This window comes from Streptomyces telluris, assembly GCF_024519335.1.
GTDB lineage: Bacteria > Actinomycetota > Actinomycetes > Streptomycetales > Streptomycetaceae > Streptomyces > Streptomyces telluris.
On sequence record NZ_JANIID010000035.1, the window covers coordinates 1 to 92,231 of the forward strand.

Here is a 92,231-nt window from a genome sequence, read left to right on the forward strand (position 1 = left end):
CACGGAACCCTCAGCCTCTCGCCTCGCCGAGCCTCCTGCGCGGAGGCAACGTCTGACGCTGTGCCCGCGGCTACCTGCAGGCACAGCCAAACCATCATGTAGCGAATTGAAAAATTCTGCAATTCGTCATCCATGCGGGCCCCGGGCTACAGTGGAATGGTGATCGAGAACCTGCCTCCGTGCCCCGAATGCTCCAGCGCGTACACCTACGAGATGGGCGCATTTCTGGTCTGCCCCGAGTGCGGCCACGAGTGGGCTCCCACGGCCGCCGAGCCGGCGGGCGACTCCGAGGACGGGGTGATCAAGGACGCGGTCGGCAATGTCCTCGCCGACGGGGACACGGTCACAGTGATCAAGACGCTGAAGGTCAAGGGCCACCCGACGGGGATCAAGGCAGGCACCAAGGTGCGCAACATCCGCCTCGTGGAGGGTGTGGCCGGCCACGACATCGACTGCAAGATCGACGGCTTCGGCGCCATGCAGCTCAAGTCCAGCGTGGTCAAGAAGGCCTGACCAGATACGTCAGCGGCCTGACGGAGACAACCGCGTGACCTGGTGTCTGCGGTGCGGGCTTGGGGAGGGCCGCACCGCAGACACCAGGTCACTCCAGGTCACTCTCCGAAGAGCATGGAGCGGAAGGTCAGGACCGGACGGCCTTCACTGGATGTACTTGACGGTCCACTTCTGACTCGGCAGTCCCTCGTTGTCGTTGGTCACGACGGGCGACTGGTTCGCACCGCCCCAGCCGCGGTCGGGCTCGAGGACGCGGCCGAAGAGGTTCGCGATGCGTGCCGGGCCGGACTGGGTCGCCGGGTCGACGTACCAGAGCTGGTCGACGTTGGTGAAACTGCTGTCGCAGGTCGACAGCCAGGTCGCCCAGCCGCTCGGGCCCTGCGCGTAGCCCGCGAGGCACGTGCCGTTCCTGCGGTTGACCATGTGGTGGCGGCCGCGGCCGTCGGCGACCAGGTCCCAGAGCTGGTAGGCCTGCGTGGTGCAGCCCCACACCCGCACGCGGTCGTCACCGGACGGGAAGTCCATGCAACGGCCGGTGCCTTGGTTTCTGACCTGGAACGGGCCGACCGCCGCCGGGGCCGCCTCCGCGCGTACTCGGGGTTCGGCCGCCCCGGCACCTGGGACTGCAACCGCGAAGGTGGCGGCCAGCGCCGCCGCGAGTGCGGCAAGTCGCTTGCGTGGATTCACGAGTTTCCCCCTGTCCGGCTGTCCCCGAGGTCGTGAGCGCAGGCTCTCGCGCCGCACCTCGCTGGAAAGGGGTTCGGCTGTCAAACACCTCGATCGGGTGATGCGAGAGTAAGAGCCACTGCGGTTGCACCGCCGGACGGCGGGAGTCGCCACGCTCCGGTCAGGCCGTCGGCCCCTCCCCCGCGCGGACCAGCCGCCAGGCCTCGGTGAACAGCTCGGGGAGCGTGCCCGGGAGCAGGTCGAAGGCCTCCACCTCGCTGCCGTCGTCGCTCAGCTCCGCCCCGATCAGGGGCGCTTTCCAGAACTCCATCGGAGGCAGCGGCTTCTTGGCGTGCGCCCACGGGCCGGGCAGGAAGAGTGTGCGTCCCGCGCGGGCACGGCGGTCCTCCACCACCAGGCCGCGCGCCAACAGCTCTGCCGCGGCCGCCTTGTGGCGGGCCGGTGTCCAGGCGTTCCAGCGACGCACGTTGCGGTCCGAGGGCACGGGGAGCAGCAGGAGCTGGAGGTAGAAGGTGGCCGCATCCTCGGGCAGGCGGAGGGTGGCGGCGACGTCGGCGACCAGGTCGGGGGCGCAGGCGCGGGGGTCGGATTCGTAGCGGCCGGGAGGCAGGTCGCCGGCGGTGATGCGGGCTATGACGCGGTCGCAGGTGCCGTCCTTCAGCCAGGCCCGGCGCCGGCTTCCGCGGTTGCCGCGGACCACGCCCGAGCGGAGGACGCGGGCCGGTGAGTCGCGGCCGGCCAGCACCTTGCGCAGGTGGTGGACGACCTCCGGCGCTCCGGTGCGTACGGGGTCGCCGGCGGGGAGGTCCGCGTACGCCCACGGCAGGCCGGCGAAGACGGCGTCCGCGACGGTTGCGGCGTCGTAGTCGCCCATGGCGTCCCATGCGGTGCGCAGGTGGCGGTGCTCGGGCGGGCAGGGCCGGGCCCGCAGGCAGAAGTCCGGTGGCAGGGTGGCGTTCGCCGGGTCGAGGAACAAGTGGCACAGGTGGGTCGCCGGCATCCGGGTCTGCAGGGCGACCGCGGACTGCCAGGTGCTCCATGGCGCGTTCGGACGGGCGCCGTGCTGCTCCGACCAGGCGGCGGCGGTGCGCTCCGCGACGCGGGCGAGGCCGCCGGGCTCCCACAGGTCCGCGGGGTCCGCGGGCATCACGTCGGCGAGCAGGGCGAGCCGGTCGTCGTCGCGCAGCGCCGACAACTCGGCGCGCGCCGATTCGAGTTCGCCGGCTTTGAAGCCGATCGCGGTGCGCTCGTGCTCGTCGAGGAAGGGTTCGTAGTAACTGCCCGCGCCGGGGTTGCCGGCCAGGACGAGGGCCGCAGCGGGGCGGCTCAGGCCCGTCGCCCCGCTCAAGGCGAGGGCCGCGTCCGCGTCCCAGGCGACCGGGCCTCGCTCCCGGACGAGCTCCACCAGGCGCAGCAGTTGCCCCGGGTTACCCCAACCACGCGGGCAGTCCACGACGTAGAGCGGTTCCTCGGGGCGCGGGGCGGCCTCGCCGCCGGGGAGCAGGGCCTCGAAGTAGAGAGCCTTGCGCGCGGCCGGCAGGTGCAGACCGAAGGAGGCGCCCTGATGGTCGCGGACGGTGAACGAGGTCGTTCCGGCGAGTCGGCCCAGACTAAATCGGCAGGCCGGGTCGGCGAACGGGGTCCGCGCCCACATCTCCAGGAAGTCGAGCAGCATCTCGCGGCGCTCCGGCCTGGTCGCGGGGGCGGCCGCGCGCAGGGCGACTGCGCCCGTACGCCCTATGAGTTCCGTCCAACTGCCCACCGCGGGCGGACGGACCTCCCGATCACCCGGCTCGGGCGCCCAACTGCCTTCGATGTAGCGGCCGCTGCGCCTGATGTCGGCGAAGTAGTCCTCGTTCCAGCAGCCCGAGGCCACGAGACCCTGGAGAGCGGCGGATGCGGCGGATCCGTCCCACGTGCGGGGGCTCCGGGGTACGGTCGCGTCGATCTCGTTCATACGTCCGATCATGACGGACGGTACCGACAGCGGGCCGCGCCCGCCCACGCCGGCCACCTTGCCGAACAGGCGAGCCCTCCGGCCCCAAGGCCGCCACACGATGAGTGCGCACCTGGAGATCGCGCTGCCTGCCGTACCCGGCCCCGTACCGCGGCGGACGCCGAAACGGGTGTCGGGGAACCGGCGCCGGGCCGCACTCCCGGATCCCAACGCGGCCGGGGCCGTGGGTGCGGGCGCTCACGTGTCCTGTCCTGAGGTGCGCGCGGAGTCCAGGAACGCGGCGATCCGGGACGCGCCGGTGCGCTCCAGCCAGGTGTCGAAGTCCATCGCGGCAGGGTGGATGTTCCGGGTGGCGCGAATGTCGGCGCGGTAGCCGAGTGTGTTGAGCCATTCGTTGGCGTAGGCGAAGTCTTCGCTCAGGGCCCGGATCGCGTCGATCGGGATCTGAACGTAGGGCAGCTGTATGCCGAGCGCGTTCCCGATGGCCGCGGCGATCTGAACCGGTGTCAGTTCGTCCCCGGCCAGGGAGACTGCCCGGCCGATCCACTCCGTGGGTCGGGAGAACGCCAGTGCGGCGACGGCGCCGACATCGTCGACGGCAATGATCTGCTGGGGGACCTCCGGCGCAAGCCCGGTGGACAGATTTCCGTTCCGCAGCGCGTATCCGCCGGTGAAGTTCTCCATGAACGAAACCGGCCTCAGGATCGTCGCGGGCAGGCCAAGGGCGGCGATGCGCTGCTCGATGTGCCACTTGCTGACCAGGTTCACCGGCAGCTTCTCTTCCAGGTGCCGGTCCACCGCGGCGACCGAAGTGAAGACGAAGTGCCCGATGCCGGCGGCGTGTGCGGCCTCGGCGACGTTCACACCCCAGCGCACCTCGTCCTCGGCGGTGAAGTCCGGCGCGGTACCGGACGAGCCGACGGTGGGCTGGACGCTGAACAGGCCCCAGGCGCCCTCGGCCGCGACGGTCAGGGAGTCGACGTCCTCCATCTGCGCCCGCACCACCTGCGCTCCGGCCTGCGCCAGTGCGGCGGCCCGAGCCCCGTGCGGGTCGCGTGTCAGTGCGCGCACCTGCCAGCCGTCCCGGAGCAGGTGACGCGTCACGGCCCTGCCCTGCTGGCCGGTCGCACCAACCACCACGACGGTCTTCTGCGTCAGCTTCACGAGTCTTCTCCATCGCGTCCGCGCGGAAGGGGAACCATCCCATAAGTGGGGCAGCCCTCCATTTCTCGTTCGCTACGATATGGAGGACCACCCCACTTTTCAAGACGTCAGGAGTGCCCGTGCCCGAGGCCGCCGCCACCCCGCCGCGCCGGCCGATGCGCGCCGACGCCCGCCGCAACGTCGAGAAGATCGTGGCCGCCGCCGGAACCTTGATCGCCGAGCACGGCGCCGACGCCTCCCTGGAGGGCGTCGCCCGCCTCGCCGGAGTCGGCTCGGCCACCCTGCACCGCCACTTCCCCTCCCGGCAGGCGCTCCTTGAGGCGGTCTTCAAGGACCGGGTGGAGGCCCTGTGCGCGAAGGCCGGCGATCTGCTCGCCGAACCCGACCCGGGCCAGGCCCTGTCCACCTGGCTTCGCGCCGTCGGCGCACACGCCGTGGCCAACCGCGGACTGGGGGCCTCCCTGATGCACGAGGCGGACCCGGCGCTGGGCGAGACCTGCCACGACATGATCAGCAGCGCCGGAGACGCCCTCCTCGCGCGCGCCCGGGAGGCAGACGCCGTGCGCCCCGGGATCACCATCACCCAGCTGCTGAAACTCGTCGGCGCCGTCGCGCTGGCCACCGAGCAGGACATCGACGGCCCGGCCGAGGCCGACCTCCTGCTGGCGATCGCCATCGACGGCGTACGCGCGCGCTGACCCGGGAGGCTCAGGGTTAGCCCCGATGTGCGCGGCGGCCCCCACCCGTAGTTTGGGCGACACCGGCAGCGGGACACGGGGGCGGCTGCCGGTACCGCTGCCCTCGATCGCAGCGCCTCAGCGGTGACAGCGAGAAGGAGAGCAGGCCGGACACGCGGCCCGAGCAGCAGTCCGGCAAGCAGTATCCGTCACGCAGATCCGCTACCACGTCAAGGACGGCGGGAAGTGGGCCGATCACTGGCACTACCGCTCACCGGGCGCCAGCAACACCTCCGGCACCCCGGTGCGCGACCAGTTCCATCCGTGGGACCGACGCCGCGGCCCCCGGCCGACCAGGACATGGCCGCTACCTCGAGCCGAGCAGGGCCTGCATCTCCTGACGCCCCGACGCGTCCGGGAACCGCAGGAGCACCAGAAACTCCTTCAGGAGGAACACCGTGACACTTCGTCCTCGCAACAGAGGGCTACGGGCCCGCACGGCCGTCGTGGCCGTCCTCATGACGGGCGCCGCCGCCGGCGTCGCTCAGGCCGCGCCCGCCCCGTCCGTATCCACCTCGTTCACCTCATCCACGTCATCCACCTCCGCCTCATCCGCTGCGGTGAAGGTGGAGGACAGGTACACCATCGACCGGAACAGCAACGTCCGTGGAGCCCCGAAGCTGAAGAGCCGTGTCTACGGCACGGCAGGCCGGGGCGCCTACATCGACATCGACTGCTGGGCTCGTGGGCAGGACGTCAGCTCCGGCGGCCAGCACACCAACGTCTGGTACCAGGGCGGCGTCTGGATGGGCGCGCCCATGAATCGGCCCCTGGGCCCCGGCGTGTGGGTCTGGGGCGGCAACGTCGACACCAAGGGGGACCCGCAGAAGGGCATCCCCCACTGCTGACGCCCGCCTACTCGGCTGCCTTGCCGACGCTGCTGACGCTGTCGGCGCTGTCGGCGCTGTCGGCGCCGTAGCCCCGAAGCAGTGCGCTCAGGATGCCGGTCAGCCGGGGTGCGACGTCGACGACGGCGTGGGCGAGCTCCGGGTCCGACTCGTAGAGGCGGCGCAGCGCGGTTCCCGGGGCGGCCATCTGCCACAGCGCTCCTGCCATCGCCGCGGCCGTGGCGACGACGTCGCCGGCCTGCGCCGGGCTCAGCACGACCACCCGGCGCAGCGCCTCGCCCAAGGCCTCGACCTCGGCGATGGCGATCAGTTTGAAGGACCGGACGCTTTCCAGCGAGACGTTGTGCTCAAGAGTCATCGGCGTGTGGGCGAGCAGGTCGCAGAACAGGGGGCGTGCGACCAGCGACTCGGCCAGCAGACCGGCGACCGCGCGCAGGCGAGGCTCCTGGTCCGCGCTGTTCGCGACATGCGCAGCGTCCTCGCCGCCCTCACCATCCTCGCCACCCATGCCGGGCAAGGTGGCGGCGAGCCGCTCGCGTACCTCCTGCGACCACTCCACCCACCCGGCGGCGGCCAGGCGGAGGAAGATCTCTTCCCGGGTCTCGAAGTAGCGGAGCATCGCCGACTTGTGCATGCCGACTTCTGCCGCGATGTCGGTCAAGGTCACCGCTCGGATGCCGTTCACCGTGGCCAGGCGGGCCGCCGCGTCGAGGATCGCGGCTTCGCGGGCGCGCTTGGCCTCGGGACTCCGGGCTCTTGTGGGCTGACTGCGGCTGACCATGCGGCCATCCTAACGCAACGAGGTTGCGCTATTAACGCAACCATGTTTTGCTATCTCCATGGCAACCCAGACCCGAACGTGGTTCATCACCGGTTCCTCCCGCGGCTTAGGCCGCTCCCTCGCAGTCGCCGCCCTGGAAGCGGGCGACCAGGTCGCCGCCACTGCCCGCAAGCCGGAACAACTCGCCGATTTGGTCGAGCGGTTCGGCGACAAGGTCCTGCCGGTCGCGCTCGACGTGACCGACGCCGCCGCGGCCACGGCCGCGCTCGACGCCGCCCGTGACCGCTTCGGCCGCATCGACGTGGTCGTCAACAACGCCGGTTACGCGAACGTCGCCCCGGTCGAGACGGCTCCGGAGGACGACTTCCGCCGTCAGTTCGAGACCAACTTCTGGGGCGTGTACAACGTCTCCAAGGCGGCACTGCCCCTGCTGAAGGCCCAGGGCGGCGGCATCGTCGTCCAGTTCTCCTCCATCGGCGGCCGGGTGGGCGGCACCGCCGGCCTGGGTTCCTACCAGGCGGCCAAGTTCGCCATCGACGGCCTCACCCGCGTACTCGCCACCGAGACCGCGCCGTTCGGCATCCGTTACCTGGTCGTCGAGCCCAGCGGCTTCGCCACCGACTGGGCCGGAGACTCCATGGACGTCCAGGACGTTCCGCCGGAGTACCAGGCGACCGTCGGCGCCTTCCACGACCAGGCTCGCGGCGGCAGCCGCGCCGCCGGCGACCCGGACCGCGCCGCCGCCATCCTCGTACGCGTGGTCAAGCGCGACCACCTCCCCACCCACCTGCCCCTGGGCACCACCGCGGCCCGGATGGCGCTCGACTACTCACGGCAGCAGATCGCCGAGGCCGAAGCCTGGCAGGCCGTCTCCCTCTCCGCCGACTTCGGCGCGCAGTACCCCGTCGAGTTCCCGGCAGACACCAAGTAGACCCGCCGGATTCGCACAGTTCGACCGGAACACCGCTTTCTTGGCCGCGCGACGTCGCGCTACGGCCCACAAAAGCGCCTCACCCCTTGGACTTCACGGAGACACTCATGGGACTTCGCATCAAATCCGTCCTCACGATCGGCGTCTCGGCGTCGGCACTCTCGATGACACTTCTCGCCGGCCCCGCGTCGGCCGACGGCCCCGGCACGCGGCAGCCGGGCGAACCGGTCTGCGTGAACGGATCCGCGTGCTTCTACGAGACGCCTTGGGAAGGGAGAACCTCGTGGCACACCAACCCGGGGTCGGGCTGCGTCACGCTCCCCTTCCCTGCCTACGGAGTGTTCAACCTGACTGACAAGCGGCTCGACATGTACCCCAACGCCGACTGCACAGGCACTGCCCTTTCGGAGCCGGCCAACGACTTCCACACCTGGAAGTCCTGGGCACCGCGCTTGAGCTTCCGAGCGGTCTGACAGCGAACACCGCCCTCAGCTCCGCAAGAGAAGCGGCTTTGACAGGCGTTGTCGTGACGGACCGCCCACAAGGCCGGCCAGTTGCGCCGGCTCACCGACCTGTGCGCCCGGGCCGGTGGGAGCCCTGGCCCCGGGCTCCCACCGGCCCGTGCTGTCCGATCCGGACGACGCGGCCGCGGAGATCACCTTCATCCTTGCAGGAGCACAGGTAAGCACCCGGAACGGAAGCATCGAGCACGCGGGTGAGCGGCTCATGAGGATCGTCGAGGCCGTCCTGGACCGGCACTCGGCCCCCAAGACCGCCCTGTAGAGGGTCGTCATGACGGCAGAGGGCCGGCCGAGCGCCTGGCCGAGAAGTTCAGCCCGCCACGGCCGGGCCGACGGGCTGCCGTCCGGCCAGCGCGCGTTCGAGCCCGGCGAGATCCTGGGGTGTGTTGACGGCCCACCACGGAACGTCCACCGGGTACCCCAGGAGCTGACGGGCCCGGATCAAGTCGGCGAGCGTGCTGTGGACGTGGTCGCCCTCATCAGGAAGCAAGTCGACCACGTCGGGGGCGAAGAGGTACACACCGGCGTTCACCCGGCGATGCGGCGCCCACGCCGCTCCCAGGGCTGTCACCCGGCCTCGTCCATCGCACTCGACACCGGCGCGAGGCGCCTTCGGGCAGGCCAAGGCCACTGCCGCCGACGTGGCGTGCCGCACGTGGTGTGCGCGCATGGCCGAGAGCGAGAAGCGGGTCCAGATGTCGCCGTAGACGGCAAGCCAGGGCTCGTCCGGATACGGCAACGCCCTGGCGGCTCGCTTGAGCCCCCCGCCCCGCCCCAACGGGCGCTCTTCGACGACCACGTCGGCGCGCAGCGGCAGCTCCTGCGATCCGAGGTAGTCGGTGATGACAGCGGCCATATGGCCCGCCGAGACGATGACATGCTCCACTGCGGACTCGGCGAACCAGTCGATCTGATGTCGCAGGATCGGCGTACCGCGCACCTCGACCATCGTTTTCGGCCGATCGCACGTCAGGGGCCGGAGCCGCCGCCCGAAACCCCCCGCCAGCACCACGGCCTGACGCACGGCCGCTCCGCTCTCCGCATCGGCCAACACGCATCTCCCCTGCAGCCTCCGCCACTTGTGCCGTCAGCCCTGCCAGCCCCCCGACTTTCGCGGCTCTATTGAGCTACCGGCCGGGCACCCAAAGTAGCGAACAGAGCCGGAGCTCGCGACCGGGCCGCATGCAGGAGCTGCGATCACTCCGGTTCGAAAGCTCGCAGGGTGTCGTCGCCGTTGGTCCACAAGCCCCCGAGCCGCTGCCGGACCAGGAGCCAGCCGTGGGGCGATATCTGGTCGACCTGGCCCGCCCCGGGCCGGGCCGGGCTCGGCCCGGCGTCGCGCGGTGCCTGCGCAGTGGGTGCGGCCCGGGCTGCTGCAGCTCCCCGGCTCCCTGACGGGCGCCCCCGCGATGATCACGGGTCACCGGCTGGACGTGCTGGCCGCCAACGCGCTCGCGAAGGCCCTGTACACCGACTTCGACGCGCTGCCGCTCCGGTCTGCGCCGGCCCTGACGGTGGTTGACGCGTCGGCCTTCGAGTGACGGAGCACGGTCCGCCGGCTGCCGGCTGCCGGCTGCCGTCCGCCGGCTGCCGGCTGCCGTCCGCCGGCCGCCGTCATGCCTCCAGGATCAGCTGCAGCAGTTCGCGCAGGGTCTCGCGCTGCTGCGCGGTGAGCGGGGCCAGTGGTTCGGCGGCGAAGGGCATGAGAGCACGGAGGTCGGCGGTGACCGTGCGGCCGGCCGGGGTGGCGGCGACGCGCTTGACGCGCCGGTCGCCCGGGTCGAGGCTGCGCTCGACCAGGCCGCGGGACTCCAGCCGGTCGATGATCGCGGTCACGTTGGACGGCTCCGCGTGCAACCGGTCGGCGATGCGGCGCGTCGGGACCGGCTCTTCGGCGGCGAGCAGCGCCTTGACCTGGAGCGGGGTCAGATCGTAGGTCGCGGCGGCGGCCCCGCACTCCTGGGTGTAGCGGCGGTTGATGGCCGCGAAGAGGCCGACGATCTCCAAGACCGTTCTGATCACCGGCACCTCCTCCGGCATCGGCCTGGCCACCGCCGTCGCCGCCGCGCGAAACGGCTGGCGCGTGATCGCCACCATGCGCGACACCGCCAAGGCGGGCGCACTGCTGACGGCTGCGGAGGAAGCCGGAGTCACCCTGGACGTCCGGGCCCTGGACGTGACCGACCCGGCCTCGGTCGAGGCGTGCCTGACCGGCCTCGACCAGCTGGACGCACTGGTCAACAACGCCGGCGCGGGCCACGTCGGCACCCTGGAGCAGGAGAGCGTCGAGGACGTGCGGGCCGTCATGGAGGTCAACTTCTTCGGCGTGCTGCACGTCACCAAGGCCGCTCTGCCCCTGCTGCGGGCGAGCAAGGGCCGTGTGCTGACCGTGACCAGCGTCGGCGGGGTGATCGGCCAGCCCTTCAACGAGGCGTACTGCGCCGCCAAGTTCGCGGTCGAGGGCTTCATGGAGTCCCTCGCGCCGGTCGCGGCCACGGCCGGCGTGTCCGTCAGCGTGGTCGAGCCGGGTGCGGTGGCCAGCGAGTTCGTCAACAATGTGGGTCTCGCCGACGACGCACTGGACCAGGCCGGCTCGTACGCGCCGGCCCTGTCCGCCTACCTGGAGCGCACCCGCGGCGCCTTCGCCGATGCGCAGACCCCGCAGGACGTGGCAGCGCAGATGGTCGCTCTCCTCGCAGCCGAGTGGCCCGCCTTCCGGCTGCTCACCTCCGACACCGCGCGCGCCTTCGCCGGGACGAAGCTCAAGGACCTCGACGGCTCGACCGTGCAGGCGCTGACCGGCGCGTGGATCGCCTAGCGGCACCTGCGTCAGCTGCGAGTGGCCTCCTTCCACGCCGCGACGTAGGAGGTGAGGTTCCGGTCGATGTCGGCCCAGTCGGGGCGGAAGATCTCCACGCCCTTCATGATGCGGGCGAGGGACGCGGCGTTCGGGTCGGTGGCTTTGACGTCCGTACGGGCGGAGAAGCCGCCGCCGACGGCGGAGACCTCGCGCTGCACCTGCTCGGTGAGCAGGTGGTCCAGGAACTTCTTGGCGTTCTCGGTGTGCGGGGCGTTGTTCACCAGCCCGGCCGCGTACGGGAGGGCGAAGGTGGTGGGCTTCCCGCTGTCGCCCGCGGGGAAGAAGATGCCCTGGTTCGGCATCGTCTTCATGTTGGCGAAGTTCATCTGGACGTCCCCGTTGGCGACGACGAGTTCTCCCTTGTCGACCTTCGGGGCGAGCTGGCCGGTGGACTTGGACGGGCCGACGTTGTTCTTCTGCAGGTCCTTGAGATAGGCCATGGCGGGTTCCTTGCCGCCGAGGTCGTGCATGGCCTTGATGAGGACGGCCGTGCCGTCGCCCGCGACGCCGGGCGTGGAGTACTGCAGCTTGCCCTTGAATCCGGCGTCGAGCAGGTCCTTCCAGGTCTTCGGCGGGCTGTGCTTCAGTTCCTTGGAGTTGTAGATGAAGCAGAAGTAGTTGTTGGCGACTGAGGTCCACTTGCCGGAGGGGTCCTTGTCGCCCTCAGCGACCTTGTCCGAGCCCTCGGGCCGGTAGGCGGTCAGCAGGCCCTTGCCGTCGGCCTGCTGGACGAAGGGCGGCAGGGTGACGACGACGTCCGCCTTGGTGTTGGACTTCTCCCGGGCGAGGCGCTGCACGATTTCGCCGGAGCCGCCCTCGACGTAGTCGACCTTGATGCCGGTCTTCTTCGTGAAGTCCTTGAAGACCTTGTCGTAGAAGCCGGAGCCGTCCTCGGCCTTGAGGCCGTCGGCGCTGTAGACGGTGAGTTCCTTCGCTCCGGTGTCGGCCGTCCCGCCGCACGCGGTGAGCGGGAGGGCGAGCAGGGCGGCCAGCGGGAGGATCGTACGGGGACGGGGCACGGGGACTCCTTCGAAGTCGGCCGAAGGGGGAGGCGGGGGAATCAGCGGTAGGAGGCTCGGGTGCGGGCCCGGGAGACCGCGAGGAGCACGAGGAGCGTGGTGGCCATGAGGGCGACGGCGAGCGCGGCTCCGGGGAAGAGCGCGCCGCGGTCGGTGGCGGCGAAGACCTTGACGGGCAGGGGCAGCCAGTCGGGCGGGTAGAGCATCATCGTGGCGCTGAGCTCGCCCATCGACAGGGCGAAGCAGAGCCCCGCGGCGGCGGAGAGGGACGGCAGGAGCAGCGGCAGCTTCACCTGCAGCAGGACACGCAGGGGGCTTGCGCCGAGGCTCGCGGCGGCTTGTTCGAAGGCGGGGTCGAGGCGGTCCAGGGCCGCCGATACGGACTGGTGGGCGAACGCCGTCACCAGGATCGTGTGGGCCAGGACGACGATCGCGGGCGTGCCGTTGAGCAGGAACGGGGGCTTGGAGAAGGCGACGAGCAGGGCGAGCCCGACGACCACGGACGGTACGGCCACCGGCAGCATGAACAGCAGGTCGATCGCGCGTCGGAGGCGCGATCCGTTGGCCGCGAGGGCTGCCCAGGTGCCGGTGACGAGGGCGGTCGCCGAGGCCGCGAGGGCGGTGAGGACGCTGGTGATCAGGGCGTCGAGCGCCTCTCCGTGGGCGACCGCCCGGTAGTGGTCGAGCGTCGCACCGGAGGGGAGCGCACCGCTCCACGTGGTGGCCAGGGAGGCGGCCACGACGACGAGGAACGGCAGCGCGAAGACGGGGAGGAAGAGGACGAGGAAGACGGCCTGGACCGTCCGGCGGGCACGGCGGCTATGCACGAGCACGGCGGGCTCCCTCCATGCGGGTGGTGATCGTCCGGTAGAGCCCGTACAGCGCCAGGGAGAGGGCAACGTTGACGACGGCGACCACGCAGGCGCCGGTCCAGTCCCCTTCGAGGATGGCCTTGCCGTAGACGAGTACGGGCAGGGTCGTCACGCCCTTGGCGCCGGTGAAGAGGACGATGCCGAATTCGTTGAGGCACATCACCAGGACGAGCGAACCGCCGGCCGCCAGGGCGGGCAGGGCCTCGGGCAGGATCACCTGCCGGACGATGCGCGGGGCGCGGGCGCCGAGCGAGGCCGCGACGTCGAGCTGTGCGGTGTCGAGCTGCGAGAAGGCACCGAGCAGCGGACGCAACACGAACGGCGTGAAGTAGGTGATTTCTGCGAGCAGCACGCCCCAGGGCGTGTGCAGGAAGTCGAACGGGCCGGACGTGGCCCCGGTCGCCCCGGTCCATAGGCCGTTGGCCATGCCCGCGGTGCCGTAGACGAACAGCAGCGCGAGGGTGATGAGGAAGGAGGGGAAGGACAGGAAGACGTCGACGAACCGCCCGATCGCCTTGCTGCCGGGAAACGGCACGAACGCGATGACCAGTGCGAGGGCGAAGCCGAGGAGCAGGGCGCCGGCGGTCGCCCCGGCGGCGATCAGCACCGTGTTGCGCAGGGCGTCACGGAAGGTGGCCTGGGCGAACACCTCTGCGTACGCGGAGAATCCGTGCCCGCCGCCGTCCGGGGAGAGGGACTGCCACAGGACGAGGGCGAGGGGGTGGAGGAAGACGATGCCGAGGGCGGCGACGGGCGGCAGCACCAGGGTCCAGGCCGGAATCCGCCGGGAGGGAGCGGGGACGGCCGCCCGTGCGAGCGGCAGCTCGCAGCTAGCCATGGGCGGCACCTCCGGCCTCGCCTGCCGGTAGCAGCACCGCGTCGTCCGCCGCGAAGTGCAGCGCGATCCCGGTGCCGGGCGACGGGGCCTCGCGCAGCTCCCGTACGTCGGCCGTGACGCGGTGCCCAGCGACCTCGGCGGACAGGCGGTGCGTGACACCGCGCCACTGCACCTCCGTGACCGTTCCGCGCAGGGTGTTCGGCCCCTCCCCCAGTCCGACGAGGTGCGGGCGGATGCACAGTGTCGCCCGGGCGCCCGGTGCGGCGTCGCCTGTCGGCACGTCCAGGGCCGTGTCGCCGAGGCGTACGCGGCCGTGGTCCGTGACCGTCACGGGCAGGAGGTTGGCGTTGCCGATGAAGGAGGCGGTGAACGCGGTGCGGGGCCGCCGGTAGAGGTCCTGCGGCGTGCCGCAGTCCCGCAGGCCGGCGCGGTCCATGACGGCGATCCGGTCGGCGAGGGTGAGCGCCTCGGCCTGGTCGTGGGTGACGTAGAGCATGCTGACGTCCGGCAGGTCGCGGTGCAGCCGGGCGAGTTCGGCGAGCACGCCGGAGCGCAGCTGTGCGTCGAGGGCCGAGAGCGGCTCGTCGAAGAGCAGCACGCCGGGCCGGATGGCCAGCGCGCGGGCGATGGCGACACGCTGCTGCTGTCCGCCGGAGAGCTCGCGCGGGTACCGCTTGGCGTAAGGGGCCATGCCGGTCGTCTCCAGCGCCTCGGTCACGCGCGCGGCGACCTCCTCCCGCGGTGTCTTGCGTGCCTTGAGTCCGAAGGCGACGTTGGCGTCGACCCTCATGTGGGGGAAGAGCGCGTACTGCTGGACCACCATGCCGATGCCGCGCCGGTGGGGCGGCAGGTCGGTGACGTCGCGGTCCCCGATGAAGACCCGTCCGGCGACCGGCTGCACGAAACCGGCGACCGCGCGCAGGGCGGTGGTCTTGCCGGAGCCGGACGGCCCGAGCAGGGCCATGACCTCTCCCGGCTCGACGGTGAGGTCGAGCGAGTCGAGGACGACGGTCCTGCCGTAGGCGACGGTCACGCCGTCGAATCGGATGCCGGTGCTCAACGGCCGTCCTCCGCCTGTACGAGCAGGTCGGGGAGTTCCGCCACGGAGGCCAGGACGTGGGTCGCTCCGGAGGCGCGCAGCGCGGCCTCCTCGTGGGCTCCGGTCAGGACGCCGGCGACCACGGCCGCCCCGGCCCTGGCGCCGGAGAGCATGTCGTAGGACGTGTCGCCCGCGACCGCGATCCGCCGTACGTCGTCCGCGGCGCGGGTGCGCAGGAGGGCGGTGAGCACCATGTCGGGGTACGGGCGTCCGCGCCCTCCGGCGTCGGCCGGGCAGAGCGTGAGGTCGGCGAGGTCCGTCCAGCCGAGGGCGGCCAGGACGGCGTCCTGGGTGACGCGGGCGAAGCCGGTGGTGAGGACGACGGTGCGGCCCTCGGCGCGCAGCCGTTCGATCGCTTCGCGGGCGCCCGTGACGGGAGCGCAGTGTCCTTCGGCGACCAGCTGTCCGTAGGCGGACTCGAAGGCCGCGTTGGCGCGCCGGGCCCGCTCCTCGTCGCCGGCGGCGAGGTGGCGGAAGACGGAGATCTTCGATTCGCCCATCGTCGCGCGGACGTAGGCGAGTTGTTCGTCGTGGCGGGCGGTGCCGGGCTGGACGCCGAGGGCCCGTGCGGCCGTGCCGAAGGCCCGCTCGACCAGGCCGTCGTCGGCGACGGTGGTGCCGGCCATGTCCAGTACGACCAGGCTCATGGGCTGAGTCATGTTCCTCACCAGGCCAGCTCGTTCGCGGTGGATTCGGCGATCGCCGGGGAGCACGTCATGCCGCGCCCGCCGGGACCGGTGACCAGCCAGACGTCGTCGCGCACGCGCTCGCGGTGCACGACGCGGGTCGTGTCCACGCACTGTGCGTAGACCCCGGCCCAGCGTCGGCGGACCGGCGGCAGAGGGCGGCCCAGGAGCTGCTCGGCGACGGAGGTGAGGTGCTCGTACGGGGCCTCGTCCACGTCGAAGGCGAAGGGTTCCGCGTACTCGTGGGTGTCGCCGATGGTCAGCCCGCCGTCGGCGCGCTGCACCATGAGCAGCTGCATCTTGTGCTCGGCGGCGACCGTGGTCTGGGCCTGGGCGGCGGCCAGCGCGTCGAGGGCGGCTCCGCCATAGGCGGGGTAGTAACGGAAGCTGTCGGCGTCGGCGACGGAGGTGGTGAGCTGCTCGCCCAGTGGCGCGGTCTGCATCATCTGCAGCCGCACGCGGCGGACAGGCAGCTCCGGGGCGAGCTCGCGGACGAGGCCGCCCAGCCAGGCGCCGGTGCACAGCACGACCGTGTCGCCGCTGTGCACCTCGCCCCGGTCGTCGCGGACGGCGGACCCGCCGGCGGTGTCCACGATGTCCCGGACCTCGCGACCGCCGAGGAAGGTGTAGCGGCCGGAGCGGAGCAGGGCCTCCCTCAGAGCGCGCTGCGCCGTGCGGGGTTCCACGGCGGCGTCGCGGTCGCAGGCCAGGGCGCCGAGGATGTCGCCGCGCAGGGCCGGGTTGAGGGTCCGCACCTCGCCGGGGGTGAGGAGGCGGAAGCCCCGGGCGGCGGCATCGGGCCGGGCCAGGGCGTTGCGGGCGACGGCCAGTTCGGCCTCGGTGGTGACGGTCGTCAGTGAACCGTTGGCGCGGAAGCCGAGGCCGGGGACGGCGGCGCCGATCTCCTCCCACAGCTCGCGGGCCCGCAGGGCGGTGGCCAGCTCCTCCCCTGCGGCCCGGCCGCCGACCCAGATCAGACCGAAGTTGCGGAGGGAGGCCCCCCGGGCTTCCGCCTCTCGCTCGATGTGCACGACCTCGTGGCCGCGCTGGACTGCTTGCCAGGCGTGCATGGTTCCCAGGACGCCGGCTCCGACGACTATGACTCGCATGACTCGAACAGTCGTCGGGGCGGGTGGCGCGGTGGCGACCGTTCGGAGAACTGACGGGAAACCGGGGCGCAAACTTGGACCAGACCCGTTATCTTTTCGTGACACGAGTGCCGCGATGGTGATCGGCGGCCCGGTTTTCCCCTCAGGTCCCGCCGCGCAGATGGGCGGTGAAGGAGAACCGGTCCCCGCGGTAGAGCGAGCGCACACGCTCCAGCGGCCGCCCCGCCGTGTCCCGCGACACCCGGTGGATCAGCAGCATGGGCAGCGCCGGCGGCGTGCCGATCAGCAGGGCCTCGCGCGGCGTGGCCAGGACGGTCTCCAGCCGCTCGTCCGCGTCGCCGAACCCGATGCCGAGACGCTCGTGCAGATAGCCGTAGAAGGAGGAGTTGGGCTCGAAGTCCGTGTCCAGCCCGGGCGCACGCTCCACCGCCACGTACGTGCTCTCCAGCCCGACCCGTTCGTCGTCGGCGAGCAGTACGCGCTCCAGATGCCAGACGGGGGCCAGGGGTTCCACCCCGAGGTCGGGGGCGAGGGCCGCCGGGCAGGCGAGACGATCCAGGCCGACGAGGGTGCGCCCCGGGCGGCGGCCCTGGCGGCGCACGCCCTCGGTATAGCTGGCGAGGGAAAGCGGCTGCTCCAGCTTCGGCCCCGCGACGACCGTGCCGCGCCCCATCCGGCGCAGGCGCCCTTCGAGCAGCAGCTCGCGCAGGGCCTGCCGCACGGTCTCCCGGGACACCTCGAAGCGCGCGGCCAGCTCCCGCTCGGCGGGCAGCAAGCCCCCCTCCCCCAGTTCGTCGAGCAGGCCGGCAACCCGTGCCTTGACCGCGTAGTACTTGGGAATCCGGCCGTGTTCGGGAATGCCGGCCCGGACCGGGGCTCCGGGCGGCCGGCCGGGCTCGTCGTGCGCATGCGTGTTCACGGCGCGATCTTCGCATCCCCGGGTGGCCGGCACGTTTCCTCAATGAGGCCGACTCGGAACGCGGCTGCGGGAGAGCTCCTGAAGGGCGCACGTCCGACGCCCACTCCGCATGTGCGTAAATGGAGGCAAAAGGCTGCCAAACCAGGAGAACACGCATGGAAGCGCGGACAGGACCCGAGGCGTACCTGGACGGGTACGAGCAGATCCTGACCGATGCGGCAGGCACGGGCCGCCGACCCGACCGAAGGCAGATCGACTCCCGGAGGGCGAGCGGCGAGCAAGCGGCGGAAGCCGGGCTGTCCCTGCGCTCCTGCGTGGCCGCCCACCTCTCGGCCACGCGGCGGCACTGGCCCGCGGGGCGCACCTCCGCGGCCGGGGCCGACCACGTGCTCGGCGCCGCGGAGCAAGCGATCGACGCGTTCGCGGAAGGCTACGAGCGGGCCCAACGGCTGGCGGTACGTCAGGAGGCGGCGGACCGGAGGGAGTTCGTCGACGACCTCTTGCACGGCCGGAGCCACCTCGGGCGTCTGGCGGAACGGGCCGAGCGGATCGGGCTGCTGCTCTCGTACGCCTACGCCGTGGCCGTGGCCGAGGGGGCGGAGCCCTACGACGACTTCCACCCGGTGACCCGGCAGGTCGACGCTTCACTGGTCGGCCGGTTCGGCAGCCGGAACATCCTCATCACCACCAAGGACGGCCGGATCATCTGCATCGCTCCCGGCGACCAGACCGATGTGCTGACCTACTTCGCCAAGCAGGCCCACTCGGCCATCAACGTCGGCGCCCGGATCGCCGTCGGCAGGGCCAAGGGAGGTGGCGGGGGCGTCGCCCACTCCTACGAAGAGGCCCTGTCCACGCTGGAACTCGCCGCGCGGATGGGCTTCGACGAGCCGGTGCTGAAGGCTTCCGACCTGCTGGTCTTCCCCGTCCTGGCCCGCGACCGCCAGGCGCTGGCGGACCTGGTCCACACCACGCTCGGACCGCTGCGCCAGGCGCGCGGCGGCGCCCTGCCCCTGCTGGAGACGCTGAACGCCTACTTCGACGCCGGATGCGTATCGGCGGAGGCCGCCCGGACGCTCTCGCTCAGCGTCCGGGCACTGACCTACCGGCTCCGGCGCATCCACACCCTGACCGGCTGCGATGCGGCCGACCCCGCGCAGCGCTATACCCTGCAGACCGCCGTCATCGGGGCCCGGCTCCTGGACTGGCCGGCACGGTCCTGAGCCGACCGGTCCCGTGCCGTCCGCCTGTCCTGAGCCGGCGCGGCACGCGCCCGCGCCGCTGCAGGTCATGGGTGAACCGCAGCGGCGCGGGCGCGTGGCTGACCCTGCCCCCTGTCCGGCTGTTACTCCGTGATCGGGATCCTGCCGTTGGACGAGGCCGGGGCTACTGCCTCTGCCTCGTCCGCAGCCCTGGCCGCGGCCTTGTCTCCGGCCTTGTCCGCGGTCAGGCCGCGGAGGAGACGGGTCAGGTCCACGCCGGTGGTGGAGCCGAGGAGCTCCATGCCCTGAGCGACGTTGTCCGCGACGGTACGGGGCAGCTTGCCGGCGCCGTCGGTGGAGATGACAGTCAGCTTGTCGATGGCACCGAGCGGCTCGGCCGCCTTGCCGACCACCTGCGGCAGCACCTCGACGAGCATCTGCAGGACGGCGGCGTCGCCGTAACGCTCGAAGGCGTCGGCCTTCTTGTTCATCGCCTCGGCCTCGGCGGCGCCGCGGGCGGCGATGGCCGCGGCCTCCGCCTCACCTTCCTGGCGGACGGCGTCCGCGATGGCCACGCGCCGGGCCCGCTCGGCCTCACCCTGCTTGGCACCCTCGACGGCCACGGCCTCGGCCGCCGCGATCGCCGCCAGACGCTCGGCCTCCGCCTGCTTGACCCGGGCGACCCGCTTGGCCTCCGCCTCCTGCTCCGCCTCGTACCGCTTGGCGTCGGCGGGCTTGCGCACCTGCGTGTCCAACTGGCGGTCGGTCAGAGCGGCCTGGCGCTCGGCCACCTTCTCCTGCTCGACCAGGATCTGCTGCTGCCGGTCCGCCTCGGCCAGCGGGCCGGCGGCGTTGGCCTGCGCGGCCGCCGCGTCGGTCTCGGCCTTGATCTCCGCCTGCCGCAGGTACAGGGTCCGCTGCGCGACCGCGATCTCCTCCTCGGCCTTCAGCCGTGCCTGTTCGGCCGCCTGGCGGGCGTTGGCCTCGGCGATGTCGGCCTCCTGCATGGCCCGGGCGGCCTCGGGCCGGCCGAGGTCCTCCAGGTAGGTGCCCTCGGTGGTGATGTCCTGGATCTGGAAGGCGTCGAGGACGAGCCCCTGACCGGACAGGCTGGCCTCGGCCTCCTCCGCGACCTGCCCGGCGAACGCGGCGCGGTCACGGATGATGTCCTCCACCGACATGCGGCCGACGATGGAGCGCAGCGCTCCCGAGAGCACTTCCTGGGTGAAGCCGACGATGCCGCCCTGCTGCTGGAGGAAGCGCTGCGCGGCGGCGCGGATCGCGTCCTCGGTGCCCCCGACCTTGACGATCGCGACGCCCTCCAGGTGGGCCTTGATGCCGCGCAGGGTCACGGCGCCGCGGACGGCGACGGGTATGTGCCGGCTGGAGAGGTCGAGCACGTACCGCTGCTGGACGAACGGCACCACGAACACGCCGCCGCCGACCACGACCTTCTGACCGCTGTTGTCGGTGAACACCTGCCCCGTCTGCGGGTCCGTGGACTTCTTCCCGCGCCGGCCCGTGATGATGAACGCCTCACTGGGGCCGGCGACCTTGTAGCGGGTGACGACGACCAGGGCCAGCAGGACGAGGAGTACCACCACTCCTACGACCGCGGTGACGACTGGGCTCATGGGGCATCTCCTCTCCTGCCTCCCGAGAGGGACGGCAGGTCGTACTGGCAAATCAGGTGGGAAGGGTGAGCGCGCTGTGCGGGTACGTGAGGGCGCGCGGCCTGCGGGCGGGCGATGTGCGTACCGGGTTGTTGCGCCTCAGTGCTCGACCGCGCGCACGCTCACCGACGTGGACGACGGGGCGGCGGTGACCCACACCTCGGCCCCGCGGCCCAGCGGCGCCTCCGCCGTGGCGGCGTACTTCACCGGCTGCCCGGCCAGGCGGAGCAGCACTTCGCCGTAGCCGTCGGCCGGGATGGAGGTCACCACGGTGCCGGCGACCCCGACGAGGTCGTCCTTCGTGGGGGCGGCCGGGCCGCCGGAGCGCAGGAGGGCCCGGCTGAAGCGATAGGTCAGCCAGCCGGCGCCCGTCCCCGCGACGGCGCCCGCGGCAGCCGCCGCTCCCGCCCCGAGTCCGGTGGAGCCGAGCACGATCGCCCCCGTGAAACCGAGCATCGAGACGAAGCCCGCGACGACCGGAAGCGACAGCCACCCGTCGAACAATCCGCCCAGGGCGCCGTCGAAGGCGCTCTCCAGCACCCCGTCGAACAGCAGCGACAGGGCCAGGAGCACGATCCCCCCGATGCCGAGACCAAGAAACAATCCCATGAGCACCTCACCCGCCTCACTGACAACCCGCTGGACGGCGGCATCGTGTCAGGTGAAACGGGCGGCGCACATTTCCTGGTTCCGGCAATCTTTACGCCTTTTTAACGCCCCTCCTGTACCACGGTCCCGTACGAGCCGTTTCTCGACGATCGGGCCGGTCGGGACGGGGGAGCCAGGCGTACGCGTACTCATGCGAGTGGCGGGTGAGCCAGCGTGCGCGTGGCCTCTCGCGCTGCTTGTGCGCGGACGCTGCGTCAGCTTCGTCCCTCGCCGCCTGTCACCCCTCGGAGGTATGCCAAGCGCTGGAGAATTCTGCCGTCGTCAGTGGCCGGGCCGGTCGCGCCCGGGAGCGGGACGGAAAGACGGGGAGTGGATGGTCATGGGGTATCGGTGGCGCAGGGCGTGGGGGTGCGCGGGCGTGGCCGTGGTTCTGGTGGGGGCGGGTCCGGGGGCGCTTCCCGCATCCGCATATTCCGGAGAGAGAGCGAACGTGGTCCTCAACTGCGTAGGAAGCAACTCCGTCGCGTTCTCACCGGGATTGACGTTCTCGACGAAGCCCACACGGATCACGGGCCACGGTGATTACCACTGTGTATCGACGGATCCTTCCGTGACGGCGGCGAAGTCCGTGATCAAGGGTGGAGGGGAGAACAGCTGCCTGTTGTCCCATTCGGTCACCGAGGAGCGGATCACGTGGAACACCGGAGAGCAGAGCACGGTGGTGTACGACGTGGGGATCGTGCCGCAGCCGGCCGGTGAGGCGGTCGTACTGGTCGCGGGCAAGGTGACGTCCGGCAGGTTCACGGGCAGGAGGGTGGCCTCTCCCGGCGTTCAGCTCACGGCCGATCCGTTGAAGTGCGGCAGTGGCGGCGTGAAGCTGATCGAGGGGCCGTCAGCGCTGGTGTTCTCCTGACCATGACTGCGCGGCGGTTCCTCGTCAGGACTTACGGCCCTGCTGGGCGACCAGTTCCAGCACGGCTGCCACGTCCGCGCGGGTGCTGGTGGGGTTGATGGTGCACATCCGCAGCACGGTGACACCGCGCACCCGGGTGGTCAGGATCAGGGCCTGACCGCCCGCGCAGATGTCGCGGCTGATGCGTTCCTGGGCGGTGTCGCCGTCCCAGTCGTCCGGCGCGCCGGCCGGGTGGTATCGAAAGGTGAGGATGGCGAGGCTGGGCGCGGTGACCAGCTGCAGGTCGGGGTGGGCGGTGATGAGCGCGGCAGCGTGCTCGGCCAGGTCCATGCCGTGCTCGATGGCCTGCCGGAACGCCTGGGCGCCGAAGGTTTTGAGCGAGAGCCACAGTTTGAGGGCCCGGAGGCCGCGGCTCTGCTGGGGGCCGTAGTCGGAGAGGTTGACCTGGTCGCCTCGGGACTCGGTGGGTTCGAGGTAACCGGTGTCCAGGGCGTGGCGTCCCAGCGCGAAGGTGGCGGGCAGCAGCTCGGGGCGGCGGAGCAGGACGCAGCCGGTCTCGTAGGGCTGGAAGAGCCACTTGTGCGGGTCGATGGTGAGGGAGTCGGCCCGCCGCAGGGCGTTGCGCAGATGGTGGCCGCGAGGGGTGGCGGCGGCCGCCGCGCCGTGGGCGCCGTCGACGTGGAGCCACAGTCCCTCCTGCTCGCACAGGTCGGCGAGGTCGTCGAGGGGGTCGATGGCGCCGGTCCCGGTGGTGCCCAGGGTGGCGACCACAGCGAAGGGGCGCAGGCCTTCGTCCCGGTCCCGGGCGATCCGTCGCGCGACGGTGGGGACGTCCAGGCGCAGGCCCTCGTCGGCGGGAACGACGGAGAGCCTGCTGCGGGTGAGACCCAGAAGGTGCGCCGCGCGCGGGACGGACGGGTGGGCCTGGGTGGAGCAGTACAGACGTGCCTGTGCGCAGTCGTCGCCCAGGTGGTGGTCGCGGGCGACGGCCAGGGCGGTGAGATTGGCCAGGGATCCGCCGCTGACGAGCAGGCCACCGTGGCTGTCGGGCAGGCCGAGCAGTGCCTTGAGCCAGCCGAGAGTGGTGAGTTCGAGCTGGGTGGGCCCGGCGCCGACGAGCCAGGCCCCGGGGACCGAAAGGTGGGCGGCGGCGAGGGCGTCGGCGAGTACGGCCGGGAAGTTGCCGGTCGAGGGGACGAAGGCGAAGCAGCGCGGGTGATCCAGGCGGGTCGCCTCGCCGAGTGCCTGCTGGGTGACATGGTCGAGGAGAGCGGGCAGGTTCGAGGTGCCGCGCTCGGGAAGGGGCTCGTCCAGGGCGGCCCGGAGGGTGTCGGTCGACGGTACGTGGAGGGGCGGCCGGTCCCCGAGCGTGGTGAGCCGGTTGATGATCAGTTCGATGGTGTGGCGGCCGGCTTCGCGCATGCGCTGCTCGTCCAGCCGCAGGGGCGGCAGTCCGGCAGCTGGGGGCGCGATCACCGGTGGTGCGACTGCCAGTGGTGCGACTGCCGGTGGTGCGACTGCCGGTGGTGACTGCGGCCGGCCCTGGGCGGGGAGGCCGGGAAGCCTTTCCGTGCCGATCCGGGACCGCTGGAGGAACGTGGCGATCCACGCCATTGCCTCCGGGGCGGGGCGCGGGCGCGGTTCGAGGGCCGCAACGGGCCGGCCGAACTGGGCGAGCGCCAGCTCTTGGCCGGCACTGACGGGTCCGGGGTGGGCGATGCCCCACCACAGGGCTTCGTTGTCGGTGATTCCGGTGCCGACGGGGAGGGGACCGGTCACCCCGTGGTCGGCCTTGCGGTAACGCCCCGAGGGCGCCAGGTCGTGCACGGTGCTCTCCGTCGCGGTGTGCACCACGAGCTGACTGGGGTGAGGGCCCGGAGGAAGTTCCCGTGCCACCGGATCGGGAAGGGCGGGGAGCAGGAAGGACAGGATGTGCAGCCCCAGGGAGGGCAGGAGTCCTGCGCTGCGCTCGACGGCCTGGACGAGGGAGACGACGGTCTGGAAGCGGGGGTTGACCTCGACGGCCATCAGCCGGCCGGCGTCTTCGACGAGGTCCAGGCCGAATACGCCGCGGAAGCCGCGTCCGCGGAGCACTTCGCCCACGCGCCGGGCGGCCTCGCGAGCCTGCCCGTACAAGCCCGCGGGCAGATCGTCGGGGTGCACGAGCTGGTTGCCGCAGTGGGTGCCCCAGCCGGCGGCCAGTTCCGGAAGCCCCACCAGCTGGTGGGAGACCGCCGAGACGATGGTGCGGTCCGGCCCTGTGCAGGCGGTGACGGTCAAGGAGATCCCGGGAGCGTAACGACTGAGCTTGACCGCCTCGTCCGGCCAGGCGTCCAGGCAGGACCGGAGGCCCGATGGGGAGTCGACGAGGACGGTCCCGCGACCGATGAGGTTGTTCTCCCTCCGTTGGGCCACCGCCTGGGGCCAGTGGTCGTTCCAGTACGTCTCGGCGGGTGCCCGGTTCTGTGCGGGGACGACCCGTGACGGCGGTGTGGGTACGCCCGCCATCGCGAACAGCTTGACGGCATGGATCTTGTCCGCGGCCCAGGCCGTGACACCGGGGTCCGGGGCGAGCAGCCCGTACCCGTACGTGCGCGCCCAGGTGCGGGCGTTGGTGCCGTGTTCGGGGGCGAAGGACACGCACAGCCGGCGCGGGTCAGGCGGGGGCGGCCGGTGGCCGGGCGGGGGCGCGGGCAGCGGCTGGAACGCGGAGACCTGTTCGTGTCTCAGCCAGGCCGGTGCCGGCTGGAACGACGCGCTCAGGAAGGGGCAGTGGTCCAGCCACACGACCTCGCCGACCGACTCGGCCAGCAGGCGCAGCCCCGCCTGCCCGTCGATGCCCTCGATGTCCCCGGCGGCCCGGGAAACGTCGCTCCGGAACTCGGTCAGCTGTCGCACAGCGGTTCCTCCCGGGGAGAGCTCTGCGCGAGATGGTGCCTCAGCAGTGAGGTGCCGGAAGGCACACATCGCTCGCAGATTTTGACGTGACTGCTGTGGTTTCGGCTTTGGGCCGCCTGGAGGGAGAGCGCCGCGTGGCGGATTGCGTCGGCAGGGCCGGCCTCCGGCGGCAGGTCCTTCACTGCTCGCCTGAGACGGTGCATGCGGATCGTCATCGCACGGTGTTCCCGGTTGAAGACCCCCGAGAACCCGGGCCCGACGAAGGGAGGTTGCATGCTCGGACGGATCTCGTCCTGGTAGAGGGCGGGCGGAAAGTCGGAGGCGTAGGCCATGGTGGCGGTGGCCGCGTCGTACAGCACCCGCAACCGTTCCATGCCTTGGACCAGAGAAGGCCAACGGGTGTCCTGCGCGGCGGCCAGGGTGTCGTCCAGGACGGTGTTCATGGTTGCCAACAGCACGTGAAAGAGCTGATGGCCGAGTTTCCAGCGGCGCAGTGCGTCGCGCTGCTCTTCCCCGGACTGCCCGGGCCCGGGGCGGGTCCCCGCGAAGGGTGGTTCGTGATGCTCCGGTACCGGTACCGGCCCCGGGGTGGCACGCAGCCAGGACGTCAGTGTTGCGGAGGACACGTACAGCAGCCCGGTGAGAATGTCGGTCCGTTGACCGTCGTCAAGACCCGGCGAGTGCGTCAGGTCGGCGAGGACTGCCGCTTGGAGGTCCAGGCAGCTCCTGGTCCATGCGCACAGGTCCGGTGGCGTCCTGAGGATGTGGAAGTACCGGTCGTACTCGGCTGTCGCGCTGCTGTCAGGCTGTGCCCGGGGAATCCGCGAGTCCTCGGGAAGGACCGCGGCTGTCGTGGACGGGCGGACGTGGGATTCGGCGCTCATCGCCCACTCCTTCACGCGTGTCGGATCGATGCTCTTGCCAGGTTCTCCACGCGGGAGTGCAACCGCTCCAGGTAGAGCTCGCTCTCGGGTTTCATCAGCACACTGCGCAGGATGTGGGTGTGATCACGATCCGCGGTGACTTCCGTATGACGGGCGGTGAAGTCGGAGGCGCCGATGCGGGCGACGCTGAGGAAGACGGGGTCTTCCTTGGCGGTCATGCCCCGCTGCATCACGTCGTTGCTGGCCGCGCCGATCCGGGACAGCGCGGCGGGTGTGGTGCGCGGATGATAGGTGACGATGTCGAGTTCGGGCGGCTGGTACAGCTCCAGCACGGGCGATGCGTCGATCAGCTCCGCCCAGCGCAGTGCGGCCCTGCGCCCGGCCGCGAGAACGGCGCCGAGTCCCTGGCGCGTCAGCGGCAGCAACTTGAGAGTCAGCCACAGGGCGGCGGCGGAGGCACCGGAACGTGAGCACTCCAGACTGATCTCCCCGAGGTGCGGCCGCTGGGACGTGAAGTAGGTGTACGGGGAGTCGTGCTGGAAGAAGCGGGCGACAGCCGGGTCGCTGAAAAGCACCGCACCGCAGCCGTACGGCTGCAAGCCGTGTTTATGCGGGTCGATCACCACCGAGTCGCAGTGGGCGATGGACCGCCAGGGATCCCCTGCCACCAAGGCGCCCCGGTCCTCCTCGTCGGCGAGGAGCGTGAAGAAACCCCCATAAGCGGCATCCACATGGACGCGCACACCATGCCGCCGGGCCAACGGCACGATGAGGTGCAGGGGATCGACGGCCCCCAGCGCCGTGGTTCCCGTGGTGGCGACGACCGTCCCGATGTCCCCGGTGGACAGCAGCTGCCCCAACGCGCCGACGTCCATGCGCCCGTGGACGTCAACTGGCACCGTGTGCACCCGCATGCCGAGCACGTGGCTCATCCGGGCATGGGTGTAGTGAGCTTCGGCGCCGACGGCGACGCCCCGGCCTGGATGACTCTCCCGGGCGACGAACAGTGCCTCCAGATTCGCCAGGGTGCCACCGCTGGTGAGATGACCCAAGTGCGTCCGCAGGCCGAACATGGACGCGAGCTGCTCGACCGCCTCCTCCTCCATGGCCGAAGTGGCCGGACCGCCGTCCAGCGCATGATTGTTGGAGTTGACGAGCATGGCGGCCAGGTAGCCCGCGACGGCGACGGGGTGCGGCGGCTTGAGCATCTGCCCGGCGTAGCAGGGATGGAAGAACGGGTAGCTGCCGCGCAGACGCGCACTCAACTCTGCGAACGCCGAGGCGCAGGCACGCTCGTCCACCGCCATGGCGGGATGGGCCGCGTACTCCTCGTACTCCCGAGCCCATGCGTGAAATGCCCCCACGGCCTGCCCGAGCCAATGCTGCAGCTCCATCCCCGCCCCCAGCCCCCGGCCGTCCCCTGGCCGGGCCAGGTGACCCTAGCTCAAGCAAAACGCCCAAGTGGGCGACCATTGGGGCAAGTACCTGAATAGGTTGAAAGTCGGCGCCACGGGGTTGATCGGGAGTCGCTTGACCACAGCCGGCTCCGGCCCCGATGCCGAACACAGGTCCGGCCCATGCAGGGGTGGCCGGAAGTCGATGGCGTGTCCATGTATGTCGTTGAAGCCTCACCATTGCTTTGACTATGGTGGCGTTTCCGCTCAATTACGGCATGGTTACCCAGGGGGCGCTAGTTGGGCAGCAACGGGACCGAAAGGATCATTACCCCGTACGGTGAAGGCGGCGGTGCTCCACCCGGCCGGGACGGCCGGGCGTGGTCGCTCGTCCCGGTCGCGCTGCTGCGCCACGCCGGATTCCCGGTCTCCCTCCTGCAGCCGCTCGCCGACCCCGTGGCCGCGGAGGGGGCCGACGCGCTGATCGCCCACCACGATGCGGTGTGCCGCCTCGCGCAGCAGGTCAAGGCGGAGCTCAGGGCCGCGCGCGCCGGGCGGGAGGGCGATCTGGCCTCCGGCGTGGGGATGATGCGCCCCTTTCGCGACGAGGCCCTCGCGCAGCTCGGCGCCTGCCTCCCCGCGCCGGCCATGGAGGCCGTCGAGGGCTATCAGTCCGCGGCACTGCTCCTGGACCGCACGTGGAGGGCCTTCGAGGACGGTGTCGTCGCCCGGCTCGCCGACGCGCGGCGCCACGTCGCCGGGCTGTTCCGCGACCCGGACCTGAAACAGGTCCTCCTGCTGTCGAACGACGCGCGCTTCGCGGAGTTCGAGGCCTGGATCGACGGGGGCGCGGGCGGTTCGCACGGCCACGTCCGGCGCATGACGGACCTGCTGACGATGTATCTCCAGCGGGTCGCCACGAAGAACGAGACCCACTCCCACTTCGGCCCCCTGTCCGTGGCCCGCCTCGCCCCGGACGCCGACGGCGTGTCCTGGACCGAAGGCCCCCTGCGGCGGGCGGCGTTCCTGAGCCACTGGGCGGGGGAGAAACTGGCCGAAGCGTTCAGCCGGCGTCCGGAGGTGTCCGAGGAAGTGCGGCCCCGGCGTCGTCCCCTCGCCTTTGCCGACGGCGCGGACATCTCCCTGTACGCGTTCGAGACCACCACCGGCATGCCCGGCGACTGGCGCTTCGTCGCGGTCACCACCGGCACCCTCGATCCGGACCGGTTGTGGCTGTGGGAGCGGTGCGACGGCGAGCACACGGTCGCCCAGTTGCGCGCCGCATGGGCGGCGCGCTTCGGTGCGTCCGGACCGGACTGCGCATTCGACGCCGCCCTCGGCGAACTGACCGGCAAGGACTGGCTCGTCGGCCGCTGGGAGATCCCCATCGGCTCGGCTGATCCGCTGCACGTACTCGAAGGCCACCTGCGCCGTGCGCCCTCCCCCGGAGCCGGGCGTCCGGCAGGGACGTCGTCCGACCTGGCGACGGTCCACCGGCTCCGGGCACAGCTGAGAGAGTTCGCGGACGCTCCCGACGAAGCGCGCGCCCCGCTGCTCGCCGCGATGAAGGAGACTTTCCAGAAAGTCACCGGGACGGCGGCCAACCGCGCCGACGGCATGCACTACGCCGACCGCGGCATCCTCTACGAAGAGGCGTACAGCCCGGTCGGGGACCTGCGGTTCGGCCAGGACGTCGCCGACGTCATCGGCCGCGAACTGTCCCTCGTCTACGAGACGGCCCTTCTGGCGCCGCGCCTGCGGATCCGCCGAGAGCAGGAGATCCTCCGCCGCTGGGTCGAAGCACGCTTCGGGACCGGCGTGCCCGTCCCCCTTCAGCACTTCTACGCCTCCTTCTACGCCGACAAGCCGGCCCTCGCGCGGGAGTGCGAGGAGGTCGACCGGGAACTCGCAGACCTGGACCGCGAGTTCACCGCCCTCCTGCTCCGGGACGTCGCTGACAGCGCGTCCGGGGTGCACGAGGTGGTGGTGGAGCGCGAGCGCATCGAAGAGCTGATCGACAGGTACCCGGCGGCGCCGCCCGCCCTGTGCAACCCCGACGTGATGCTCGCCGCCGCGGACGCCGGGGCGATCGCCCGCGGGGAGTTCCTCGCCGTCGTCGGCGACTGCCACGCCGTCCGGGAGGTCCTGACCCACTCCAGCTTCGCCCCGCTGATCGAGGCCGAGGCGCCGGAGGTGCTCGCCGAGGTCCACTCCCGCTACCTGAGCCTCCTGGACGAGGACGAGGAACTCGTCGACCTCGCCCGTTCCCACCCGGACAAGACCGGGGCACAGCTCCTCCACCCGTGCCCCGACCTGGAGGTCTACGGCCTGTCCCCGAAGAGCCGGGACCAGGTGCTCCAGCCGCGGCACCTGTACGTCACGGCGCGCGCCGGCCGGGTCGAGCTGCGCGCCCACGGCACCGGGAAGCGGCTGAAGCTGCTCGCTCCGCTCGCCGGCGGGCCCAGCATCCGCCAGGACCCGCTGTCGACGTTCGCCTTCCCCCGCCACTTCGGCGGCATCGGGCTGCGCGGCGCCGACCACGACCACCTGCCCAGGATCCGCTGCGGCCGTATCGTCCTGCACCGGGAGCGCTGGCGGATCCCCGCGCGGGCCTTCCGCGGCTGGAGCCCCGGCGTGCACCGGGCGAACGGGGACGCCGCCGAGTTCACCGCGGGCCGCCGGCTCCGCCGCGACCTCGGCCTGCCGGAGACGGGCTTCGCGAAGATCCCGGGCGAGCCGAAGCCCGTGTACGTGGACTGGCGGTCGCCCCTGCTCGTACGGCAGCTCTTCCGGCTCGCCCGGAAGACGGGGACCGCCACCGGATCCACCACCGGATCCACCACCGGGTCCGCGACCGGGCCCTCCACCGGATCCACGGTCGAATTCACCGAGATGCTGCCCTCACCGGACCAGTTGTGGCTGGACATCGGCGGGCAGCGCCACACCAGCGAGCTGCGCTGCGCGGTCTTCTCTCGCGGCCGGGCGTGACGCCGCTCCACCACCGACTCCCGTATTGCAGGGGGAACCGTGATCACGAGTTGCATCGTCCAGTTACCCTTCCCGTCCACCCATGACCCCGACGCGCGTCTGTCCGCCTACTACGAGGACTACGACCGGCGGTTCCGGGCCTTCCTCCCGGAGTACTTCATCCCCTCCGACGGCCTGTGGGAAATGCCGCTGTGGGTGGCCCACCTGACCGCTCTCCTGGACACCGCGGGCCTGGGCTCGGTCTACCAGGACCTGTCGCGTACCCCCGCCGACGCCGAAGCCTGCTGCGACCCCCTGCTGCGCGCGACGGCGCCCGGTGATCTGGTGCTGATTTCACCGCTGGCCCAGAACTTCCGGCTCGCCCTCGACATCGCCGGGCACCTGGGCGCCGCGGGGCGGCACGTCGTCCTCGGCGGCAACATGGCCCCTCTGGCGCCCGAGGGGGCGGTCCACACCGTGCACCGCGGGCAGCTCGACGCAGGCCTGGTGTCCCGGCTGGTGGCGATCGCCGAGGCGCAGGGCGGCCGCACCGAGAAGCCCGCACAGCGCGGGCTGTCCGCCGAGCGGATCACCTGGGCGCCGGACTACCGGCACCTGGCCGGATACAGCGGCAAGGTGCCGATGCTGCGGCTCAATGCCAGCCACGGCTGCCTCTACCAGTGCGCCTTCTGCGGCGACGCCTGGAGCAAACAGCTCGTCCTCGTGGAGCGGAACGCCCTGGCCGCCGAAGTGGACGAGCTCGCCGCCCGTTTCCCCGAGACCCGTCTCGTCTACATAGGCGACAAGACGTTCGGCCAGTCGCGCGAAGCCGTCGCCAACCTCCTGCGGGTCTTCCGGGACCGTCCCGGATACCGGTTCATCGTGCAGACCCACGTCATGCAGGTCAAGGACTGGATCATCGATGCCATGCACGAACTCGGCGTCGTCGCCGTCGAACTCGGCTTCGAATCCGCCGATTCCCAGATGCTGAAGCGGCTCGGGAAGCTCTCCCGCGGCCTCGACGACTACACCACGAAGATCCACGCCCTGAGCGACTCCGGCCTCAAGGTCGTCCTCAACATGATGGGCGGCCTGGACGAGGAGACGGAGGCCTCGCACTCCCAGACCGTCAGCTGGCTCCAGGACAACAGCCGCGCCCTGTGGCTCTTCAACCTCTACAACTTCGTCCCCTACCCCCTCACCCCCGACTTCCCGCGCCTGCGCGAGCGCATCTTCGACTGGGACTACGCGCACTGGCGCGAGGACCTCCCGGTGGTCTACCGGCCCCGGCACCTCACACCGGAACGCAGCTGGGACCTCTTCCAGGAGAAGATCGCCGCCGCCCACCGCATCGTCCGCACCCCAGCACCGGAATCAGCCGCCCACGCCAGGCCCGCACAGGAGAGCGCATGACCCGGCCGCCCGACCTGCCCGACTTCGAGGCCCTGCAGCACAGCGTCAAACCGGAGGACTTCGCGGCGGACCCGCTGCCCGGCTGGGCCGGAGTCGCCACCCTCTTCGGCTCCCCCGCCGTCGCCGCGAGCGGCCTCGATGCCGGCGCCGACGGCTGGGTGGCCGCCGGCATCCCCTACGACGCCACGGCCAGCTCCCGCCCCGGCGCGGCCGAGGGCCCCCGGGCGATCCGCCAGGCGAGCCTGGTCTTCTCCAGCTACCTGACGAGCCTGGGCGAGTGGCGGATGCTGGACACCCGCAGCGGGGGAACCTTCCGCTACCGCGCCCCGCGCGTGGCCGACGCCGGCGACCTGCACGTCTATCCCACCGACACCGTCCGCACCTTCCAGGCGGTCGCCGCCGAGACCCGGCGGCTCAGCCGCGCCGCCGGCCGCCTCGTCCTCCTCAACGGCGACCACTCGGTCACCTTCCCCTCCTTCGCCGGCTTCCGCGCCGGCCGGCTCGACAACGGCGCCCGGCGAGTGGGCTTCGTCAACATCGACCACCACTTCGACTTCGGGAACTGGAGCACCCTCCACGGGCCGCTCTACCACGGCTCGAACTCCCGCCGGATCAGCGAACTGGCCGGCATGCACCCCGAGGACATCGCCTTCGTCGGTGTCGGAGACGTCACCAAGTACGACCAGTTCCGGGACCTCCTCGACCGCGGGTTCCACGTGGTGCCCGGCGCCCGCATCCTGCGCGACGGAGCCGCCGCGGCCCTGCGCCCGGTCGTGGAAGCGCTCGGCGAACGCTGCGACACCGTCTACGTGTCCCTCGACATCGACGTCCTCGACAGCGCCGTGGCGACCGGCACCGGCCACGTCACCATGGGCGGCATCGGCACCGGCCACCTCCTCGACGTCTACGAGGCACTGCGCGCCCTCCCCGTGGAGGCCGTCGACGTCGCGGAAGTGGCCCCGCGCTACGACCCGTCCGGCAGCACGGCCCAGATCGCCGCCCGGCTGCTCTTCGAATTCCTCTTCCGTACCGACTGCGAGCCCCCGGAATTCGCACCCTGGGCGGACACCGCTCCCGACGGTCCCCGGGAGGAGCGGTGAGGTTCGCCCCCGCAGAGGCCCAGCTCGACTGCGCCGACCTGGTCTCCGGCCCGCCCGCCCGGCGCGAGGCCGCCCTCGGCCGGCTCGCCGCCGAAGCCGCCGGCCACCTGCACCGCACCGGCTTCGCCGCCTTCCGCATCGGCCGGCTGCGGCAGGGCGTCGAAGACAGCCGCCGGCTCGCCCGCGCCCTCGCCGAACGCCTCCGCGACGCCCTCCTCGCCCGCGGGGCCCCGCCCGGGATGCGCCTGGAGGCCGACAAACCCCAGCGGACGCACGTGCCCGAAGGCTTCTCCACCCGCACCCTGCTCCCGCACCACGACGGCCAGCACTGCTCGTACCTCACCCCCAGCCTCCTGGACGCGCCCGAATGGGACCCCGCCTGGCGCGAGTTCGGCGCCTCCGGCTACACCACCACCCCCGCCCACAAGATGTACCAGGGCATCTTCCTGGCCGCCGCCGGCGAAGGGCTGAGCGCCACCACGTACTACGACTGGCTCGGGATCGTCCACGACGTCATCGACCGGCGCGCCGTCCCCTCCGGCGACGACCCGGTGCGCTCGGCGGCCCGCTGGCTCGGCGGGAACCTGCGCGCCGCGCTCGCGCGCCAACCGGAACACGGCTGCCCCTACCCGTCCTTCGGCGCCATGCTCGGCCTGGAGGAGCCGCTGTGGCACGCGCTGTCCTTCCACCACGCCGAGGCCGGCCTCACCAAGGAGGAACGCACCCGCCACCCCGCCGCCGTGCCGCTCGCCGGGCGGTGCACCTGCGGGGAGTGCCGGGGCGAGGCGGCGCGCCTGTTCTGCCACCAGGTGGTCATGGCCACCGGCCTGACCTGGAGCGGATTCCGGGCCCGCTGGGAAGTCCTCATGCCGGGCGACCAGTGCGACCTGATCTTCGGGCACAACCTGACGACGCTCCACGGCGGCCTCGCCGGCGGCCCCGGCCGCGTCATCGAACCGTACTGCCTGGTCGTGGACACCCCGGCCGGCCCCGCCTACGAGCGCTGGCTGGCCGCGTCCTGGCGGCGCTCCCTCCCGGAGGCCGGATGATGCCCGGAGTCCCCGCGCACCGCGCCACCCCGCTCGACCTGCACCTGCACACCCGGTGCTCCGACGGCGACGAGACCCCCGCCGAGGTCGCCCGCCGCTGCCTGGCCGCCGGCCTGCGCGCCGCCGCGGTCACCGACCACAACACCATGGCGGGCGTCGCCGGCTTCGCCCGGGCCGCCGGCGGCGCGCTCACCGTCGTCCCCGGGTGCGAGGTCACGGCGGAGTGGCGCGGCGAGGAAGTGCACTGCCTCGCCTACTTCACCGATCCCGCCGACCGGCTCATCCAGCTCTTCCAGCACAGGATCCGCCGCGTGCACGACGCCGAGCTGGACTGGTGGCGCGCCTGGACCGAGCGCGCCCGCGCCATCGGCGTACCCCTCACCTGGGATCTCGTGAGCGAACGGCTCGGCGGCGACCGCGTCGCCTACGTAGGCGACTACCTCGCCCTGCTGGCCGGCACTGCGGGAGACGATCCCCGGTTCACGCCGTACGCCCCCGCTTCGTACGACCGCATCGCGGCCGACTGGTGCCGCCCCGGACAGCCGCTGCACGTCCCGCAGCCCTGGCGGCCCGGCCTCCTCGACGTCCTGACCTGGATCGGCGAAGCGGGCGGCGCCGCCGTCCTCGCCCACCCCGCCGGCGTCCTGGACGCCTCGGACGACGAGGAGTGCACCGCTCTGCTCAAACCCCTGTGCGAGGCGGGACTGTCCGGGCTCGAAGCGTGGACCAGCTGGCACACCCCGGCCGAGAGTAGCCGCCTCGCCCGGATCTGCGCCTCCCTCGGACTCGTGGCCACGGCCGGCTCGGACTACCACGGCACACGGGTCAAGTCCTGGGTGCCCGGCCCCGGCCTGCTGCCGGCACCGCCCGCCGACCCCATGGCGATCCTGGACGCGCTGCACGACCGGGCCGCCGCGACGGCGTCCGGCGGTTCGTACGTCACCGCCGGGCCGCCGCCCACGGCCGCCCTCCACGTCTCCCACGCCCAAGAGGGGACCATGACCTCCGCGACCGCCCACGACCACGGCCGCGCCGCTGCCGACCCCGCTGCCGACCCCGCCGACCCGGTGCCGTTCGCGGAGCGCGCCTGGCACCTCGTCCCCGTCGTCGTCCTCCGGCAGGCCGGCTTCCCCATGGAACTGCTCGCCCCGCTGGCCGACACCGCCGCGGCGGCCGAGGCCGATGCCCTGATGGAGCTCCGGGCCCGCCTCGCCGCCCTCGCGGACGACGTGAAGGACCTGCTCCGGGACCACAAGGTGCCCGGTCGGCAGCGGATGTCGTCCTGGGTGGGCCAACTGCGGCCGGTCCCCGAGGCCGAGCTCGCCGAGGCGCTCGCGGGGCCGCCCGGCGACGGCCGGGTCGCCGACGCCCTCCGTGCATACCAGGAGACCGCCGCACGGCTCGCCGCGGACTGGTCGTCGTTCGCCGCCCGCCACCGCGAACGGCTCGACGCGGCCGGCTTCGCCGTCGCCCGCGCCTTCACGGACGATCCGGCGCTGCGGGACGTCCTCCTGCTGTCGAACGACGCCGCCTATCCGGGATTCGCCGCGTGGCTCGACTCCTTCGCCGGTGACACCGGGCGGCACACCCGCAAGATGACCGATCTGCTGGCCATGTACCTCCAGCGCGTCACCACGAAGAACGAGACCCACGCCCACTTCGGGCCGTTCACCGTCGGCCGCACCGCGCCCGGCTGCGCACCGGGCATCACCTGGTCCTCGTCCTCACCACAGCCCCTGGAACGCCGCTCCTGCTTCACCCACTGGGCGGCGGAACGCCTCGCGGCGGCGGCCGGGGAGACCCCGGGGCTCGCCGACTGCGTACGCCCCCGCAGGCGCCCCCTGGCGTTCCTCCGCGACGGGCGCATCGACCTGTACGCCTTCACCACCCGGGACGGGCTCGACACCGACTGGGACTTCCGGCACCTCGGCGGCGCCGCCGTCTCCACCGGCGAGGCCTGGCTGTGGGAGCAGTGCGACGGTGAGCGTACGGTGAGGGAACTGCGGACGGCGTGGGATGCCCGGTACGGGCCTGGTGCCGATGCCGGTCTCGACGTCGATGCCGACTTCAATGCCGATGCTGACTTCGATGCCGATGCCGATGCCGATGCTGCTACCGCCGCCGAGTCCGGAGTCGGCCCCGGAACCGGAACTCCCTCCTTCGACCGGGCGCTACGGCGCCTGACGGAGCACGAATGGGTGATCGCCGAGTTCGAGATCCCCGTCGGTGACTCCCGGCCCCTGGCCGCCCTGCGCGACCTTCTCTCCGCCGCGCCCGGAGGGCTCGCCCGCCCGCTCCTCGCCGCGACCGAACGCTTCGAGCAGGACCTGGCCCGCTTCTCGGCACTGCCCCCGGCAGAGCGGCCGGCCCTGCTGGCCGATGCCAAGGACCGGTTCGAAAAGCTGACCCGCGTACCGGCCAACCGCCACCGAGGCCTGCACTACGCCGACCGCAGCATCCTCTTCGAGGAGGCCCACAGCGGGCTGGCCGGCCTCACCGTCGGCCCGGACGTCGCACGGTTCATCACGGACGAGCTGTCCGTCGTCTACGAGACCGTGCTGGCGGGCCCCCGGCTGCGCATGCGCCGTGAATCCGCGATCCTCACCCGCTGGGCAGCCGCGCGGTTCGGCACCGGCACCGCCGTCCCCCTGGACCGGCTGTACGCCGAGTTCTTCCGCGACCGGGAGCGGCTGGCCGCCGAATGCGCCACCGTCGACGCCGAACTGGCCGTCCTGGATGCCGAGATCACCCACGCCCTGCTCGGCGACGACACCGGCCGGGCCGAGACCGTCGTGCCGCGCGAGCGGTTGGAGGCCGTCCTCGGCGCCCACCCGGCCACGCCGCCCGCAGTCTGCAACCCCGACGTCCTCTTCGCCGCCGAGAACCGGGAGGCGCTGGCCCGCGGCGACTTCACCGCCGTCATCGGCGACTGCCACGCCGTGCGGGAGGTCGTCACCCACACCAGCTTCGGCCCCCTGGTCCAGGAGCGGGCCCCGGAGCTCCTCCCCGAGGTGTACCGCGGCTACCTGTCGCTGCTGGACGACGACGAGATCCTCGTGAACCTGTCCCGGGGCCACCCCGACAAGTCCTCCACCCAGCTCTGCTACCCCTGCCACGACCTGGAGGTGTACGGCCGCTCCCCGCAGACCCGCGACAAGGTCCTGCAGCCCTCCCAGCTGTACGTGGTCGTGACCGGCGGCCGCCTCGAACTGCGCGCCCGCGGCGTCGGCGGCAGACTGCGCCTCATGGCCCCTCCCGCCGGCGGCCCCAGCATCCTCCAGGACCCGCTCTCGCCCTTCGCCTTCCCCCGCCACTTCGGCGGCGTCGGCCTGCGCGCCGAAGCCCTGGAGCACATCCCCCGCATCCGCTGCGGACGCGTGGTCCTGCAGCGGGAGACCTGGCGGATCCCCGCGGCCGCCCTGCGCGGGACGGCCCTGTCCGGCAGCCGCACGGCCGCCGACGACGCCGCGGAGTTCCTCTCCGCCCGGCGGCTGCGCACCGGGCACGGCCTGCCCCGGCACGTCTTCGCCAAGGTCCCCGGTGAGCCCAAGCCGCTCTACGTCGACTGGGACGCCCCCCTGCTCGTACGCCAGCTGAGCAGGCTGGCCCGCAGGACCGGCGGCACGGTGGAGATCTCGGAGATGCTGCCCGCCCCGGACCGGCGCTGGCTGGAGGTGGGCGGCCGCCGCTACACGAGCGAGCTGCGCTGTGCCGTGTTCTCGCCCGGGCGGCCGCGATGACGACCACCACCCGGGTCGCCGGCTTCGGCACCGCCTACCACCGGCTGACCGGCGCCGCGGCGGTCTCCGCGGTCGGCGACGGCATGAGATTCGCCGCCCTGCCTCTGCTCTCCGCCGCCCTGCTGCACGAAGCGTTCCAGGTCTCCGTGGTCACCGCGGCCACGACCATGCCCTGGCTGCTGTTCGGACTCCCGGCCGGCGCGTATGCCGACCGGTTCGAACGGCAGCGCCTCATGGTCCTCGCCGACCTGCTGCGCGCCGGCACCCTGATCGTCACCGCCGTCGTCCTGGCTGCCGGCCTGCTGACCTTCTGGCCGCTGGTGGCGGCGGCGTTCCTGCTCGGCATGGGGGAGGTGCTCTTCGACTGCGCCTCCTTCGCGCTCCTGCCCGGCGTCGTGCCCAAGGAACGGCTCGAAGCGGCCAACGGACGGCTGTTCGCCGTCCAGACCGTGGGACGCGACCTGCTGGGCCACGTCCTCGGCGGCGTCCTCTTCGCGGCAGGGCGCGCCGTCCCGCTCGTACTGGACGCGCTGTCCTTCCTGGCGTCCGCGGCCCTGCTCAGGGGCGTCCGCGGGCCGAGACCCGATCCCCCGGCAGGTCGGCGGCGACTGCTGGGGGAGATCAGGGAAGGCCTGGAGTACGTGGCGCGTGACCCCCTGCTGCGCGCCCTGACCGTCTCCGCCGGCCTGATCAACGCCGTCTACCTCGGCCAAGTGGCCGTCTTCGTCATCCTCGTGCGCGACGTACTGGAGCTTCCGCCCGCCGCGTACGGGGCGCTCGTGGCGGCCGGCGCCGTCGGCGGGGTGATCGGCGGCGCCGCCGCGAGCCGCATCAGCCGCGCTGCGGGCCGCGTCCCCACCCTCCTGGGCGGGCTCGTCCTCATCGGCGCCGCGGGGCCCGCCGTGGCCGCGACCGGCAACGTCGCCGTGGTCGCGGTGGCGTACGGCGCGAGCGGGTTCGCCCTCATGCTCTGGAACGTCGTGGCGGTGTCCCTGCGGCAAGGCCTCATCCCCGACCGGCTGCTGGGCCGGGCGACGGGCGTCTACCGCCTGTTCGCCTGGGGCACGATGCCCCTCGGCGCCCTGCTCTTCGGCATGCTCACCGAAGCCGCCGGACCGCGCACGGCCTTCGCGGCGGGCGGCGCGGCGATACTGGCGCTGGCCCTGGCCGTCGCGCCCGTCCTCTTCCGGGACGGTCGGGCACGGTACGACGGGCGGGCACTGGCGACGGCGGACGAGGACTGAAACGCTGAGCCGGCCTCCCGCCCCTCCGAACCTCCGACCCTCCGCCTCCCTCGCTTCCTCCGCTTCCTCCGCTTCCTCCGCCCTCCGACCCTCCGGCCTGACGCCCGAACGGAGCACCGCGCCCCGATGACCCATCCCATGCCCCTCCTCGACAGCCTGGCCGAACGCTGGAAGCTCGACGACCTGACGCCGGTCGGCAGCGGCCTCGAATTCTCCGTCTACTCCGCCCGGAACAAGGAAGGCCGGGCCGTCGCCCTGCGCCTCGCGCACCGCCGCTTCGACTCCAACGCCAACGACCCGCAGGTCGACACGAGGGCGCTGCTGGTGCAGGAGTACGAGATCACCCGCCACCTGACCGCCCACGGCTTCCCGGTGGCCGAGCCGCTGGAACTCCGCCTCGCCGAGGACGCGTCGTCGCCCGACGTCCTCCTCTCCGCGTACGTCCCCGATGACGGTTCGGACATCGACGGCTTCGCCCTCGGCGAGCTCCTCGCCCGCCTCCACCGCCTGCCGCCGCCGCGCCGGCTCGTCCCCGTGGCAGCGGAGGGCATGAGCACCCGCCGGGCGCTCGTCACCCGTATCCGGCGCCGGTGGGCGGAGACCGGCCGGCACGTGGCCGACTGGCCGGCCCCACCGGACCCCGCCCCGCTCGCCCGCCACCTCTCCGGCGTCACCGAGACCGCACTCGTGCACCTGGACGTCCGCAGCGCCAACATCCGGCGCGGCGAGGGACGGGTCAACGCCCTCCTGGACTGGTCGAACGCCTTGCTCGGCGACGCCACCCTCGAATTCGGCCGGCTCACCGAATACGCCCGCTACCCGGAGAACCAACTCGACCCGGAAGCCCTGCGAGCGGGCTACGCGACCCTGCAGCGCGAAGCCCTCCCACCCACCACCGCCCCGGCCATGCTGGCCTGCCGCCTGGACACCGCCCTGATGCTGACCCTGGTCTTCCTCTCAGAAGCTCCGGACCCCGCCCGAGGCCCGACGGCGGCGGACCACGCCCGCGAACTGGCGGACGCTCTCACGAAGGAAGGGTGAGCCGGGACGCTACCGGGAGCGCGCGCCGCTGCCCATGCCTCGTTGAGGCATGGGGGGTCTTTCTACGACCATGCTCCGGGCCCGCCGCCGAGCCATTCGATCAGTTGGGGATCGTCCAGCCGGGCATCCTTCATATCCACCCCTGCTCGACGCAGAAACCCGAGCACATCGACAGTCCCGTACGCGGTGCCGAGGACCTCTGCCCCGACCGTCACCAGCCGCCCGCCCGACGGCGACGGCGGGTGCACCACTATCCGACCAGGTCCGGACATATATCCAGCCTGCACCCGGACCTGCCCGGACGCATCCGGGCCCGGCAATCCCCGCCGGCCCTGCTCACCGGCGACGATCGAGGACACCGACCGGCGCGTTGCCGCTGGAGAGGTTGTGGGCCGACGGCACCCTGCAGAACCAGGTATCCAGCACCGTCCAGGCCGTCCTCGACACCTGGCACCACCAGGCAGCCTGACCAGTTCCCGAGCCTCAAACCGAGCCCCGGCCGTCCTCTGTGCCGTGGTGATGTTGCCTGCTGCCGTCATGACACGGGCGGCGCCCACGATGCGTGCGATGGCTACCAGGACTTGGGGCCTCGCGCATGGGCGCATGTCTCGCCCCGCCATGGGGCGGACGGTAGGCCCGGTAAGGATCGGGCCCTCTGTCGCTTGGCCGTGAGGATGTCCGATCCCGGGCACGGCCTCAGAATTGGCGTTATGGGCCGTCTACGTCGGCCGGATTCGGAGACACGTATGAAGGACCTCAAGTTTGAGCAGAAGCGCTCGCTGACACGCCTGGAGGCGGCTGACCAGCTCACGGCCCTCGCGGCCGTGCTGAGGGAAGGCGGGGAGGCCGAACTGGAACTCGGCCCCGGGATTCTGAGCCTGCGGGTACCCGACGACCTTCACAGCGAGATGGAGGTCGAGGTCGGGGACGGGCAGATTGAGCTGGAGATCGAGTTCAAGTGGCCGACCGCACCGAGCCGGACGGCGCCGTCGCAGGCGGTCGCGGACACGAAGAAGGCCCCGAGGCGGAAGAGCCTGCCGGCCAAGCCCGGTCGGAGCAGTGCAGGCACCAGCAAGAGCAAGAGCCCGAAGCGATCCGCCACGAAAACACCCTGAGTGGTGCCGACAACCTCGGGCCGGTGGACGGCCGGTGACCGCACCGCCGAGGACACGGGCCGACATGCCGTCGGCCGGGCGACATCAAGTCGACCATCGCGGCCGATGAAACGCCGGTCAGCGCCCTGCTGTGGCACGCCGCAGCCGCGGTCTCCCCACCGGTGACGGTCGTCGGCACCCTGCTGAGCACTCCGGCCACCGAAAACGCCCGGGGCCACGGCAAGTCCGCCGGCATCACTGCGGCCACCGTCCGCCGGGGCGACCCGGCCACTGCCCGACGCGGGCTGGAAACACGCCCTCGACCGGGCGCTGCATCACGTGGGAGGCTCCGTCACCCTCGCCACCGGCATACAGCTCGACGCCTCCGCCCCCACCAGTAGGTCGATGACCCTCCTCCCACCTGGACCACTTGGTCGGCCATGCGGCCCACCGGTCGAGCCGAGCCCTTCGTCCCCGTCGCGGCACCCGCACTCCCCCGCCCGCTCCGGACCACAGCAGGGCACACACCCGTCGGCGGACTCGAACGGAATCCGGCCGTACGGATCAAGAGGTTCTGCCATCCGCGTTTCGGCCAGGCCGGCGTCTCGAAACCTGCCGCGGCCGGCCGCCGGGTGACTGACCGCCACCGAATGACGCTCTTCATCCCGGTGCCAACGATGGCATCGACCGCACCGTGGAGTTCCCGAACAACATCGCCTCCCCCGCACCGGGCCGGGGCCAGATGCTGGCCAGATACCGCCTTAGTAGGAGATTGGCCGGTTTTAAAGCCACGATGTTGCCGGGAAGTTAACTCGGAGACATGATCACTGCTCGTATCAGCCTGATCACTCATCCAGGAGCCGAGAAGTGATACGCAGAACCGCTCTCCGTACCCTCACCACCCTCGCCGCGACCGCGGCCCTCGCCCTCCCCCTCGCCCAGGGAGCCCAGGCAGCCTCCCCGACCACGACCGCCACGGCGGCCGCCGCCACCCCCGCCACGGTCAACGCGGGCGACGACAATCCCTTCCGCTGGATGGAACTGGACGGCCTGCGGGCCGACTTCCAGTTCATGTATCCCGCAGGACACCGCGTGGGCTTCTGGTCCCTGGTCCTGACGGACGACGTCGCGCAGCAGAAGTTCGCGGGCGGCAAGTTCTTCGTCTACGCCCCGGCCACGGGTGAGTTCAGCTTCTTCCTCGACACGGACATCGCCGTGCGCACGGTTGACCACCCGCGCCAGGTCCGCCTCGTCGACACCGAGTTCATGCGCTCCCACCCGCGCGTCGAGGTCCGCTACGGCGACCCCGACCACCCGCGCCGGGCCCGCGTCGTCGCCTCGGCGACGACGCTGATGTAGCGCGTCACCCACCCCGCCCGACCCGGCCGGCCCATGCCTGTCCGGCGACCGAGTCGCGCCGCCACCGCCGCCGTCCCGGGTTACCGCATCTCCTGCCGCCGGCGCAGCGACGCAGGACAGCGCGCCCCAAGGCCCTGAGCGGCAGCTCGCCGCAAACCCTCTCCATTGCGTCGCGCTCTCGCATGCCCGTCTCACGAGACTTCATCACAAGGGAGTTGTTCTTCATGTACAAACATCGGAGATTCCTCACCCTCGCCACCGCGGGTGCAGTCATATGCACCGCCGGACTCATCCCGTCGGTCAGCCAGGCCGCCGACAACGGCAGCAGGGAAGAGAAGGGCTCCTACGCCGCAACGCACGGTCTGACGGCGGATGACGTCAGGAACATCAACGCACTCAACGAAAGCGCTCTGGATCTGGGGCAACCGAGCAAGCCTCCGGCGGAATTCCCTCCGAGCGCCAGTTCGTCCTCCCGAGCCCCCGACTCCACCGACGACAGGGAGACCCCTCCGGCCGAGCCGCTCGAACGGATGCCCGACGCGTACCGGGCCTACGGGGGCAGGGCCACTACGGTCGTCAACAACTACATACGCAAGTGGCAGCAGGTCTACAGCCACCGCGACGGCAAGATGCAGCAAATGACCGAAGAGCAGCGGGAAAAGCTGTCCTACGGCTGCGTCGGCGTCACCTGGGTCAACTCGGGTCCCTACCCGATGAACAAGCTGGCGTTCGCGTCCTTCGACGAGAACAAGTACAAGAACGACCTCAAGAACACCAGCCCCCGACCTGGTGAGACGCGGGCAGAGTTCGAGGGCCGCATCGCCAAGGACAGTTTCGACGAGGGGAAGGGCTTCCAGCGGGCGCGTGATGTGGCGTCCATCATGAACAAGGCCCTGGAGAATGCTCACGACGAGGGCACGTACATCGACAACCTCAAGACGGAACTCACGAACAACAACGACGCCCTGCTCTACGAGGACAGCCGATCGAACTTCTACTCGGCGCTGAGGAACACACCGTCCTTCAAGGAAAGGAACGGGGGCAACTACGACCCGTCCAAGATGAAGGCGGTGATCTACTCGAAGCACTTCTGGAGCGGGCAGGACCAGCGGGGCTCCTCCGACCGGAGGAAGTACGGCGACCCGGAAGCCTTCCGCCCCGCTCAGGGCACCGGCCTGGTCGACATGTCGAGGGACAGGAGCATCCCGCGCAGTCCGACCAACCCCGGCGAGAGCTGGGTCAACTTCGACTACGGCTGGTTCGGGGCTCAGACTGAAGCGGACGCCGACAAGACGATCTGGACCCACGGCGACCACTACCACTCGCCCAACAGCGGCCTGGGTCCCATGCACGTATACGAGAGCAAGTTCCGGAACTGGTCGTCCGGGTACGCGGACTTCGACCGCGGGACCTACATGATCACGTTCATCCCCAAGAGCTGGAACACCGCCCCCGCCAAGGTGAAGCAGGGCTGGCCGTAACAGAACCGCGCGGGAGGGCCGGGTCGCCCGGCCCTCCCGCGTCTCGGTGTGCGCGGAGGAAGCAGAGCGCCCTCCGACGCCCTACCGGCTGACGACCCTGCCGGCCGCGGGGATACCGCCGCAGGCCGCCGCGTGGGCGATCGACGCCGCGGTCGAGTTCACGCTCACGGCGCTGCCCGGCGGACTCACCCCGGCGCGCCGCGCACGCGTCCCTGAGGGTTCGCGCCGGGATGAGGCGGATGGTACGTACCTACGGCCGTCCATACCCCCGCCCCGCATGTCCCGCCGTCAGCGCCGATCCGTGCCCGCGGCGGCGTCGTTCGCTGAGCTGTCCGCTTCGTGTTCCCTGATCGCCGCCTCCACCAGGGCACGTGCCGCCCAGGTGATGGCCTCCTCTTCGGCCTCCGGGTCAAGACCGCGGACGTCCCGCAGGGCGATCTGCGCCTCCCAGCCGACCACGATGGTCAGCGCCGAGATCAGGCGCTGGTACGACTCCGGGCTGAGGGTGCTGCGCAGCGGTTCGCAGGCCTGCTCCAGCCATTCGATCCGGCGAGGGCCCCGGCGCGGCCCGGTCGGCTGCTCGGTGCCGCTCGCCGGCGGGTCGACGGTCAGCCGGATCAGCCGGCGGCCCAGGGGAAGCGACTGCGGTGAGTACTTCAACAGCGTCCTTATGAGGGCGTCCACCCGGCCGGCGGGGTCACCGGCCAGTGCGGGGTCGTTCAACGCTTCCTCGACCGGGGGCTCGTTGAGCGCTCCGGCGGTCGCGTCGATCAGCAGGTGGTCGAGGCTCGGGAAGTACGTGTAGACCGTGCGCCGCGACACGTCGGCGGCTGCCGCGATCTCGTCGATGGACGGTGTCGCTCCGGCGGCGCTCAGCCGGACCGCCGCATCGACGATCGCTTTGCGGGTGCGGCGGCGCTGCGCTTCGCGGCCACCGCGGCGGACTGGATCGTCGCTGGTCATCGTGTCCTGTCGCTCCCGGGTCGGGTGGTTCGGCCGGGGATTGACGCCCCCTCAGGGAATAAGTATATCTTCATGCAGTCGTTGCACAGCAGTGCAGCGACTGCACCGACGTGAGATTTCTGTTGTGCAGGTCACACTGCCGTACCTGTCACAGGCACCAGGCCGCCGGTGTCTTGAGGCCAAACCCCTTGAAGCGGAGGACGCACGATGAACGAGAACACCGATGTGGTCGTGATCGGCGGCGGTTACGCCGGAGTCATGGCGGCCAATCGCCTGACGCAGCGCGGCGATGTGACGGTGACACTGATCAACCCGCGCCGCAGCTTCGTGCACCGGATCCGCCTGCACCAGCTGGTGGGCGGGACCCACGACGCGGTCGTCGACTACCGGGAGGTCCTGAGCGAGGGCGTCCGGCTCGTGGTCGACACCGTGACCCGGATCGACGCGGCCGGGCGCGGTGTGGAGCTGGCGTCGGGCGACAGGGTCGGCTACGACTATCTCGTCTACGCGGTGGGCAGCGGCAGCGCCGATCCGCGTGTGCCCGGAGCGGCCGAGTTCGCCTACCCGATCGCCGGCCTGGAGGAGGTGCAGCGGCTGCGGCCGGTCCTGGACGCCGCGCCCACGACGGCCGCGGTGACGGTGGTCGGCGCCGGCCCGACCGGCATCGAGACCGCGGCCGAGCTGGCGGAGGCGGGCCGCGCGGTGACCCTGGTGTGCGGCAGGATCCTCGGCCCGTACCTGCACCCCCGGGGCCGGCGCTCGGTCGCCAAGCGCCTGGCCGGGCTCGGGGTCACGATCATCGACGGCCCCGGCGCGTCGGTAACGGCCGTGAGCGGCGACGCCGTCCGGCTCGACGACGGCCGCGAGCTGCCGAGCACGGTGACCATCTGGACGGCCGGTTTCGGGGTGCCGGACCTGGCCGTGCGCAGCGGGCTGAGCACCGACGCGCTGGGCCGTCTGCGCACGGACGAGACGCTGACCAGCGTGGACGACGTACGCATCGTCGCGGCCGGCGACTCGGCGGCGCCGTCGGACCTCCCGCTGCGGATGAGCTGCCAGGCCGCGATGCCGATGGGCGCGCGGGCCGCCGACACGGTGCTGAGCCGTATAGCGGGTGAGCGGCCCGAGACCCTCAACCAGTCGTTCGCCGCCCAGTGCATCAGCCTGGGCCGGAACGATGGCATCTTCCAGTTCGCCAAGCGGACCGACGTCGCGGTGTGGTTCAACATCGACGGCCGCCTGGGGGCGAAGCTCAAGGAGATCGTGTGCGCGGGCGTCATCAAGCACATGGCCGACGAGGCCCACAAGCCCGGCGCGTACCGCTTGCACCGTGTCTCGGGAGGTGCCACGCGCCGGCAGCAGTTGCTGCAGGCGGCGGCCGGGCGTGGCGAGGCGCCGATCCCTGCTGATCAGGCCGCCTAGGTGGTCGATCCGGTCCGATCCGACCGCAACGGACCCGGAGCCGCCTGTCGTGCAGCGGCGCTCATATGACAAGGCGCCGCTGCACGTATGCGCTCATCGAACGCAAGGATTCAAGGATATGAGCGAGCACACCGCCGACCCGGCGACCGAGACGTTCGTCGCCCACCGGAACCTGCTCTTCACCGTCGCCTACGAGATGCTCGGATCGGCGGCCGACGCCGAGGACGTCCTCCAGGAGACCTGGTTGCGCTGGGTCAAGGTCGACCTGGAGCAGGTGCGCGACCAGCGTGCCTACCTCATCCGCATCACGACCCGCCAGTCGCTCAACAGGCTGCGCACCATGACGCGTCGCAGGGAGGCGTACGTCGGCTCCTGGCTGCCCGAGCCTCTGCTCACCGCGCCGGACGTGGCCGAGGACGCCGACCTCGCCGAGAGCGTGTCGATGGCGATGATGCTGGTCCTCGAAACGCTGTCGCCGACCGAACGCGCCGTCTTCGTGCTGCGCGAGGCCTTCGACGTCGGCTACGACGAGATCGCGGCCGCCGTCGACAAGAGCCCCGCCGCCGTCCGCCAGATCGCCCACCGCGCCCGCAAGCACGTCGACGCCCGCCGCCCCCGCCAGTCGGTCTCCCCGGGCAAGACCCGGGAGGCCCTGGAGGCGTTCCGGCGCGCGCTCGAAACCCGGGACCCGCAGCACCTCCTCGACGTGCTCGCCCCGGAGGTCGTCCTGGTGAGTGACGGCGGCGGCGTCAAGCGGGCTGCCCTGCATCCGGTCGTCGGCGCCGACAAGGTGACCCGCTTCTACCTCGGCCGCTCCGCCAAGGCCGGGTTCACGATCGCGTGCGAACCGGCCACGGTCAACGGCAACCCGGCCCTCCTCGTACGCCTGGACGGCGAGCTCGACGGCATCATGGCGGTACGGGTCGAGGACACCCGCATCACCGGCCTCTACTACGTCCGCAACCCCGAGAAGCTGGCCCGCCTCGCGTCGGAGACCCCTCTTACCCTGCGGTGAGCGCGGTCCGCTGACCGCAGTTCATACGGGGCGGACGCCTCGGACGCTCCGCGCTCTCACCCGCGTCTTACAGCGGAACCGAGGCGGGGTCCGCGACGACCCCGTACGTCCGGCCCTCCTCGGCGGAGTTCACCGGGCCGCCGAACCCGTCCGACGCCCGGCGGACGGCGTCCTCGGCGGCGAGTCCCGTCGCGAGGTGGGTGAGGAGCAGGGACCGGGCGCCTGCGCGCCGCGCGAGCGCGCCGGCCTCCTCCGGGGTGAGGTGTCTCCTTACCCCTTCGGGTGCGGTCCTGCCGTCGCCCGCCTCGCTCAGCAGCAGGTCCGCACCGGAGCCGAGCTCCTCCAGGGCCGGGCAGGGTGCGCTGTCGCCGGTGTACGCGAGGACGCTCCCGCCGTATTCGACGCGCAGGCCGAAGGCCTCCACGTCGTGCTCGACGGCCCGGGTGAGGAGCCGGAGCCCGTCGGCGTCGTCCTCCCGGCCGTCCGCGAGCTCGTGGAAGCGGAAGGCCTTGTCCAGGAAGGCGGTGCCCGGTTCGGCGAAGTAGCCGGCCAGCCGCTCCGCGCACCCGCGGGGCGCGTAGACGGGCAGCGGGGCCGTGCGGGTGACCCCGCACAGGCCCAGGGCGTACCAGGCGCCCAGCAGGTCGGCCGCGTGGTCGGCGTGCAGGTGGGAGATCCACACGGCCGACAGCGTCTCCAGGGCGGTGAACCGCTGCAGCGGGGCCAGGGTGCCCGGCCCGGTGTCGACCCAGACGGCCGCCCGGCCGCCCTGCACCAGGTAGCCCGAGCAGGCCCGGTCGGGCACGGCGTACGGGGCTCCCGCGCCCAGGACGGTCAGCCGCAGTCCGGCGTCCTCCGGTCTCAGGGCCACAGCAGGGTCTTGGTCCATCGTTCCTCCTCGCGCCGGTAGGCGAGCCGCGTGTGCTTGCGCTGCCGGTCTCCTTGCCAGAACTCGGCGGTCGTCGGCCGCAGCGTGTACAGGACCCAGGCGGGGGCGACCAGTTCCGGGTCCTGCGCGACGCGCTCGGCGGAGCGCTTGGCCGCCAGGTTCAGCTCCTCCAGACTCTCCAGCGGCTGACTCTGACGGCCCATCAGCGCCTCGGCGCGCGAGCCGGGCGACCGGGCGAGGAAGTCGGCGGCGCTGCGCTCGGGCGACTCGGCGACGACCGGGCCGCGCAGCCGCACCTGGCGCGCCAGCCGCACCCAGTGGAAGGTGAGCGCCGCGGCGGGGCGCTCCACCAGGTCCCGTCCCTTGGGGCTCGCGCCGTGCACGGCGAACTGCCAGCCGCCGTCCGTGACGTCCTTGAGCAGCAGGACGCGTGCGGAGGGGCCGCCGTCCGCGGCCGTGGTCGACACGGTCATCGCGTGCGGCTCCGGGATGCCCGCGTCGATCGCCGCGCGGAGCCACTCCACGAACAGCGCCGTGGGATCGCCGGGTGCGGCTGCGGGGTCGAAGTCCGGCAAGTCGCCTGCGAAGACGTCGAGTTGCCGGAGCATCTCGCGCATCCCACCGGGTGCCGTCGTGTTCTCCATGTCGGGTGTCCTCTCTCGCCGTGGGGCCGTCAGGGCGAGACGTCCCCGTCGTCGGGACCGGCGTCCGGCACGAACAGGCGTGCCGGGAAGGCGACGCTCCAGCGTCGCTCGCGTCCCTCCGTGCTCATGTACTCCTCAAGGTAGTCCACGTCGCCGGGGCGCAGCGCGTGCAGCACCTCGGCGGGGACGGCGGTCGGGTACAGCACGCTCGTGAAGTGCAGTGCGTGGTAAGCGACATGGGAGGCGCCGACGTCCTGCACGAGGTCTGTGAACTCCCGCCAGGCGGTCGCGGTGAAGCGCCCGGCGACGAGGGCGGCGTCCAGGATCTTCCCGATGGGGAGGCCGAGGGGCGCACCGGTGGCGCGGGGTGCGGTCGCCTTCTCGTACAGCAGGGTGCAGAGGTCGAGGAGGCCGTCCGCCCGGCTGAGGACGGAGGTCTCCGTCCCGCACACGGATTCCGGTGTGCGGCGGGCGACGACGGTCGTGGCGGGCAGGGAGAGTCCGGTGCGGCGTTCGAAGACGTCGTGATAGACGTCGACATGGAATTCCGGCACGCTCGGCCGGCTGCCGGGCTTGAGGAATGTCAGCTGGAGGGCCTCGGGGGAATCCACGGAATGCTCCCCGGATTCCGTGTGGTTCAGCCCGTCCGCGCTCTCGGAATTTCCTTCCCGGGCGTATCCCAGACGCTCCAGGACGCGCTGGGCCCCGGGGACGTCGGCGGGGGCGAGGAAGAGGTCGAGATCGCCGATGACCCGCACGCCGGTGTCGTGATAGACCGAATTCACGAGTGAGAATCCGCGGCGTACGGCGTGCGGCACACCGTCGGTTGCCAGTTCTCGCAGGACGCGCCCGAATTCGTCGGAGAGCACCAGGTTCCGGCTGCGGTTGCCGAGCAGGGAATTGGTGAAGAGCCAGGGTTCGAAGACGGCGGCGCCGTCGTCGCCGTCCCGCTCCCAGCCGTAGCGGTCGACGTGACGCCCGAGCAGGGGCATCAGCCGGTGGCGGGCGGCCTCGCGGAGGAGGGCGCCTCGGTCCAGGTCGGGCCGGCCCAGGAGGGCGCGGGCCTCGGCCCGCCGCGCGGGGTCGGGGGCGGGCACCGCGAGGAGCAGCAGCAGGCGGGCGTGCGGGGGGAGGTCCGCGGCCGCGGCGGCGAGGCCACCACCGGGGTGTGCGGGGTCGTTCGTGGTGCTCTTCATGCGTGTTCTCGCGTCGCCGTTCCGTGAGGCGGGGTGGGGTGCGCGCCGGCCGGGGTCCTCCGGGGGCATCGGTTTTCCGGAGGATCCCGGACGGCGGGTGGCGGTCCGGGAACGGGTCCCGGACCGCCGGTCGGGGGAGGTCAGGCCGTCCGGTGCAGGCCCAGCTCCGGCTCGAGCGTCATGTAGAGGCCGCCGATGGCGTTCTCCGGCGACTCGGGGAGCTTCTCCTTGTGGGTGTTGTGGTTGGAGATCGGGGCGGGCGAGCCGCCCTCGTCGCCGCGCAGCTTCGCGGCGAGCCGCTCGTAGGCGCCCTCGGTGGTGACGTCGACGAGGTCCTCGGTGCCGGCGATGATGTTGAGGAAGGCGTCGTGCAGGCGCAGGCCCTTGCGGTCCTCGCGGGTGAGCGTCTGGGCCTTGTAGAAGTGGCTCTCCTTGCCCCGGTAGCTCTCGTAGAAGACGGAGACCAAGAGCAGGAGGCGCTCGTAGGCCTGGCGGTAGGCCGTCTGGAAGAACGCCTGGCACTCCTCCTCGGGGATCTCGCCCTGCAGGATCGCGGAGATGCTGGCGGCGGCGATCATGCCGCTGAAGGTGGCCAGGTGCACGCCGGTGGACAGCAGCGGGTCGAGGAAGCAGGCCGCGTCGCCGATGAGGAAGTAGCCGGGGCCCGTGAAGGAGTCGGCGACGTAGGAGTAGTCGGTCTCGCTCTTGACCTCGGAGACGAGCTCGGCCGGCTTGACGAGCGCGGCGAGCTGCGGGCAGGACTCGATGGCGTCCATGTAGACGGCCTCGCGGCCGCCGAGGCGCTTGTGGTCGGCCTGGTAGCCGTCCTTGCCGGTGACCAGGCCGATGCTCAGGGTGCCGTCGTGCAGCGGGATGGCCCACAGCCAGCCGTTCTCCCGGCTGAAGACGGCGATGGCGCCCTCGGGGCCGAGGTCGAGGGGCGGGGTGTCCTTCCAGTAGCCCCACACGGCGATGTTGCGGAAGACGTCGTGGAAGCGGCGGTCCTTGATCTGGCGGTTGCCGAGGACGCCGTTGCGCCCGGAGGCGTCCACGACGATGTCGAAGGAGACGGTGCCGGTCTCGGAGTCGTCGGCGGTGCGGAACCAGGTCGCGGAGGAGGCGCGGCCGTTCTCGAAGTGCACCTCCTTGACGCTGACGCCCTCGTGCACCTCGACGCCCTCGGACTTGGCGTGCTCCAGGAGGATCTGGTCGAACTCGGAGCGGATGACCTGCCAGCTGTGGTTGTCCTCGCCCGGGAGGTGGCTGAAGGGGAGGTCCCACTCCTCGTCGCCCCAGGCGTAGTAGGAACCGTTCTTGCGCATGAAGCCGTGGGCCTCGACCTTGTCCTTGACGCCGAGGACCTCCATGGCCCGGAAGCAGGATATCGACAGGGACTCGCCGATGTGGTAGCGCGGGAAGTGCTCGCGCTCCAGCAGCGTGACCTTGTACCCGCGCTTGCTCAGCAGGGTGGAGACCGTCGCGCCGGCGGGGCCGCCGCCGATGACGAGGACCTGGCAGTCCGCGATTTCGCCCGCCTTCTTGGCCATGAGAATGCAGCCTTCCTTAAGGGTTGTGCGCAGAAGAGATGTTCAGTGGACGCCGGGTGCCGTGGAGGGGCATCCGGCCGGTAGCAACGGCAATCACCGTGGCGTCGGCGCGGGTCCCGCCGCAGAAGGCGGGCCGCAGGTGCCGCAAGCGCCTCACCCAGGGGGCGGGCATCGGCGTCGTCCGCGGACGACGCGGGTCGTTCGGAGGTGTCCAGGACCCCGGACCGCATTCCTCGCTGCTGCTCGCCGGGCCGGACCGGACAGCGCCGGTCAATTCCGGGGAGTACCGGTCCGTTCCGGGGAGTACCGGTCCGACCGGGCCGGTACGAAGAACTTGCCTCAGCGAGAGGATCACGTCAAGAGACGATGATCACGATCGGCCGGGCGACCGGCAACTCCGGGAACCATACATGGGGTTCGGCCGGGGGCACGACTCCCGGAAATTCCGGGGACCAACAAGTTTCATACGGCATTTGCATAAGTGGAAAAGGGGGCGCGCGAGAGGCTGCCCAACGCTCGGACCGCCCCTGGCGGCCACCGCCGGCTCTTGATCATCACGGACTGCTGACCTAGGGTTACTGATCTACCGATAAGCCCGGGACCACGACGAACGAGGGGGAGAACTTCGACGTGTCCGCGCCCAATCGCCGGAACTGAACCCCGCACCACCACTGGTGACCGGAACGCTTCTCACCGCAGGACACCGCCCGCCACCCGCGGGCGCGGGGCATCGCACGGCCTCCCGTCCTTCCGGTGACCGCTCAACCGGTCCCGCAGTCACCGCTTTTCCTCACCGGCCCCTTGTCCGGGGCACATCGTCGTCACACGCTGCCGCAGCGCGACCCGCATCCGTGGAGCACCACGGGAGAGCCCGCATGGCCCGGGCGCACGAGCAGCGCTCCGCCCTCCGGCGCGTCCGGTCGGCGGCACGTCCCGGCCGGACACCGTCGTCCGGGCCGGCGCGACGACCCCTGCCCTCCGGGGATGCATTGCGGCACCGCCCTGCGTGCACCCCACCCGCACCGTTCACAGGCTTTCCTTCTCCTGATGAAGCCTCAGTAAGACGTAATTCACAGGGCTGTTGACGCACACGCGCGACGGACGCATCAGCCGTGCCCACGGTGCGGCGGCGGCCGGCTGCCCGCGCAGCTACCAGGAGCACTACATGATCTTCACTCTCGTCGGCGCCGACGGAGCCGGGAAATCCACCGTCTCGCGGACGGTCACCGAGCGCCTGCGGGCCTCGGGCCTGCCCGTCGACCGCGTCGACCGGTGGGACATCGTCGACAACCCCGCCTACCCCGCGGCCCGTTTCATGCGCCCCGACGTCCCCGACGCACGGCAGTGCGTCGCCGAGATGCCCGAGGGCCCGCGCTTCCTCTTCCTCATGTGGTCCATCGGCATGGCGCTGGAGGGCCGTGTCCCGGTCCCCGGTGACGCCGGCGGGCCCACCCCCGCCGACCGCGTGACCCTGCTCGACGGCTACTGGATGAAGCACGCCGCGAGCGAGATCGTCTACGGCCTCGACCGGACGTGGGTGGAGGCCGTCGTGGCCGGGCTCCCGCCCGCCGGGACCGTGGCCTACCTCCGGGCGGACCCCGAAGCCGCCTGGGAGCGCAAGGCGGGCCGGGACGTCCTGCCTTACGAGTGCGGCATGGACCCGTCCTGCTCCCGGGAGAGCTTCCTCGCCCACCAGCGAAGTGTGCTCACCCTCCTCGACACCTGGGCCGACCGCTTCGGATGGCTCACGCTCGACGCGTCCGCGCCCCTCGAAGACGTCACCGCCCGCGTCTCCTCGCTCGTCCTCGACACCACCGGCGGCACCCTCTCGGGCTCCCCCGCCACGCCCGGGACGGTGGCCCGGTGACGCCCGCCGCGCAGGAGCTCTCCCCGGGCGAACCGCGCACCGTCGTGATCAAGGTGGGCGGGAGCCTCGTCTCCGACAAACGCAGCGACGACCACATCGACCACGACGCCCTGCGCGACTACGCGGCCCTCGTCGCCGCCCTCGCCACGGCCCGCCCGGGCCGCGTCGTCTTCGTCGCCGGCGGCGGGGCCCTCGGGCACGGCGCCGTGCGGACCACGGACGCACCGGGCCCCCACGCGCTCCTGCCGCTCACGCAGGCCACGTTCCGCGTCAAGTGGGCCTGGGCGCAGGCTCTGTGCGCGGCCGGCGTCAGGGCGATGCCCCTGCAGGTCGCCGCCATGGCCCGCGAGGACGCCGGCGGCGTCCGCACCCAGACGGCCGTCCCGGCCCAGCTGCTCCGCTCCGGCGTCCTCCCCGTGCTCTCCGGCGACTGCATCGTCACCGCCGACGGATCGCTGCGCATCATGGGCAGCGACGAGGTACCGGGCGTCATGGTCGCCGAAGACTTCGCCCCGGTGCGGGTCGTGACGCTCACCGACGTGCCGGGCATCCTCACCGGCACCGGCCACGACAGCCCGGTGCTGCGCCACGTGGACCCCGACGAGGCCGACCCGGCCGGCGCGTTCTTCTGGCCGACCGCCTCCTGGGACACCAGCGACGCGATGCGCGGCAAGGTGCAGGCGCTCGCCGGACACGCCCGCCGCGGCGCGGAATGCGTCATTACGCAAGGAGATCGCCGGGCCCGTAGCCTGATGCACCTGTTCAGCCCGATGGAGTGCTGGCCGGATGACGTGCCGCACACCCTCATATCCCGCGTTCCCGCGGCGATCTGAGGCGAGCGGAGCTCCGGTCCCGGGATGACGGCCCGTCATGAGGCCACCCCACGCGGTGCTGCCGACCACCCGAAGGAGAACGACGAAGATGAGCGAGAACGTGCAGACCCTCAGCGGGGACTCCTCCCTGCACCTGCGTGAGTTCGACGCCCCGCCCGCCGACCCCATGGCCCTGCTGCGCGCATGGCTGGACGAGGCCCTGCGCCGCGAGGTGCGGGAGCCCTTCGCCGCGGTGCTGGCCACCGCCGACGAGGAGGGCCGGCCGTCGACGCGGGTCCTGCTGGTGAAGGACCTCGACGACCGCGGCCTGGTCTTCACCAGCTTCAAGGGCAGCCGCAAGGGCCGGGACCTCGCGGCCCGCCCGGCGGCGTCCATGACGTTCTACTGGCGCGAGACGCTCCAGCAGATCACCCTGTCCGGAACGGTCGAGGAACTCACCGCCGAGGAGTCCGACGATCTGTTCGCGCGGCGCCCGCTCGCCGCGCAGGCGACCACCGCCGTGTCGCGGCAGAGCCGCCCGCTCGACGACGAGGCGGAGCTGCGCGCCCGCGCCCGGGCGCTCGTGGAGTCCGGCGGCCCCGTGCCGCGGCCCGCCGAGTGGACCGGCTACCGGCTCGTCCCGGAGACCGTCGAGTTCTGGTACGGCAGCCCCGACCGCCTGCACCGCCGTCTCGCCTACGAGCGCCCGGGCCGGCAGGCGCAGACCTGGACGCACCGGCGCCTGCAGCCCTGACCGGGCCGGGGGCGGCGGCGTCCGCGGGATCCGCCGCCCCTCCCCCGCGGCCGGCCTCCGCCGGCCGCCACCCCGCCGACGGGGACGCCTCCGCGCGTCCCCGTCCCCACATCCCCCAGGGAGCACCGTGTTCTACGAGATCCGCCGCTACCAGACCCGGCCCGGCCGCCGCGACGCGTGGGTGCGGTACATGGAAGAGGTCAACATTCCGTTCCAGCAGTCCCTGGGCATGGACATCACCGCCTCGTTCACCGACGAGGAGGACCCCGACGGGTACGTGTGGATACGGCGCTTCGCGAGCGAGGAGCAGCGCCGGGAGCTGTACGCCGCGGTGTACGACAGCGACCGCTGGCAGCACGAGATGCGTCCTGTCGTCGAGCAACTGCTGCTCATGGACCGCACCGTGGTGACCCGCGTCCGGCCCACCCCGGCCTCCGGCCTGCGCTGACTCCGGCCCGCGCGCCTGCGCGCCCACCCTCCTGCCCGCCGACCCGCACCATGGAGACGTCTCCGTGTCTGGCACCACCCTCACCGCCTTCTTCCTCCTCGTCGCGGCCGCGATGGGAACGGCCAGGTTCCTCGGGGCCGTGGCCCGCCGGCTGGGACAGCCCCCGCTCGTCGGAGAGATCGTCGCCGGCCTGCTCGCCAGCCCCACCCTGCTGGCGCCCCTGGGCACCGGCCCCCTCATACCCGCCGGGGTCCGCCCCCCGCTGACCGCCCTCGCCGACGTGGGTCTGGCCGCCCTCATGTTCGTCATCGGCTACGAGCTGGACGCCTCCTCCCTGCGCGGGCGGCAGAAGTCCGTGCTCGGCCTGACCGCCGGCTCCATCCTGCTGCCGCTCGCCGGGGGCGCCGCCCTGGCCGTCCCGCTGGCCGGCAGCTATGCGGCCGGCGACCGGACGGTCTTCGTGGTCTTCGTGGGCGTCGCCCTCTCGATCACGGCCTTCCCCGTCCTCGCGCGCATCCTCGCCGACCGCGGGCTCACCTCGAAGCCGCTCGGCACGCTCACCCTGGCGTCGGCGTCCATCGGCGACCTGATCGCCTGGCTGTGCCTGGCCGCCGTGGCCGCCTGGGCGGGCTCGTCGGGCCAGTGGCGCATCGTCCTGCTCCCCGGCTACCTGCTGCTGCTCCAGTTCGCCGTCCGGCCCCTGCTGGCCGCGGCGGCCCGCCGGGCCGCCCGCCGCAACCTGTCCGGCGCGCACCTCCTGCCCGTGTTCCTCGTGGGCCTCATGTGCTCCTGCGCGGCCACCGAATGGCTCGGCGTCCACTTCGTCTTCGGAGCCTTCGCCCTGGGCGCGGTGGCGCCGCGCAAGGGGCCCGGCGGGCTCCTCACCCAGGTCGAACAGGGCATGGGCCAGGTCGGCAACCTGCTGCTGCCGCTCTACTTCTTCCTCGCCGGGACCGCCGTCGACCTCTCCGGCTTCGGCACGGGCGACGTGCTGGCCCTGGCCGCGGTCGTGGGCACGGCGGTGGTCACCAAGATGGCCGGTGCGTACGCCGGTGCGCGCTGCTCCGGGCTGCCCCACGGCACGGCGTTCCCCGCGGCCGTGCTGATGAACACCCGCGGGCTCACGGAGATCGTCATCGCGGCGGCCGCCCTCGACCTGCACATCATCGACCGGGACTTCTACTCCATCATGGTGGTCATGGCCCTGGTCACGACGGCCATGACGGGGCCGCTGCTCACCCTGCTCGGCGTGCCGGCGCGCACCGGCGCGGAGGACGCCGCGGCCCCCGCGCGGCCGCCGGCGGGCACGGCCGGAAGGCCGGGGCTCGTGCTCGACAAGAGCTGAGACCTGCGTGCGGGGGCGGCACCGGCCCGATCGGGGCCGCCCCCGCACGAGTGCGGCCCCGGGAGGCTCCCGGGGCCGCACGGGGCGTGCACCCGCCCCGGAGCGTGCCGCCCGGCCCTGCCCGGCGGGGTGGCCGCGCGTGCACCACGACCGTCACGACGTACAAAGGACAGACCAGTTCCATGAGCCGTTTGTTCAACCCCGGTGAAGTCATCGTCCGGCGAGAGATCCTCGACGGGCGCGAGTGGATCGTCTACCCCGTCCAGGTGGCCGCGGACGACGGCGTCACCCTGGCCGCGTACCTGCACCGCGGGACCCGGCTCACGTTCGGCGGCGGCGACTTCCGCTGGGGCGTCCACCCGTGGGCGGCCTTCGACCCCCACTGGCAGTCGGACGGCGTGCTGCAGCTGCAGCGCGCCGGTGACGCCTACTCCGTCTGGGCCCGCTGGTCGGACGGGGAGTTCGAGGGCTGGTACGTCAACTTCCAGGAGCCGCTGCGGCGTACCGGACGGGGCTTCGACACCCTCGACCAGGAACTGGACCTCTGGATACCCGGGGACGGCTCCCCGTACCGCTGGAAGGACGTCGACGAGTTCGAGGAGCGCGAGCGCAGTGGCGGGTTCACGGCGCAGGAGGCCGCGGGCGTGCGGGCGGCGGCCCGGGAGGTCGAGGCGCTGATCGCGTCCGGCGACTGCTGGTGGGAGGCGTGGCGGGACTGGACGCCGCCCGTGGAATGGACCGTGCCGGCCCCCGTGGCCCTGGAGGGCGCGGAGGCCGGCACGGCGGCCTAGGAATCCGCGGATTCCGTGCTGTTGCTGATGGCATGGCGACGGCCCCCGGGGAGTGTCCCGGGGGCCGTCGCCATGCCGGGGTGCGGCCCGGCGGACTCAGCGGGAGGCGGGCACGACGGCCTCCGTGAGGCGGGCGATCGCGTCGGCGCAGGCGTCGGCGAGGGCCTCCGCGGTGCCGGGCGCGAAGGCGGGAGCGGCGATCCGCCAGTCGAAGGCGACCTTCCCGTCCTCGAGGGTGACGCGCAGCTCGATGGGCCGGAACGGTTCCTTCAGCGGCGATTTGGGGCAACCCTGGCGCGTGGTGACGGGGGTGAAGGAGTCCATGGGCGGCAGGTCCTTCAGGCCGCGCCCCAGGTAGTGCAGGAAGACCTGGGGGCGGGGCAGCGCGGCCATCCGTGCGCGGACCTCCGGGTCGGGGCTGCTGTGGCGCAGGGGCCCCCAGGTCTCCTCGAAGGAGCGCAGCCGGTGGATCTGCGCGCGCAGGGAGGCGAGCCGGCCGAGGGGTCCGGCGCCGGGCGTGGCGGTCAGGACGTGCGGGACGACCTCGGCGAGCCAGCCCACCGTGGAGCTGGGGTCGCCCGCGGTGCCGCGTGGCCAGCGGCCGTGGCGGAAGAGGTCGATGGCGACGGTGGGGCTGCTGCCGCGGGCCGCGAGCCCTTCGGCGATGCCGGCGAGGATCAGTTCCTCGGTGGTGACGGGCGCGTGACGGGCCACGGACAGGACCCGTTCGGCCAGGTCCGGGTCCAGGGAGAGGTCGGTGCGGCGGAGATCGGCCTGGACGAGTCCCGTGACCGGTCCCGTGGTGGGCACCTCGCCGATCTCGGACCAGGGCAGTGCGAGCCACTCCCGCTCCGCCTGCCGGGCGGCCGCGGTCCGGGAGAACGCGGTCAGCTCGGCGGAGTGCCGCAGGGCGGACACCGGCGGCCGGTCGAGGGCGTCCGGTCCGTGGGTGTAGAGCCGGTCCAGGTCCTGGGTGATGATCTGCATGCTCAACCCGTCCACGACCAAGTGGTGGAAGGCGAGCAGCAGTACGTCGCGGGGGCCGCCGCGGAACAGAGCCGCCAGGGAGACGGGCCCCTCGGCGAGGTCCACGCGCGCGTAGAGGCCGTCCAGGGCCTCTACGAACCCCTCGTCCTCCGGGCCGAGGTCGAAGTCGAGGAGCGGGAACGTGGTGTGCACGGTGCGCACGGTGTCGCCGTCGAAGCGGGACATCAGGCCGGGGTGACGGCGGGCCAGGGCGTCCAGGGCCCTCTGGAGCCGGTCCCGGTCGACGCGCTCCGCGGCCTCCAGGGTGAGCGGCTCGACGAAGTGCGCCCGGTGGGGCAGGTCGATCGCGAGGAACCAGCCCTGGGAGGGGAGGATCCGCACCTCCTCCGGCTCGTCCGGCGCGGCCTCCTCCGGGGCGGCCGCGGCCAGGTGCCCGGCGAGCGCGGCGACGGTCGGCCGTTCGGTGAGGTCGCGCACGGTCAGGGCGAGGCCCGCCGACCGCGCGCGGGTGACGATCCGCAGGGCCGAGAGGCTGTCACCGCCCATGTCGAAGAAGGCATCGGTGTCGCGGAGGTCGCTGCGACCGAGCACGTCGCCGAAGACCTCGCGGAGCAGCGCGGCGGTGCCGGAGGCCGCGGACGCGGGGGCGGGCGCGGGGGCGGGCGCGGGCTCGTGGGCGCCCGGCAGGGGCCGTTCGCGCAGGGCGGCGCGGTCCACCTTGCCGTGGGGGCTGCGGGGCAGGGCGTCGGCGGGGAGCAGGTGGTGGGGCACTTCATGGGCGGGCAGCCGCCGGCGCAGGCTCTCGCGCAGCGCCTGCACGTCGGCGTCTCCGCCTGCGCCTGTGCCTGTGCCTGCGCCTGTGCCTGTGCCTGCGCCTCCGGTGAAGACGACGTGGGCGGCGAGGACCGGGGAGTCGGCGGGGCCGGCGAGGACGACCGCGGCCTCGTGGACGCCCGGCTCGGCGCGGATCGCCTCCTCGATGCCGCCGAGTTCGACGCGGAACCCGCGGATCTTCACCTGGTCGTCGATGCGGCCGAGGTAGTCGACGCGGCCGTCGGGGCGGATCCGGACGAGGTCGCCGGTGCGGTAGCAGGGGGTGTCCGGGGCGCCGGGCAGGGGGGCGAAGCGCTCGCGCGTGAGGTCCGGGCGCCGGTGGTAGCCGAGGGCCACGCCGATGCCCTGGACGCAGAGTTCGCCGGCCTCGCCGGGGCCCGCGGGCCGGTCGCCGTCGAGGACGGTGAGCGTGGTGCCACGGGCGGGGCGGCCGATGGTGATGTCGTCCGGGTCGACCTTCTCGCAGGTGGCGTAGATGGTGGTCTCGGTGGGCCCGTAGATGTTCCACAGGGTGCAGTCGGCGGTGAGAGCGCGCGCCGTGGCGGGCGGCAGGACCTCGCCGCCGGCGATCAGAGTCATGCCGGGGCGGGGCCGCCAGCCGGCGCCGAGCATCGCCCCGAACATCGAGGGGGTGCCCATCAGGAAGGTGACGCCACGCTCCTTGATCCACTGGGTGAGCAGCTCGGGGTCGCGGGCCACGGTGCGCGGCGGCAGGTGGAGCGTTCCGCCGGCGGTGAGCGGCAGGAACATCTCCAGGACGGCGAAGTCGAAGGCGACGGAGGCGATGGCGAGGACGGAGTCCGCGGGGCCGAATCCGAAGCTGTCGGCGGCGTGCCCGAGGAGGTTGGTGACGCTGCGGTGGGCCAGCACGGCGCCCTTGGGGCGGCCCGTGGAACCCGAGGTGTAGATGACGTAGGCGGCTGCGCCGGGGGTGCTCTCCGGACGCTCGAAGGGCCCCTGGACGCCGGCACCGGCGTCCGCGTCGGCGGGGATCACGGGCGCTCCCCAGGCGGTGGCCGTGGCGGGGTCGTCACTGACGACCGCCGCCGGTCCGGCGTCCTCGGCCACGAAGCGCAGCCGGTCCGCGGGGTACTCGGGGTCGAGCGGCACGTAGACCGCCCCGCTGCGCAGCACGGCGAGCGCGGCGGCGACGAGGTCGCACCGGCGGCCGACGTGCACGGCGACCCGGTCCCCCGGCCGCACGTGGGGGGCGAGGGCCGCGGCGAGGGCGTCGGCGCGGTCGGACAGCTGCCGGTAGGTCCAGGAGCGTTCCTCGTCGCTGACGGCGACGGCGTCGGGGGTGGCGGCGACGTGCCGGTCCACGAGTTCGTGCACCGGCGGGAGCGCACTGCGGGAGGAATCCATCCACGTGTTCTTTCTTCAGGGGGTGTGGCACTTCAAGTGGTTACGGGGGTACGGGGGTACGGGCGTACGGGGTTCAGGCGGGCGGGGCGTCCTCGCGGGCGGCGGCGCTCAGGGTCACCAGACGGCCGCCGAGCAGGCCCAGGACGGCGAAGCAACCGCCGAGCACCAGCCAGCCCGTGGCTCCGTGCCCGATGACCAGCCAGGTCAGCAGGGCGGGTCCGACGGCCTGCCGCAGTCCCTTGCGGAACGCGAAGACGCCCTGGTACTCGGCCTGCCGGCCGGGGGGCGGCAGGTCGTAGGAGAGCTGGAGGGCACTGGCCACCTGGCACAGTTCACCGACGGCGAGGACCAGTGCCGAGACCACCAGGGCGGTCACGGGCAGCGCGACGCCGGGAACGGCGGAGAGCGCGGCCGCGCAGCAGGAGACGCCGAGGAGGATCCCTCCGCGCACCTGCATCGCGCCCGCGCTCGCCAGGGTGTCGATGCGCCGGCCGACCCGTACCTGGGTGGCGATGATGACGACGGTGTTGAGGACGAGCAGGACGGCGTTGAGCCAGGCCGGGGCCCGGGTGGACGTGACGATCCACAGGGGCACGATGACGGTGACGACGACCTGGTGCACCTCCAGGGCGCCGTTCACCAGGGTCAGCAGCAGGAAGCGCACGTCGGTGAAGGCCCGTCCCGAACGCCGGGATCCGGGCTGTGCCGGGGGCGGCACGTCCTCCTGCGGAGGGCGCAGCCGCAGCGTCAGCAGGGCGCAGCACACGTGCGCGCAGGCGTTGCCGAGGAAGACGCCGAGGAACGCCTCGCGGGTGCCCGCGAGGAGGGCCAGGGTGGCGAGGCCGGAGCCCGCGATGAAGCCGATGTTGAGCACGCTGCGCATCTGTGCGCGCAGCAGGCTCGCCCTGGTGCCCCGGGACAGTGCGTGGACCAGAGTGGCGCGCAGCGGCTCCGCGGCGCCCTCGCCGATGGAGATGCCGCAGGCCAGCAGGAGAAAGCCGAGGTAGGAGCCGACGGTGCCGTAGAGGACGAAGAGCACCGCGGTGGCGGCGTAGGTGAGGGCGAGCGGCACACGGGTGCCGAACCGGCCGGCAGCGGCGCCCGCCAGGGTGCTGGCGAGCGCGCCGCAGACGCCGGCGAGGCTCAGGCCGGTGCCGACCTGCCCGCTGCTCAGGCCGGCGACGCCCGTGAGGAACAGGGCGCTGGAGCTGAGGAAGGCGCCCAGGCCCACGGACTGGACGAGGGTGAGCAGGGCGAGCTGCCGGCCGGGCCCCGGGCCGGGGATCTGTTCCCCGGCCCAGGTGCGCACGCCGCCGTACAGGCTCTGCGCGGAGAGCGTCACGCGGCTCAGGCCTCCAGCTTCTGCCAGGCCGCGAGCTGCTGCAGTTCGAAGATGTCGCTGACCGGGGCGATGGTGCCCTCCAGCTCCACGGAGCTGCCGGTCTCGTAGATGGTGCGGTAGGCGTCCCGCAGGGAAGTGATCGTCGCGCGCAGCCCCTGGTTGGCGTAGATGACGGTCGAGACGCCGGCGCGCTCGACCTCGTCGACGTGCCAGTCGGGGTACGTGGTGGGGACGACGACCACGGGGCGCCGGTTCTCCCAGCCGCGGAGGAACTCCTCGATCTGCTCCCGGCTCTTCAGCTTGGAGTGGATGAGCACGGCGTCGGCGCCGGCGTCCGCGTAGGCGTGGCAGCGGCGCAGTGCCTCGTCCACGCCGAGGCCGCTGATGAGGGCCTCGGTGCGGGCGATGACGAAGAAGTCGTCGGTGCTCTGGACGCTCTTGGCGGTGCGGATCTTGGCGGCGAAGGCCTCGGTGTCCAGGAGGGTGTGGTCGTGCGCGGCGAAGCTGTTCATCTTCGGGAACAGCTTGTCCTCCATGGCCACTGCGGTGATGCCGGCGGCCTCGTACTCGAGCACCATGTGGGCCACGTTGAGGTTGCCGCCGTAGCCGGTGTCGCAGTCGGCGACGACGGGGATGTGCAGCGCCTTCTGCATGTTGGCGGCGCTCTCCAGGTACTCCGTCATCGTGAGGACGCTGGCGTCGGGCAGGCAGCGGGCGGCGGAGACCTCCAGGCTGGAGGCCCACACGGCGTCGAATCCGGCGTTCTGGGCGAGGACGGCGCCGATGGCGTCGTGGGCGCCCGCGACGCGGACGATGCTGCCGCGCTCGACGAGGCTGCGGAAGGAGGGGCTTTGGGTCCGAAGCATGGTGATTCCTAGGGTTGTGCAGGCGCGGGGTCAGGCGGACGGGGCGGCCGTCCCGGCGGGCCGGGCGGCGGCCGAGCGCTCCAGGACGTGCTCCCAGAAGGGCGCGAGCCAGGTGAGGATGTCCTGCATGACGTGGTGGTCCTGCTGCGGGCGGAGGGCTCCCAGCTGGAAGAACATGACGCCTTCGCTGGGCGGGCCGAGGAAGGTGAGGCGGCGGTCGGCCGTCCCGTCGGCGGCGAGCGGGTGGAAGGCCGCGTCGAGGTCGAGGCCGCCCGGCTCGAACGGCGGCTCGGTGCCGTCGCCCGGGTTGCTCCACTTGCGGACGAGGCCGCGGCGCAGCAGGTTCGGGTAGAGCGGGGCGGTGTCCGCGGCGGGGTCGAAGGCGTGCACCTTCGCCTCGACGAGGACGTCGAAGGAGCGTTCCGCGCCGGTGTGCGGGCCGGTGACGTGCCACTGGTCGCCCTCCCCGCGGACGCGGGCGTCGGGTCCGGCGTCGATGTCGACGAGGCCGCACCGGATCAGGGCGAGCATCTTCTCCATGACCTCGAGCGCGGCGCCGTTGGCGAGGCGGTTGTGGTGCCGCATGAAGACGTCGAGGAAGGCGCGGTGCGACGAGGGGGTCAGGCCGCCGAAGTCGACGGCGTGGCCGAGCACCGGGCGCAGGTCGCGCCAGACGCCGTCGGCCGCGGCCTTGGCCGGGTTGGTGAGGTTGTCCTGGGCGGCCTGGAGGTGGTCCTTCTCCATGAAGGCGACCATGGCGGCGCGGTAGGCCTCGGGGGACGTCCACTCGGTGGCCGGGATCGGGCGGATGCTCTCGTGCCAGGAGAAGCGGTGGTCCGCGACGCGCTTGGCGTGCCGCCAGGGCGAGGACTCGCCGGCGACGGCCGCGGCGAGCTCGGCGGGGGCGGCGGCGAGGGCGGTCATGCGCTCGGCCTGCTCCGGCCCGAACACCACGGTGAGGAAGCGGTACAGGGCTCCGGTGACGGACCAGGGCAGGTCCTCGGCGGGGGCGTCCGCGGTCCCGGAGAGCAGCCCGTCGAGGACGGTCTCCATCGCGGTCACCGCGGTGCGCAGGGGGGCCACGAGGATCTCCGTGGCCTCCTCGGTGCCGAGCCCGGCGCTCTCCCCGTCGAGGAAGGACGCGTAGGCCGCCTCGCTGACGCGGGCCAGTTCGTCGGCGACGTCGGCGCCGAGCAGCGTCTTGTAGTAGAGGTGGTGCATCTCCAGGACGACGAGCGGGAACACGTGGCGCTCGAAGTCGAGCTGGCGCTGCTCGCGGGTGCCGACGGTCACCGGGACGCCCACGGTCTTGCGCAGCCGGTCGACGGCGTCCTCGGTGAGGAAGCGGCCGCGGTGCTCGTACGTGGCGAGGTCCACCTCCTTGGCGTTGTAGGGGCGGGCGAAGGTGAACAGGCCCGAGCCGCTGAAGCACACGATGGAGCGCGGTTCGCGCCCGGACGGCACGTAGTCGAGTCCTCCGCCGTCGGCCGGGACGAACTGCCCGCCGCGGCCCTCCGTCAGGTAGAGGATGACGTCGAACGTGGTGAGGCCCATGCCCACGCAGCCGACGGTCTCCTCGGGCGCCACGTCGTCCTCGGACAGGTGGCGTTCGAGGGGGTAGGCGCTGGGGATGAACCGGGCGGCGCTGCGCTCCGCGAAGTCCTGCCAGGGACGCTGGCGCGGGGTGCGGGCGGGGTCGTTGGTGGAGTGGCCGGTGACCATCAGGACGTGGTCGACGTCCAGGGGCTCGGCGCCGTCGCTCACCAGCCGCAGGTGGGTGCCCTCGTCCACGACGTCGGTGACCTCGGCCCGCCGCAGGTGCACGGTCACGCCGGGGTGGGCCTCCAGCATGTTCCGGTAGCGGGTGAAGAGGTCCTTCAGGGCGAGGCCGTGGACGTAGCGCTTGGGCCAGTCCTCGGCGGCGAGGTCGAAGGCCGGGTCGCCGGTCTCCTCGAACTTGCGCCGGCACCACTCCAGCAGGGTGGGCCGCTCGGCGGGGGCCAGGAGGGGGCCGGCGCCGGTCACGGTCTCGTCGGCGGCGAAGGCGACCTGGCCGACGATGCGGTTGAGGAAGCTGACGCTGGGCTGCTCGGCGCTGTGCACCTCGCCGTCGCCGAACCGGCCGGTGCGGTCGAAGACGTGGATGTCGAGGGCGAGGGGGCCGTCGTGGGCGGACACCATCGCGGCGAGCCGCTCCATGGTGTAGGTGCAGCTGGGGCCGCCGCCGACGAAGGCGAGGCGCAGGGGGGCCGGGGAGGCGGTGGTCACGCGGCCACCCCCGCCGCGCCGAGCTTGCCGAGCACGCGGTCGAGCGCGGCCAGGAAGACGTCGGGCACGTCGGTGGCGAGCTGGCCCATGTTGGCGACGCGGAAGACGTTGCCGACCTGTTCCTGCACGCCGTAGATGACGAAACCCTCGTCCTTCAGGAGGTCGTGCAGGTCGGCGTAGCGGACGCCGTCGGGTACGTGGACGTTGGTGACGCTGGTGCTCATCTGTTCCTCCGGGAGGAGGAACCTGAGGCCGCGCTCGGCGAAGCCGGCCCGCAGGCGCCGGGCGAAGTCGGTGTAGCGCGCGATGCGTTCGCCGACGCCTTCGGCGAGCATGAGGTCCAGGGCCTCCTCGAAGGCGTACATCACCTGGACGGCGGGGGTGAACAGCGGGGCGCCGACCTTGTCCTGGGCGACGTAGTGGCCGTGCAGGTCGAGGTAGAACGTCCGGGAGGGGACGTCGGCGAGGGCCTCCAGGCGGTCCCGGCGGGCGCATACGAAGCTGACGCCCGGCAGGCCCTCCAGACACTTGTTGGCCGTGCCCACGAGCCAGTCGACGTGGTCGGCGGCCATGTCGAACTCCTCGGCGCCGACGCTGCTGATGCCGTCGACGAGGAGGGAGCGGCCGTGGCGGGCCACGACCTCGCCGATCTCCCGGAGCGGGTTGAGCATGCCGGTGCTGGTCTCGTGGTGCACCATGCCGACGTGGGTGATCTGCGGGTCGGCGGCGAGGACGGCGTCGACCGCGGCCGGGTCCATGGGGTTCATCCAGCCGAACTCCAGGTGGTGTTCGGGGATCCCGTGGACGGTGACGATGCGGTGGATCCGCTCGCCGTAGTTGCCGTTGTCCAGGACGAGGATCTTGCCGTCGCGCGGGACGACGGAGGAGACGGCCGCCTCCAGGGCGGCGGTGCCGGAGCCGGCCAGCAGCACGCTGGTGTGGTTCTCGTCGCCGCCGCAGACCGCGGTGGCCTTGGCACGGGTGCGCCGCATCAGGGCGGCGGCCTCGGGCTCGCGGTGGCACACGTCGGGGTACGTCATGGCGGCGCGGACGCGCTCGTGCACATTGACGGGACCGGGATTGAGCAGGACGGCGGCCGGAGGCGGACAGGCGGATTCCTGCCCGTTGACGGGCGTGGTGGCTTCCATGAATTCTCCTAAAGGAAAAGCAAAATGTTTTCCGGGACGTTCGGAGGAAATACCGGGACCGTTCGGTTGTGGACGTGAAGCGGGCGTCGGCCGGACGCGAAGAGGCGTCGGATTCGCCGGTCGTGACGGGCAGGCGACGTCGGCGTCACAGCAGGCCCGGACCATGGCGGCGGACGGGTCGCACCCCGTCCCCTCGGCTCTCACCGGAGACTATGCGTCCAAGATCGCAAGCGTCAAGGAAGTGAATTCCCCATGCACTTATCGCCAACTCGACCAGGCCTATTGCCACATGTGCCCATGTATGTCCACATTGAAGGCCGAAGGAACGCGCCTTGATCGCAGCAGCAGGTCACGCCTAGGCTCCCCTCCGTGAGCACCCCGGACGGTGGGGTGCACCGCTCCCGCCCGACGCCTCCCCCCGCCCGGACCCGCCCGTACGCCGGCCCTCCGGCCCACCCGTACACCTCCGCGAATCCCTCGCGGACCGCATCTCCGTGGCTCATGCAACCAACACCGTTGACGGATTCCGATCCCATTTGATCTACTCGGCGAAGGGGTGGAGCTACCCGGGATAACACGTCCCGGGCAGGGGGGTTGGTCAGGGATCGGTAAGAACTTCCGGCCGGTGCGGGAATCCCGTGTCAAAGGGACCGCGGCCGTGAATACGCCAGCGCACGAAGGAAGATCTCTGCACGTGATATCACCATCCCCGACGGCCCCCGAAGCGGTGCGCGTCGTCGTGCTCGACCCCGTCGACCGGGGCGCCCTGGAGCGGCTGTCCGCGGCCCACGACGTCCAACTCGCCTACGGCACACCGCAAGAGGACGTCGCGGACCGCGTCCGCGACGCCCGGATCATCATCGTGCGCAGCGGAGTGAAGCTCACCGCCGAAGTCATCGAGGCCGCCCCCGGGCTGCGCGGAATCGTCCGCGCCGGCGCCGGGACGGACAACATCGACCTCGGCGCGGCCCGCCGGGCCGGCGTCACGGTGTGCAACGTGCCGGGCGGCTCCGCCAACGCCGTCGCCGAACTCGCCCTCGGCCTCTGCCTCGCCGCCGCCCGCAACATCGCCCTCGCCGACCGCCAGATACGCCGCGACGAGTGGCGCAAACCCGCTCTCGCGGGCGTCGAGCTCGCCGGCAAGAACCTGGGCGTCGTGGGGTTCGGGCACATCGGCAGCCGCATCGCCGGGATCGGCAAGGCCCTGGGCATGTCCGTGCTCGTCTCCGTCGGCCGCCCCGACGAGGAGCGGCGGGCCGAACTCGCCGCCGAGGGCTACCGGATGGCCGGCCTGCCGGAGCTGCTGGGCACCGCGGACTTCCTCTGCCTGGCCGTCCCCCTGAACGACCGCACCCGTCACCTCATCGGACCCGACGAGCTGCGCGCCATGCGGCCGGGCGCGTTCCTGGTCAACGTCTCCCGCGGTGGCGTCGTCGACGAGGAGGCCCTGTACACCGCCCTCTCCGAAGGCGTCATCTCCGGTGCCGGCGTGGACGTCCACGCGGCCGAGGGCGTCCGCTCGCCGCTCGCCGGCCTGGACAACGTCGTACTCACCCCCCACATCGGCGCCATGTCCGCCGATGCCCAGCGCCGGATCGGCGAGCGCGTCACCGATGCCGTCGAGGCGATGCTCTCCGGCGCCCCCGTCATGAACAGGATGTGTTAATGGGGCCTGTTGTCCACCCCACGATGAACGCGGCGGTCCTCACCGCCGACCGCACCATGGAGCACCGGCAGGTGCCCGTGCCCGAACCGGGCCCCGGTGAACTCCTCGTCCGCGTGGCCGTGTCGGGGATCTGCGGCTCCGACCTGTCCGCCTACCGCGGGCTGCACCCCTACAAGAAGGCGCCGGTCGTCCTCGGCCACGAGTTCTGCGGCAAGGTCGTCGGCACCGGTCCCGGCGTGACCCGTTTCGCCGTCGGCGACCTCGTCTGCTCGTCCGCGTACGCCTCGTGCGACGCCTGCCCGCCGTGCCGCACCGGGGCGACCCACTTGTGCCGCCACCGCACCAACCTCAGTCATCTCGGCTGGGAGGGATCCTTCGCCGACTTCGTGCTGCTGCGCGAGAACATGACGTACCGGCTGCCCGCCGGGCTCGGCCACGAGGCCGGAGCCATGGTGGAGCCCCTGTCCATCGGCCTGCACGCCATGCGCCTGGCCGACCCCTCCGGCGGCCCGGTCGTCACCGTCCTGGGCACCGGCACGATCGGCCTGGCGTGCGTCGTCGCCGCCCGGCGCCTGGGCTTCGGGCCCGTGCACTGCGCCGACCTCGGCCCCGCCAAGGGGGAGCTCGCCCGCTCCGTCGGCGCCGAGGGATACGTGGACGTCGCCCAGGAGGAACTCCGCTCCGGCGCCGCCGCGTTGGCACCCGCCGGGTCCGACGTCACGGTGATCGCCTCCGGCCACCCCGGTGCCGTCGCCGACGCGGCAGCCGTCACCCGGCCCGGCGGCCAGGTGATCGTCGTCAGCTACTTCGGCGGGCCGCAGGACGTCGACTGGAACGCCCTCGTCTCGGCCGAACTCACCGTGCGGTTCTCCGCCCTGTCGACGGCCGCCGACTTCGAAGAGGTGATCGGCTGGCTGGGCCGCGGAGAGATCGACCCGGTGCCGCTGGTCACCCACCGTTTCCCCCTGCGGGACGCCGCGACCGCCCTGCGCCTCATGGACCGGGCGGACGGCACCGTGGGCAAGATTCTGCTGCAGGTCAACCGGGAGAGTGGATGAACACCCAGAAGAACCAGGACCTGACCGTCGGCGTCATCGGCGGCACCGGCTACGCGGGCGGCGAACTCTGCCGGCTGCTCCTGGGCCACCCGAACGTGGCACGGATCCTGCCGACCTCCCGCGAGGAGAAGGACTTCGAGGAGATCCACCCGAACCTCCTGGGCTCCGGGCTCTCCTTCCTGACCACCGACCGGCTCGCGGAGCGGGCGGAGGAGCTGGACGTCGTCTTCTTCTCCACGCCCACCGGCGAGGCCATGCGCACGGCCCGGCACTACCTCGACCGCGGCGCCCGCGTGATCGACCTCAGCGCCGACTTCCGCTTCGCGGACCCCGCGGCCTACGAGCGGGCCCACGGCCCCCGCCACGAATCCCCCGACCTGCTGCGCGAGGCCGTGTACGGCGTCACGGAGCTGTACCGCGAGCACATCGCGAAGGCCCGCCTGGTGGCCAACCCCGGCTGCTACGCGATCACCGCGATCCTCGGCCTCACGCCGCTGCTGCAGGGCCCCGCCACCGGCCGGCGCGTCTCCGTCCACGCGGTCAACGGCACCACCGGCGCCGGCGTCACTCCCAAGCGCGCCCTCATGCACGCCGAGGTCGCCGGGTCCATGCTCGCCTACAGCCTCGGCGGGCACCGGCACGGGCCCGAGCTGGAGGAGGTCCTCGGCGGCCTCTCCGGCCGCCCCGTGGAGGTCGACCTCAACACGACGCACGGCGACTTCGCCCGCGGCATCCACCTGCAGGCCAACGTGGACGTGCCCGCGGGCACCACCCGGGACGACCTCGTCGCGCTGTACCAGGAGTTCTACGGCGCGGGCGCAGCCGGCGAGTACTTCGTCCGTGTCAACGCCCGCTCCCCGCGCGGCGGTCTGAACGTCAAGGACTACTCCCTCTACCCCTCGATCGCCGCGGTGAACGGCTCCAACTTCTGTCACCTGGGCCTGGACGTCGACACCGAGCGCAACATCGCCAAGGTCGTCGCGGTCACGGACAACCTCGTCAAGGGCGCGGCGGGGTCCGCGATCCAGAACATGAACGTCATGCTGGGCATCGACGAGACCACCGGGCTCCGCCACCATGCGCTCTGAGCCCACGAGCCCACCCGCCGTTCCCTCCGTTCCTTTCGTTCCCTCCGTTCCCTCCGTTCCCTCCATGCTTTCGGCGCTTTCGGCGCCCGCCATGGCGGGACTCCCGCTCCTGCGGGAACGGCCGGTCCGGGCCGGCGAGCGGTGGGTCTTCTCCGCCGGCTTCAACGTCGGCCCGGCCCTGGCGGACACCACCCGCATCGACTGCGAGGTCCCCGACCTGCTGCGCCTCACGCAGGCCGGGGCCCGCGTCGCCGTCCTCGCCCACCAGGGCAGCCATCGCGACGGCACCGCCCGGTCCCTGGAGTACGTGGCCCGTCACCTGGGCCGGGCGCTCGGCCGTCAGGTCGGCTACCACCCCGAGTCCACCGGGGACGGGGCCGTCGAACGGGCCCGCGCACTGCGGGACGGCGAGGTCGTGCTGTTCGGCAACACCCGCCACCACGCCGGGGAGGAGGCGGGCGACCCGGAGCTCGCCCGGCAGTTCGCGCTCCTCGGTGACCTGGTCGCCGTCGGCGGCTTCTCCAAGGCCCACCGCGCCCACGCCTCGAACACCGGCATCCTGCACCACCGGCCCGGCTGGGCCGCCGACAGCCTGCTCGCCGAGACCGCGGCCCTGGCCCCCTGGGCCGGCCGCGCACCCGGCACCCGCTCCGTCGCCGTCCTCGGCGGCGTCAAGCCGGAGAAGACTCTCATCGGCCTCCGGCGGCTCGCCGAGACCTACGACGTCGTCGTGCCCGGCGGCGTCGTCCTCACCACCCTGCTGCGCGTCCTCGGCCACGAGGTCGGGCGCTCGGAGCTCGGCAGCAGCCCCGGGAAGTGCGCCGAGGCGGCCTCCCGCGTCCTGGCCGGCTCCCACGCCGAGATCCACCTCCCCGAGCGGGTCGTCGTCCGCGGCCCCGGAGGCGAGGCCCGCACGGTGGACCTCGCCGACGGCGTCCCCGCCGACCACGCGATCGTGGACTTCGAACTCCCCGCGCGTACCCAAGAGACGCTGCGGCAACTGCGCGAGCACGGCGGCCGGGCCCTCCTGGCGGGCACCCCGAGCCGCTGGACCGACGGCTTCGGCACCGCGGCCCGCCCCCTGCTCGACGCGTTCGCCGCACCGGGCGTGCGGGCCCTGCTCCTCGGCGGCGACACCGTGGCCGAACTCCCCTGGGGCGGCCCGGTGTCCGGGGGCGGCGGGTCCGCCCTCCAGTACCTCGCGGACGGCACGTGCGCCGTGTTCGACGCCCTGCGGTCCCAGCACTCCCCCGGAAGGACGGCCACACCGTGATCATCGATCTGAGTACCCCCACCACCGTGCGCTTCGGGCGGGGCCGCCTGGCCGAACTGGGCGCCGTCACCGCGGAGCGGGGCCGGGACGCCCTCCTCGTCTGCGGGCGCACCTCGGCCCGCCGGCACGGGCACCTGGACGCGGCCCTGTCCTCCCTCGCCGACGCCGGGGTGCGCGTCACCGTCTTCGACGACGTCTCGCCCGACCCCCGGGCGCACGAGATCGACGCCGCGGTCGCGCAGGCCCGGGCCGCGGGCTGCGACGTCGTGATCGGCCTCGGCGGCGGCAGCGCCCTCGACGCGGCCAAGGCCGTCGCCGTGAGCCTGCGCCACGGTCCGTGCGGCCCGCTCGTGGGCCGCACGCTGGAGCGGACCGCCGACCCGGTCCCCGTCATCGCGGTCCCGACCACGGCGGGCAGCGGCGCCGAGGTCACCAAGGGCGCGATCGTCACCGACACGGACCGCAGCCTCAAGGCCGGGATCCGCGGCGACGACCTGTTCCCGGCCGTCGCCCTGATCGACCCCGCCCTGCTGCGCAGCGTCCCCGCACGGGTCGCGGCCGAGAGCGGGTTCGACGCCCTGGCCCACGCGGTCGAGGGCTACGTCGCCCGGCGCGCCAATGCCATCACCCGGCACCACGCGGAGTGGGCGCTCGGCCTGCTCGGCCACCGCCTCCCGCAGGCCGTCGCCGGCGACCTCTCCGACGAGGTGCTCGACGACATGGCGCTGGCCGCCCTCCTCGGCGGCCTGAACGTCGCGAACGCCAGCACGTGCCTCCCGCACCGTGTGCAGCAGGCCATGGGTGCGGTGCCGCGCGTGCGCATCTCCCACGGCCGCGGGCTCGCCGCCGTCTACCCCGCCTGGCTGGAACTGACCTACGCCCACGCCCCCGGGTCCTTCGACCGGATCGGTGAGCTGCTGGGCGGCCCCGACGTCGGGCTCGCCCTCGGCCGCATCATGGAGGACACGGGCGTCCGCGAGGGCCTGGGCGCGCACGGGTTCGCACCGGGCGACCTGGAAACGGTCGCGGGGTCGGTCGTCGGCAACACGGCCAACGACCCGAACCCGTCGTTGGACGACACCACCGTCAAGGCGATCCTGGAGCACTCGATGACGTGACCAGCAGCCGGCACGGGCGGCGGACAGGCCACTGCCGGCGGACAGCCCGCTGCCCGTGCCTCCGGAAGCTCTTCCGAGCACCGGAGGCACGGGCACCGAACCTGATCCGGACAGCCTCTGCTGCAACAAAGGCCATCCTGTATCCCCTGTTTGTGTCGAGTGGCAACGGCCGGGGAGACCGCGTCGAAAGGCCGTGGCACAGCACACGGCGGAGAGAAGTCAGGCATGCACGGGAGCACCACGCGGCGAACAGGAAGCGGCTCTGCTGCGAACCGGACGGCCTGACCGTATCGATATGGCGCAATAGCCCGTACGCCGGCCAACCGGATCGAGGAAGGAAAGGGGCAGGGCCATGTCCGGCCGCACTGACGTCATGTCAGCCCCCCTTCGCCTTTCGGCTAGCCGTTCGTCGGTCGGGAGCGGATGGCCTTGCCGGGCGCTGTCCGCCTCCCCGATACGAGGTAACCATCCACCCCGGGAAGGCCTCCCGCAACGGCGGAGTGGGCCGGAAAAGGGGACTACGACCGCGTCGCCGCGAAACAGCCGCACGCCGAAGTCGCGTTGACCTGCGGCGCTTCCCCCGAGGAGCGTGCTCTGGGATCGGGACAGAGTGAAACAACCACGCGTGCGCCGTCTGGACGCCGCTCGTGCACCAGGAGGAACGTGAGACCTTGAGGTACTGGTCTGTTCCGGCCCTGCAAGGCCGGACGGACGCTTTCGGGACCTCGTGTCGAGTGGCAACGGACCCGAGGAGATCACCTTGGACATGCGTACGCCCGCCCAGCGCATAACGCCCACCCAGTGCATCGAGAACCCCGTCACGCCCGGCAGACTCCTGCTGCCCGGAACGGCCGTCGTCATCATCGTGGTCGTGCTCACCGCGGCCGTGACGCTGACGCTGCTCGGTCTGCCGCTGGAATCGGTGGCGGCGGTCCTCGCCGTCGCGGGCACCACGGCCGTCGGCGTCATCCGCCGCACGGCCGCCGCCTTCGCTGCCCACCGCGTCTGAAGGAGGCGTCCGTGGGGTGCCGCACCAGCGCCCCGGTGATGCCTGAACCCGTGGAAACGCTCGCGCAGTGGCTGCGGTCACTGCGCGGGCGTTCGGGGCAGAGCTACCGCCGGATGGCGCACTACGCGACCGCAAATCTTCACCAGCAGGTGCCGTACCTGCGCTTCTTCCACGCCGACCGGGGCGAGCGGCTCCCGGCGTGGTCCACCGTCCGCGTCTACGTCCGCGTCTGCGGCGGCGACGAGCAGCACGCGTACCGTCTGTGGAAGCAGGCCGCCTCGGCCGGGGAGCACCGACCGTCCCCGCCGCCCCTCAAGCCGGAGTTCATCCGCCGGCCGCTCGACCTCCTCGACGCCATGCGGGCCATGCGCGGCACCCGGGGCGAACCCGGTTACCGTACGCTCCGCGAGCTCGAACTCCTCGCGGGGCCGGGCCGGTTGCCGCGCTCCACCCTCGGCGCGGTCCTCAGCGGCCGCCGCATGCCGTCGAAGGACCTGCTGCTGACCTTCGTCGGCCTGACGGCAGGCGTCTCCCCGGGCTCGCACAAGTCCCTGCTGTGGGAGGAGGCATGGGAGCGGGCGGACCGCTACCGCAGGGGTTCCGCCTCTTGAACCCGCGCTCGGTGTGTCAGATGCCGCGTTCGATCATGTCGATGACGTGCCGGCCGGCTTCGTGGGCCTGGGAGGGGAGGAGGCCGCGGAGCGGGCCGTCGATGAGCAGGACGGCGAGTCCGTGGACGGCCGACCAGGCGAGGAACTCGGCTCCGGGGCGCCGGTCCTCGGCCAGAAGACCGGCGTCCACGAGGCCGTCGAGGGCTTCGCCGAGCAGCTCGAAGGGGGTCTTGCCGGTGATGCCAGCGGCGGTCTCGGCGGCGGCGTGGGCCATGTCGCCGGGCACGTGGAAGGCCGTGCGGAACAGGCCGGGTTGCTCCTGGGCGAAGCGGAGGTAGCCGGTGCCGACGGCACGGAAGCGGGCCCGGGCGGCGGCCGCCGGGTCTCCGGCGGGCGGCAGGGCGGCCTGTTCGGCCTCCATCGTGCGGGCGATCTGGGCCATGGCCGCCTGGGAGACGGCGTGGAGCAGGGCGCCGCGGTCGGCGAAGTGCCGGTAGGCGGCGTTGGGGGTGACCCCGGCCTCCCGCGTGGCGGCGCGCAGCACGATGGCCTCCGGGCCGCCCTGACGGGCGAGTTCGAGGGCGGCCTCGATCAGTGCGTTGCGGAGGTCGCCGTGGCGGTAGGTCTCCCGCTTGGGCTTGCCGTCTTTGGTTGCCGTCATGGCCGCCGCCTCCAATGTGGACAGCATCCACTTAGGTCGTCTAGGCTCCTGCATGATCACTCGGGGGATGCGGATCAATACACCCTCCGAATGTGGACATCGTACACAAGTGGCGATCGGCGGCCTTCCGGACGCCTGTCGCCGAAGGGGGACCCGGCACTCATGGGCAAGATCACGCACTTCGTGCACCAGTCGCTGGACGGCTTCATCGAAGGACCGAACGGCGAGTTCGACTGGCCCCGCATGGACGGCGAACTGTCCGCCTATTCACAGGCCCTCACCGACAGCGCCGACATCTTCCTGTACGGCCGCGTGGTGTGGGACATGATGTCCGGCTTCTGGCCCCGCGCTGAGGAGTTCTCCACCCACGAGCACGACCTCGCGTTCGCACCCGTCTGGCGAGCGGCGTCCAAGGTGGTCGTCTCCTCGACGCTGACCGAGGCCGACTGGAACACCCGCGTCATCAACACCGACGTCGTCGAGCAGCTCACCGCGCTCAAGAACGGCGGTGCGCACCTGCTGCTGTTCGGCGGCTCCGCGCTGGCCGGGTTCCTGACCGAGCACCAGCTGATCGACGAGTACCAGATCTTCGTCCACCCCGTCGTCCTCGGCGGCGGCAAGCCCGTCTTCGCCTCCCCGCAGCAGCGCATCGACCTGACCCTGGCCGAGACCAGGACCTTCGACTCCCAGGTGGTTCTCCTCCGCCACGAACGGACCGACGGCTAGGCCGTTCGCCCAAGCTGTTTCGACGGGCAGGTCGCCCGCCGACCAGGCTCCCGCACCCGAAGTACGCATCCGCCGACCAGGCTCCCGCACCCGAAGTACGCACACGGCTCCAGAAGGAAGAACGCGACATGACCGCCACGCCGAAAGGCCCTGCCAGCTACTTCCCCTCCATCGAGAAGAAGTACGGCCGCCCGATCACGGAATGGAAGGACCTCATCCGCTCCTCGCCCCTGGCCAAGCACATGGAGCTCGTCACCTGGCTGAAGGCCGAACACGGCCTGGGGCACGGCCACGCCAACGCTCTGGTCGCCCACACCCTCGCGGAAGACGCGGGCAAATGAACCAGCGCCGGGCCGGCTCGTCCGCCTCGGTTGCGGTCTGCGGTGCAGTCGATATAGCTGTTGCACCGCAGACCGCGCCGCGCCGCGCCGAGGGCTCCCCGGCCTCCCATCCGGCGGACCGGGCCGGATGGGAGGCCGGGGGGCCGGGGGCCGGGGGCCGGGTCCGTCAGCGGCTCAGGTCCCGGAACCGCTTCACTGCCAGCGGGAAGAACACCGCGATCAGGACCACCGGCCAGGCCACCGCGAGGAGTTCCGCGTGGGTCGCGGCCCAGGAGTCGCCATCCGCGCCCGGGTTGCCGAACAGACCGCGTACCGCGGTGGCCGTCGCCGACATCGGGTTCCACTCCACGATCGCCCCCAGCCACGACGGCATCGATTCGGGCGAGGCGATGGCGTTGGAGAGGAAGCTGACCGGCCAGACCAGGATCTGCACCGCCTGCACCAGTTCCGGCTTGCCCGCGACCATCGCCAGGTGGATGCCGATCCACAGCATCGCGAACCGCAGCAGCAAGAGCAGCCCCACCGCGCCCAGGAAGGAGGCGAATCCTTCGTGGTGGCGCCAACCGATCGCGTACCCGACCGCGATCATCACGGTCAGGCCGACCGCCGACTGCAGCATGTCCGCGGCGCTCCGTCCGACCAGGACCGCGCCGGAGTTCATGGGCATCGAGCGGAACCGGTCGATGACCCCCTTGCCGAGATCCTGGGTGACCGAGAGCATCGTCGCCTCAAGGCCGAAGGCCATGGTCATGGTGAGCATGCCGGGCACCAGGTAGGCCTTGAAGTCCCCGTCGACGCCCTGCCCGCCGCCGATCAGGTAGCTGAACATCAGCAGCATCATCACCGGGAAGACCAGGCCGACGACCACCTGCACGGGCTGACGCGCCCAGTGGGCCAGCTCGCGCCTGGTCATCGTCCAGGAGTCGGCGGCCGCCCAGCTCAGCTTCGAACCCGTGCCGTGCGCCGTGCTCACACCGTGAGTCGCACTCATGCGGCGTCCTCCTTCGTCAGGTGCATGAAGACCTCGTCGAGCGTCGGCCGGCGTACCGCGATGTCCTCCGCCTCGATGCCGGCCGCCTCCAGTACCCGCACGGTCTCGGCGAGTGCGGCCATCCGGTCGGTGACCGAGGCACTGACCATCCGCCGGTCCTCGTCCACCACTGCGTCACCGGGCAGGACAGAGGCCGCGCGTGCCAGCTGGGACGCGTCGTGCAGGACCACGTCGATGCGGTCACCGCCGGTCCTGGACTTCAGCTCGTCCGCCGTGCCCTCCGCGATGACCCTTCCGTGGTTGATCACCGCGATCCGGTCGGCCAGCTGGTCGGCCTCCTCCAGGTACTGCGTGGTCAGCAGGACGGTCGTGCCGCCGCCCACCAGTGAGCGCACCGCGTTCCACACCTCCGTGCGGCCGCGAGGGTCGAGCCCGGTCGTGGGCTCGTCCAGGAAGAGCACCTGAGGCCGGGAGATGAGGGACGCCGCCAGGTCGAGCCGCCGCCGCATGCCGCCGCTGTACTGCTTGACGGCCTTGCCCCCGGTGTCGGCGAGCCCGAACCGGGCCAGGAGCTCGTCGGCCCGCGCGCCGGCGCGGCGCGCGCCGAGATGGTACAGGCGGCCGAACATCTCCAGATTCTGGCGGCCGCTGAGCTCTTCGTCGACGGCGGCGTTCTGGCCGAGCAGCCCGATCCGCGAACGCACCTCGTCCGCCCCGGTCCTCACGTCGACTCCCGCCACCTCTACGCGCCCCTCGTCGGGGCGCAGCAGCGTGGACATGATGCGTACGGCCGTGGTCTTGCCCGCGCCGTTCGGGCCGAGAATCCCCTGGACGGTCCCGGCCCGGACCGTGAGATCGAGTCCGTCGAGGGCCTGCTTGTCCCCGTACCTCTTCCGCAGGCCTTCGACGACGATCGCCGGATCGCAGTCAGACAAAACACTCTCCCCAGGCAGTAATCAAACTTGACTAGAGGCTGCAAGGTACGGCCTCCCGGTCGACTAGTCAAACTTGATTACGTGCGCCCGTGAGCTTGCCGCCCCCGTCTCGTGCGGGCACGTCCGGTGATCCGTCAGCCGTCGGCGCCACCGTCGACGCTGCTCTGATCAGTCACCGTGGTCGGCGGGCCGTCGTTCATGCCTGAGGAACCGTTCTTCCCCGATAGCTGCTTCGTCTTCGGGAGCGGCCAGCGGGTGCGCTGCACCTTCCCGGCCGGCCTGGGCCCGTCACTGTCGGCGACGACTGTCGTCCCTGTCCGGCTGGACGAGGACATCCCCGCTCCCGGCAAGGTGACCGGCGGCTCGGTATCCGTGAGCAGCATCGACGATAGAACACGAACAACAACCGGACGCCGTTCGAGATCCCCACCAACCCGGACGCGCCAGGGTCGTAGCACCGACACCACCCCCCTACGCATCGCGCCGCCCGTCCGGCGGAAGCTGCCCCGGCCCCGGGGGAACCGGGGCCGGGGCCACGAGCACAGGTCCACTGCCCGTGCTCGGTGCGCGGGCGCCACGGCCGTGGGCGGCGCGGCCCATCGCACCGCTTCGGCCCCAAGCTGACGGTCGCCCTCGGCACACCGGGCAAGGTCGCCGACTTTCTCCGCACCACCCGGCCGGGGCCGCCGAGCGGCCGCGCTCGACCACCGTGACCGTACGGCGAGGCCGGGGCTGCACCCTGCGCGTGAGCGCCGTGGCCGCCGTGCACCGTGGGCTCGTCGCCCGATGCCACCCCCTCGACGGCGCCGGCGGGGCCCCGGTATCCGCCGCTTGACGCGCACCCTCGGACGACGGCAGCGCGCCGACGACAACCGTCACCGCCGCGGTCGAGCGGATCGCCGGCACGTCACGCAGGGCCGCCCAGCCCACGGCAGAACGCCGCCGCGTCAACCGGTGGCGGGGCCCCTGAATGCGACCGTGGAATGATCCTTTCGGAATTCCTCCCAAGAGGCGTTGCACCCCGGGGCCGCTGTGTCATCATGATGGACTCCGAGGCCGGACACCGTGAACTGTGCGGCGGAAAAAGCCAGTTGGGATCTCGGGAGATCCCGGGAGATCGAGGTGGCCCGTCGGCGCCGGTGACCGGCGGATCACCATGGAGAGTCGGGGGATTCATCGGATGGGGGGAACCCGTATTGATCAGGCGTGCCCAGTGTGCGGAACTCCCGAGCAGGACGGCGAGTTCTGCACGGTCTGTCCGTGTTGTCAATGGCGGCTCCACGACGACCCGGTCCTGGGCGAGCTGACGGCGGAGGAGATACAGCAGGCCATATCGGCCTTAGAGGGGGCCGGTCACGCCTGGGACGCACGGGCAGCGGCGCTCTCGGCGCCGGATCCGTCCGGCCGCGACGGCACCGGGTACGGACGTGACGGCACCAGGTACGAACACGCGCGCGGAAGGGCCGCGGCCCTCCTCCGGGGCGGGCCACCGAGACCGGGGGAGAAAGATCCGCCCCTTCCGCCGGATTACCCGGGACAGTCTCCCGGGGCAGCGGCTACGGATCACGGAAATGACATCGACTCCCTGTTCGATCAGGGCACCGAACAGCTTTTCTTCATCGAATTCACGCCTGGTGGCGCCGCCCTGGCCGAGGTGGCGGTAGGTGAGGGCGGCATACCCCGCCACATCGGTACGGAAATGACCGAATGGCCTTCGATAGCCCCGGAACTCGACGACCGCCCAGATATCCGCCGTTTCCAACTAGCAGGCGGCATCGGAACCTTGGGGCCCGTTTCGCGCAGGAAATTCGACGCCGCCGTCGTGGACTGGCTGAAGACGCGCCTCCGGCTCTCCGGCAGGTGCTCCGGCGTCCTGCTGACACCCCGCAGCGGCTGGGTCCTGCTGGAGCGCGCCGCGGCCGCCGTACGCGCCGCCTGCCCCCTGCTGGCCGAGGTGCACCGCGGCAGGACGATCGCCGCGGACGGCACGACCACCGACGCCGTCCGGGAGCTCCTGCGCACCGCGCCGCTCCTCTCCGACCACACCCTCTTGCTGGCGCGGGCCGACCGGCTGACCGGGGCGGTGCGGCTCCACAGCCATGTGCTCTTCCCCGCGGGCGCCCGGCTCGCCCGCGGGGAAACCGCGACCACGGACATCACCGTGTACGGCGGCGTCGGCGCTCCCGCGCCGCTCCTCCTCCCGGTGCTGGCCGGCAGACCGGCCGCGGACGGCTCCGGCGCCACACCCCTGGCCGTACACCAAGTCACCGTAGGGGCAGGGGAAAGAGCCCGGCTGACGTTCGCCCTGCACGGACCCGGCGAGGTCGAGCTCGTCGCCCACAAGGACAGTTCGCCGGACACCCCTGGCATGCCGGCAGACATGCAAGGCACACCGGACACCCCAGGCTCGCCGGGCACAACCGGCGCGCCCCGCACACCGGAAGAGCACACCGCCATCGACATACCCACCCTCCGCCTCCCTCGCCGGATCGTCCGCCCCGCGCGGCTGGAGCTCCTGTTCACCGTCGAGCTCAGCGGCGGCGACGAGGCGGAGACCGAGGAGCGCCTGGAGTTCGTCCGGGACCTCGTCTCGGCGCTGGCCCGGCACGACGGTTCCGAGGCCCTTCTGCGCACCGGGGCGGTCGGCCATTACGACCACGTGATCCGCGAGAGCGCCTACGCCTCTCCCCGGGTGCTGCTGCAGTCGCCGGTTCCGGTCGGCCCGCCGTCCGCCACCCTGGCCGCCCTCGGCGGCTGGCGGCCCGCACGGCGCGCGCAGGACACGGCGTCGTCGCTGGAGGACGCGCTCAAGGCGGTGGCGGGGCTCGCCACCACGACCGGTGGCTACGCGGAGCACGTGCGGCGCGTGGTCCTGATCGTCGCTCGCCGGCCGCCGGGGCTGCCCGAGCAGCGCGGCATCGTCCCCGGCTGCCCGCTCGGCGTCGACTGGCAGGCCGAGCTGGGCCGCTTGCGCTCCACCGGTGTGCGGGTGATGACCAGGGCGGATCCCGTCACCGGACCTCCGCCGTCCGACCAACCGGGCGCGGCGGCCCACCACTACGCCGAGGCGGCGTGGGCCGCCCTCGCCGCCGACGGCGCCTTCCGGCCCGGCGCCGATGCCGCGGCCGCCGTGGCGAAGGAGCTCACCCCGGTCTGGCGGGTGGAGGGCCCCGACTGCCGCCTGGCCTTCGCCGCGCCCCTCTTGTGACACACCGCTCCGGTTCGAGGAGACTTCATGTCCGCTGATTTCTACGACCCCAACAAGAAGTCGGACGACGGCCACCCATGGGCGCCGGCCGCTCCCCGCTCCGGCAACGGCGCACAGCCCGCCGAGCCCGAGAACAACGGTGCGGGACGGTGGGACTCCGCCCACGTGCCGCCCCAGGCTCCCGAGCAGCCCGGGGCCGCTCCCTACGGGCCCGCGTCGTCGAGCCTGCCCGCCGCGCCCGCCTACCCGGCGCTGCCGCCCCTGCCGCCCGTCGTGGACGGCAACCTCGACCCGCTGCGGATCCCGGCGGCGCCGCAGGAGCAGGGGGACGGACCGGACCGCCTGCGGATCGGGCTGTGGGGCGCGCCCCGCTCGGGCAAGACCACCTATCTGGCGGCGATGCCGATCGCCGCGATGCAGTACCAGCGGCACGGTCAGGGCAACTGGCTGATCAGCGGCATGACGCCGGAGTCCAACACCTTCCTCACCGACAGCGTGTCGCAGCTCGCGGTCCGCCGGGTCTTCCCCCAGGCCACCGTGGGCATCCAGGGCATGAGCTGGTCGTTCCAGGGCCGGGAGGAGGCGTCGGGGGCACTGCGGTTCCGGCCTCGCGAGTCGGGTTTCGTGCTGGAGGTCCAGGACGCGTCGGGCGAGGTGTTCCGGGCGGACCACCCCCAGCACCAGGGGATCGTCGACCAGCTGGCCCGGGCCCAGGGGCTGATCTACCTCTTCGATCCGCTGGGGGACGCCCACGAGCTGACCGAGAGCCTGACGTTCTTCTTCGCGACGCTGAACGAGCTCAGCTCGCGCGTCCGGGACAGCGGCGGCCACGACCGGGGCCGGCTGCCGCACCACGTCTCCGTGTGCGTCGCCAAGTTCGACCACCCGGACGTCTTCCGGCCCGCCGTGGAGGCGGGCTGGGTCACCCAGGACTCCGTGGGCTCGCAGCTGCCGCGCGTCCCCGAGCGGCTCGGCGGGCGCTTCTTCCAGTGGATGTGCGACGACTTCCGGGGCTCCACGGCCCGCCTGGTCCGCGACGGGCTGTCCACCTTCTTCCATCCCGAGCGCATCTCGTACTACGCGACGTCCGCGATCGGCTTCCGGCTGAATCCCCAGCACGTCTTCGACTACCGCAACTACGCGAACGAGGAGACCGTCAACGGGGTCCGCCGGATCTGCACTTCTCCCGAGCCGATCAACGTGCTGGAGCCGCTGACCGACCTGGAGCGCCGGATCCGCGCCGGACGCGGCGGACGCAAGAGGTGGCGCCGGTGAACGACGGCCTCGGAACGGTACGGGTGACCGCCGACTGGGCGGTGCTGGGCAAGCATCCGGGGCAGGCCATGGGGTACGACGTCCTCGACGGCAGCCTGCCGAGGGGCCGGGCGAAGCTCTACCTCTGGGGCGCCACCACCGGTGTGCCCGACAGCCGCGCCCCCGCGGAGAGCCTGCCGTGGCGGGTGTTCCTGGGCAGCGTGAGCACGGATCCGACGCCGGTCTGTGCGGTCGTGGAGACCACCTGGGACGGCCGCACCGACGGCACCGGCGCCCCCAGCTACACCTGGCGGCTGCTCCTGCTGGACTGGTCCGAGGCGAGCGCCGCCGGGCTGACCTGGTCGGCGCTCGACCGGGTCCTGCCGGGCGACCGGCCGCTCGCCACCGGGGCGGGGGTGGTCCTCACAGCGTGTCGCGCACAGGCCGCCGAACTCGCCGCCGTCGTCGACCGGTTGTCCTTCGAGTGGGCTGCCCGCGTCGCCGCCCAGCTGCTCGACAACCGGCAGGTGGCGATCACCATGCCGCCCGGCGCCGCGCTTCCGGACCCCTCCGAACGCGTCCGCGTCCTCGACGCGATCTGCTCGCTCCTGCCCTACGGGTGCCGGGCCTGGCTCAGCGCCGCGACCTGGACGGGCCGGTCCGAGCACGACCTGCGGCTGGTCTTCGCCGCCACCGCGCCCACCGGCCGGCTGGAAGTCCGCCTGGGGGCGGGCCTCCCGCCCGAACCCCAGGGCGCCGCGGCCCACGGCTACCTGGCCGAGCTCCTCAGGCTGCGGGAGAGCGGCCGGTCCACCGCCGACCTGGTCGCACACCTCCTGGGCGCCGTCGACGTCATCGCGGCCGGCAGTCCCGAGGACGCCGTCCGCGCTCTGCGCGAGGCCGACCTGCCGGACGCGGTCGTCGCACAGATCCTCCGCGGAGAAGGAGATCTCCGCGACGTCCGGCGGCTGCTGGAGCTGCACCCGGCGCACACCCTGGGCGAGATCCGGCTGGGCGCGGTCGTGCCCTTCCTGGCCCGGAGCGCGCTCGGCGGCGGCAGCGACCTGGCCCAGGCACTGCTCCAGCAGCACTGGGGCCCGTCGACGCCGCACCTGCTCGCCCGGGACGTCGTCCTGACCGGCTCGACGCAGGATTCGTTCACGTGGGCCAGGCGCTATCTGAGCCTGGCGAGCGCCATGGAACCGGAGCATCCCGGCGCTTTCGGCGAGCTGTTCACCGCCCTCGTGGGTGCCACGAACCAGGACCCCACGTGGACGGGGACGCTCGTCTACATGGTGGAGAACGAGTTCGGGCGCACCACGGAGGCGGCCGACCGGTTGCTCCTCCGCTCCCGGGAGGCGGGGCTCGCCTGGCTCCGCACCCTGCTGAAGAACGAGACCCGCGACCTGAAGCCGCTTCGCCGGCTGACGGAGCGGGCCCGGCACACCGCCGGCAGCACCCGCGGGTGGCTCCTGTTCGCCGGTGTCCTGGCCGGGCTCCACCCTCCGGAGCAGGCCTCCCCGGTCGACGCCGCCGAGTTCCTCAACGCCGCCGACGACGCCTGGAGGACCGCTCTGGACCTCGCCGAGGCCGGGGGCGGGCCGGAGGTGACCGGCCTCATGTGGCCGCGCCTGGAGGACGTCGCGCAGCGGAGCGAGGGCCGCCTGCACCTGCTGCCCGCCCTCGACCGGCTCGTCCCGCCGGGCCGCCCGGGCACGCCTCCCGGCACTGCCGCGGAAGCCGACCTGCTGCGCGCGCTCGTCGGACAGACAGCGGACGGGGCGCGGATCCCCGCGGCGATGCCACGGCTGCAGCACCTCACCGACCCGGGAGCCCGCGCCGCCTACGCCTCCGCCCTGGTCCGGCGCATCGGGTACGACTACGAGCTCAAACGCGTCGCCGTGGAGGCCCTGCTCGGCGACGCGCCGGACGCGAGCTCCTGGCAGGTGCTCCGCCTGCTGATGGAGCAGTGGCCCACCGCGGAATCCCTCGTCGGCGAGCTCCTCGGCCGGCGGCTCACCGAGGACCCTCACCGCTGGCTCGCCCTGGTGCTCCCCGACGGCCTGGTGGCGGTCCTGGAGTGCCGCTACCACCTGGACTGGCTGCGCCCGGTCCGCGACTTCCGCAACGCCCTGCGCGACGAGGCGCCGTTCGAGACACTGGCCCGGATCATCGCAGAGGCGTCTCCCCATCACCGCATTCCCCAGCAGCTGCTGGACGAGATCGCCGTGTGTCTGACCGGCTGGCACCCCCGGGACGGCTACTTCCTCGGCATGGCGCTGGACGCCGCGGTGCCCGGCCTGGGCCGGGAGCTGTACGCGGCGCTCGCCCGGGCGGAGGGAGGCAGGGCCGTGTGCGAGCGGCTGGCCGAGTTCATCCGCGGCGAGATGGCCGACCTCCAAGAGGTGCTGGAGGCCGTGGAGGGCCCGCCCCGGTTCGCCCCGCGGATGCCGGCCGCCCACCCGCCACCGCCGCCGACGGCGGCACCACCGGGGGCCGCCGAGCATCCGGCCGCGCACCCCGGGCACGCACAGAAGAGAGGTCGGTTTTGGCACATCCCTCACCCGCGCAGGTTCCGAGACCCACTATGACGGTCTCCGCCGCCATAGCCGTCGACGCGGGTGCCCGCTTCACCCGCGTCGCCCGTGTCACCGCGGACGGCAGGCCGGTGCTGGCCGAGTTGCCCGGCCTGCTCTCCGAGGAGGGCCTGCCCGTCCCGGGGAGGCACGGCGGCGACCGCGACGCCGCCCTGCGGGCCGCGTACGCCGCGTACGTGGAGCACTACGGCACACCCGAGCGGGTCGTGCTGGTCGTCCCGCAGCAGGACCGGGCCGGTCATGTGCGCCGGGCCACGGACGTCCTCACCGAGCTCCACCGCGCCGGCCCGGTGCCGCACCTGCGAACGCTCGGCACGCCGCACGCGGTCATGGCGCTGCTGCGGCACGCGGGCACGGCGGCCGCGCCCCGCTACGCCGTGTGCGACCTCGGCGCCACCGCGGCGGAGGTGTCGGTGTGCTCCCTCGCCCCGGGGGCGGTGGTCGTGACCGGCTCGGCCCGGCACGCGCCCGCCGGCGGCTACGGCGCGGGATTCGACGCCGCCGTGCTGGCCGGCGCCGGACTTCCGGACGACGAGGCGTCGCGGCGGGAACTCGCCTGGGCCAGGGCTCAGGAAGGCGCCGCGCAGCGAATCGACACGGCCCTGGAGCGCACCGCTCGCCGTCCCGGACCGCGGTACGAGAGCGCCGTGGTCCATCAGGTGGCCGGTCGCCCGGTCACCGCCGGAGTGGTGCATCGCGCGCTCGACCGGCTCACCGGCGGTCTCGACCGCGTGCTGGACGAGGCGCTGACCGGTCAGCCGGCTCCACCGGTGGTCGCCGCCGGCGGCGCGGCCCGGTTCGGCCCGCTGATACGGCACCTGACCGGCCGTCAGAGCGCTCCGGTCGCGCTGCCCGGCGGCGTGGACCCCGCGCTGGCGGCCGTGTTCGGGGCCGCGCTCGTCGCCGCCGGGCAGGCCGACCCCGCCGACCGCTACCCGTACGCCGTGAGCGTGGGCACTCACCGGACCGTGGCGGGCGAACTCCGTGCGGAGGCCCTGCTGATCAGCCCCGCCGGGGCCCTGGAACCGGGCGGGGAGGCGGTCTTCGCCGAAACCGGCGGGCAGCGCGTCCGGTTCCGTGCCGGTCCGGCCGGTCCGGCCGGCCGGACCGCCGCGCGCACCGTCCGGATACGGGTGCACGACGCGGAGGGCGGCTCCGGGACCCCGGTGGGCGCGTTGTCGATCCCTCCGGGCGGCGAGGAGGAGCGCTTCCACGTGGGCGTGCGCATCGCCGACGACGGGACGGCCCGCCTCGTACTGCAGCCGCTGGGCGACGGGACGCCCGGCGAATACCCGCTCGGCGTCCTGCCGACCGACCTGGAGGGGGCCCGCTCGTGAGGCAGTCCGTCGAGGAGCAGTCCGCCAAGGGGCAGAGCCCCGCTCCCCCGCACCGCGGGCCGGGCGCCGGACGTGTCCGCCGCCTCGCCGCGAAGGGCCGCGCCGCGGTCGTGGCCGTGGCGCTGCTGGCCGTCTGGCCGCTCGCCGGCACCCCGGCGTCCGCCGACACGGTCCCGTCGCGCGCCGACGTCTACCGGGCCCTCGGCATCGGCGACCAGCCGGCCGACTACGTCGTCCTCGTGGACACCTCGGGCTCCATGGCCGGCGGGGGCCGGTACAGCACCGTGCGCTCCACCCTGCGCCCCTTCCTCGACGGCCTGTCGCCGCGGGACCACGTCGCCCTCGTGACCTTCGACTCCCGCCCCGAGGCGCGCTACATCGGCTCGGCGGGCAACACCGACGCGATCATGGCGCGGCTGCCCGCGGCCCCCGACCCGGGGGGCGAGACCGACATCGGGGCCGCCCTGGAGACGGCGCTGAGGGAGCTGGAGCGGCCCGGCGCGCCCGAGATCGCCTCCGTGGTGCTGCTCACCGACGGGGAGCACCACCCGCCGGGGGGCTCCCGGTACCCCAAGGCCACCGGTCCCGCGTGGGACGGCCTGCGCACACGGGCCGGGGCCGTCGGGAAGCGCGCGGAACTGGCCGGGTACGCCCTGCCGCTGGGCAGCGGCGCCACGGGCGCGGAACTGCTCGGGAGCGTCGTCCGCGACACCAGCGTGATGCGGCCGGACAGCGTCCAGGACCTGGGCGCGTACCTGAAGCGGGCGGGGGAACGCATCCGGGCCCGCAAGGCGGGCCTGCTCCTCGCCCGTGACCTCGGCAAGGGGGTCACCGTGTCCTGGGCGGACGGCGCCGCGCGCGACGTGACGGGCGGGTCCGCGACGGCCTCCGTCACCTTCCGGTCGACGACGGAACGCGTGCCGCTGACCATCAGTCAGGTGAGCGCCGCGCTCGGCGGCGCCTCCCTCGGTGTCGGCGGGCTGCCGTCGCGGATCACCCTGAGGCCAGGCGAATCCAAGACATACACCGTGCGGCTGGAGGGCGAGCTGCCGGCAGGCCCGCTGCCGTACCGCCGCACCGAGAAGGCCGGCGCCGCGCTGCGGGTGTCCGGCCGGGTGACGTCGGACTGGGAGCAGGCGCTCGCCCCGGACGTCCGGCTGGACGTGCCCGGCCGGGTACGGACCACCGGCCGGGACCTGCCGCTGCGGGCCACGGTCGGCTCCGCGGCCTTCCTGCCCGCCCTGCTCGCGGGCGTCACGGCCGCCCTGCTGGCCGTCTGGCTGTGGTGGCGGCGCACCAACCGCCCGCGCCTGCTCGGCGAACTGCTGCTCGCCCCCGCGTTCGGCGGGGCGCTGCCGGACCGCATAGCCCTCTCCGGGCGCAGGGTCGCACTGCGGCCGCGGGCGGGCGGGCGCGGCACCGTCCACGGCCGGCGCCGCAGGACGGGCGACGGGCCGCAGGTGGATCTGCTGATCCGCTACACGCCGGACGGCTCCGCGGACCGGGAGAGCCGGGCGACGTGCGGTCCCGGCCGCCAGGTCGTCGTCAACGGGGTGTCGTTCACGTACCTCCCCGCGCAGTGGGCCGACGGCCTGCCCTCCTTCACGGGGCGGCCGCAGTGAGCGCCGCCCCGGCCGTGCTCAACGTCGCCGCCACGTACGTGGGCACCGAGGCGCTGGGGCCGGGGGTGCGCTCGGCCCTGTGGGTCCAGGGGTGCCCCTTCCGCTGCGCCGGCTGCATCGCGCCCGACTGGATCCCCGACCGCCCGGCCCGGCTCGCCGGTCCCGCCGAGCTGGCGGAGGAGCTGCTCGCGGACCCGCGGGTCACCGGGCTGACCCTCTCGGGCGGCGAGCCGATGCAGCAGGCGGCCGGGCTGGCCGAAGTGGTCCGCCTGGCCCGGCAGATCCGGGACGTGTCCGTGGTCTGTTTCACCGGGCACCGCCTGGAGCGGCTGCGCGCCCGGCCGCCGTCGCCCGGCGTGCCGGACCTCCTCGCCGTCGTGGACGTCCTGGTCGACGGCCGGTACGTGGCGGCGCTGAACGACGGGCGCGGGCTGCGCGGCAGCTCCAACCAGGGGATCCACCACCTCACATCCAGGCTGGCGGACTGCGGGTACGACTTCGGCCGCGGGCCCCGCACCGCGGAACTCGCCGTGCGCGGTCCGGAGGCCCTGCTCATCGGCGTGCCGCCCCTGGGTCTGCCGGCCGCCTTCGACAGCGCGGTCGACGCCGTCCGCGCCCGCATGTTCCCGGGAAGGAAACAGCCATGAGCGGTAGGAAGCGCATCCAGGTCGACGAGTCGGAGTGGTACCGCATCCAGCGGAAGGCACAGCAGTTCAAGGACGTGCAGCGCAACCTCCCCCGGTTGATCGAGGAGGTGCGGGCCCAGACGCGCGCGGACGTCGACCGCACCTTCGCCGGGGTGCGGGAGCGGCAGCAGCGCCACGAGGAGGCGGTCCGCGGGCTGAGCGACCGGACCCGGCAGCTGGAGGCCGACACCACGCGCAGGCTCCGGGAACAGGCCGATCGGCTGCACCGCACGCTGGACGAGGCCGCGGGCCGGCTCCGGGAGGAGACCCGCCGCCGCCTGGCCGAGCAGCAGGAGGAGGCGTGCAGGGCCCTGGCCGCGGAGCGTGCCGAGCGCCGGGCGGGCATGGCCCGGCTGTCCCGGGACGTCGATGCGATGAAGGAGGACCGGGCGCGGGCCGGGGAGATCGTGCGGACCTGGCTGGCGGACGCCCGCACCATGGCCGGGCTGATCGCCGGGACGCTGCCGCACGAGCGGTACGCGCCCGGGGAGCTGGACCGGCTGATCGCGCGGCTCGGCACGGCGGAGCACAACGCCGCGGAGGGCAGGTTCGAGGCTGCCCTGGCGCTGGCGCAGGAGACGTACCACTCGCTGAGCGAGCTGCGCGTGGACACCGAGCAGCGGGAGCTGGAACGCTGCTCGGCCCAGAAGGAGGCGGTCGAGGCCCTGGTGCGCGTCGAAGCCCTCGTGCGGGGCAACGAGCAGCGGCCGGTCATCGGCCCCGACGGCGAGGTCCTGGCCGGTTACGCGCTCGACGTCGGCTACTGGTCGGAGGGTGAGCTCGACGCGCTCCGCCATGAGGCCGCGGACGCCCTCGCGCGGGCCCGCGACGACGCGACGGGCACCGCCGATCTGCACGAGCTGCGCGACCAGGAGGCGCCCCGGCTCGAACAGGATCTGGGCGGCACGGTGGAGCGGGCCGGCATGCGTCACCTCGCCTCGCAGATCCGGGTGAACCTCGCCGACGCGGTGGCCCATTCGCTCGGCGAGTACGCCTATTACGACCTGGTCGACGGGGAGTACGAGAACGCCGATCCTCGCGGCCGGTACTACGCCAGGCTCCGCAACGAGGCCGGCGGCAACGAGATCGTGGTCGACATCGCGCAGGCCGGCCGGGACTCGGAGCGGTGTGTGGTGCGCGTGCTCTCCTACGACCACGACACCACGTCCGAGGCCGATCTCCGCGACCGGGCCGAGGCGATCCAGCAGGCGCTGGCGGCGGACGGCCTGCGGGCGTCGGCGCCGGTGAGCGAGCCGGGTGCCCCGGACCCCGGCCTGCTGGACGTCGCCCGCCACCGCAGGCCGGGTCCCGCCGCCCCGGCCTCGCCCGGGTACCGGGAGGAAGCGCCGCGGCCCGGGACGGCCGCGGAATGACGGAAGCCGCCACGGAGGCGTCGTCCCCGCCCGTCGCGACGACGGAGCGGCTCGATCCGGTCTTCCTGCACAGCGGCGAGCCGTTCACGGTCCTCTACGGCCCGGGGGTGGGGGACCTCTTCGTGGACAGCGCCTACCAGGTGTGCCCGCTGGAACAGTCGCTGTGGCGGCTGCTGCGGGCCGAGGGCTTCGAGCGCGTCGTCTTCAGCTCCCTGCAGCATCCGCTCTACTTCCGGGACCGGGCTTCCCGCGACCTCTCCCGCAGCGGCGGCGCCGCCCGCGGCACGGCCGCGCCCGGGTCCCCGCGCCGGCGCACCATGCGCCACCCCCGGCTGCGCGGCCCGCTCGACGGGCTGCTGGTACGGGACTTCGGCCCCGGCTCCGCACCGGATCCTCCCGGAAACCGGCAGGACGAGACCGGCGCCACCGACGGCGCCGGCCGGGGCGACACCGGGGGCCCGCCCGCCGCGCCGCCGGCCGGTGTCTCCGACCCGTTCGGGGTGATGACCCTCGCGGGCTACCTGCGCCGGCCCGGGCAGCGCACCGCCGTGGTGTTCCCGCACACCGAGGAGATCCTGCAGCACACGCGGGCCGCGCGGCAGCTGGCCGACGCCATGGCGGCCTGGGCCGACCACGCAGACGACCGCAACCAGTGGATCCTGGTCTTCCGCAAGCCGACGCTGGAGGAGGTGGCGGACTTCGTACGGCTCCGCGGAGGGTTCCCGCTGCTGGACGCCTTCGTGAGCGAGCGGCGCTCCGCCCCGGGACGCAGCGGCACCTTCCGGATCGGCCACCCGCAGGCCGCGGAGCTGGAGCGGCTCGTCCACGCGGTCCGGCTGGAGGAGCGCATGGGCATCGCCGACTGGCGGGAGCTCGACGCGGTCGTCCGGGCGATGGCGGCCGGGCACGGAACGGTCCGGTCCTGGCGGGCCCGGCTGCGGCACGTGGCCCGCACGGAGGGCGCGCTGAGCTCCCGCATCGTGCGGCAGTGGGTCGGCACGGTGACCGAGGACGCGCGCACCCCCTGGGAACGGCTGGCCGCTCTGCCGGGCCTGGACCAGCTCAAGCAGCACGTCGACCAGTTGCGGGCCGAGGTGGAGGCGGACGAGGAACTGCGGGCCGCCGGCCGGCTCACCGCCTGCGAACCCCCGGCCCTGCACCTGGTGTTCACCGGCAACCCGGGCACCGGCAAGACCACCGCGGCCCGGCTGATCGGCGAGATCTACCGTGACCTCGGCCTGCTGAGCCGCGGCCACCTCGTCGAGGCGAGCATCAGCGACCTCGTCGCCGGCTACGTCGGGCAGACGTCCGCGCGGACCGAGGAGACCGTCGACCGCGCCCTGGACGGGGTCCTCTTCGTCGACGAGGCGTACGGCCTCAGCGACCAGCGGGACGGGTTCGGCGACCAGGCCGTCCAGACGCTGCTCAAGCGCATGGAGGACGACCGCGGCCGCCTCGTGGTCGTCGTGGCCGGCTACCCGGACAAGATGCGGGAGTTCCTCGCGGCCAACCCCGGCCTCGAAAGCCGCTTCCCTCAGCACAACGTCATCGCCTTCCCCGACTACCCGCCCGCCACCCTGCACACGATCCTGCTGCAGCGCCTCGCCGAGCGCGGCCTGCAGCTCGCGCCCGGCACCGAGGACAGGCTGCGCGAGATCGTCACCGAGATGCACCGGACCAGGGGCGAGAACTTCGCCAACGCCCGGGACATGCGCACCCTCGCCGACGCCGTCCGCAAGCAGTGGGTCCACCGCATCCGGCGCGAGGTCGCCGAGCCCGTCACGCCCGAGGACATCCCCGAGCCGTACCGGGCCTACCTGCCCAGGCCCGCGCCCGACCCCGCGGACCTGCTGGCGGGCCTCGACGCCTACGTCGGGCTGGGGCCGGTCCGGGAGGAGCTGGAGAACCTCGCCAACCGGCTGAGGATGCGCCAGGCGCTGAACAAGGGCGGCCTCGCCCCGCCCCACCTGCTGTTCACCGGGCCGCCCGGGACCGGCAAGACCACCGTGGCCCGGCTCACCGGGCGGCTGTTCCGCGAGCTCGGGCTGCTCCGCAAGGGCCACGTGGTGGAGGCGACCCGCACCGACCTCGTGGCCGGTTTCGTGGGGCAGACCGCGCCGCTGGTGCGCCGGGCGGTCCACGACGCCCTGGACGGCGTCCTGTTCATCGACGAGGCCTACAGCCTGGTCCGTGATACCGGGGGGCAGGGGGGCTTCGGCGCCGAGGCGATCGACACGCTGGTCCGGGAGATGGAGGAGTGGCGCGGCCGCCTGGTCGTCATCGCCGCGGGATATCCGCGGGACATGGACCGGCTGCTGGACGCCAACCCGGGGCTGCGCTCCCGGTTCACCGCCCGGGTGCCGTTCCCCGAGTACTCCCCGGAGGACCTGGTGGAGATCCTGCGCCGGATGGCCGCCGCAGAGGGCTACCGCCTGGGCGAGGGCGTGGCCGAGCGCGCCACGCGCTGGCTGCTGCACACGCGGCGGGCCGACCCGGCCTCCTTCGGCAACGCCCGCACGGTGCGCGGCCTGCTGGGGACCATGGAGGGCCGGATGGCCGCCCGCTTCGCGAA

The 92,231-nt window shown here is 72.5% G+C and carries 75 protein-coding genes and 1 pseudogene; 45 read left to right on the plus strand and 31 right to left on the minus strand.

Annotated elements, in window-relative coordinates; translation table 11 throughout:
* The first annotated feature begins 159 nt into the window (after nucleotides 1–159).
* Entirely contained in the window at nucleotides 160–513 is a 354-nt protein-coding gene (locus tag NQU55_RS29420) for a zinc ribbon domain-containing protein YjdM (RefSeq protein WP_308402284.1), read from the plus strand.
* A 144-nt stretch (nucleotides 514–657) separates the two neighbouring features.
* Here the strand turns inward: NQU55_RS29420 and NQU55_RS29425 are convergent, their stop codons facing one another.
* The 3 genes from NQU55_RS29425 to NQU55_RS29435 form a co-directional block, all read right to left on the minus strand.
* Entirely contained in the window at nucleotides 658–1,353 is a 696-nt protein-coding gene (locus tag NQU55_RS29425) for an RICIN domain-containing protein (RefSeq protein ID WP_308402285.1), read from the minus strand.
* Between the two features lie 7 nt (nucleotides 1,354–1,360).
* A complete protein-coding gene (locus NQU55_RS29430; protein ID WP_168095896.1) occupies nucleotides 1,361–3,157 on the minus strand; it encodes a hypothetical protein in 1,797 nt (598 codons plus the stop codon).
* A gap of 237 nt (nucleotides 3,158–3,394) precedes the next feature.
* The gene (locus NQU55_RS29435; RefSeq protein ID WP_168095897.1) at nucleotides 3,395–4,321 is read right to left on the minus strand and encodes an NmrA/HSCARG family protein; all 927 of its coding nucleotides are present in this window, start codon (nucleotides 4,319–4,321) and stop codon (nucleotides 3,395–3,397) included.
* Between the two features lie 119 nt (nucleotides 4,322–4,440).
* Between NQU55_RS29435 and NQU55_RS29440 the strand changes: the two genes are divergently transcribed.
* Both NQU55_RS29440 and NQU55_RS29445 read left to right on the plus strand, forming a co-directional pair.
* Nucleotides 4,441–5,019: a TetR/AcrR family transcriptional regulator gene (locus tag NQU55_RS29440; protein WP_168095898.1), complete on the plus strand. Its 579-nt coding sequence runs from the start codon at nucleotides 4,441–4,443 to the stop codon at nucleotides 5,017–5,019.
* 437 nt (nucleotides 5,020–5,456) lie between these two features.
* On the plus strand, nucleotides 5,457–5,906 hold the full coding sequence (locus tag NQU55_RS29445; RefSeq protein ID WP_168096752.1) for a hypothetical protein: 450 nt from the start codon (nucleotides 5,457–5,459) through the stop codon (nucleotides 5,904–5,906).
* Between the two features lie 7 nt (nucleotides 5,907–5,913).
* On the opposite strand, the gene NQU55_RS29450 is transcribed toward NQU55_RS29445, so the two are convergent.
* Nucleotides 5,914–6,687, minus strand: a complete 774-nt coding sequence (locus NQU55_RS29450; RefSeq protein WP_168096751.1) for a TetR/AcrR family transcriptional regulator — start codon at nucleotides 6,685–6,687, stop codon at nucleotides 5,914–5,916.
* 58 nt (nucleotides 6,688–6,745) lie between these two features.
* Here NQU55_RS29450 and NQU55_RS29455 point away from each other — a divergent pair, with 58 nt between their 5' ends.
* The 3 genes and pseudogenes from NQU55_RS29455 to NQU55_RS29465 all read left to right on the plus strand — a co-directional run.
* Nucleotides 6,746–7,618 (plus strand): SDR family NAD(P)-dependent oxidoreductase, encoded by an 873-nt coding sequence (locus NQU55_RS29455; protein WP_168096750.1) that lies wholly within the window; start codon nucleotides 6,746–6,748, stop codon nucleotides 7,616–7,618.
* A gap of 107 nt (nucleotides 7,619–7,725) precedes the next feature.
* Nucleotides 7,726–8,091, plus strand: coding sequence for a hypothetical protein (locus tag NQU55_RS29460; RefSeq protein WP_206329964.1), 366 nt, complete (start codon nucleotides 7,726–7,728; stop codon nucleotides 8,089–8,091).
* A gap of 66 nt (nucleotides 8,092–8,157) precedes the next feature.
* A pseudogene (locus NQU55_RS29465) lies at nucleotides 8,158–8,401 on the plus strand (hypothetical protein); the annotation flags it as partial.
* 48 nt (nucleotides 8,402–8,449) lie between these two features.
* Here the strand turns inward: NQU55_RS29465 and NQU55_RS29470 are convergent.
* Entirely contained in the window at nucleotides 8,450–9,190 is a 741-nt protein-coding gene (locus NQU55_RS29470) for a nucleotidyltransferase family protein (protein WP_206329965.1), read from the minus strand.
* Nucleotides 9,191–9,482: 292 nt separating this feature from the next.
* Here NQU55_RS29470 and NQU55_RS29475 point away from each other — a divergent pair, with 292 nt between their 5' ends.
* Nucleotides 9,483–9,680 (plus strand): MmyB family transcriptional regulator, encoded by a 198-nt coding sequence (locus tag NQU55_RS29475; RefSeq protein WP_256791489.1) that lies wholly within the window; start codon nucleotides 9,483–9,485, stop codon nucleotides 9,678–9,680.
* Nucleotides 9,681–9,753: 73 nt separating this feature from the next.
* Here the strand turns inward: NQU55_RS29475 and NQU55_RS29480 are convergent, their stop codons facing one another.
* Nucleotides 9,754–10,161 carry a MarR family winged helix-turn-helix transcriptional regulator gene (locus NQU55_RS29480; protein ID WP_256791491.1) on the minus strand — a complete coding sequence of 136 codons (408 nt, stop codon included), beginning with the start codon at nucleotides 10,159–10,161 and terminating at the stop codon, nucleotides 9,754–9,756.
* Between NQU55_RS29480 and NQU55_RS29485 the strand changes: the two genes are divergently transcribed.
* On the plus strand, nucleotides 10,118–10,957 hold the full coding sequence (locus NQU55_RS29485; RefSeq protein WP_168095679.1) for an SDR family oxidoreductase: 840 nt from the start codon (nucleotides 10,118–10,120) through the stop codon (nucleotides 10,955–10,957). The genes NQU55_RS29480 and NQU55_RS29485 overlap by 44 nt on opposite strands.
* Nucleotides 10,958–10,968: 11 nt before the next feature.
* Here the strand turns inward: NQU55_RS29485 and NQU55_RS29490 are convergent, their stop codons facing one another.
* From NQU55_RS29490 to NQU55_RS29520, 7 genes are all read right to left on the minus strand, one after another.
* Nucleotides 10,969–12,018, minus strand: a complete 1,050-nt coding sequence (locus tag NQU55_RS29490; RefSeq protein ID WP_168095680.1) for a 2-aminoethylphosphonate ABC transporter substrate-binding protein — start codon at nucleotides 12,016–12,018, stop codon at nucleotides 10,969–10,971.
* Nucleotides 12,019–12,059: 41 nt separating this feature from the next.
* Nucleotides 12,060–12,851 (minus strand): ABC transporter permease, encoded by a 792-nt coding sequence (locus tag NQU55_RS29495; RefSeq protein ID WP_168095681.1) that lies wholly within the window; start codon nucleotides 12,849–12,851, stop codon nucleotides 12,060–12,062.
* Nucleotides 12,838–13,728 (minus strand): 2-aminoethylphosphonate ABC transporter permease subunit, encoded by an 891-nt coding sequence (locus NQU55_RS29500; protein ID WP_256791492.1) that lies wholly within the window; start codon nucleotides 13,726–13,728, stop codon nucleotides 12,838–12,840. The genes NQU55_RS29495 and NQU55_RS29500 overlap by 14 nt, the downstream gene beginning before the upstream one ends.
* Nucleotides 13,721–14,788: an ABC transporter ATP-binding protein gene (locus NQU55_RS29505; RefSeq protein WP_168094974.1), complete on the minus strand. Its 1,068-nt coding sequence runs from the start codon at nucleotides 14,786–14,788 to the stop codon at nucleotides 13,721–13,723. The genes NQU55_RS29500 and NQU55_RS29505 overlap by 8 nt, the downstream gene beginning before the upstream one ends.
* The gene (locus NQU55_RS29510) at nucleotides 14,785–15,474 is read right to left on the minus strand and encodes a phosphonatase-like hydrolase (RefSeq protein WP_240976773.1); all 690 of its coding nucleotides are present in this window, start codon (nucleotides 15,472–15,474) and stop codon (nucleotides 14,785–14,787) included. Before NQU55_RS29510 ends, NQU55_RS29505 begins: the two co-directional genes overlap by 4 nt.
* 17 nt (nucleotides 15,475–15,491) lie before the next feature.
* The gene (locus NQU55_RS29515; RefSeq protein WP_168094976.1) at nucleotides 15,492–16,622 is read right to left on the minus strand and encodes a TIGR03364 family FAD-dependent oxidoreductase; all 1,131 of its coding nucleotides are present in this window, start codon (nucleotides 16,620–16,622) and stop codon (nucleotides 15,492–15,494) included.
* Between the two features lie 142 nt (nucleotides 16,623–16,764).
* Nucleotides 16,765–17,541, minus strand: a complete 777-nt coding sequence (locus NQU55_RS29520) for a GntR family transcriptional regulator (protein WP_168094977.1) — start codon at nucleotides 17,539–17,541, stop codon at nucleotides 16,765–16,767.
* A gap of 155 nt (nucleotides 17,542–17,696) precedes the next feature.
* On the opposite strand from NQU55_RS29520, the gene NQU55_RS29525 reads away from it, so the two are divergent.
* On the plus strand, nucleotides 17,697–18,764 hold the full coding sequence (locus tag NQU55_RS29525; protein ID WP_168094978.1) for a PucR family transcriptional regulator: 1,068 nt from the start codon (nucleotides 17,697–17,699) through the stop codon (nucleotides 18,762–18,764).
* A gap of 122 nt (nucleotides 18,765–18,886) precedes the next feature.
* Here NQU55_RS29525 and NQU55_RS29530 read toward each other — a convergent pair whose 3' ends face one another.
* Both NQU55_RS29530 and NQU55_RS29535 read right to left on the minus strand, forming a co-directional pair.
* Nucleotides 18,887–20,377 carry a flotillin family protein gene (locus NQU55_RS29530; protein ID WP_168094979.1) on the minus strand — a complete coding sequence of 497 codons (1,491 nt, stop codon included), beginning with the start codon at nucleotides 20,375–20,377 and terminating at the stop codon, nucleotides 18,887–18,889.
* A 138-nt stretch (nucleotides 20,378–20,515) separates the two neighbouring features.
* The gene (locus NQU55_RS29535; RefSeq protein WP_168094980.1) at nucleotides 20,516–21,025 is read right to left on the minus strand and encodes an NfeD C-terminal domain-containing protein; all 510 of its coding nucleotides are present in this window, start codon (nucleotides 21,023–21,025) and stop codon (nucleotides 20,516–20,518) included.
* Nucleotides 21,026–21,635: 610 nt separating this feature from the next.
* Between NQU55_RS29535 and NQU55_RS29540 the strand changes: the two genes are divergently transcribed.
* Nucleotides 21,636–21,938, plus strand: coding sequence for a hypothetical protein (locus NQU55_RS29540; RefSeq protein WP_168093381.1), 303 nt, complete (start codon nucleotides 21,636–21,638; stop codon nucleotides 21,936–21,938).
* Between the two features lie 24 nt (nucleotides 21,939–21,962).
* Here NQU55_RS29540 and NQU55_RS29545 read toward each other — a convergent pair whose 3' ends face one another.
* Genes NQU55_RS29545 through NQU55_RS29555 form a run of 3 tightly spaced genes read right to left on the minus strand, consistent with a single transcriptional unit; the run spans nucleotide 21,963 to nucleotide 27,114 of the window.
* Nucleotides 21,963–24,836 carry a pyridoxal-dependent decarboxylase gene (locus NQU55_RS29545; RefSeq protein ID WP_168093382.1) on the minus strand — a complete coding sequence of 958 codons (2,874 nt, stop codon included), beginning with the start codon at nucleotides 24,834–24,836 and terminating at the stop codon, nucleotides 21,963–21,965.
* Nucleotides 24,824–25,720, minus strand: coding sequence for a 3-methyl-L-tyrosine peroxygenase-related protein (locus NQU55_RS29550; protein ID WP_168093383.1), 897 nt, complete (start codon nucleotides 25,718–25,720; stop codon nucleotides 24,824–24,826). The genes NQU55_RS29545 and NQU55_RS29550 overlap by 13 nt, the downstream gene beginning before the upstream one ends.
* A gap of 11 nt (nucleotides 25,721–25,731) precedes the next feature.
* Nucleotides 25,732–27,114, minus strand: coding sequence for a pyridoxal phosphate-dependent decarboxylase family protein (locus NQU55_RS29555; protein ID WP_168093384.1), 1,383 nt, complete (start codon nucleotides 27,112–27,114; stop codon nucleotides 25,732–25,734).
* Nucleotides 27,115–27,414: 300 nt separating this feature from the next.
* On the opposite strand from NQU55_RS29555, the gene NQU55_RS29560 reads away from it, so the two are divergent.
* The 10 genes from NQU55_RS29560 (at nucleotide 27,415) to NQU55_RS29615 (ending at nucleotide 43,602) form a co-directional block, all read left to right on the plus strand.
* Nucleotides 27,415–30,102: a lantibiotic dehydratase gene (locus NQU55_RS29560; protein WP_168093385.1), complete on the plus strand. Its 2,688-nt coding sequence runs from the start codon at nucleotides 27,415–27,417 to the stop codon at nucleotides 30,100–30,102.
* A gap of 39 nt (nucleotides 30,103–30,141) precedes the next feature.
* Complete coding sequence (locus tag NQU55_RS36955) at nucleotides 30,142–31,494, plus strand: B12-binding domain-containing radical SAM protein (protein ID WP_168093386.1); 1,353 nt, start codon at nucleotides 30,142–30,144, stop codon at nucleotides 31,492–31,494.
* On the plus strand, nucleotides 31,491–32,594 hold the full coding sequence (locus NQU55_RS29570) for an arginase family protein (RefSeq protein WP_168093387.1): 1,104 nt from the start codon (nucleotides 31,491–31,493) through the stop codon (nucleotides 32,592–32,594). Before NQU55_RS36955 ends, NQU55_RS29570 begins: the two co-directional genes overlap by 4 nt.
* The gene (locus tag NQU55_RS29575) at nucleotides 32,591–33,643 is read left to right on the plus strand and encodes a hypothetical protein (protein ID WP_168093388.1); all 1,053 of its coding nucleotides are present in this window, start codon (nucleotides 32,591–32,593) and stop codon (nucleotides 33,641–33,643) included. The genes NQU55_RS29570 and NQU55_RS29575 overlap by 4 nt, the downstream gene beginning before the upstream one ends.
* Nucleotides 33,640–37,383 carry a lantibiotic dehydratase gene (locus NQU55_RS29580; RefSeq protein ID WP_256791495.1) on the plus strand — a complete coding sequence of 1,248 codons (3,744 nt, stop codon included), beginning with the start codon at nucleotides 33,640–33,642 and terminating at the stop codon, nucleotides 37,381–37,383. Before NQU55_RS29575 ends, NQU55_RS29580 begins: the two co-directional genes overlap by 4 nt.
* Nucleotides 37,380–38,627, plus strand: a complete 1,248-nt coding sequence (locus tag NQU55_RS29585) for an MFS transporter (protein ID WP_168093849.1) — start codon at nucleotides 37,380–37,382, stop codon at nucleotides 38,625–38,627. Before NQU55_RS29580 ends, NQU55_RS29585 begins: the two co-directional genes overlap by 4 nt.
* A 126-nt stretch (nucleotides 38,628–38,753) precedes the next feature.
* Nucleotides 38,754–39,668 carry a phosphotransferase family protein gene (locus tag NQU55_RS29590; RefSeq protein ID WP_168093850.1) on the plus strand — a complete coding sequence of 305 codons (915 nt, stop codon included), beginning with the start codon at nucleotides 38,754–38,756 and terminating at the stop codon, nucleotides 39,666–39,668.
* A gap of 746 nt (nucleotides 39,669–40,414) precedes the next feature.
* Nucleotides 40,415–40,783, plus strand: coding sequence for an amphi-Trp domain-containing protein (locus NQU55_RS29605; protein WP_168093851.1), 369 nt, complete (start codon nucleotides 40,415–40,417; stop codon nucleotides 40,781–40,783).
* A gap of 846 nt (nucleotides 40,784–41,629) precedes the next feature.
* Nucleotides 41,630–42,121 carry a hypothetical protein gene (locus NQU55_RS29610; protein ID WP_168093852.1) on the plus strand — a complete coding sequence of 164 codons (492 nt, stop codon included), beginning with the start codon at nucleotides 41,630–41,632 and terminating at the stop codon, nucleotides 42,119–42,121.
* Nucleotides 42,122–42,345: 224 nt separating this feature from the next.
* Nucleotides 42,346–43,602 carry a protein-glutamine gamma-glutamyltransferase gene (locus NQU55_RS29615; protein ID WP_168093853.1) on the plus strand — a complete coding sequence of 419 codons (1,257 nt, stop codon included), beginning with the start codon at nucleotides 42,346–42,348 and terminating at the stop codon, nucleotides 43,600–43,602.
* 288 nt (nucleotides 43,603–43,890) lie between these two features.
* Here NQU55_RS29615 and NQU55_RS29620 read toward each other — a convergent pair whose 3' ends face one another.
* Nucleotides 43,891–44,565, minus strand: coding sequence for a TetR/AcrR family transcriptional regulator (locus NQU55_RS29620; protein ID WP_168093854.1), 675 nt, complete (start codon nucleotides 44,563–44,565; stop codon nucleotides 43,891–43,893).
* A gap of 207 nt (nucleotides 44,566–44,772) precedes the next feature.
* Between NQU55_RS29620 and NQU55_RS29625 the strand changes: the two genes are divergently transcribed.
* A complete protein-coding gene (locus tag NQU55_RS29625) occupies nucleotides 44,773–45,987 on the plus strand; it encodes an NAD(P)/FAD-dependent oxidoreductase (RefSeq protein ID WP_168093855.1) in 1,215 nt (404 codons plus the stop codon).
* A 118-nt stretch (nucleotides 45,988–46,105) separates the two neighbouring features.
* Complete coding sequence (locus NQU55_RS29630; RefSeq protein ID WP_168093856.1) at nucleotides 46,106–47,002, plus strand: RNA polymerase sigma-70 factor; 897 nt, start codon at nucleotides 46,106–46,108, stop codon at nucleotides 47,000–47,002.
* Between the two features lie 67 nt (nucleotides 47,003–47,069).
* Here the strand turns inward: NQU55_RS29630 and NQU55_RS29635 are convergent, their stop codons facing one another.
* The 4 genes from NQU55_RS29635 to NQU55_RS29650 all read right to left on the minus strand — a co-directional run bounded on the left by NQU55_RS29635 (nucleotide 47,070) and on the right by NQU55_RS29650 (nucleotide 51,278).
* Nucleotides 47,070–47,891, minus strand: a complete 822-nt coding sequence (locus NQU55_RS29635) for an MBL fold metallo-hydrolase (RefSeq protein ID WP_168093857.1) — start codon at nucleotides 47,889–47,891, stop codon at nucleotides 47,070–47,072.
* Nucleotides 47,864–48,535, minus strand: coding sequence for a pyridoxine/pyridoxamine 5'-phosphate oxidase (locus NQU55_RS29640; RefSeq protein ID WP_168093858.1), 672 nt, complete (start codon nucleotides 48,533–48,535; stop codon nucleotides 47,864–47,866). The genes NQU55_RS29635 and NQU55_RS29640 overlap by 28 nt, the downstream gene beginning before the upstream one ends.
* Before the next feature lie 29 nt (nucleotides 48,536–48,564).
* Complete coding sequence (locus NQU55_RS29645) at nucleotides 48,565–49,731, minus strand: nucleotidyltransferase family protein (RefSeq protein ID WP_256791497.1); 1,167 nt, start codon at nucleotides 49,729–49,731, stop codon at nucleotides 48,565–48,567.
* 140 nt (nucleotides 49,732–49,871) lie between these two features.
* Nucleotides 49,872–51,278, minus strand: coding sequence for an NAD(P)/FAD-dependent oxidoreductase (locus NQU55_RS29650; RefSeq protein ID WP_168092472.1), 1,407 nt, complete (start codon nucleotides 51,276–51,278; stop codon nucleotides 49,872–49,874).
* 1,081 nt (nucleotides 51,279–52,359) lie between these two features.
* Here NQU55_RS29650 and NQU55_RS29655 point away from each other — a divergent pair.
* The 6 genes from NQU55_RS29655 to NQU55_RS29680 all read left to right on the plus strand — a co-directional run bounded on the left by NQU55_RS29655 (nucleotide 52,360) and on the right by NQU55_RS29680 (nucleotide 57,295).
* Entirely contained in the window at nucleotides 52,360–53,145 is a 786-nt protein-coding gene (locus tag NQU55_RS29655; protein ID WP_206329232.1) for a nucleoside/nucleotide kinase family protein, read from the plus strand.
* Nucleotides 53,142–53,978, plus strand: coding sequence for an amino acid kinase family protein (locus tag NQU55_RS29660; protein ID WP_168092473.1), 837 nt, complete (start codon nucleotides 53,142–53,144; stop codon nucleotides 53,976–53,978). The genes NQU55_RS29655 and NQU55_RS29660 overlap by 4 nt, the downstream gene beginning before the upstream one ends.
* 88 nt (nucleotides 53,979–54,066) lie before the next feature.
* On the plus strand, nucleotides 54,067–54,711 hold the full coding sequence (gene phzG / locus NQU55_RS29665; protein WP_168092474.1) for a phenazine biosynthesis FMN-dependent oxidase PhzG: 645 nt from the start codon (nucleotides 54,067–54,069) through the stop codon (nucleotides 54,709–54,711).
* 127 nt (nucleotides 54,712–54,838) lie between these two features.
* Nucleotides 54,839–55,159 (plus strand): NIPSNAP family protein, encoded by a 321-nt coding sequence (locus NQU55_RS29670; RefSeq protein ID WP_168092475.1) that lies wholly within the window; start codon nucleotides 54,839–54,841, stop codon nucleotides 55,157–55,159.
* A gap of 64 nt (nucleotides 55,160–55,223) precedes the next feature.
* Nucleotides 55,224–56,504, plus strand: coding sequence for a cation:proton antiporter (locus NQU55_RS29675; RefSeq protein WP_168092476.1), 1,281 nt, complete (start codon nucleotides 55,224–55,226; stop codon nucleotides 56,502–56,504).
* A gap of 182 nt (nucleotides 56,505–56,686) precedes the next feature.
* Nucleotides 56,687–57,295, plus strand: coding sequence for a ribonuclease FAU-1 family protein (locus NQU55_RS29680; RefSeq protein ID WP_168092477.1), 609 nt, complete (start codon nucleotides 56,687–56,689; stop codon nucleotides 57,293–57,295).
* 96 nt (nucleotides 57,296–57,391) lie between these two features.
* Here the strand turns inward: NQU55_RS29680 and NQU55_RS29685 are convergent, their stop codons facing one another.
* The 5 genes from NQU55_RS29685 to NQU55_RS29705 form a co-directional block, all read right to left on the minus strand.
* Complete coding sequence (locus NQU55_RS29685; RefSeq protein WP_168092478.1) at nucleotides 57,392–60,481, minus strand: non-ribosomal peptide synthetase; 3,090 nt, start codon at nucleotides 60,479–60,481, stop codon at nucleotides 57,392–57,394.
* 73 nt (nucleotides 60,482–60,554) lie between these two features.
* Nucleotides 60,555–61,823, minus strand: a complete 1,269-nt coding sequence (locus NQU55_RS29690) for an MFS transporter (RefSeq protein WP_168092479.1) — start codon at nucleotides 61,821–61,823, stop codon at nucleotides 60,555–60,557.
* A 5-nt stretch (nucleotides 61,824–61,828) separates the two neighbouring features.
* Nucleotides 61,829–62,689 (minus strand): isocitrate lyase/phosphoenolpyruvate mutase family protein, encoded by an 861-nt coding sequence (locus NQU55_RS29695; protein WP_168092480.1) that lies wholly within the window; start codon nucleotides 62,687–62,689, stop codon nucleotides 61,829–61,831.
* Between the two features lie 30 nt (nucleotides 62,690–62,719).
* Nucleotides 62,720–64,957, minus strand: a complete 2,238-nt coding sequence (locus tag NQU55_RS29700) for an FAD/NAD(P)-binding protein (protein WP_256791498.1) — start codon at nucleotides 64,955–64,957, stop codon at nucleotides 62,720–62,722.
* Nucleotides 64,954–66,105, minus strand: a complete 1,152-nt coding sequence (locus NQU55_RS29705) for a 2-aminoethylphosphonate aminotransferase (protein WP_168092481.1) — start codon at nucleotides 66,103–66,105, stop codon at nucleotides 64,954–64,956. The genes NQU55_RS29700 and NQU55_RS29705 overlap by 4 nt, the downstream gene beginning before the upstream one ends.
* Nucleotides 66,106–66,799: 694 nt before the next feature.
* Between NQU55_RS29705 and NQU55_RS29710 the strand changes: the two genes are divergently transcribed.
* The 7 genes from NQU55_RS29710 to NQU55_RS29740 all read left to right on the plus strand — a co-directional run bounded on the left by NQU55_RS29710 (nucleotide 66,800) and on the right by NQU55_RS29740 (nucleotide 73,928).
* On the plus strand, nucleotides 66,800–67,771 hold the full coding sequence (locus tag NQU55_RS29710; protein ID WP_168092482.1) for an NAD(P)-dependent oxidoreductase: 972 nt from the start codon (nucleotides 66,800–66,802) through the stop codon (nucleotides 67,769–67,771).
* The gene (locus tag NQU55_RS29715) at nucleotides 67,771–68,829 is read left to right on the plus strand and encodes a zinc-dependent alcohol dehydrogenase (protein WP_168092483.1); all 1,059 of its coding nucleotides are present in this window, start codon (nucleotides 67,771–67,773) and stop codon (nucleotides 68,827–68,829) included. Before NQU55_RS29710 ends, NQU55_RS29715 begins: the two co-directional genes overlap by 1 nt.
* Nucleotides 68,826–69,917 (plus strand): N-acetyl-gamma-glutamyl-phosphate reductase, encoded by a 1,092-nt coding sequence (gene argC, locus NQU55_RS29720; protein ID WP_256791499.1) that lies wholly within the window; start codon nucleotides 68,826–68,828, stop codon nucleotides 69,915–69,917. Before NQU55_RS29715 ends, argC begins: the two co-directional genes overlap by 4 nt.
* Before the next feature lie 64 nt (nucleotides 69,918–69,981).
* Nucleotides 69,982–71,190, plus strand: coding sequence for a phosphoglycerate kinase (pgk, locus tag NQU55_RS29725; protein ID WP_168094640.1), 1,209 nt, complete (start codon nucleotides 69,982–69,984; stop codon nucleotides 71,188–71,190).
* Nucleotides 71,187–72,308 carry an iron-containing alcohol dehydrogenase gene (locus tag NQU55_RS29730; protein WP_168094639.1) on the plus strand — a complete coding sequence of 374 codons (1,122 nt, stop codon included), beginning with the start codon at nucleotides 71,187–71,189 and terminating at the stop codon, nucleotides 72,306–72,308. The genes pgk and NQU55_RS29730 overlap by 4 nt, the downstream gene beginning before the upstream one ends.
* Nucleotides 72,309–73,068: 760 nt before the next feature.
* Complete coding sequence (locus NQU55_RS29735) at nucleotides 73,069–73,317, plus strand: hypothetical protein (protein WP_168094638.1); 249 nt, start codon at nucleotides 73,069–73,071, stop codon at nucleotides 73,315–73,317.
* Nucleotides 73,318–73,355: 38 nt separating this feature from the next.
* Nucleotides 73,356–73,928, plus strand: coding sequence for a hypothetical protein (locus tag NQU55_RS29740; RefSeq protein WP_256791500.1), 573 nt, complete (start codon nucleotides 73,356–73,358; stop codon nucleotides 73,926–73,928).
* Between the two features lie 16 nt (nucleotides 73,929–73,944).
* Here the strand turns inward: NQU55_RS29740 and NQU55_RS29745 are convergent, their stop codons facing one another.
* Nucleotides 73,945–74,589 carry a TetR/AcrR family transcriptional regulator gene (locus NQU55_RS29745; RefSeq protein WP_168094636.1) on the minus strand — a complete coding sequence of 215 codons (645 nt, stop codon included), beginning with the start codon at nucleotides 74,587–74,589 and terminating at the stop codon, nucleotides 73,945–73,947.
* Between the two features lie 162 nt (nucleotides 74,590–74,751).
* Between NQU55_RS29745 and NQU55_RS29750 the strand changes: the two genes are divergently transcribed.
* Both NQU55_RS29750 and NQU55_RS29755 read left to right on the plus strand, forming a co-directional pair.
* Nucleotides 74,752–75,315 (plus strand): dihydrofolate reductase family protein, encoded by a 564-nt coding sequence (locus NQU55_RS29750; protein WP_168094635.1) that lies wholly within the window; start codon nucleotides 74,752–74,754, stop codon nucleotides 75,313–75,315.
* A 128-nt stretch (nucleotides 75,316–75,443) separates the two neighbouring features.
* Nucleotides 75,444–75,656 (plus strand): DUF4287 domain-containing protein, encoded by a 213-nt coding sequence (locus tag NQU55_RS29755; RefSeq protein WP_168094634.1) that lies wholly within the window; start codon nucleotides 75,444–75,446, stop codon nucleotides 75,654–75,656.
* A 166-nt stretch (nucleotides 75,657–75,822) separates the two neighbouring features.
* Here NQU55_RS29755 and NQU55_RS29760 read toward each other — a convergent pair whose 3' ends face one another.
* Complete coding sequence (locus NQU55_RS29760) at nucleotides 75,823–76,647, minus strand: ABC transporter permease (RefSeq protein WP_168094633.1); 825 nt, start codon at nucleotides 76,645–76,647, stop codon at nucleotides 75,823–75,825.
* Nucleotides 76,644–77,582 carry an ATP-binding cassette domain-containing protein gene (locus NQU55_RS29765; RefSeq protein WP_168094632.1) on the minus strand — a complete coding sequence of 313 codons (939 nt, stop codon included), beginning with the start codon at nucleotides 77,580–77,582 and terminating at the stop codon, nucleotides 76,644–76,646. Before NQU55_RS29765 ends, NQU55_RS29760 begins: the two co-directional genes overlap by 4 nt.
* A 1,783-nt stretch (nucleotides 77,583–79,365) precedes the next feature.
* Here NQU55_RS29765 and NQU55_RS29770 point away from each other — a divergent pair.
* The 8 genes from NQU55_RS29770 to NQU55_RS29805 all read left to right on the plus strand — a co-directional run.
* Nucleotides 79,366–80,790, plus strand: coding sequence for a hypothetical protein (locus NQU55_RS29770; RefSeq protein ID WP_256791501.1), 1,425 nt, complete (start codon nucleotides 79,366–79,368; stop codon nucleotides 80,788–80,790).
* Between the two features lie 27 nt (nucleotides 80,791–80,817).
* On the plus strand, nucleotides 80,818–82,065 hold the full coding sequence (locus tag NQU55_RS29775; protein WP_168096693.1) for a hypothetical protein: 1,248 nt from the start codon (nucleotides 80,818–80,820) through the stop codon (nucleotides 82,063–82,065).
* On the plus strand, nucleotides 82,062–84,635 hold the full coding sequence (locus NQU55_RS29780) for a hypothetical protein (protein WP_256791503.1): 2,574 nt from the start codon (nucleotides 82,062–82,064) through the stop codon (nucleotides 84,633–84,635). The genes NQU55_RS29775 and NQU55_RS29780 overlap by 4 nt, the downstream gene beginning before the upstream one ends.
* On the plus strand, nucleotides 84,632–85,978 hold the full coding sequence (locus NQU55_RS29785; RefSeq protein ID WP_168093744.1) for a hypothetical protein: 1,347 nt from the start codon (nucleotides 84,632–84,634) through the stop codon (nucleotides 85,976–85,978). The genes NQU55_RS29780 and NQU55_RS29785 overlap by 4 nt, the downstream gene beginning before the upstream one ends.
* Complete coding sequence (locus tag NQU55_RS29790) at nucleotides 85,975–87,600, plus strand: VWA domain-containing protein (RefSeq protein WP_168093745.1); 1,626 nt, start codon at nucleotides 85,975–85,977, stop codon at nucleotides 87,598–87,600. Before NQU55_RS29785 ends, NQU55_RS29790 begins: the two co-directional genes overlap by 4 nt.
* Nucleotides 87,597–88,247: a 4Fe-4S single cluster domain-containing protein gene (locus tag NQU55_RS29795; RefSeq protein WP_256791504.1), complete on the plus strand. Its 651-nt coding sequence runs from the start codon at nucleotides 87,597–87,599 to the stop codon at nucleotides 88,245–88,247. The genes NQU55_RS29790 and NQU55_RS29795 overlap by 4 nt, the downstream gene beginning before the upstream one ends.
* Nucleotides 88,244–89,659: a hypothetical protein gene (locus tag NQU55_RS29800; protein WP_240976487.1), complete on the plus strand. Its 1,416-nt coding sequence runs from the start codon at nucleotides 88,244–88,246 to the stop codon at nucleotides 89,657–89,659. The genes NQU55_RS29795 and NQU55_RS29800 overlap by 4 nt, the downstream gene beginning before the upstream one ends.
* Nucleotides 89,656–92,231, plus strand: a 2,576-nt coding sequence (locus tag NQU55_RS29805; RefSeq protein WP_256791505.1) for an AAA family ATPase, incomplete at its 3' end; no start/stop codon positions are given. The genes NQU55_RS29800 and NQU55_RS29805, both read left to right, overlap by 4 nt.

Coding starts and splice junctions, on each gene's coding strand:
- NQU55_RS29755 (WP_168094634.1), top strand. CDS start 75,444: ATGACCGCCACGCCGAAAGGCCCTGCCAGCTACTTCCCCTCCATCGAG.
- NQU55_RS29715 (WP_168092483.1), top strand. CDS start 67,771: ATGGGGCCTGTTGTCCACCCCACGATGAACGCGGCGGTCCTCACCGCC.
- NQU55_RS29430 (WP_168095896.1), bottom strand. CDS start 3,157: ATGAACGAGATCGACGCGACCGTACCCCGGAGCCCCCGCACGTGGGAC.
- NQU55_RS29535 (WP_168094980.1), bottom strand. CDS start 21,025: ATGGGATTGTTTCTTGGTCTCGGCATCGGGGGGATCGTGCTCCTGGCC.
- NQU55_RS29500 (WP_256791492.1), bottom strand. CDS start 13,728: ATGGCTAGCTGCGAGCTGCCGCTCGCACGGGCGGCCGTCCCCGCTCCC.
- NQU55_RS29650 (WP_168092472.1), bottom strand. CDS start 51,278: ATGGCCAAGAAGGCGGGCGAAATCGCGGACTGCCAGGTCCTCGTCATC.
- NQU55_RS29460 (WP_206329964.1), top strand. CDS start 7,726: ATGGGACTTCGCATCAAATCCGTCCTCACGATCGGCGTCTCGGCGTCG.
- NQU55_RS29775 (WP_168096693.1), top strand. CDS start 80,818: ATGTCCGCTGATTTCTACGACCCCAACAAGAAGTCGGACGACGGCCAC.
- NQU55_RS29705 (WP_168092481.1), bottom strand. CDS start 66,105: ATGGAAGCCACCACGCCCGTCAACGGGCAGGAATCCGCCTGTCCGCCT.
- NQU55_RS29550 (WP_168093383.1), bottom strand. CDS start 25,720: ATGAGCGCCGAATCCCACGTCCGCCCGTCCACGACAGCCGCGGTCCTT.
- NQU55_RS29580 (WP_256791495.1), top strand. CDS start 33,640: ATGATGCCCGGAGTCCCCGCGCACCGCGCCACCCCGCTCGACCTGCAC.
- NQU55_RS29685 (WP_168092478.1), bottom strand. CDS start 60,481: ATGGATTCCTCCCGCAGTGCGCTCCCGCCGGTGCACGAACTCGTGGAC.
- pgk (WP_168094640.1), top strand. CDS start 69,982: ATGCTTTCGGCGCTTTCGGCGCCCGCCATGGCGGGACTCCCGCTCCTG.
- NQU55_RS29590 (WP_168093850.1), top strand. CDS start 38,754: ATGACCCATCCCATGCCCCTCCTCGACAGCCTGGCCGAACGCTGGAAG.
- NQU55_RS29570 (WP_168093387.1), top strand. CDS start 31,491: ATGACCCGGCCGCCCGACCTGCCCGACTTCGAGGCCCTGCAGCACAGC.
- NQU55_RS29525 (WP_168094978.1), top strand. CDS start 17,697: ATGGAAGCGCGGACAGGACCCGAGGCGTACCTGGACGGGTACGAGCAG.
- NQU55_RS29800 (WP_240976487.1), top strand. CDS start 88,244: ATGAGCGGTAGGAAGCGCATCCAGGTCGACGAGTCGGAGTGGTACCGC.
- NQU55_RS29760 (WP_168094633.1), bottom strand. CDS start 76,647: ATGAGTGCGACTCACGGTGTGAGCACGGCGCACGGCACGGGTTCGAAG.
- NQU55_RS29625 (WP_168093855.1), top strand. CDS start 44,773: ATGAACGAGAACACCGATGTGGTCGTGATCGGCGGCGGTTACGCCGGA.
- NQU55_RS29740 (WP_256791500.1), top strand. CDS start 73,356: ATGCCTGAACCCGTGGAAACGCTCGCGCAGTGGCTGCGGTCACTGCGC.
- NQU55_RS29605 (WP_168093851.1), top strand. CDS start 40,415: ATGAAGGACCTCAAGTTTGAGCAGAAGCGCTCGCTGACACGCCTGGAG.
- NQU55_RS29630 (WP_168093856.1), top strand. CDS start 46,106: ATGAGCGAGCACACCGCCGACCCGGCGACCGAGACGTTCGTCGCCCAC.
- NQU55_RS29745 (WP_168094636.1), bottom strand. CDS start 74,589: ATGACGGCAACCAAAGACGGCAAGCCCAAGCGGGAGACCTACCGCCAC.
- NQU55_RS29680 (WP_168092477.1), top strand. CDS start 56,687: ATGAGCCGTTTGTTCAACCCCGGTGAAGTCATCGTCCGGCGAGAGATC.
- NQU55_RS29750 (WP_168094635.1), top strand. CDS start 74,752: ATGGGCAAGATCACGCACTTCGTGCACCAGTCGCTGGACGGCTTCATC.
- NQU55_RS29530 (WP_168094979.1), bottom strand. CDS start 20,377: ATGAGCCCAGTCGTCACCGCGGTCGTAGGAGTGGTGGTACTCCTCGTC.
- NQU55_RS29620 (WP_168093854.1), bottom strand. CDS start 44,565: ATGACCAGCGACGATCCAGTCCGCCGCGGTGGCCGCGAAGCGCAGCGC.
- NQU55_RS29455 (WP_168096750.1), top strand. CDS start 6,746: ATGGCAACCCAGACCCGAACGTGGTTCATCACCGGTTCCTCCCGCGGC.
- NQU55_RS29515 (WP_168094976.1), bottom strand. CDS start 16,622: ATGCGAGTCATAGTCGTCGGAGCCGGCGTCCTGGGAACCATGCACGCC.
- NQU55_RS29635 (WP_168093857.1), bottom strand. CDS start 47,891: ATGGACCAAGACCCTGCTGTGGCCCTGAGACCGGAGGACGCCGGACTG.
- NQU55_RS29640 (WP_168093858.1), bottom strand. CDS start 48,535: ATGGAGAACACGACGGCACCCGGTGGGATGCGCGAGATGCTCCGGCAA.
- NQU55_RS29485 (WP_168095679.1), top strand. CDS start 10,118: ATGGCCGCGAAGAGGCCGACGATCTCCAAGACCGTTCTGATCACCGGC.
- NQU55_RS29510 (WP_240976773.1), bottom strand. CDS start 15,474: ATGAGCCTGGTCGTACTGGACATGGCCGGCACCACCGTCGCCGACGAC.
- NQU55_RS29695 (WP_168092480.1), bottom strand. CDS start 62,689: ATGCTTCGGACCCAAAGCCCCTCCTTCCGCAGCCTCGTCGAGCGCGGC.
- NQU55_RS29585 (WP_168093849.1), top strand. CDS start 37,380: ATGACGACCACCACCCGGGTCGCCGGCTTCGGCACCGCCTACCACCGG.
- NQU55_RS29645 (WP_256791497.1), bottom strand. CDS start 49,731: ATGAAGAGCACCACGAACGACCCCGCACACCCCGGTGGTGGCCTCGCC.
- NQU55_RS29450 (WP_168096751.1), bottom strand. CDS start 6,687: ATGGTCAGCCGCAGTCAGCCCACAAGAGCCCGGAGTCCCGAGGCCAAG.
- phzG (WP_168092474.1), top strand. CDS start 54,067: ATGAGCGAGAACGTGCAGACCCTCAGCGGGGACTCCTCCCTGCACCTG.
- NQU55_RS29615 (WP_168093853.1), top strand. CDS start 42,346: ATGTACAAACATCGGAGATTCCTCACCCTCGCCACCGCGGGTGCAGTC.
- NQU55_RS29785 (WP_168093744.1), top strand. CDS start 84,632: ATGACGGTCTCCGCCGCCATAGCCGTCGACGCGGGTGCCCGCTTCACC.
- argC (WP_256791499.1), top strand. CDS start 68,826: ATGAACACCCAGAAGAACCAGGACCTGACCGTCGGCGTCATCGGCGGC.
- NQU55_RS29555 (WP_168093384.1), bottom strand. CDS start 27,114: ATGGAGCTGCAGCATTGGCTCGGGCAGGCCGTGGGGGCATTTCACGCA.